Genomic DNA, 115,343 nt, shown 5'->3' with positions numbered 1-115,343 from the left:
AACCCCGCTCTTCGAATACACCGATGCGCTCGGCAAGTTCCTGCCCGATGCCGACCGGCCGAACGAAGGCGTCTTCTCGCTGCAGGATGACGACGAGCAGTGGATGTCGCTCCGCTACGACCTGACGGCGCCGCTCGCCCGTCATGTCGCCGAGAATTTCAACGAGATCCAGCTGCCGTACCGCACCTATCGCGCCGGCTACGTTTTCCGCAACGAGAAGCCAGGCCCAGGTCGCTTCCGCCAGTTCATGCAGTTCGACGCCGATACCGTCGGTGCTCCCGGCGTGCAGGCCGATGCCGAAATGTGCATGATGATGGCCGATACGCTGGAAGCCCTCGGCATCAAGCGCGGCGATTACGTCATCCGCGTCAACAACCGCAAGGTTCTCGACGGCGTTCTCGAAGCGATCGGTCTCGGAGGTGATGACAAGGTCGGCCAGCGCCTCAACGTGCTGCGCGCCATCGACAAGCTCGACAAGTTCGGTCCTGAGGGCGTGGCACTCCTGCTCGGCCCCGGCCGCAAGGATGAGTCCGGCGATTTCACCAAGGGCGCAGGCCTCGACCAGAGCCAGATCGACAAGGTCCTCTTCTTTGTCGGCATCAAGGATTATGCCGAAAGCGCAGCCCAGTTGGCGGAACTCGTTGCCGGCACATCCAAGGGTGCTGAAGGCGTTGAAGAGCTGAATTTCATTGGCGCATTGGTCAGAAGCGCGGGCTACCAGTCCGACCGCGTCAAGATCGATCCGTCGGTCGTGCGCGGCCTCGAATATTACACCGGCCCCGTCTACGAAGCCGAGCTTCTGTTCGATGTCACCAACGAGAAGGGCGAGAAGGTCGTCTTCGGTTCCGTTGGCGGTGGTGGTCGCTACGACGGCCTCGTCTCCCGCTTCATGGGCCAGCCGGTGCCGGCTACCGGCTTCTCCATCGGTGTTTCCCGCCTGATGACGGCGTTGAAGAACCTTGGCAAGCTCGGCCAGGCCGAGGCCATCGAGCCGGTTCTGGTCACGGTCATGGACGGCGATGTCGACGCGATGGGCCGCTACCAGCGCATGACGCAGGACTTGCGCTCCGCCGGCATCCGCGCCGAAATGTTCCAGGGCAACTGGAAGAAGTTCGGCAACCAGTTGAAATATGCCGACCGCCGCGGCTGCCCTGTCGCCATCATCCAGGGAGGTGACGAGCGGGCGCAGGGCGTCGTGCAGATCAAGGACCTGATCGAGGGCAAGCGCCTGTCGGGCGAGATCGAGGACAATGCCAGCTGGCGTGAGGCCCGTGTTGCCCAGGAAACGGTTGCGGAAGGCGACCTCGTCGCCAAGGTGAAGGCAATTCTGGCGGCGCAGGCCGAAGACCGGAATAGGGCGGGCTGAGATGGCCCTGATCAATCTGCCGGACTTTTCCGGCGAGCTTCTCTCAGAGTTTGCGGCGCGAAAGACGGAGCGGGTGGATACGCCCGTCATCCAGCCGGCCGAACCGTTTCTTGATATTGCCGGTGAGGATCTTCGCCGGCGTATCTTCATGACCGAAAACGAGACGGGCGCCAGTCTTTGCCTGCGGCCGGAGTTCACGATCCCTGTCTGTCTGCGCCATATCGAGAGCGCCACCGGCACGCCGAAGCGCTATTCCTATCTCGGTGAAGTTTTCCGCCAACGGCGCGAAGGCGGGAGCGAATTCTATCAGGCCGGGATCGAGGATCTTGGCGACATCAACATAGCCGCTGCTGATGCACGGGCGATCGGTGACGCGATCGGCGTCTTGGAGCGCGTCGTTCCCGGCAAGTATCTTTCGGTTACGCTGGGCGACCAGGCCGTCTTTGAGGCAGTCGTACAGGCGCTTGGTCTGCCGCTCGGGTGGCAGAAACGGCTGATCCATGCCTTCGGCAACATGAGTCAGCTCGAAGCTCTGCTGGCGAGCCTCGTCAGCCCTCAGTTCGTGACCGGGCTCAGTGACGAGATCGCGCGTCTGATTGCCGCCGACAATGAAGCAGCGCTTGTTGCACACATCGATGCGACGATGCAGGCGACCGGCTATTCGACGAATGCGAGCCGCTCGCCGCTGGAGATCGCGCGCCGCTTGAAGGAGAAGCTGATCCTCTCCGAAACGCGCCTTGATGATGCGGCCTTCCGCGTGCTGGAGGAGTTCCTGTCGCTGAACGTGCCGCTGATCAATGCCTCGGCCGCGCTGGCCGGTTTTGCCGATGCCGCGGGCCTCAAGCTTGGCAACGCCCTTGCGCGCTTCGACGGCCGTGTGGCCGCTCTGGCCAATGCCGGCGTCGATCTGGCGCTGATCGACTACCGCGCAGCCTTTGGGCGTCCACTGGATTACTACACCGGTCTGGTTTTCGAGATCGGCGTGCAGGGCACTTCGGCCGTTCTCGCCGGTGGCGGTCGTTTTGACCGGTTGATGACCTTCTTGGGCGCCAAGGAACGCATTCCCGCCGTTGGCTTCTCGCTCTGGCTGGATCGCATCGAAGCGGAGAGGGCTGCCTGATGACGATTACCATCGCATTGCCTTCCAAAGGCCGGATGAAGGACGATGCCTCGGCGATCTTCGAACGCGCCGGCATCAGGATCACCGCTGTCGGCAACGATCGCTCCTATCGCGGACGCGTCGAAGGCTGGGACGACGTCGAAGTCGCCTTCCTCTCGGCTTCGGAGATTTCTCGCGAGCTTGGCAACGGCACCGTCGATTTCGGCGTCACCGGCGAAGACCTCGTTCGCGAAGGTTTGGCGGAGGCTGACAAGCGCGTCGAGGTCTGCGCGCGGCTCGGCTTCGGCCATGCCGATGTCGTGGTTGCCGTTCCCGAAATCTGGCTCGATGTCGACACCATGGCCGATCTCGGCGACGTTGCATCCGATTTTCGCGCCCGTCACGGCCGCCGTCTGGCGATCGCCACGAAATATTGGCGGCTGACGCAGCAATTCTTCTCCAGCCAGCACGGCATCCAGCTGTACCGGATTGTCGAGAGCCTGGGGGCAACCGAAGGGGCGCCTGCCTCGGGATCAGCCGATATCATCGTCGACATCACCTCGACCGGCTCTACCCTTCGCGCGAATAATCTGAAGGTCCTGTCCGACGGCGTCATCCTTCGCTCGGAGGCCTGCTTCGTCCGGGCGCGCAAGGAAACCCACGCTGGCGATGCGACTGTTCAGCGGCTGATCGACGCCGTTCGTTCGGCACTCTGAGCGATCGTCAGACCGAAACGTAAAAAAACCCGCCGTCAGCTGACGGCGGGTTTTTTATGCTTGGGAGGAGCCTGATGGCTTAGGCGACTGCGTAGACGCCGCGGCGTGCGTCGAGCGAATAGAGGCCGGGGCCGACGATCGCGAGGAAGATGTAAGCGCCGGCCAGCGTGAAGTTCTTCATGACCATGATCTGGTTCAGGGCATTGATCCAGCCGAGGGCAGCAGCCGGGAAGTCCGGAACGTTGACCGTAGGCAGGTGGAAGACAATGGCGGTGAATGCACAGAACGCGGCCAGCAGCCAGCCGATGATCTTGGTCTGGTAGCCGACGAGGACGGCAAGACCGGTCACGAATTCAAAGGCACCTGCGAGATAGGCAAGCGCGCTGGAGGCCGGAAGACCAGCACCGGCGATCATGCCGGCCGTGCCAGCCGGATCGGTCAGCTTGCCGAAGCCGGCATAGATGAACATGAAGGAGAGGAGAATACGAGCAACAAGAATGATGGCGTTATTGGTATTCGACATGGGACAAAGTCTCCGTTTGTGAATGACGTTTGAGGTCTCTGTGCCCCCGGCACGGTTTCAACCTCGGATGCCGTTTTGTCGCCTTTTTTTGCCGTCGTGAAAAGATAGACGGAAGCGGACGCTTTGTTCTCTATTATTGAACGACGCATCGGTCGCGATGGCGGCTTGCCATTGGCAATAACCCTCTTCTATGGTCGGCCACCCAAGATGGAGACCCCAATGGCAGATCTTTCCGCTTTTCCGATCACGACGCGCTGGCCGGCAGCGAACCCCGACGTTATCCAGCTCTATTCGTTGCCGACGCCGAACGGCGTGAAGATATCGATCGCGCTTGAAGAACTCGGCTTGTCCTACGAGCCGCACCTGATCTCGTTCAACACCAATGACCAGAAATCGCCTGAGTTCGTGTCGCTCAATCCGAACGGCCGCATTCCGGCGATCATCGATCCCAATGGTCCGGACGGAAAGCCGATCGGCATTTTCGAGTCCGGCGCGATCCTGCTCTATCTCGCCGAGAAGACCGGCAAGCTCATTCCATCAGACGCAGCAGGGCGCTACGAGACGATCCAGTGGGTCTTCTTCCAGATGGCTGGTATCGGACCGATGTTCGGGCAATTCGGGCACTTCTACAAGTTTGCGGCCGACAAGGTCGCCAACAACTCCTACCCGATGGAGCGCTATCGCGACGAATCCAAGCGCTTGCTGAGCGTGCTGGAAGCGCGCCTCCAGGGCCGCCAGTGGATCATGGGCGATCTCTATACCATCGCCGATATCGCGACCTTCCCATGGCTGCGCGGCGCCGACATTTTCTATGGCGGACGCGAAGTGCTTGACTACAAGAGCTTTCCGGCGGTCGTGGACTGGCTCGACCGCTGCATCGCCAGGCCGGCATCGGAGAAGGGATTCAACATCCCGGCGCGCCCGGCATAAGCCGAAACATGGCAACGACAAAAGCCGGCCTTTCAGGGGCCGGCTTTTTTGTGCGCGGAAGGTATTACTGGCGCCGCGCGAACTCGCTGCCGGTGTTGGTTTTGAATCGCGGAAAGACAAAAACGCCGAGCAAGCTGCCATGGGAGGCGTCATCATGACCGTTCGACTCGCCCATACAGAACAAGGGCTGGCGGAAGCCATTCGGCATCATGATCGTGGTCGAGAAGCAGAACGATGAAGAGAGAGTCGCGGCCTGCTCGAAGAGGTCCAGGATGTGATCGTGATCCTTCGGGTCGTAGCAGCGCATAAGGCTGACAAGGCCGCATTCACGCGCCGGCAGCCCGTGCAGCATCGCGCTCCATTCCTTCAGGTGGATGATGCCCGTGGAAAAATCTCCGACCCAGGTCTCGGAAATGGAAAACTGCGCCAGCAGGTCAGGGTCGTGATTGCTGACGTCGAGTGAACCCGGCATGAGCGGTGCCGCGGTGGTGGTTTTAGCAATTTTGAACAAATTTTTCCCCAGCTTAGGTACAGCTTCCCCCGCTGCACGTCCGGCAAGAATGGGCAGGTTCATGCTGCGCCGCGCATCATGCTCGGCCACCTGCGAAATGGGGTCTGGATGTCGGCACTGCTAACGGAGCCGCTTCCAATTCCGCGGGAAAAACGCACAACTTATGGTATATTTTCGGGAGGGGTTTTTCCCGAGCTCGCCCTCGCGTTCCCGTGGTCGGCAGCGAATTGGATCGCGACCGTCGGCGGATGAACGCGCGCCGAATGCAGCGCGGATTTATAGGCGCTTTTATGCAAACGGCAATCTGCTTTTTGCATAGTGCCGGTCTCCACTGTGAGTGGAAAAACGGCAGGAAAACTGCTCGAGGGGCGCAGAAAGCACCAAAGGTGGACAATTTTCTGAGGTGTAAGCGGTTTCACCTGCCATTTGTGTGAAAAAACATGCACGAAATTGCGTCAGCGAGGAAAGCAGTCCGCGGTAGAAAAAATGCAAGCGCGCAAGCCTTGCGAAAGCCTCGAATAACGCGAGGCATGCTCACATCGCTGCTTAAACGTTTTTTCTGAGGATTGAAAAACGAACACAGTTGCTGTTCCGCGAATCGCACGCCCAAACCAAAAAGGGCGGTCCGAAGACCGCCCTTCCTGTTCCGGGGAAACCGGAGATAGATCGGTGAAGCTTTATGGACGCTTCAGCGATAGGCTTGCGCCTATCACATCATGTCCATGCCGCCCATGCCGCCCATGCCGCCCGGCATGCCGCCAGGAGCATCCTTCTTCGGCAGCTCGGCGATCATGGCTTCGGTGGTGATCAGCAGCGAAGCAACCGAAGCTGCGTTCTGCAGAGCCGTACGAACAACCTTGACCGGGTCGACGATACCCATGGCGATCATGTCGCCATATTCGGACGTCTGGGCGTTGTAGCCGTAGTTGTCTTCGTTCTTGTCGAGGACCTTGCCGACAACGATCGAAGCTTCGTCGCCTGCGTTTTCAGCGATCTGGCGAACCAGAGCCTGCAGGGCGCGGCGAACGATGTTGATGCCAGCTTCCTGGTCGTCGTTTGCACCCTTTGCAGCGATCTTCGTGGAAGAACGGAGCAGGGCGATACCGCCGCCGGGGACGATGCCTTCCTGAACAGCAGCGCGCGTCGCGTTGAGCGCGTCGTCGATGCGGTCCTTCTTTTCCTTGACTTCGACTTCCGTGGAGCCGCCAACGCGGATGACGGCAACGCCGCCAGCGAGCTTGGCAAGGCGTTCCTGCAGCTTTTCGCGGTCATAGTCCGAAGTGGTTTCTTCGATCTGAGCCTTGATCTGTGCAACGCGGCCTTCGATGTCGGACTTGGCGCCAGCGCCGTCGACGATCGTGGTGTTTTCCTTGGAGATCGAAACCTTCTTCGAACGGCCGAGCATGTCGAGCGTTACGGATTCGAGCTTGATGCCGAGGTCTTCGGAAATGACGGTGCCGCCAGTGAGGATAGCGATGTCTTCGAGCATGGCCTTGCGGCGATCGCCGAAGCCAGGAGCCTTGACAGCAGCGATCTTCAGGCCGCCGCGCAGCTTGTTGACGACGAGCGTAGCAAGCGCTTCGCCTTCGACGTCTTCAGCGATGATGAGGAGCGGCTTGCCGGTCTGAACGACAGCTTCGAGAACCGGCAGCATGGCCTGGAGGTTCGAGAGCTTCTTCTCGTGCAGGAGGATGAAGGCGTCTTCGAGGTCCGCAATCATCTTTTCCGGGTTGGTCACGAAGTACGGGCTGAGGTAGCCGCGGTCGAACTGCATGCCTTCGACGACTTCGAGTTCGGTTTCAGCGGTCTTGGCTTCTTCGACGGTGATGACACCTTCGTTGCCGACCTTCTGCATGGCCTCGGCAATATCGAGACCGACCTGCTTTTCGCCGTTTGCGGAGATCGTGCCGACCTGTGCGACTTCTTCCGACGTGTTGATCTTCTTGGCCTTGGCCTGGAGATCCTTGACGACTTCAGCGACAGCGAGGTCGATGCCGCGCTTCAGGTCCATCGGGTTCATGCCGGCAGCAACTGCCTTGGCGCCTTCGCGAACGATCGCCTGGGCCAGAACCGTTGCGGTCGTCGTGCCGTCGCCGGCGATGTCGTTGGTCTTCGAAGCAACTTCGCGGACCATCTGGGCGCCCATGTTTTCGAACTTGTCTTCGAGTTCGATTTCCTTGGCGACCGAAACGCCGTCCTTGGTGATGCGCGGAGCGCCGAAGGACTTGTCGATGATGACGTTACGACCCTTCGGGCCGAGCGTTACCTTCACTGCGTCAGCGAGAATGTCGACGCCCTTGAGCATCTTTTCGCGCGCTGTGCGGCCAAACTTGATTTCTTTAGCTGCCATGATTGAAACTCCTGAATTCGAGTTGTCCGGGCTTTGGGCCCGTGGCTAAAATCGGAAAGGGAAAACGGCTGATTAGCCGATGATGCCCATGATGTCGGCTTCCTTCATGATCAGAAGGTCTTCGCCGTTGATCTTGACTTCGGTGCCGGACCACTTGCCGAACAGAACGCGATCGCCAGCCTTGACGTCGAGAGCGACGACCTTGCCGGACTCGTCACGAGCGCCGGAACCGACGGCGACGATTTCGCCTTCCTGCGGCTTCTCCTTGGCGGTGTCCGGAATGATGATGCCGCCCTTGGTCTTTTCTTCGGACTCAACGCGGCGAACGACGACGCGATCGTGAAGGGGGCGGAAGTTGGTGCTTGCCATTGTCTAATCCCTCGATCAAATGACACTCGCAGGCCGAGAGCGGCCCGCACGGATGGGTGTTAGCACTCGCCATTGGGGAGTGCTAGCGAGGCAGCATTTAGGAGTGGCCCATCGGGGAGTCAAGGACGGCCTGAATTTTTCTTCGCCGTCTTCTCAAGCAGGCTTAACAGCATATCCTTGTCGGAAGTGCGACAGGCAGTGCGGTGACCACCGTTCCCTAAGCTTCTTTCCTCGAAAGAGATCACTGCCGCCCACCTGTCGCTAGGATTGTCGTAAGGACGTGCCAATGATATCGAGCGCCTTGGGGCAAGAGGGGCGGCAACCGTGAATAAGGCGATCGCGGCAGAAGACATCGTGGCGGCACCAGCGCTGCGAGAGGCGGTTCGCGTCTGGGCGTGGATCGGCTGCCTGAGCTTCGGCGGGCCGGCCGGTCAGATCGCCCTCATGCACAAGACCATTGTCGACGAGAAGCGCTGGATCTCTGAGGAACGCTTCCTGCACGCGCTTAATTTCTGCATGCTGCTGCCCGGCCCCGAAGCCCAGCAACTGGCCACATATATCGGCTGGCTGATGCACGGTGTCCGTGGCGGGCTGATTGCCGGCCTGCTGTTCATACTACCGGGCTTTCTGCTCATCCTGATCCTGTCGAGCCTTTACGCCGTCTTTCAGGAAGCGGCCTGGCTTCCCGCGCTTTTCTTCGGAGTGAAAGCTGCGGTCCTGGCCATCGTCATCGAGGCCTTGCTCCGGGTGAGCCGCCGGGCTCTGAAGGAGCGCTTTCACTACTATGTGGCCGGCGCCTCGTTCCTGGCGCTTTTCATGCTGAACCTGCCGTTTCCTCTCATCATTGTCCTCGCCGGCGCAGCAGGACTGCTGTGGATGAAGTATCGCCAGCGTGGGTTGGCAACGCCGATGCCGCAAACCGCCCGCCGCGGACGACTTCCTGCAGTCACGCCGCATGCGATCGCAAGGCCGCTCGTGGTATTGGTGTTCTGGATCCTCGTCTGGCAGTCACCGCTCTTCTTCATTCGTGGCCTCGACGCGCCGATGGACCTGATCGCCGAAACGTTGAGCGGCGAAACCAATGTATTCGGCGCCGTCTTCATCTTCTTCTCCAAGATGGCCGTCATCACTTTCGGAGGCGCATACGCCGTGCTTTCCTATGTCGCGCAGGTTGCCGTCGGCCACTACGCGTGGCTTCAGCCCGGCGAGATGCTCGATGGACTGGCGCTTGCCGAGACGACGCCTGGGCCGCTTGTCCTCGTCCTCTGTTTCGTCGGTTTCCTCGCTGGCTATCGCAATCCCATTGCGATGGCGCCCCTTGCCGGTGGCGTTCTCGGCGCCTTCCTCGCTGCCTGGGCGACGTTCGTGCCGAGCTTCATCTGGATTTTCGCCGGGGCTCCCTACATCGAGAAGCTGCGCAACAACGAGAAGCTCTCTGCCGCCCTTTCGGCGATTACGGCTGCGGTCGTCGGCGTCATTCTCAATCTTGCGCTCTGGTTCGGCCTGCATGTGCTCTTTGCCGAAGTTGGCCGCGTCGCACTCTTTTCCGGCAAGACCGGCCTGCCGATCATCAGCGTTGCCTGGCCGCAGTGGGGGACGCTCGATGCCGCCGCGCTCGTGATCTTCTTGCTGGCGTCCGTTCTGCTGTTTCGCTTCAAGAAGGGCATCCTGACGGTGATTGGCATATCCACCGCCGCAGGCCTGTTGGCCAAGGCTGCCGCCGCCGTCCTCTAGTCGGCTCGTTTCGGTTTTTTACAGCCGCAGCGCAAAATGCCTTGCCATCCCGGCAGGCCTTTGCGATGTCACCCGTGACTTAACGACATCGGGACATCGGAATGGCCAAGCGGATCGAAAACTTTGCGGAAATCACCAGCCAGTATGACGCGGTGTTCTGCGATGTCTGGGGTGTCTTGCACAATGGCGTCGATCCGTTCCCGAAGGCGGCTGCCGCGCTGGAAGCGGCCCGCGGCGAGGGGTTGACCGTTGTTCTCATCACCAATTCGCCGCGTATTGCTCCGCAGGTGGTGGCACAGCTCCGGCAGATCGGCATCCAGGATGGCGCCTACGATCGGATTGTCACGTCGGGCGATGTCACGCGGGGCCTCATTGCCGAGGGGCCGAAGAAGGTATTTCTTCTCGGGCCGGAACGTGATCTGGCGATCATCGAGGGGCTTGGCGTGGAGCGCGTCGATGCGGGGGATGCCGACTCCGTTGTATGCACCGGCTTCTTCGACGACGAAACCGAGACGCCCGAAGACTATACCGAGATGCTGAAGGCGTTTCAGGTGCGCGGCGTGCCGATGATCTGCGCCAACCCCGATCTGGTTGTCGAGCGCGGCCACAAGATCATCCCCTGCGCCGGCGCGATGGCGGCATACTACAATCAGCTCGGTGGGCAAACCCGCATTGCCGGGAAGCCGCACAAGCCGATCTACGACGCCGTATTGTCCGTTGCCCGCGACGCCCATGGGGAATTTCCGAAGGGCCGTGTCCTTGCAATCGGGGACGGAATGCCGACCGATGTTCGCGGTGCTCTCGATTACGGCCTCGACCTCCTCTATATCAGCGGCGGCATCCACGCGAAGGAATACACGCTGAACGGAGAGACGGACGAAGCCATCCTGACGGCCTTTCTGGAGCGCGAAAAAGTATCACCGAAGTGGTGGATGCCTCGTCTCGCATAAAGACCTCAGCACAAGAAAAGCCAGCCGATGACCGTTTTTCACCGCAACGAAACCCGTGAACCACTGCCGGCCCAGCTGCGTGGCGGCGTGGTCGCCATTGGCAACTTCGACGGCGTGCATCGTGGGCATCAGTCCGTGCTGAACCGGGCTTTGGAGATTTCGCGGCATCGCGGCATTCCGGCGCTTGTCCTCACCTTCGAGCCGCATCCGCGTACGGTCTTCCGGCCCGATCAGCCGGTCTTTCGCCTGACGCCTGCGCCGCTCAAGGCTCGGCTTCTCGAAGCGATCGGCTTCAACGCCGTCATTGAATACCCCTTCGACAGGGAGTTTTCGCAGCGTTCGGCCGACGATTTCATCCATTCGATCCTCAAGGACTGGCTTGACGCCTCAGAGGTCGTGACCGGCTTCAACTTTCATTTCGGCCGAGGCCGGGAAGGCGGTCCGGCCTTCCTGATGGAAGCCGGCCAGAGATACGGCTTCGGCGTTACGCTGATCGACGCGTTTCGTGACGAGAATACTGACGTCGTCTCCTCGAGCCATGTGCGCGAATTGCTGAAAGACGGCAATGTCAGCGAGGCAGCGGCGATGCTCGGCTATCACTATACCGTCGAAGCGGAAGTGATCGGCGGCGAGAAGCTAGGGCGCCAGCTCGGCTTCCCGACTGCGAACATGCGGTTGCCGGCCGAAGCCGATCTCAAGGCGGGCATTTACGCCGTTCGCTTCCGTCTTGATGACGGTACGCTGCACGACGGCGTCGCCAGCTACGGTCGGCGGCCGACGGTCACCGACAATGGTGCGCCGCTGCTCGAAACCTACCTCTTCGATTTCAGCGGCGACCTGTACGGGCAGATCTGTTCCGTATCCTTCTTCGGCTACCTGCGCCCTGAACTGAAGTTCGACGGCCTCGATCCCCTTGTCGAGCAGATGAATCGAGACAAGGAAGAGGCAAGGGCGCTGCTAACAGGTGTGCAGTCGCTCGGAGAGCTTGATCGCAAGATCTGCTTCGTCTGAGGCTCTAGCGACCTTCGAAAATTGTGGCTCTTACGGGGCGGCGATGCTTGTCGTGTGCGCTCGCAGGGATATGTCATCTATTTGATAAGACGCGGATTCGCTGCGCCCCCCAGCATCGAAAGGCATTCTTCAAATGGATAAGAGGTTTGGAACGGCGGTCTGCTGGCTGCTCATCATTCCCTATATCGGGCTCCTATGGGTTCCCTTCTACAACTTTCACGACCCTGTCCTCTTCGGCTTCCCCTTCTTCTATTGGTATCAGCTGGCCTGGGTGCCGGTTACCGCCTTTCTAACCTGGATCGCCTACCGGAGCATGCGCGATGACGACTGATCTCAACGCCACCGCGCTTGCCGTTTTCATCTTCTTCTTCGTGCTAGTCACGGTCATGGGCTTCGTCGCCTCCCGCTGGCGCAAGCCGAAAACACTTGACCATCTCGACGAGTGGGGTCTTGGCGGCCGCAGCTTCGGTACCTGGGTCACCTGGTTCCTGGTTGGCGGTGACTTCTATACCGCCTACACCGTCATCGCCGTTCCGGCTTTGGTTTATACTGTCGGCGCCTACGGCTTCTTCGCGCTGCCCTACACGATCGTCGTCTATCCGTTCGTCTTCATGGTCATGCCCGTGCTTTGGAAGCGGGCGAGTGATTTTGGCTACATGACGGCCGCCGACGTGGTTCACGGCCAGTACGGATCGCGGGGGCTGGAGCTTGCGGTCGCCGCCACCGGCGTGATCGCCACGATGCCCTACATTGCCCTACAGCTCGTCGGTATGACGGCAGCCCTGAAGGCGCTCGGTCTCCACGGAGAGGTGCCGCTTGCGATCGCCTTCATCGTACTCGCGCTCTACACCTATTCGGCGGGCCTTCGGGCACCGGCGCTGATTGCCTTCGTCAAGGACATCATGATCTACATCGTGGTCATCGCCGCCGTGGCGCTGATCCCATCGAAGCTTGGCGGCTATGCCAACGTCTTTGCCGCCGCCGATGCGGCGTTCCAGGCCAAGGGTTCCGGCAGCCTACTTCTTCTGCCAAACCAGTATGTCGCCTACGCGACGCTGGCGCTCGGATCGGCGCTTGCAGCCTTCATGTATCCGCACACGCTGACTGGCATCTTTGCCTCGAAGAGCGGCAACACGATCCGCAAGAATGCGGTGCTGCTGCCGGCCTATACGCTGCTGCTCGGCCTTCTGGCGCTGCTCGGCTACATGGGACATGCGGCTGGCTTGAAGCTCGAAAGTGCCAACGATGTCGTGCCGGCGCTTTTCCAGACGTTGTTCCCGAGCTGGTTTGCGGGCTTCGCCTTCGCGGCGATTGCCATTGGCGCGCTGGTGCCGGCGGCAGTGATGAGCATCGGCGCTTCCAACCTCTTTACCCGCAATTTCTGGAAGGCCTATGTCAATCCTCAGGTGACACATGCCGGCGAGGCCAAGGTGGCGAAGGTGACCTCACTCGTGGTCAAGGTCGGTGCGCTGCTGGTGATCCTCTTCCTGCCAACCCAGTTCGCGCTTGACCTCCAGCTTCTCGGCGGCATCTGGATCCTTCAGACGCTTCCGGCGCTGATCTTCGGCCTTTATACCAATTGGTTCCGGGCACCGGGGCTGCTCGCCGGCTGGTTCGTCGGCTTCTTCGGCGGCACCTATCTGGTTTGGAATGCCGGCTGGAAACCGCTACAGCCGATCGCCATGGGAGAGACCGCTTTCACGGTCTACATCGGTCTGTTGGCATTGGCGTTGAACATCATCGTCGCGGTCGTGGTGAATGTGCTGACCCCGGCAAAGGTGACGGCACGCGCCTGACCATTGCTTCAAAACGGAAGCCGCGGACCGAGGTGTCCGCGGCTTTTCTGTGCCGCGCGGCCATGAAATCCCTCTTCCTTTTCCCTGTAAAAGCGCCTATGAACCGGCGCGATGAACAAGTTCCGGCTGGCGATCACGATACGAATTATCGGCCCGGCCTTCCGCGCGCGCTGAGCGGCCGGAAGGTCCGGGTTTTTGGCGCTTGGACGACGAGCGCCTCCGTCACCATTTTTCAAGCCCGTTGCGCCCGCTTCCGTGGCGCCTAGAGACGATTGCTAGACATGACCGATACAGCCGAAAAGATCGACTACTCGAAGACCCTCTACCTGCCGGAAACCGACTTCCCGATGCGCGCCGGTCTGCCGCAGAAGGAGCCGGAAACCGTTGCCCGCTGGCAGCAGATGGGTCTCTACAAGCAGCTGCGCGCTTCCGCCGCCGGCCGCGAAAAATTCGTGCTTCACGACGGCCCTCCCTATGCCAACGGCAACATCCATATCGGCCACGCGTTGAACAAGATCCTCAAGGATGTCATCACCCGCTCGTTCCAGATGCGCGGCTTCGACTCCAACTACGTTCCCGGCTGGGATTGCCACGGCCTTCCGATCGAGTGGAAGATCGAGGAGGAGAACTATCGTTCCAAGGGCAAGAGCAAGCCCGACCTTTCCGAGCCGGCGGCAATGATCGAGTTCCGCCGCGAGTGCCGCGCCTATGCCGAAAAGTGGATCGGCATCCAGGGCAGCGAGTTCCAGCGCCTCGGCATCATCGGCGATTTCGAAAACCCCTACCTGACGATGAACTTCCATGCGGAGAGCCGTATCGCCGGCGAACTCTTGAAGATCGCCAAGTCGGGCCAGCTCTATCGTGGCTCCAAGCCGGTCATGTGGTCGGTCGTCGAGCGCACGGCGCTTGCCGAAGCCGAAGTCGAGTATGCCGACGTCGACAGCGACATGATCTGGGTGAAGTTCCCGGTCGCCAAGGGTGCGGACGAGCTTTCCGGCGCCGCAGTCGTTATCTGGACGACGACACCCTGGACGATCCCCGGTAACCGCGCGATCGCGTATTCCTCGCGCGTCTCCTACGGCCTCTATGAAGTCACGGCTGCCGAGAACGATTTCGGTCCCCGGCCCGGCGAGAAGCTGATCTTCGCCGACAAACTGGCGGAAGAATCTTTCGCCAGGGCCAAGCTTCAGTACAAGCGCCTGCGCGACATTTCCGCGGCCGATCTTGCGGGCATCAACTGTGTGCATCCGCTGCACGGCCTCGGTGGCGGCTACCATTTCGAGGTGCCGCTCTTGGATGGCGATCATGTGACCGACGATGCCGGCACCGGTTTTGTCCATACCGCGCCGAGCCACGGTCGCGAAGACTTTGACGCCTGGATGGATAACGCCCGGGCGCTCGAAGCCCGCGGCATCTCGTCCGCGATCCCGTTCCCGGTCGATGATGCGGGCTTCTTCACTGCAGATGCGCCCGGCTTTGGTCCGGATGCCGAAGGTGGTGCGGCTCGCGTCATCGACGACAGTGGCAAGAAAGGCGATGCCAACGAGCGTGTCATCAAGGCGCTGATCGGCCGGCATACGCTCTTCGCGCGTGGTCGCCTCAAGCATTCCTACCCGCACTCCTGGCGCTCGAAGAAGCCGGTGATCTTCCGCAATACGCCGCAATGGTTCGTCTACATGGACAAGGACCTTGCCGACGGCACGACGCTGCGCTCCCGCGCCCTGAAGGCGATCGACGATACTCGTTTCGTACCGGGTGCTGGCCAGAACCGCCTGCGCGCCATGATCGAGCAGCGCCCGGATTGGGTGCTGTCGCGCCAACGCGCCTGGGGCGTGCCGATCTGCGTCTTCGTCGACGAGCACGGTGAAGTGCTGAAGGACGATGCCGTCAACCAGCGCATCCTCGATGCCTTCGATGCCGAGGGCGCTGACGCCTGGTTCGCGGAAGGCGCCAAGGAGCGTTTCCTCGGCAACGAGCATGATCCGGCCAAGTGGGCGCAGGTCATGGATATCCTCGACGTCTGGTTCGACTCTGGCTCGACCCACACCTTCACGCTGGAAGATCGTCCCGACCTGAAGTGGCCGGCCGATGTCTATCTGGAAGGGTCGGACCAGCATCGCGGCTGGTTCCATTCCTCACTGCTGGAATCGGCTGCGACCCGCGGCCGCGCGCCTTATAACGCTGTCATCACCCATGGCTTCACCATGGATGAGAAGGGCGAGAAGATGTCGAAGTCGAAGGGCAACGTGGTCTCCCCGCAGGACGTCATGAAGGACGCCGGCGCGGACATTCTGCGCCTGTGGGTCATGACGACGGACTACTGGGAAGACCAGCGCCTGGGCAAGACTATCATCCAGACGAACGTCGATGCCTATCGCAAGCTGCGCAACACCGTGCGTTGGATGCTAGGTACGCTGGCTCACGACAAGGGCGAGGTCATCGCGCTTGGCGATCTGCCGGAGCTGGAAAGGCTGATGCTGCACCGCCTGGCGGAACTCGATCAGCTCGTCCGCGAAGGTTATGACGCGTTCGAGTTCAAGAAGATCGCCCGCGCGCTCATCGACTTCGCCAACGTCGAGCTCTCGGCCTTCTACTTCGACGTCCGCAAGGATGCGCTCTACTGCGATGCGCCGTCGAGCCTGCGCCGTCGCTCGGCTTTGCATGTCATCCGCAACATCTTCGAATGCATGGTGACGTGGCTGGCGCCGATGCTGCCGTTCACGACGGAAGAGGCCTGGCTGTCACGCAATCCTTCGGCCGTTTCGGTTCACCTCGAGCAGTTCCCGACCCTTCCGGCGGAATGGAAGAACGACGCTCTGGCCGAGAAGTGGAAGAAGATCCGCACGGTCCGTACGGTTGTCACGGGCGCTCTCGAAATCGAGCGCAAGGACAAGCGCATCGGCTCCTCGCTGGAAGCGGCTCCCGTCGTCCACGTCGCCGACGCGGAGCTTTTGAAGGCGCTGGAAGGTCAGGACTTCGAGGAGATCTGCATCACCTCCGGCATCGTCATCGACCGCACGGAAGGGCCTGCCGATGCCTTCCGCCTGCCCGAAGTGCCGGGTGTCAGTGTTGAGCCGAAACTGGCCGAGGGCACGAAATGCGCTCGCTCCTGGCGCATCACCACGGATGTCGGCTCTGACCCCGAGTATCCCGATGTCTCGGCCCGCGATGCGGCTGCATTGCGCGAACTAGCGGTGCAAAACTGAAGAATATTGCCGGGTGAATTGCCTAAACGCGGTTCATCCGGTAAAAGCTGCCTGAAAATGGCCGGATTTTTGCGTCAGGGGGACGAGTGTCCGGTAGGGCGATGATTGCACCGGCACGGCTGGAAGGGTTTTCATGTTATCAACACGTTGGTTCCGTGTGGGCGTTTGCCTGACTGTTGCTATGGCAGGCGGCGCGATGATCACCGGCTGCATGGGGAGCCCGCGCTACGGTACGGACAAGACCGCGATGGCACAGTTGACCGATGACATTGGTCAGTCCGTTTCATTGACCGGCGACGGACCGAAGAACAAGGGCGTCAAGTACAGCGCCCGCCCAGGCCTCGTCCTGCCGTCCGTGGCCGCCAAGGAAACCCTCGTCGAGCCGCAGCAAAGCATTGCCAGCGCTTCAAATCCACAGTGGATTGAATCCCCGGAAGAGACCCGCGCACGCCTCGTCAAGGAAGCTGACGAAAACAGCGACAACCCGAACTACCGCTCACCGCTCGCAAGCGACAAGGTGGAAGGTGGCCGGCAGACGACCGAAGCCCAGAGCAAGGCCTATCGCGAAGCTCGCGCCCTCCAGAAGGGCACCTATTCCGATCGCCGCTTCATCTCGGATCCGCCGACCGAATATCGACAGGTCGACGATCCGACAAAGCTGGACGATCTCGGCGAGCCGGAACTGAAGAAGGCGAAGAAGAAGAAGAAGGAAGCTGCGATTGCCGGTACCGGCAAGCAGTGGTGGAACCTCCTCCAGTAAGATTTCAAGCGGGGCTGTCAGCCCCGCTTTGCTTTTGACCGGTTGTCAACCAGCACGCCATGCAGGCCGCCCGGCGCCCACCAGTTCGCATGCCCGGAAAGTGACGTTGCATCGGGATCGATGCGCTATGCGGGGCGATCCTCGTATAGGCATAGACGGCGACCATCACAACGAGTTCGCCGGCGAGCAATGTCATGGCACATCCCGTTTCTGCTGGAAGAATGTCCGCAGGATGTCGGCGGATGTGGTTTCCTGCAAACCGGAATAGACCTCCGGAGCGTGATGACAGGTCGGTTGCGCATAGAAGCGCACGCCATTGTCGACGGCGCCGCCCTTGGGGTCTTCCGCGCCGTAGTAGAGCCTGCGAATGCGCGCGAAGGAAATCGCGGCTGCGCACATCGTGCATGGTTCCAGGGTCACATAGAGGTCGGCGCCCGTCAGCCGTTCCTGACCAAGCGCCTCGCAAGCCATGCGAATGACGGCGATCTCGGCATGCGCCGTCACGTCGTTGACCTCGCGCGTGCGGTTGCCGGATGCCGCGATCACGGTTCCGTCAATCACCAGAACCGCTCCGATCGGCACCTCGCCGCGTTCGCCGGCAGCGCGGGCTTGGTCGAGCGCCAGCTCCATAAATTGATTTGTCTTCACGATCCGACAATTTCCACTTAACCGCAGGGGCGCGACCTGATAGGAAGGCCCGAAAGGCAGGCAAACAACAAATGACATTCAAAGACAAGCCAAAACGGCCAGGCGGCAAGCCATCTCCGCGCGATGCCGGGCCAAAATCGGCAAAGACGGCCGTCAAGGCCGAGGCGAGCGACGTTGCCGAAGGCGACACCAAGGCTGAGCGCATCTCGAAGGTGATGGCGCGCGCCGGCGTTGCATCGCGCCGCGATATCGAGCGCATGATCATGGACGGGCGCGTCAAGCTGAACGGCAAGCTCCTCGACACCCCTGTTGTCAACGTGACGCTAGCCGACAAGATCGAAGTGGACGGCGTTCCGATCCGCGGCATCGAGCGCACCAGGCTCTGGCTGTACCACAAGCCGGCCGGCCTCGTGACGACCAACGTGGATCCGGAAGGACGCCCCACGGTATTCGACAATCTGCCGGACGACCTGCCGCGCGTCATGTCGATCGGCCGCCTCGATATCAACACCGAAGGCTTGCTGCTTTTGACCAACGATGGCGGCCTGGCTCGCGCGTTGGAACTGCCGACGACCGGCTGGCTGCGCCGTTACCGCGTGCGCGCCCACGGCGAGATCGATCAGGACGCGCTCGACAAGCTCAAGGACGGCATTGCCGTCGACGGCGTCCTCTACGGCTCGATCGAAGCCACGCTGGACCGCACGCAGGGCTCGAACGTCTGGCTCACGATGGGCCTGCGTGAAGGCAAGAACCGCGAAATCAAGAACGTGCTGGGTGCGCTCGGTCTCGACGTCAATCGTCTGATCCGCATCTCGTATGGTCCCTTCCAGCTCGGCGATCTGCCGGAGCGGGATGTGGTCGAAGTGCGCGGTCGCACCTTGCGCGACCAGCTCGGTCCGCGTCTGATCGAGGACGCGAAGGCCAACTTCGACGCGCCGATCTACAATTCGCCCGCCGTTGCCGCCGAAGAAGAGGTGGAAGCAAAGCCGGAGCGCCGTGAGCGCCCCCGCAAGCCGGAAGACAAGCGCGAGCGTGCGCTGAGCCGCCTCGACACCAAGCGCGACGATCGTCGTGATGACCGTCGCGAGGGTGGCCGCAATGACGATGATCGTCCGAAGCGCCCCGCGCTCGGCAGTCGCCGCAATGCCAATGTCTGGATGGCCCCCGGCGCCCGCCCGCTCGGCGAGAAGGCAGCTGCCAGGGCCGAGAAGAACGCGAAGACGGCGCAGCGCCGTGGCGAAAAGCCCGACCGCGACAGGCCGCAGGCCGCAGGCTTCGGTGATGACCGCCACCGCGTGCAGATCAACCGAGCCACCGATGAAGAGGGCGAATGGATCCGCTCCAGCGAGGTGAGCCGCGACGACGGTGACCGCAGGCGTTCCGGTGATCGCGGTGATCGCGGCCCGCGCGGCGACCGTGGTTTCGGTGATCGCCCGTCCCGTGGCGACAGGTCCTTCGGCGATCGTGGCGACCGCTCGGGCGGCGACCGCCCGGCGCGCGGCGACAGACCCTATGGTGACCGCCCACCGCGCGGCGATCGGCCGTTCGGCGACAAGCCTCGTGGCGAGCGCAAGCCGCGCGAGGACGACGACCGTCCACGTTCCTTCGGCGACCGCCCGGCGCGCGGTGACCGGCCAGCCGGTGACCGTCCATTCGGCGGCAAGCCGCGTGGCGACCGCAGGCCGCGCGAGGACGGTGATGAGCGTCCCCGTTCCTTCGGTGATCGGCCGCCGCGTGGCGACAAGCCGCGCCGTCCGCGCGAAGAGGGCGACGAGCGTCCCCGCGCCAAGCGTTTCTCCGGCGAGGCTCGTTCCGAGCGTCCGGCCGGCGACCGCTCCTTCGGTGACAAGCCCAGTGGGGCGCGTCCCTTCGGCGACAAGCCGCGCGGTAAGAGCTTCGGTGGCAAGCCCGGCGGGGCGAAACCCGGTGGCAAGTCTTTTTCCGGCAAGTCTTCGGGCGATCGAACGGGTGGCGGTGGCAAGCCTGCGGGCGGGCCGTCGCGTGGTGGACCTAAGGGCAAGGGAATAGGACGCGGTGCGGATCGTCGGCGGTGAGTTTCGCGGACGGTCGCTCGCCGTACCTAAATCCAACGACATCCGGCCGACTGCCGACCGGACGCGTGAGAGCCTGTTCAATATTCTGAGCCATGCCTATCCGGAATGCGTCGATGGCACCCGGATCCTCGATCTTTTCGCCGGCACCGGCGCCGTTGGCCTCGAAGCCGTTTCCCGCGGCTGTCGGCATGCGCTGTTCGTCGAAAACAGCGTCGAGGGCAGGGGCCTGCTCTGGGAAAACATCGATGCACTCGGCCTGCATGGCAGGACGCGCATCCTGCGGCGCGATGCGACCGATCTCGGCAGCGTCGGCAACCTCGAGCCGTTCCAGGTGCTGTTCGCCGATCCGCCCTACGGCAAGGGGCTAGGCGAAAGGGCGATGGCCGCCGCTGCCAAGGGCGGCTGGCTGCAACCGGGCGCAATTGCGGTTCTCGAGGAGCGCGCGGACGTTGCCGTTTCGGTCGACCCTTCCTATCTTTTCCTCGAAAGCCGGATATTCGGCGATACCAAGGTTCATTTCTTCCGCTATCAGCCCGAATAGGGCTGCGGAAATCGGGGGCAGCGGTGCAGCAGGTAGAGAAGATCGAAACCGAGTTGCCTGCCCCGACCGACGCCTCCAGCCGTTCGACACCCACAGTTGCGGTTGCCTTCGGCGGTGGTGGCGCGCGCGGCCTGTCTCACATCCACGTCATCGAAACCCTGGATGAGCTCGGCATTCGCCCCGTGGCGATTGCCGGCTCCTCGATCGGCTCGATCATGGGCGCTGGCATGGCGGCTGGCATGACCGGCGAAGCCATCCGCGAACATGTCATGATGACGGTCGGCAACAAGGCCGCTGTCGTCAGTCGCCTATGGGGCCTGCGCCCGCAGACGGTGCGCGATGCGGTCGCCAATGGCGTGCGCATCGGCCAGTTCAATCTCGAGCGTATCCTGAAAGCCTTCCTCCCCGCCGACCTGCCGGAACGTTTCGAGGATCTGCCGGTGCCGATGACGGTGACGGCAACCGATTATTACGGTCAGTGCGAGGTATTGACGAGCCACGGCGCGCTGTTTCCGGCGCTGGCGGCTTCCTCGGCAATCCCCGCGGTCTTCATGCCGGTGAGGCTGCACGGACGGGTGATGATCGACGGGGGGATCAGCAACCCCGTCCCCTATGAATGCCTGATGGATCGCGCCGACATCGTCATCGGCATCGACGTCGTCGGTGCCCCGGAAGGCGATGGCACCCACATTCCGAACCGCATGGAGAGCATCTTCGGCTCCGGCCAGCTGATGATGCAGACTGCCATTTCCCTGAAGCTGCGCCTGCAGGCGCCGCACATCTTCCTGCGCCCCGCCGTCGGGCGCATCGGCGTGATGGACTTCCTCAAGGCGCGCGAAGTCCTGTCGATGTCGGTCGGCATCAAGGACGAACTGAAATATGCGCTCGATCGGGAGATCGAAGCGCGGATCGTCCCTTAGAGGCTTTGCCTAGGACTAATAGCCGTTGATGCCGGCGCCACGAACCGGGCCGATCCCGGCAGGGGTTGCGTAGGTGGTGTTCCCTGCGCCCGAACCGGTGGTTGCGCATCCGGAAAGGGTAAAGAGCGTGATGGCCACAGCGGCCAAAAGATAGCGTAGAGGCATGGCATTGTCCTCTCATCGGAGACTGCGCGGGCCTCAGGGGCCGAGACCGGATACTCCCTCAAATCTACGGCAATCGCAACGGGTAGCTAAGTGCGTAGGTTCGAGGCTCTGCCCGGGTTGATCGCCGGATGCATCCTCGCGTGCCCGGGCTACGGCTCACAGGAGCGACGAGCTCAAGGCAACAGGCAAGTCCACATTCGCTCAGGCAGTTCGTCGTACATATGCAAAAACACGGATCCTCGCCTATCCTCTTTCCAACAGGCGAGTACAGGTTCACCATGTCATGGCGGTCCGAGCCCGGAACTAGCACCGATTTATTTGGGATCGAAGGTTTCGGCGGTCAGGCTTTGTAGGATCCCCAATTTTGGAGAGTTCTCATGATCCACTTGTACAAGCCAATAGCAGCTTTCGCTTTTCTCTTGCTCGCCGTAATCAGTTCATCATGCACTACCGGTGGCCCGGGGGCCCGCTCGCTGAACGAACCATTGAACCCCGCCTGCGCAGAGGGCTTCCAGCCCAGAGGCGGCGGCTCATGCGACTTTTAAGATCCGAGGTCGATGAAATATCGCCCGCCGCCAGGCGAACTGACGGAATCCCGTAGGGGATATGCCGCCTGATCGGCGGCATCAATGAGGAGCCTTCGGGCGGTCAAGTTCTCAACCTCGCGAAACAAACGAGAGTGGCGTTTCAGTAGGACCTACTGAGTAGGCGACGGAGGCCGAAGATAGCGGTAGCCGGTCAAGGGTGGGCAAAGCCCTTGTCAGCTTGACGGCGACCAGGCTTCGGGAATTCGTTCCGCTGGCATCGATGAGGGGCCGCCTCCGGCGATTTAGCCTCGGGAAATAAATGGGAGTGGCATTGGTGAGGCATGCTGTAACTATGGGCCGCTGCACTCTCTGCCGATGATCCTTATTTGCCTATCGGCTTCTTTCATCGTTGGAGCCATAAGAGAGTTTCAATTCAACCCTGAAAGGCCTAAGCGTCGGCCGTCACCTCTGCCGTTCCTGCCAGCGGATCCTCGTCGAAGCTTGCGGCGCGTTTTGGCTTCATGAGCGGCTCCGGTTTGACCGGCTGCGAGAACAGCATGTCGCGGCCGGCCTGCAGGCCTTCCGTGACCTGGAGCACCAGGCGGGCTTCGTCGCGCTTGCGGATATCCTCGCCGATTTCATAGGCCTCCGCCTCGCCGATACCCAATGCCTCGAGCGTGCGCCTGCCGAACAGCAGACCGGATTCCAGCGTTTCGCGCAGTTCATAATCGACGTTGAGATTACGCAGCGCGATCGAGTGAATGCGGTCGTAGGAGCGCACGAAGAGCTTGGCATGCGGATAGTCCGCCTGTACCAGCTCGACGATCTTGTCGGTAACTTCGCGCTTCTGCGTACAGACGACGACGATCTTGGCACGGTCGATGCCGGACGCGCGAAGCACATCCTTGCGGGTCCCGTCGCCGAAGTAGATTCGGAAGCCAAAGGATGAGGCCTGCCGGATGCGATCGGCCGAGAAATCGATGACAGTCACGTCGCGTCCGCCCGCAAGCAGGATCTGGGCGGCGATCTGCCCGAAACGCGAAAAGCCGACCATCAGCACATCGGCACCGGCGCCTTCGAAATCTTCGTCCAGCTGTTCCTCCACTTTGCCGGAGAGGAGACGCTTGGCCAGCATCGTGCCGATCGGGGTGAGCGCCATCGAAAGGGTGACGATCGCGATCAGCAGCGAGGCGGTGCTTGTCGGCATCAGGCCGGCAACGCCCGCGGCGGTAAACAGCACGAAGCCGAATTCGCCGCCCTGCGGCAGCAGGAAGGCGATCCTGATGGCGTCGTCATGCGGCGAGCCAGTCGCGCGGCAGAGGACATAGATGACGAGCGCCTTCGCGGCCATGATGACGGGCACGGCGACGATGATGAAAAGAGCGTTGTCTTTGAGCACCTCGAGCTCGATCGAAAGACCAACGGCGATGAAGAAGATAGCGAGCAAGACGCCGCGGAAGGGCTCGATATCGGCTTCCAGTTCGTGCCGATAGGAGGATTCCGCCAGCATCACGCCGGAAAGGAAGGCGCCCATCGCCATCGACAGTCCGGCAAGCTGCATCAGGCTCGCCGACCCCATCACCACGAAGAGGGCGGCGGCGATCATCGCCTCGCGGGCCCCGGTGCGGGCGATGATCTGGAAGAGCGGCGTGAGCAGGTAGCGTCCCATGACGATCATCGCGGCGACCGCCCCAATGGCGACTGCGAAGTCGAGCAGCGGCGTGCCGCTGCCCTTGCCGCCATCGAGAATGCTGATCAGGGCAAGCAGCGGCACGATCGCGAGATCCTGGAACAGCAGCATCGAGAAGGAACGCTGCCCGTAACGAGTATTCACGTCGCCTTCGTCCTCGAGGATCTGCATCGCAAATGCAGTGGAGGAGAGGGCAAGCCCGAAACCCGCAACGATGCTGCCGCGCCAATCCAGCACTCCGGAAAGATAGGTGAGGAGCGTCAGCGCCAGACCGGTCGCTACAACCTGCGCGGTTCCGAGCCCGAAAATATCGCGCCGCATCTGCCAGAGGCGCGAGGGCTTCAGCTCAAGCCCGATGATGAACAGGAGGAAGACGACGCCGAGTTCGGCCACGTTCAGGATCTCTTCGCCGTCCCTCAACCCATGAAAGGTCGGGCCGATCACCACGCCGGCGGCCAGGTAGCCGAGCACCGTTCCCAATCCGAGCCACTTGAAGATCGGCGCTGAAACAACGGCGCCACCTAGCAGCAGGATCGTCTCGGTGAAAAGAGTATTGGGCTCTGACATCAGGCGGGTCTCTTTCAAATGCGGGGAGGCATGCAGGCGACGGGCAAAAGAATCGATGCGCGCGGCCTTGATGCTTTTGGTAGTGCACAATAAATGGAACGCGAAGGAAAGGCCAAATCATGTCCTCAGAAATCGACTCCTCGACGCTTCTTTCCCGCGCAAGCCAATTGATCGACCTAGCAAAAAAAGCTGGGGCCGACGCTGCTGATGCGGTGGTCGTGCGCTCTCGTTCGCAATCGGTCAGCGTGCGCCTCGGCAAGGTCGAGGGCACAGAGTCGTCGGAAAGCGACGACTTCGCGCTGCGCGTCTTCATCGGCAAGCGCGTTGCCAGCGTCTCCGCAAATCCGGGCTTCGATCTGACTGCTCTCGCCGAACGTGCCGTGGCGATGGCCAAGGTGTCACCGGAAGATCCCTTCGCCTGCCTGGCTGATGAAGACAAGCTGGCGAAATCCTATCCGGACCTCGAGCTTCTCGACACAACCGAGGTGTCTTCCGACCAACTTCGCGAGGCTGCGCTCGAGGCGGAGGCCGCGGCGCTTGCCGTCAAGGGGGTCACCAATTCGTCGGGTGCCGGTGCTTCGGCCGGGATGGGCGGTCTCGTGCTCGTCACCTCCCACGGTTTCGAGGGCAGCTACATGGGCTCGCGCTTCGGCCGCTCCGTCAGCGTCATTGCTGGCGAAGGCACGGGCATGGAGCGTGACTACGATTTCGACAGCCGAATCTATTTCGGCGAGCTGGACGATGCCTCCGAAATCGGCCGCAGGGCAGGCGAGCGAACCGTCAAGCGCGTCAACCCGCGGCAGGTTGATACGGGCAAGGACATCACCGTCGTTTTTGATCCCCGCGTCGCCCGCGGCTTCGTCGGGCACATCGCCGGGGCGATCAATGGCGCTTCCGTTGCGCGCAAGACCAGCTTTCTGCGCGACAAGATGGGCCAGCAGGTCTTGAAGTCGGGGCTCACGATTTCCGATGATCCGCTGATCGTCCGCGGCCCGTCGTCCCGACCCTTCGATGGCGAGGGCATCTCCGGCGAGCGGCTCTTGATGATCGAGGACGGCATCCTCAAGCACTGGTTTCTCTCGACCTCGACCGGCCGCGAGATCGGCATGGAGACCAACGGGCGCGGCGTGCGTGGCGGAAATTCGGTGACGCCATCGGCGACGAATCTTGCGCTCGAGCCGGGCGACATCTCGCCGGAAGATCTGATCCGCAGCGTTGGCAATGGCTTCTATGTGACCGAGCTGATCGGTCAGGGCGTCAACATGATCACCGGCGAATATAGCCGCGGGGCGACCGGCTTCTGGATCGAGAATGGCGAGCTGACCTTTGCCGTCTCCGAAGTGACGATCGCTTCGAACCTCAAGGACATGTTCATGCGGGTGACACCAGCAAACGACATCGACCGCAAGTACGGTGTCGCCGCTCCGACGCTTGCGATCGAAGGAATGACGCTCGCCGGGCGCTGATGGATTGGATTGCTGACATGACTGACGTGGACACAGCCCTCTGGCGGAGCGATCTGGAATTGATCGCCGATGCCGCCAGGCAAGCCGGTCGTGTCGCACTCGGCTATTTCAATCAATCGCCTGAAGTCTGGTGGAAGAACGAGGGGCGATCACCCGTCAGTGCTGCCGACTTCGCCGCCAACCAAAAGCTTGAATCGCTTCTCCGCGTCGCTAGGCCGGACTATGGTTGGCTGTCCGAAGAGACCGACGACGACGCCGAGCGCCTGTCGAGGGAGACACTGTTCATTATTGATCCGATCGACGGCACGCGCGCGTTCTTGGCCGGCCTGGATCTATGGTGCGTCAGTGTCGCGGTGGTGCGCCACGGGCGGCCCGTTGCCGGCGTTCTCTACGCTCCCGCCTTGGACGAGCTTTACGAGGCTATCGCAGGCGGCGTGGCTTTGAAGAACGGCAGGCCGATCACGGTATCGACAGCAAGCGTCGATACGCCCGGGCGCTTTGCCATCGCCGAAGATGTCCTGGCGACGTTCCCCGAGCGCCTCAAGCATCGCATTGAGCGCGTCAAGTACGTACCGTCGCTGGCTTATCGCATTGCCATGGTTGCAGACGGTCGGATTGAAGGCACCTTCATCAAACACAATTCGCACGATTGGGATCTCGCAGCGGCCGACTTGATACTCGAGCGCGCCGGCGGCCAGCTGGTCGATCTCCACGGCGGCGCACCGCTCTATAACCGGACCAGAGTCAGCCACGACGAACTTTGTGCCGCAGCCGCGCCGCGGCTCGCCGACCTCCTGACCGGGATTGGTGAACGACGAGGCAGTTGACGTTTCCGTCAAAATCCCTCAGATGATGCGGCGGAGGAGATTAGAGCAGAAAGAGAAGAAAATGACGGAATCCGGTGGCAAAAAGCAGCTCTTGCATCTCGTATTCGGCGGCGAACTGGAAAGCTTGGACGATGTTCAGTTCAGGGACCTGAAGGACCTCGATATCGTCGGCATTTTTCCGGACTATGCCACGGCCCTGACGGCCTGGAAGGCAAAGGCGCAGTCGACTGTGGATAACGCGCACATGCGCTATTTCATCGTCCACATGCACCGCTTGCTCGACCCGGAAAGCAAGTCCGCGCAGTAACCCTCCCGCGGTCGCGGTCTAAAGGCCGCGAACCGACCGACTGCTGCCTGACGCATTCTGGACAAACTGATTGGCCATTGCGGCCGCAACAATAATTGGGAATGGGTTTATGTCGATCATTTGTGATCGGAGAATTGGCAGATGAGCGGTCGCATGGCGCGATTTGCGCTGGGCGCCTATCAGGCAACGGGAACGTTACTGACACCGTTCGTCGGCGGATACCTTGCCTATCGGGCGGCGAAGGGCAAGGAAGATCGTGCGCGCCGTTTGGAACGCACTGGCTATGCCAGTGCCGACCGTCCGGCTGGACCGCTGGTCTGGTTCCATGCTGCGAGCGTCGGCGAAACCAATGCCGTCATCCCGCTGATCCGCGAAATTCGCCGTCGCGACATTCACGTCATTCTGACGACGGGGACGATGACCTCCGCCAAGCTTGCCGCGGAGCGTCTTGGTGAAGAGGCGATCCACCAATATGTGCCGCTCGACCTGAAGCCGGCCGTCAGCCGCTTCCTCGAATACTGGCAGCCTGACTGCGCGCTGATTGCCGAATCCGAAATCTGGCCGGCGACGATGATGGAACTCGGACGCCGCCGCATTCCGCAGATCCTCGTCAACGCCCGCATGTCCGACCGCTCCTTCGCACGATGGAGCCGGCGTCCGGCGCTTGCCGAGGCTCTGTTTGAGAACCTGGCGCTGGTCATTGCCCAGTCGGATGTCGATGCCGAGCGCTTCCGGGATCTGGGTGCGCGCCACGTCATGATGTCGGGGAACCTCAAGGTGGATACCGACGCTCCGCCTTATGATGCTGCCGTGTTCGCCGGTTACAAGAAGCAGCTCGGCGAACGCAAGACCTGGGCGGCAATCTCCACCTTTGACGGGGAGGAAAAGGCGGCGGGCGTCGTTCATCGTGTTCTCAGAGAACGAAACGGGCAATTGACGATCATCGTCCCGCGCCATCCGGAACGGGCTGACGAGGTCGAAGCCGAGCTCGTCAACCTGGGCCTCAAGGTGGCCCGCCGGACGCGCGGCGATGCGCTTTCTCCTGACGTTGATGTGTTCCTCGGAGATACCATCGGCGAAATGGGTCTGTACCTGCGCCTGACCGAGGTTGCCTTCGTCGGTCGCTCGTTGTTTGCCGAGGGTGGCCAAAATCCGTTGGAGCCGGCGATGCTGGGCTGCGCGGTCCTGTCCGGCAGCAACGTGCAGAATTTCCGTGAAGCCTATCAGAAGCTGGCGCGCCGTGGCAGCGCACGCATGGTGCGCGATACCGAGATGCTCGCCAAGGGCGTCCACTATTTGCTCACCAACGACGAGGCGCGTCGCAAGATGATCGAGGCCGGGGTCGGCGCCGTGCAAGAAATGCGCGGTGCACTGACGGCAACGGTCAAAGGCCTGGAGCCCTACATCAATCCGCTGACGGTGAAGGCGAGGCTGCTGCCGAAGGCAGCTGTACAACGCTGAGTGCGGGAGCGGACATGAAGGCGATCAAGGGAATCCTCTTCGACAAGGATGGTACGCTGCTCGATTACGACGAGAGCTGGCTGCCGGTGAATCGCGAGCTGGCACGGATCGCCGCAGAAGGCGATGTCGAACTGGCCGACCGGCTGCTTCTGGCCTGTGGTATGGATCCAGTTACAGGCCACATTATTCCCGATAGCCTGCTCGCGGCCGGCAACACGCGCCAGATCTCGGAAGGACTGATCGCGGCCGGATCGAAGCTCGACGTGATCGAGCTGACGATCAAGTTGGATGAGCTCTTTTCTCATGCCGCCGAGTTTTCCGTTGCGGTCACCGATCTCGCAGCGTTCTTCAGTCGCCTGCATTCCCGTGGCTTTCGGCTCGGCGTTGCCTCGAGCGACAACGAGCGCTCGATCAGACAGACCGCCCTGCGCTTTGGCTTTGCGCCCTTCATTGACTATGTGGCCGGATACGACAGCGGCTTCGGCACCAAGCCGGAGCCGGGAATGGTGCTTGGTTTCTGCGCGGCGACCGGCCTCGACGCCTCCGAAGTTGCCGTTGTCGGCGACAACAACCACGACCTGCACATGGGCCGCAACGCCAAGGCCGGCATCACCGTGGCCGTGCTGACCGGTACCGGATCGCGAGAATCGCTAGCCGCCGCATCCGACTACTGCCTGAACGACATCACCGAGCTGGAGCGGCTGCTGCCCGACCTTCAGCTTGCCTGATTGACCAAGGGCTTGCTTTTTCTTGAAAATTGCCCTCTCTTTTCGCCCGGTTAAGGACAAGATCCGCCAGCATGATGCTCGGCGTCCAAAGGGCAGGACGGGAAGAATGGTATCCGAAGCGCCGCCGTTTTGGTGGTCGAAAGCCGATTGGCGTGCCTGGACGCTCTATCCGATTTCCTTTCTGTATGGGCGTATCGCTGGCTATCGCATGGCCAATGCGAAGCGCGCCTCGGTCCCGGTGCCGGTTATCTGCGTCGGTAATTTCACCGTCGGGGGTGCCGGCAAGACGCCGACGGCACTGACGATCGCCCGTGCGGCAAAGGCAAAGGGCCTGAAGCCCGGCTTCCTCAGCCGTGGCTATGGCGGCTCGCTTGATGTCACGACGGTGGTCGATCCGGCCCATCACCGTGCGCTTGCCGTCGGTGACGAACCTCTGCTTCTCGCTCGGGAAGCGTTGACGGTGATTTCCCGGCGCCGCGTCGAAGGTGCCCAGCGCCTCGTCAAGGAAGGTGTCGACCTGATCATCATGGATGATGGCTTCCAGAGCGCACGGCTAGCGATCGACTACGCGCTGTTGGTCATCGATGCCACGCGCGGCCTAGGCAACGGTCATACCGTTCCGGGCGGTCCCGTGCGCGCTCCCATCCGTCAGCAACTGCGCTATGCCACCGCGCTTTTGAAGGTCGGCGCCGGCGAGGCAGCCGACAACATTGTCCGGATCGCTGCACGCGCTGCCAAGCCCTATTTCACCGCTTCGCTGAAAGTGTGCGATAGCACCGAACTGTCCGGCCGGAACGTACTGGCCTTTGCGGGGATTGCTGACCCGTCGAAATTCTTCCGCACGGTCGAATCTGTCGGCGCGCATGTCGCGGCTCGCCGCTCGTTTGGTGATCATGAGCATCTGACTGATGACGAGGTCGACGACATCCTCTCGACAGCAGAGCGCGAAGGTCTTCAGATCGTCACGACGTCCAAGGATTTCGTCCGTCTCGCCGGACATCATGGCAAAGCCGAGGAGCTTGCCGCCAAATGCCGGGTGATCGAGGTGGAAATGGCCTTTGCGGATGCGCTGGCACCGGGGCTCATAATCGACCGCGCGATCAACACCTGTAGAGACCGGCGCCTAAAGGAAGGCCGCAAGGCCTAAGAGGCGCGGCAGGCGCGACCGCGGTCGTGTGTTGCGCCTGTGTTTAACGCTTCTGGTTGGGCAAAACGCCAGCACGCTTGTCTGCCTCCAGCGAAGCCACGGCATCGGCGTATGGCTCCTGGCGCGCAACACTCCAGTAGCGCAACTCATCGAGCGGGATTTGTTTGCCGGTAATCGCACAGACAACATAGGATCCCGGCGACAGGATCTGAAAATCCGCATCGAGATAGCGTATCTGCGCTTCGCGGTTTCCATTTCCTTCGAACAAGTTCATGCGCTCCGTTTCCTTACAGGCTGTAACAGGCCCTGCCATAACGCGCCGCCGCGGCCATTTCCAGCTTTTTCAACTGCGGCCGAACAATCGCTCGATATCCGATAGCTTGAGCTCGATATAGGTCGGGCGTCCGTGATTGCACTGCCCGGAGCCGGGAGTGACTTCCATTTGGCGCAGCAGTGCGTTCATTTCCTCCGGCCGTAGTCGCCGTCCCGAACGCACGGATCCATGGCAGGCCATCGTCGCGGCCACATATTCGAGCTTCGCCGACAGACCGGACGCGGTATCCCATTCGGCTATCTCGTCAGCCAACTGCCGCACAAGTCCCACGGCGTCCACCTCGCCGAGCATGGCGGGCGTTTCACGCACCGCGATGGCACCGGGGCCGAAGCGTTCGATCGCCAATCCGAGTTCGCCGAACTCGGTCGCGAACTGCATCAGCCGGTCGCAATCCTCTTCGGGCAGATCGACGATTTCGGGGATGAGGAGAACCTGCGAGGCAAGCCGCTTTGAGTGCAGCGCCTTGCGCATCGTCTCGAACACCAACCGTTCATGCGCGGCGTGCTGATCGACGATGACGAGGCCGTCATCCGTCTGCGCCACGATGTAGTTTTCGTGGATCTGCGCCCGGGCGGCACCCAGCGGATAGCGCAGCGGTGGTTCCTCCGGCGCGACCGGCGTTCTCGCGGTCGGCGCGGTGTCGCCGCGTGCCGTTGGCGTCACGAGGCCGTCGAAGGAAGCCTGCGGACGTTCGCCGAAGGCGCTGGTCGCGGGCTGATAGAAGGGGCGCGAGGGCGATGTCGCCGCCGACCATGGCTGTTGCGGCCGCTGCGCGCCCGGCTGGAAGCCGGGCCGGAAAGAGCGCAGCATCCCGTCCGCACCGGTCGTCGCTGCACGGCTACCGTCGCGCGCCAGCGCTTCGCGCACGGCGCCGACGATCAGGCCGCGCACCAGTTGCGGGTCGCGAAAGCGCACGTCTGATTTTGCCGGATGCACGTTGACATCGACAAGTGCTGGATCAAGCCGGATCGACAACACCGCAACAGGATACCGGCCCGTGGGGATCGTTTCGGCATAGGCGCCGCGGATCGCGGACAGGATGAGCTTGTCCTGCACCGGACGCCCGTTGACGAACGCGTATTGATGGGCCGAGTTGCCGCGGTTGAAGGTCGGCACACCGGTGAAGCCGGTGAGCGATATGCCTTCGCGCTCGGCGTCGATTTCTATGGCGTTGTCGCGGAAGTCCTTGCCGAGGATCTGTGCCATGCGCGCCAGATGGTCATCACCTGTCGCCGGTAACTCCAGCGTCGTGCGGTCCGTTCCGGAAAGCACGAAGCGCACGCCCGGAAAGGCGATTGCCATACGCTTGACGACCTCAGTGATCGCCGCAGCCTCGGCCTTTTCGGTCTTCAGGAATTTCAGGCGGGCCGGCGTCGCAAAGAAGAGATCGCGAACCTCGACGATCGTGCCCGGATTGCCGGGCGATGGACGCAGATGGGTAATTCTGCCGCCCTCGATGGCAATCTCGTTGCCGCCGGCGCTGTCCCGGCGGCGGCTGGAAATGCTGAGCCGCGCGACCGACCCGATCGATGGCAGCGCCTCGCCGCGAAAACCGAGCGTTCGGATGTCGTCCAGCGTATCGGAGATCTTGGAGGTGCAATGCCGACGCACGGCAAGCTCAAGGTCGGCAACATCCATGCCGGAGCCATTGTCCGAAACCCGCAACAGGCCCTTGCCGCCGCCCGACGTTGCCACCTCGATGCGCGTGGCGCCTGCGTCGAGGGCGTTCTCGATCAACTCCTTGGCAGCGCTCGCCGGCCGCTCGATGACCTCGCCGGCGGCGATTTGGTTGATGAGTGTTTCTGAAAGCTGTCTGATGGCCATGCGCCTATTCTCTTGGATTCGCGGCACAGAGGGAAGGGTGAAAGCGCTGGCCGGATGCTGTTCTGCACGCTCCAATTCGGGCTGCTTAACGTTAAGCGCGCCTTAAGACAAAGCTGCCATTTTGCAACTTGCTTCCGAGGAGTGGGTTTCAATCGGACAGATGTGGGACGCGTAAGAATGAGTGCCGGCTCCGAAAAGGCGGACGCATCATCCGTGAGTAATGAAATGCCGGCTGATATCAGCCTGCAGACGGCTCTGTTTGACGCGGTTTGCGAGAGCCTCGGCGCGGCTTTCATCGTCTACGACAAGACCGACCAAATGATCTTCGCGAGCCGTCAGGTGCTCGATTTCTTTCCGGTATCGGCGACCGTGCTGAAGCCGGGAACGCGGTTGCGAGACTTCCTGGGTGCGATCTACGACACCGGCATCCGTACGCAGTCGAGCGGCAAGCAGGGATCGCTGAGCCGTGAGGACTGGCTGTCCCAGAAGATCGCCTCGCATTGGCGCGAGCGGTTCGAGGCGGTCGAGCGCCACGGCACCGATCGCTGGATTCGGTTTGGCAAGCGGCGCCTTGCGAGCGGCTACGGTGTCTGCGTCATCCAGGACATCTCCGAAGACAAGAAACGGGAGGAACAGTGGCGCTCCGATCTCGAGCGTGTGCAGCTTACCGAGGACATCCTCGATAACCTGCCATTTCCGCTCTTCGTCAAGGATCGCAACCTGAATTACGTCGCCGTCAACATCGCCTTCTGCGAAAAGTACCAGACGACGGTCGATGAGGTACTCGGTCGCAAGAGCAGCGACCTGTTCTCCGAGGAGGTCGCCCAGCGTTTCGAAGAAAGCGACCGCCATGTTCTGGACACCGGTGAAATGTCGATTTCCCGCCAGCGGCAGGTCGCGCGCGACGGCGTGGAACGCGACATCGTTACGCGCAAGCACCGCATCGGCAAGCCGGGGCGCTATTTCCTCGTCTCGACCATGCAGGACCTGCCGCGAGACGGCGCCGATCTCGATGAGTTCAGGTTCGCATCGAGCGTCATGACCTCGAGCAAGAATTCCTATCGACGCGCCTATGTTCCGATGAATGGCAGCGGCGAGCGGCGCGAACCGGCGGCCATGGAAGCGATCGTTCCGGAGAACTTCTCCGGCCGCAAGATCCTGGTGGTGACGTCGGATGTCGTGGCTGAAGCCGCAGCCTTGCGCACGCTTGCGAAATACGGCTTCGAGGCGTGCTCGGTGCGTGGCGAGGACGAACAGGAGCACTTCCTGGAAATCGCGAGCTCGTCCGGCATCTCGCTCGACCTGCTGGTGATCGACAACCAGCTGGGGATGCGTTGCCTGGAGCTCGCCGAACAGTATGGCATTCCGGTGCTCGTCATGGACGGCTTCCAGCTCGCCAACGAGCTCACCTTCCAGATCGCTCGGCATTTCAATCGCAGCAATCGTGGTCAGCTCGCTGAAAGCATCGACACCGATTGGGAGTTCACCACCGTCGAGGAAGCAAATGCGCTTGACGTGCTCGTTGCGGAAGACAACGACATCAACCAGATCGTCTTTTCGCAGATCCTCGAGGGTCTCGGCTACCGCTACCTGATTGCCCCAAGCGGCGACGAGGCGGTTCGCCTGTGGACCGAGCACCGGCCGAAAATCATCCTGATGGACATCTCGCTGCCGGGCTTCAACGGTTTCGAGGCGGCGCGGCTGATCCGCCAGACAGAAGAAGGCGGCAGTTCGAGAACGCCGATCGTCGGTGTTCTTACCCAGGCTTTCGAGCGCGACCGCGCCGAATGTGCAAAGGCCGGGATGGACGACGTGATCATGAAGCCGGTAAGCCCCGATATTCTTCAGGGGATCTTTCAGAAGTATCTTGCCGAGGATGTGCGGCAGGTCGCCATGTGACGACAAAGCTCGTCAACTCCCTAAATGTGGGGACGGTACACGGTTTCAATGCGGCCGTTCCACTATCGAATTCTTAAGACTTGCCCGCCATCCTTCCAGCGTGTGCAGTCTGGGTCTGAGTGATGATGTCGGCTGAAATGCCTCTGGTGCCCGTAAGTCAGAATGAGCTTCAGACCATGGCCTATACCGACCCGCTGACCGGGCTCGGTAACCGCTACCGTATGCGTGATCGGGTTGCCCAGATTTCTGCGGAACGCGCCAGCGATCCCGCGCCCTTCACGATCGGCATCGCCAATCTCGATTCCTTCAAACCGATCAACGATCTCTTCGGCGCATCGGCGGGCGACGAAATTCTCTGCCAGGTCGCCCATCGGCTGAAAGCCTGCATTCCCGATGGCGCGCTGGTCACGCGTCACGACGGCGACGAATTTGCCTTTGTGCTGCCTCTGGTGTTCGAGCGGGCCAGCGCCGAGAAATTCGGCCAGATGATCCGCGAGGTGCTTTCGGCACCCTATGATCTCGGCGACCGCAACGTCCGGCTTTCGGCATCCTTCGGCTTTGCGATTTACCCCTTTGCCGGCGAGGAGTTCGAGGAGCTGCTGAAGAGCGCAGAGACGGCGCTTTATCGCTCCAAGCGCCGCGGCCGTGGCCAGATCACCGTCTATTCCCGCGAGATCGTCCAGGAAATGAAGCGCGCGACGCAGTTGGAGCAGGCGCTGCGCAATGCCATCATCTCCGACGCGATCGATGTGCATTTTCAGCCGATCGTTGCGCTCTCCAACAGCCAGGTCGTCGGCTTTGAAGCCTTGGCGCGCTGGAACGATCCTGATCTGGGCTTCGTATCGCCAGGCGTCTTCGTTCCGCTCGCGGAAGAACGCGGTTTCATCGACGCACTATCAGAGGCATTGCTGCGCAAGGCCGCGGAAGCGGCCCTTTCCTGGCCACGCGAACTCTTCCTCTCCTTCAACCTTTCCTCGGCGCAGCTGATGGATCCGGGTACGAGTAGCAGCGTCCTGTCGATCCTCGGCCGGGTTGGTTTCGACCCGCACCGGCTGGAACTGGAGATCACCGAGACCGCCGTGATGGGCTCGGCCGATACGGCAAACCGCATCATCGCCGACCTGCGCCAGGCAGGCGTCCGTATCTCGTTGGATGATTTCGGAACTGGCCAGTCGAGCCTTGGTCGCCTGCGCGACTTCATGTTCGACAAGATCAAGATCGATCGCGCCTTCGTGTCGCGCATCAATTCCGACCGTGCCTCCGAGCACATCATCAAGGCGATCCTTGCCATGTGCGAAGGCCTCGACCTTGAAGTGGTCGCCGAAGGGATCGAGGACTATTCGGAAGCCGTCAAGTTGCGTTCGCTTGGTTGCGGCATGGGGCAGGGCTATCACTTCGGCAAGCCTGCCGACAGTATCGCGACGCTTCGCTTCCTGCACGAAAACTATTACGATACGGCTGACCGCGTCAGCGCCTGAAACGCCGATGGCGCCCCGTCGGACGCCATCGGTTACGCTGTACTCACTGCGCAGTATTCTTACTTGTTCGTTGTCGAACCCGTCGCCGTGGTGTCTGTTGAGCCCGGTGCCGGAGCCTTCTCGGCGGCGAGCATCTGCAGCGTTTTGAATTCCGGAGCCGCCTTCAGCGTTTCCGCGGTTTCGGAGGTTGTCAGCTTGACGCTGCCGTCCTGCGTGTTTTGAGCAACGGTGATCTTATCCATCGGAACGGCGACATTCTTCTCGCCGATGCCGAGGAAGCCGCCGACGCCAACAATTGCGGCAACTAGACCGCCGTCTTTCTTCATGATGAGGTCGTTGACGTTACCGATGCTTTCGTTTTGGCCGTTATAGACCGACTGGCCGATATAGGTGTTGGCGCTAATCTGGTCTGCAGCCTGCTCGGTCAGGTACCCGCCGCCCGCTTGCGCAGTGTCGGTCGTGGCGGCCGGTGCTGGCGCCTGAGCCGCGTCACCTGCCGGGGCCGGAGCTGTGACATCCGGGACCTTCGGCGGAGCAGTCGGATCGCTCGGCGCTGCCTGCGTTGTCGGGGCGCTCGGATCAGCCGGCTGGGTCGAGCTCTGCGAGAATGCCGCCGGTGCGAAAGCCGTGGCAAACAAGGCACCAGCGGCAACGGTTGTGAGGAGTTTGCGTGTCATTTCGAACCTACCTTTTCAGTTCAAATAGTGATCTCTAGCCCGTGTCCCGCCAGCTTGCGCAGGCGGTAGCCACCGGCCGGCTCCCTTTTGAAATGAATGGCATTTCTATTGGTTCCCGAAAAAAATCGCGCAAAAATTGCTAATTTTGCGGAACTTTTAGCGAAAATGCTACAGGCATCTCAGCTATCAAATGAATCGAAAACAAAAAGGGCGCCCGCGGAGGACGCCCTGGTGACTTCGACGTGTGTCGCGTCAGATCGCGTAAACGGGATCAAAAATCCCCTTCACCGTGACCTCTAGCTCGAGCAGCGAACCGGCCTGCGGTTGCATGGACCGCGCGTCGTCATCCAGTCCCTCCCATGCCGTGGTGACGGCAAGCCGATCGCCATTCTTCCCGATGAAAGCGGGACAGGAGGGCTGGGCGGCGGGTACCTTGTAGCGGGAGATGCGCAGTCCATCCGGGCTGTATCGATCAACGGCGCCCGCACCCCACCGCGCATTCCAGATGTATCCGTCGGCGTCGACGACCGAACCGTCGAGTCCACCCGGCTCATCCATAGTATCCACCAGCACAATCGGCTCCCCGGTCGGCAGACCCGTCTGCGGATCAACCATCACCCTCATCAGGCGGCTGAGGCGTGTGTCGGTGAAGTAGCCAATCGTGCCGTCCGGCGAAAAGCAGATTGAATTCGGAATGCTGATGCCGTCGAAGATCCTGGTCACGCGACCACCGGCCACGTGATAGATGGCGCCCGCGCGATTTTCCGCGCGCTTGCTCATCGTGCCGATCCACAATGCACCGGAAGAATGTGTACGGCCGTCGTTCGAGCGGTTATCCAGATTGTCGTTTTCGAGGGCCGCATAAAAGGTGAGATTGCCGCTCTTGGTATCACGAATGAAAAGACCCTGTTCGGTGGCAAGCAACTGCCGCCCAGCATCTATGCGAGCGAGCACGCTCGCCATCATCGGCAGTGCGTGCACTTTCTTCTCCTCGGTGGAGAGGTTCAGTTCGTGCAACTCCTTGCCGATGATATTGAACCACCAGACCGTGTTCGTGTCCGGATCGTAGGTGGGGCCTTCTCCAAGCACGGAGTTGGTGCTGCAAAGGGTCTTGCCTGCGAACTCGTGAATTTCCGTCATACGCCTTAAGCTCCTACCGCTGCGTCATAGGCGTAAATGGTCGCCTTCGCACGCTCGGCAACCTCCGCTGCGGTCATTCCCGGCTTGTAGAGGCTGGTGCCGAGGCCGAACGCATGAATGCCAGCCTTGGTGTACTCGGAGAAATTCTTGTCTGAAACGCCGCCAACGGCAGCGATCACCAGCTCCGGCGGCAGAATTGCGCGGATCGCGGTGATGCCGGCAGGGCCGAGCACGCTGGCGGGGAAGAATTTCAAGCCAGTCGCGCCTGCACGGGCTGCCGCCAGCGCTTCCGTCGGCGTGAAGACACCCGGCATGGTGACCATCCCATAGTTGCGCGCAAGAATGATCACTTCGGGCTCGACGTTTGGGGTGACAAGCAGCTTGCCACCGGCGGAATGGAGGCTGTCGACCGCCTCCGTGGTCAGCACGGTGCCGGCGCCGATCAGGCAATCGGCCGGCGCCATCTTCGCTGCGATTTCGATCGACTTGAAGGGTTCCGGCGAGTTCAGCGGGATCTCGATGGCGGTCAACCCGTTTTCGATCAGCGCGCCGACCACGCTTTCGGTTTCTTCGGGTTTGATGCCGCGCAGAATGGCGATCAGTGGACGCTTCATCGTGGGGAAGGGGATGCGGTTCATTGCTTCGGTGCTTTCTTAATTCGGCCAAATGGCTTTGGCGGCGGCAGCAAGGCCGCCACGGACTGCCGTATCAGCGTCAATGGTCTTATAGGACAGAGATAGTGCCTTGAAGGCCGCTTCATAAAGGCCTTGCAGCCGGCCCGCGGCAACGAGCGTGATGCTGACGCCGGCTCCCGCATTTGTCATGGCGCCGGCGATTTCCAGCCCGATGAGCGTTCCGGAGATCTTGGCCTGTGCTGCGGCAGCGCTCAAACTATGCAGCAGCTGGCCGGAGCGCGCCGTAAAGAAGAGGTTGGTCGCCATTGCCGGCTGCTCATAGGCAGCCTTGATCGCACTTTCGAAGGCGACCTCGTCTGCCGGCGACTGATCGGCCCCGGCGACGGCGTGCGACAGGATCGTGTGCTTGGAGATCGCGTCGAAAAGCTCACCGGTCATGAAGCTGGAGAAGCCGGTAACCCGCCCATCCCTTACGTGGACCCACTTTGAATGCGTGCCCGGCATGCACACTGCCTGTGATCCGGTGCTTGCCGGACCAAGCGTGCCGAGAAGCTGCGTTTCCTCTCCGCGCATGACGTCGGGCCTTGCCTGATCTCTCTGGGCAAGGCCTGGAAGGATACGGACATCGCGGCGTTGGCCGGGCACAACGACTGCGCCCGTCAGAATTGAGGACAATGATGCCGGAACGTCGATATAGCCCGCCTCGACCCATCCCTGCTTTGCACCTGCCATGCCGCAGATGATGACCGGAAGATTTTCCGGCGCACTCACCTTGGCCAGATGCGAGGCGAGAACCTCGGCGAAGCCGGTTTTTGCAGCCGTCGTCATACCCTCATTGCTGCGGCTTTCGCCCAGGATGCTGCCATCCTTGGCGATCAGCCAGAGCCGAAAACTGCTTGTTCCCCAATCTACCGCGACATAAGCGGGATCCGTCATCAGAAAATGCCTCCATCGACAATAAGAGATTGTGCGCTGATTGCTGCCGCGCAGCTTGACGCCAGAAACAGGCACGGTCCGATGATCGCGTCGGCGTGCAGAACTTTCTTGATGCACTGGCGATGCACCGTCCGCGCAATGCCTTCCTCGGTGAGCCAGAGTTTCATCTGACGATCCGTCACGATCATGCCCGGCAGGATGCAATTGACGCGGATGTTGTCAGGCCCAAGCTTGCCGGCCAGGCTCTTTGTCAGCCCGATCACGCCGGCTTTCGCCGTCGAATAGGCGGGAAATTCCGGCATGTTGAGCAGAAAAGCAATCGACGACATGTTGATGACCGCACCGCCGCCTGCTTCGCGCATCGAGGGCGCAACAGCCTGGGTCGTGAAGAAGACATGGCGCAGGTTGGTCGCCTGGTTGTCGTCCCAGTATTCCTCGGTCACGGCCTCGAAATCGTGCCGGTCGTCGCGCGCGGCATTGTTGACGAGAACGCTGATTGGGCCGGAGTGAGCGACGACCTCATCGACCGTCCTGCGGATCTCTGCAACGTCACGCAAATCCGCCTTGTGGAAGCGAACCGGGTGAAGGGTGTCGCGCGACAGCCGTTCGACGAGGTCATGGCTTTCCGCCTCGGCGACGTCAATGAACGAAACCTTGGCCCCTTGCCGGGCGAACCCCTCGACAATCGCTGCCCCGATGCCGGACCCGCCTCCGGTAATCAGCACGCTTCGATCCCTGAATTCAGGAAACTGCGCAAGCATAGCCGTCACTACGTCCTCCCGACGCTATTCTGTTCTATTATTTGGAACTCTATTTGACTATGTGGAATTATCCGACTAGCGTGGCCTCTCTGTCAAGGTATTTGGGGCGACGATGAGTGCGGCAAAAGAGAATGAGCTCGGGCGGCGCGACACCGGCACCCTCGGCAAGCTGATGGTCCTTCTCGACGTGGTGACCCATGCCGACGGTCCCATGCGGTTCACGGACATATTGGCGCTTTCAGATCAGCCGCGCGGCACGCTTCATCGTCAGCTAAGCCATCTCGTCGAAGAAGGTCTTCTTGAGATCGATGCCGACGGCCGCTACTCATCTGGCTTGCGGCTTTTGGATCTCGCCTCTCGCAGCTGGGCGCGCAACGAGTTTCGCCTCATAGCCGAGCCTCACCTCAGGGCCCTCCAGGATCTGACGGGCGAAACGGTTCATCTTGGTGTGCTTCGCGGCAGCTCGATCATCTACCTCGACAAGTTCGAAGGCCAGCAGCCTGTCAGAATGTACTCGCAGATTGGCAACACCTCGCCGGTTTACTGTACAGGTGTCGGCAAGGCAGCCCTGTCGATATTGCCGAGAGAGCGGGTTGCGGCACTGGTGGCCGACCTTGCCTTCCACCAGTTCACCGCAAATACGCATACGGCGGACACTCTCCTTGCCGAGATCGAGGAAATACGCAAGCAAGGTCATGCCTTCGACCGTGAGGAGCACGAAGTCGGCATTCGCTGTGTCGCCGCCCCTATCTGGTCCGAAAACCTTTCGCTTGTCGGTGGTGTATCGGTAACCGGGCCGGCTTATCGGCTTACGATGGAAAGGCTTTCGGAATGGGCGGCCCCGATCCGGAAGACGGCAGAACAGATCAGAGAAGCCATGCGCATTGGACTTGGTCCACGCCGCTAAACCTTACTCAATGTCGCCCAATACAAGGTTGAAGCTTAAAATATTGTGATTTTCTGACGAATCATCACAATTTACGCTCGTCAATCCCCCGTCTTGGGGTGTATGTGCTGGGTTAATCGTTAACCGGCGATGCAAACTTAGCTGCGACGACGAGACGACATCCATCAGACATTCCATCTATTCGAGTTGAATAAATAAATGAATCCATCGCAGCCAGGATCTTCCGTGGACGTCCACGTTAGCGAGATCGCCGGACTGAAAACGCAGTTCGATATTTTCCGCTTCATGAAGAAAGTGACGGAAGCCTATCGAGCGCGGGCCTTCATGGTCTTCAACATTCCCTCGGTGACAGCCGTCAATCTGCAGAACAGTACAGTCATCTCGAGTTGGCCAGTGGAATTGCTGGCGGCTTACGACCATGAGGGGCTGGTGGCCAATAGTCCGGTCATGAAGCGGCTGCGGACCTCGACCACGCCGTTCTTCAACGACGTGTCGCAGGTAAAGCTGGAAAGGCCCGATGGCAAGGCAGGGATCGTCAAGGCCCTCTTTGAACGTTTCCGCATGATGCGTTGTGCCTATTTCCCGGCGCATGAGCCCTCTGGCAGCCGGGGTGCTGTATCGTTTTCGGGTGACCGTGAGGCATTCAGCGCGGAGGAAATGCGCGAACTCCACTATATTTCCATCCACGTCTTCGACCGATTGGCGGAAATTCGCAGCCACGACAACAGGGTCACGGAAACCCTGACTGACAGAGAGATTGACTGCCTGAACTGGACTGCCGCCGGCAAGACCAGTGTCGAGATTGCGGAAATCCTCACGCTGTCCGAGCACACGGTGAACCACTATCTCAACCGTGCGACCAAGAAGCTCGATACTGTGAACCGTACGCAGGCCGTCGCCAAGGCATTGCGGATCGGACTCATAAAGTAGGGTGGGCAAATTCTGGGCTCGCGCGCCTAAAACTTCACCAATGCGCACGACTTTGTAACCGGTGCACATCGGCTTTCGCGGATGTTTGCCATCTGGCACGTTTTCTGCTTCTTTGTTTGCAGCGGTCCAGAGGGGACCTGGTCACGACGCCGGATAAACGGCGCGACCCGCACACCGTCGGCCGACGCTACTATGTCTGATCTCGGGCTAAGGCGTCGGCGGCGGTTGTTGCTTTTGGGACACGCCGCCGCCCGCAAACCCTAAACCTTCAGCGCCCGATGCACGTTTTATACTGGCCTTTTGCCGTGCTTGCTCTAGGTGGCAAGGCTTGCCTCGGTATCCCGGAAGGCTGTTGTAACCATCAGGGCGAAAGCCCGGCGGACTTGATGGACGCATCGGCCTTCCGGTTGAACTCGCTCCTCATTTGCTGCGTCGACCGCCGATTTTGTTTGGCGAAGACGCGGCGCTCCTCTATCTAGAATGCCAACATAGGCAGTGAGGATGGAATGACCGGCGTCACCAAGGAACAAGTTCTCGAAACGCTGAAGACGGTCCGCGGACCCGATCTCGAACACGATATCGTCGAGCTCGGCATGGTCTCTGATGTCTTCATTTCCGACGGCAAGGTCTATTTCTCCATTACGGTCCCTGCGGAGAACGCCAAGGAGCTGGAGCCTCTTCGTCTCGCCGCCGAACGGGTCATCAAGGAGATGCCGGGTGTCAAGGGAGCCTTGGTTGCGCTGACGGCGGACAAGAAGGCTGGTGCGGGTTCGGCGCCGGTCTCGCGCCCGCAGCCGCAGGCTGGACATGAGCATCACGGCCATGCCCACGCGCCGCAACAGCAGCCCCGCGCCGGCAAGCTCGGCGTTCCCGGTATTGGCTCGATCATCGCCGTTGCCTCCGGCAAGGGCGGTGTGGGAAAATCCACGACCGCCGTCAACCTTGCGCTCGGCCTCCAGGCCAATGGCTTGCGGGTCGGCATTCTCGACGCCGATATTTACGGCCCGTCGATGCCGCGCCTGCTCAAGATCTCCGGCCGCCCCACCCAGATCGATGGCCGCATCATCAACCCCATGGAAAATTACGGGCTGAAGGTGATGTCAATGGGCTTCCTCGTCGACGAGGAGACGGCAATGATCTGGCGTGGCCCCATGGTGCAATCGGCGCTGATGCAGATGCTGCGTGAGGTTGCCTGGGGCGAACTAGATGTCCTTGTCGTCGATATGCCGCCGGGCACAGGCGATGCGCAGCTGACGATGGCGCAGCAGGTACCGCTCGCGGGCGCCGTCATCGTTTCGACACCTCAGGATCTCGCGCTCGTCGATGCCCGCAAGGGATTGAACATGTTCAAGAAGGTCGAGGTTCCCGTGCTCGGCATCGTCGAGAACATGAGCTATTTCATCGCCCCCGACACGGGCACGCGTTACGATATCTTTGGTCATGGCGGCGCTCGCAAGGAAGCTGAACGCATCGGCGTGCCTTTCCTCGGCGAAGTGCCGTTGACGATGAACATTCGCGAGACCTCCGACGCCGGAACGCCGCTGGTTGCAACGGAGCCCAACGGCATCGTCGCCGGCATCTATCGCGAGATCGCCGCCAAGGTCTGGCAGCAGCTCGACGTGCAGCCGCAGAAGGCCGCGCCGGCCATCGTTTTCGAGTGAATGCTTCGCCGCCGCTAGACTCCCAATTGCGGAGGAAATGTGGTCAAACGGCGCGGTGAACGTAAGATGTCTTGATTCTTTCGCAGCTTTCCGTCATATGGCGCGCCGTCGCCATGAGGGCGGCGTGTTGCGAATGCTCGATGATGGCCGGTGGGACTGGCCGCCTGCATACTCGGAGTTATCTTGGTCGAAGGATTGGTGACTGCGATGCGGTTGAGCACGTTGCATATCTCGGCGGTCGCCGGATGTGCCGGGAGTCATATGAACTTTCTTCAATCGCTTTCGTTACAATCTGGAACTTGCATCCCACGCGCTCTCGCGGGCAGCGCGCCGTGGAAGGGCGTTCGATGAAGACAGCGATGTGCGCAACACGCCCGGATTACCGGAGGTCCAACCGGTGATCGCGGCCTACTGTTCCGATTGCAAGCCGGTTGAAATTCGCGATTTGTCGCAAGGTTCCTTGCGCGACGACGTCATGTGGATCGACCTGGTCGAGCCATCGCGTGACGAGGAGATGTTCGTCGAAAGGGTGCTGGGCATCGAAGTCCCGACACGCGATGATCTCAAGGATATCGAACCGTCGGCCCGCCTCTACGTCGAAAACGATGCCGTGTTCATGACGGCGTCTCTCGTCTGGAAGGTAGAAACGGACGCGCCGACCCTGACCGACGTTGCCTTCATCCTGGTTGGCAAACGGATGGTCACGATCCGCTACGCACAGCCGAAGTCCTTTTCACTATTCATCGCCGCGCTTCATCGCGTACCGCAACAGTGGCGGAGCGGTGCGGCACTGCTGGCTAAGCTCTTTGAAACCGTCATCGATCGCACCGCGGAAATCCTGGAGCTTTCGGTTGCCCGTATCGACATTCTGTCGACGCATGTGTTTGGCGACCGTGCGAGGAAGGTTCGCAAGCCGTCGAACTATCTCGAAGAGAAGCTTAGGGACATTGCCGGCCATCATCGCCTCGTCAGCAAGATCCGCGATAGTCTCGCGTCGCTGTCGCGGCTGATGACGTTTTTCTATAATGTCCCCGCGGTCCAGCAGGATCGTGACACCAAGGAACTCTGCCGGACGGTCTCTCGCGATATTCAGTCGCTCAACGAGCATGCGTCCTTCATCGCTGGCAATATTACCTTCCTGCTCGACGCCTCGCTTGGCCTGATCAACATCGAGCAGAACTCGATCATCAAGATTTTTTCGATCGCGTCCGTGGTGTTCTTGCCGCCGACCCTGGTCGCCTCCATCTACGGTATGAATTTCGAATTCATGCCGGAACTGCACTTCGCCCACGGATATCCGTATTCGATTGGGCTGATGGTGTTATCCGCCATCATTCCCTTCTTCTTTTTTCGATGGAAAGGCTGGCTCTGAAGAGCCTGTTTTCATTTCATGCACGAAGGCAGCCATTCACACGAACGTAAAATGAAGCCGCGCAAGCTGTTCTACCTTGCGCTCGGCTCCGTTGGCGTCGTCTATGGCGATATCGGTACCAGCCCGCTCTACGCATTCCGCGAAGCGTTGAAGCCCGTCGCGATCGACGGCCTCACTCGCTTCGAGGTCATCAGCCTCATCTCGCTGATGATCTGGGCCCTGACCATTATCGTCACCATCAAGTACGTGCTCTTCCTGTTGCGCGCCGACAACGAAGGCGAGGGCGGTACGCTTTCCCTGCTTGCGTTGTTGATGAAGACCGCAAACGGGCATACCGCGATGCTGATGCTGCTCGGCCTTGTTGGGGCGGCGCTGTTCCTTGGCGATGCGATGATCACGCCGGCGCTCTCGGTATTGTCGGCCGTCGAAGGTCTGAAGCTCGTGGCGCCAAGTCTGACCAGTTACATCGTGCCGATTTCCGTTTTCATCCTGGCGTTGCTGTTTGCAGTCCAGTCGCGGGGGACCGGTGCCATGGCCCGTTTCTTCGGACCTATCACCGCGCTCTGGTTCATCGTGATGGCCGCCGCGGGCATTTCGCATATCTCCGATGACTTCGGCATCCTCGCCGCCTTCAATCCTTACTATGCAGTCAGCTTTCTGCTGCACGAAGGATTCTATGGTGTCGTCGTGCTCGGCGCGGTGTTCCTGACCGTGACGGGTGCGGAAGCGCTTTATGCTGACCTTGGCCACTTTGGCCGTCGGCCGATCCAGTGGGCCTGGTTTGCGTTGGTCTTCCCTGCGTTGACGCTGAACTATCTGGGGCAGGGCGCTCTCGTTCTCGGCAATCCCGCAGCGATGTCGGATCCCTTCTACTTGATGTACCCGCAGTGGGCGTTGCTGCCGGTCGTCATCCTGGCGACTGCCGCCACAATCATCGCCAGCCAGGCCGTCATCACGGGTGCTTTCTCGCTCGTCCGCCAGGGCATCAACCTCGGCTTCCTGCCGCGGATGGAGGTTCTCTTTACCTCCGAGACGAATACGGGGCAGATTTTTGTCCCGTCTGTAAATGCGGTGCTTTTCTTTGGCGTCATCTTCCTCGTCATCAGCTTCAAGACATCGGATGCGCTGGCAATCGCCTACGGCATCTCGGTGACAGGCGCGATGGTCGTCACCTCGATCATGGCCTTCGAGTTTGTCCGCGTCCGCTGGAATTGGTCGATCCTGGTTGCAACTGCGGCGCTTGCGCCGCTGCTTTGTCTGGAAATGATCTTCCTGGGCGCCAACCTGCTGAAGATTCACGATGGTGGCTATATTCCGGTGCTGATTGCGGCCGTGTTTACGATCATCATGTGGACGTGGCGCCGCGGCTCGGCGCTTCTCCTCGAGAAGACTCGCCATACCGACATCCCGCTCGCGTCTTTCGTCAGTTCAATCGAGCGCAAGAGCGACCATTCCCCGGCGCAGGTGCCCGGCACCGCGATCTTCTTGACCAGCGATCCGGAATCGGCACCCGCGGCGCTGCTGCACAATCTGAAGCACAATCACGTTCTGCACGACAAGAACGTCATCCTGACCATTCGCACGATCAACAAGCCGCGCGTGTCGAGCGCCGATCGCTACAAGGTCGAGCAGATCTCAGAGCGCTTCTCGCGCGTCGAGTTGCTGTTCGGCTTCATGGAATCGCAGAATGTCTCTCAGGCGCTTGCGACGCTGCGGAAGACCGGGCTGAAGTTCGACATCATGTCGACGTCTTTCTATCTCGGTCGCCGCAAGCTGGTTCCCGATGCCAAGTCCGGTATGCCCTACTGGCAGGACCGCCTCTACATCGCGCTTGCCAATGCCGCGGCAAATCCGTCGGACTACTTCCGGCTGCCCGCAAACCGCGTCGTGGAGCTCGGCTCGCACGTCATTATTTAAGCGAGCAAAATCATTTCAATAGGAGCCCGGCATCGACCGGGCTTTTATTTTGCCTGTTGCTAATGCTTTCGCCGTCGCGCGGCATCCGCATTAACCAAGCATCAAGGTTAATGAGACATTTTCAACGGCATGTTCATGCGTCTCATGCCGGAGTCTTCGCGTTGCGTCGAAATAGCCGTTCCCGTGGCAAGCTGCGCCTCTTGCTTCAAAATTGGAGTTCCCCCGCGCTCTTCGGCGTCTGCGGATGGCTGATGTCGCCGACTGTGGCGTCTCATGCGGACCTCGCTGCCTTGCTTGCCGGCCTCGATCAGGGTCGGGAGAACTGGCGGATGGTGCTCACCAATTCGCCGGCCGGCTCGATCCATCAGGCGGAGCTGACCTTTGCCGATCCTGTTGTGACCGGCACGATCGCGGCCGGGGCAGGCATGGTTCTGCCCGACGGCCGCAAGGTCGCCTTCATGGCGAAGGAGAAGGGGCATGGGGCCTCGCCGGACGAAGACCGCGTCAATCGCCCACTCAAGAAGGGCCGCGTCGTCGCTGTTGAAAAGGTGCAGCCGCCCAAGGATTTTTCCGCCGGCTCTATTCTCCAGAGAACACGCCTGCTCTTTCAGCCGAGCTTGGACCTGAAGGATCGGTCGGCTTTCGTGAAGCCTAAGATCAAGGGTAAGGAAATCCAGATCGCCACGAATTTCTACAAGAAGGAGCCGCCGAGACCGGATCGCGGCGTCTCACCGATGCTGGCCGGTCTCGTGACCAACTCCAAGGCCGATGTCCTGGCGACGGCATATGCGCCGGCCGCTCCGGACTACGCTCGCCAGTCGCCGTTCGATTCGATTTTGACCGACAAGGCCGACGATGGCCGCTTCGTGCCGCAGATCGGTCCGCGCGATCACGCTTGGGCGGCAAGCATTCTGCCGCCTTCAGTATTCTCGGCAGCCGAGCAGCAGTGCTTGGCGTCCGGTATTTACTTCGAAGCGCGTGGCGAAACGGTGAAGGGACAAGCGGCTGTCGCCCAGGTCATTCTCAATCGCGTTCGCAATCCCGCCTACCCGAAGACCATCTGCGGCGTCGTCTACCAGAACGAGGATTGGCGCAATCGCTGCCAATTCTCCTTTGCCTGCGACAATATCAAGGATCGTGTGAACTCGCAGTATCATTGGAGAATCGCCCGCGAAGTCGCCATGGCTGTTACCGCCGGCAAGATCTGGTTCCCGCAGGTAGGCTCGGCAACGCATTATCATGCTGTCTACGTCCGCCCGAAATGGGCAAAGACGATGGAAAAGGTCGGCCGCATCGGCCTGCACGTCTTCTACCGCACCTACGGCGGCGGCTGGAGCTGAGGAAAAGCCGATCTCAGCGCGATTTCGCGTCTCATCGCTGCACGCGAAAGCGGATTCTTTCGGTCGATTTTGGCTAACCTCGCCAGGATCGGCCTAAGCGTATGTTTTCTCTTGTCTATTTTATGGCTGGACATCGACTGCCTACGCCTTGACTATGCTTTTTGCTAAAACTATGTTGCGCGCGACTTCAGAACGGGCCGAAAGGTTCTCAAACCTTGGGGTCGTTGTCCGGAAAACCGGGGTAGCGGGATCGCGGACAGCGGCTGGCGGAGGAGAGCACCATGACGGACGACCGCGAGGAAGGTCTAGAAAAGCGCCGGGCGCAATTGGGGGCGGAGCTCGCAACCAAGCGTGTTGAAGCGGGGAAGGAAGAGGCTATCGAAGCCAGCGCCGAGGCGAGCCGCAAAGGCTATGCCCAGGCGATGAAGCTTTCGAGCGAATTCATCTCCGCTATCGTTGTCGGTGCCGTTCTTGGCTATGTCCTCGACCGTTTTGTCGGCACGGCGCCTTGGGGATTGATTGTTCTTCTTCTTCTCGGATTTTGTGCCGGTGTATTGAACGTTCTGCGGGCTGCGGGGAAGGTTGCAAAGCCAGATCCGACCGGCCGCGAGAATGGTGGAAAATAGGGCAGGGCGCTCCGGCGTTCGATCCAGTGCAATAATCCCGTCTTGCGCGGGCTAAAGATAGAGAGAACAAGCGGTGTCTAACGATCCGACCCATCAGTTCCTGATCCAGAAGATTGTGCCGATCGAAGTCGGTGGAATTGATTTCTCGTTTACGAATGCATCGCTCTTCATGGTGGCCTCTGCTGCCGTCGCTGCTGGCTTTCTGTACTTCTCGACGTCGAATCGGGCGATCGTGCCGGGCCGTTCCCAGTCGGTGGCCGAGATGTCCTACGAGTTCATCGCCAACATGCTGAAGGAAGGCGCCGGGTCCAAGGGGATGAAGTTCTTCCCATTGGTTTTCTCGCTCTTCATGTTCGTGCTGACTGCAAACCTGCTCGGCATGTTCCCGTACTTCTTCACGATCACCAGCCAGATCATCGTGACCTTCGCGCTGGCGCTGCTCGTCATCGGTACGGTTCTGGTCTACGGTTTCTATAAGCACGGCTTCCACTTCCTGAATATCTTCGTGCCGCAGGGCGTTCCGGGCATTCTTCTGCCGCTGGTCGTGTCGATCGAAATCATCTCCTTCCTCTCCCGCCCGATTTCGCTCTCCGTTCGTCTTTTCGCCAACATGCTGGCTGGCCACATCACCCTGAAGGTGTTCGCAGGCTTCGTCGCCTCGCTTGGAGCGCTGGGTGCGCTCGGCGTTGGCGGTGCCATCCTTCCCCTCATCATGACGGTCGCCCTGACCGGTCTCGAGTTCCTCGTTGCCTTCCTCCAGGCTTACGTCTTTGCGGTGCTGACTTGCATGTACCTCAATGACGCGATCCATCCGGGCGGCCACTAAGGATACCGATGTTGACGTCCATGGGCGTCAGTCAATTCGCCGTAACAACCATTTCAAAGGAGTGAAAATATGGATCCCATCGCAGCAAAGTACATCGGCGCAGGTCTGGCTTGCCTCGGTATGGCCGGTACGGCTCTCGGCCTCGGCAACATCTTCGGCAGCTACCTGTCCGGCGCGCTGCGCAACCCGTCTGCCGCTGACAGCCAGTTCGGCCGTCTGGTTTTCGGCTTCGCCGTTACGGAAGCTCTGGGCATCTTCTCGCTGCTCGTCGCTCTCCTCCTGCTCTTCGCCGTTTAATACAGGCGCATTGAAGGATCACGGCCTGCAGCCCGCATGCCGTGATCCTTTGCATTTGCAGTACACCTGGAGGTGAGCATGTTTTTTGTGACCCCGGCTTACGCCGAAGAGGCCCCGGCGGGAACCGCAGAAACTGGTGCAGACGCGCATGCCGCCCCGGCTGCAGGCGATGTCCACACCGAGACCGGCGTACCAGCCGAGCATCATGGTGGCGGCGTATTCCCGCCTTTCGATGCGAAGACCTACCCCTCGCAGCTGCTGTGGCTGGCGATTACGTTTGTCGCCTTCTTCGTGCTCATGCAAAAGGTCATCGCACCGCGCATCGGCAATATTCTCGAGCAGCGCCACAGCCGCATCTCGCAGGATCTCGGTGAGGCAAGCCGCCTGAAGGCGGAGGCCGACGCCGACGTTGCCGCTTACGAAGCCGAGCTGGCCGCAGCCCGCGCCAAGTCAAATTCGATCGGTACCGCAGCCCGCGACGCTGCCAAGCTGAAGGCCGAAGCCGACCGCAAGGCCGTTGAAGCAAGCCTGGCTGAAAAGCTGAAGGCTGCCGAAGGCCGCATCGCCGACATCAAGGCGAAGGCGTTCGCGGACGTCGGTGCGATCGCTGAAGAAACCGCAACCGCCGTCGTAGAACAGCTGATCGGCACCTCCGCGAAGGCAGATGTTGCCGCTGCGGTTGCAGACATCAAGAAGGGGGCTTGATCGATGGAATTTGCACTCGACGCAACATTCTTCGCATTTGTCGGCCTCGTCCTGTTCCTGGCGCTGGTTGTCTACCTGAAGGTTCCGGGTATGATGGCAAAGTCGCTGGACGACCGTGCTGATCAGATCCGCAACGAACTGTCGGAAGCCAAGCGTCTGCGTGAAGAGGCCCAGCATCTGCTGGCCGAGTATCAGCGCAAGCGCAAGGAAGCTGAAGCCGAAGCCGCACACATCGTTGCTGCGGCCGAGCGCGAAGCCGAAATGCTGACGGCTGAAGCCAAGAAGAAAACGGAAGAATTCGTTGCCAACCGCACGGCCGTTTCCGAACAGAAGATCAAGCAGGCTGAAGCCGACGCGATGAAGGCTGTTCGTTCCGCTGCCGTCGATCTGGCTATTGCCGCTGCCGAGAACGTTCTGGCGAAGAAGGCAGACACGAAGGTTCAGTCCGAGCTCTTCAGCGACGCCATCGGTAACGTCAAGAGCCGCCTCAACTAAGGTGAGCATTACGCTTTCGAAAAGCCCCGCTTTGCGGGGCTTTTTTAGTTTGGGACCTTAGTTGTCGTCGGTAAGCGAGATCAGTCGATTCCGATATCGACATCGATATCGACGCCCTGCACCTTCTTCAGCGGGCTGAAGGTCATGCGATGCAGCGAGCACGGACCGTGCTTCTCGATGCCGGCGCGGTGTTGCGCGGTGCCATAGCCGACATGCGCAGCAAAGCCATAAGCGGGAAACGTACTGTCGGCACGCGCCATCATGCGGTCGCGCGTCACCTTGGCGACGATGGAGGCTGCGGCGATCGAGACGGAGCGCGCGTCTCCCTTGACGACAGCCTGGCCGGGGCAGAGAAGGCCAGGCGGCACATCGAGGCCGTCTGTCAGCACATAGCTAGCAGGGATCGACAAGCCACAGATGGCACGCCGCATGGCATCCAGGCTCGCCTTGCGGATATCCGTTTCATCGATGCGTGTAGAACTTGACGAGGCGATCGACACCGTTGCGGTCGCGAGGATCTGCGCAAAGAGCTCCTCGCGCTTCTGTGCCGAAAGCTGCTTCGAATCGTTCAAGCCATCGGGAATACGCTTGGGGTCGAGGATGACGGCGGCTGCGACCACTGGGCCAGCGAGAGGACCGCGTCCAGCTTCATCCGCGCCGGCGACCGGCCAGTGGCCAGCCTTGCGCGCCTTCAGCTCGAGCCGAAAATCCGGCACGAGGGGGACGTCTTCGAAAAGCATAGGAGAATCGGGTGGCGTGCGACGTTTCATGCGGCTGACCCTCGCACGCCAACCCGATTTCCTGCAAGTCCCCGGATCAGGGCGGCGGGCCGGGGACTTGAGCGCGGAAGGGCAGGGCGACCATCCGCGAAGCTGGAAAAATCAAAGCAGCGAAAGCTGCACGCCGCTGCCATCGGGCGGAACGAAGAGATCATCCCGCAACGGCATGCTGCGGCGGGTCATGCCGAGCCGTTTCGTCGCCATTTCGAAACGGCGCGCAATCTGCCAAGCGTAAGGCCCAGCGCCCTTCATTCGCTTGCCGAACTCCGCGTCGTAATCCTTGCCGCCGCGCATCGAGCGGACGAGCGACATGACATGCCGGTAGCGGTCGGGATAATTCTGCAGCAGCCAGTCCCGAAATAGCGGCGAGACTTCGAGCGGCAGACGCAGGATGACATAGCCCGCCTCTGTAGCACCCGCCGCATGGGCTGACTCCAAGATACGCTCGAGTTCATGGTCGTTGAGCGCCGGAATCATCGGGGCAGCCATCACCGATGTCTGGATGCCTGCCTCTGAGAGGGCGCGGATGGCTTCCAGCCGACGCGTGGGGGTCGAGGCGCGGGGCTCCATCGTCCGCGCGAGCTTTCGGTCGAGCGTGGTGACCGACAGTGACACGCGGACGAGATTCCTCTCCGCCATCGCCGAGAGAATATCGAGGTCGCGCATGATCATCGCCGATTTGGTGACGATCGAAACCGGATGGTTCGCCTTCTCAAGCACCTCGAGAATCTGCCGCATGATGCGCCATTCCTTCTCGATCGGCTGGTAGGGATCGGTGTTGGTGCCGATCGCGATCACGCGCGGCTTATAGCCGGGCTTTGCCAGTTCACGTTCCAGCAGCTTGGCTGCATCCGGCTTCGCAAAGAGCTTGGCTTCAAAGTCGAGACCGGCGGAAAGCCCCATATAGGCGTGCGTTGGCCGCGCGAAGCAGTAGATGCAGCCGTGCTCGCAGCCGCGATAGGGATTGATCGAGCGGTCGAAGGGAATGTCCGGTGACTCGTTGCGGGTGATTGCCGTCCGAGGCTTCTCGATCTGAACCTCGGTCTTGAACGGCGGCAGGTCTTCAAGATTCTGCCAGCCATCATCGATGGCCTCCCGGCGCATAGGTTCGAAACGTCCGCTTGGATTCAATCCCGCCGCACGTCCGCGGCGACGGTCGACATCGATCCGCAAGCCGGCAGATACGATCATCGCATCGGCAATATCTGCCGTATTGGCAGGCGCGAATGCGGCCTGCCCTGCAAGGGACTGCTCGTTCATCGGATTCTCCGCTGGCGAAAGCTTTGCTTTCGTCCGTTTTGATGATTAAATTCCTATCGATAAAATGAGAACAATGCAAGAACAAAATGAGGAAAGTGCCGCTGGCAAAATTTTGTGCGGCGCTCTATGAATAGGCAATGTTGACAGTAGTACTGGAATGCCAGGATCAGGAACCTGAGCTGGCGCAGACGTTATCGGTGTTGGTTGCAGGCGCGGTGGAGGGGCTCGTCAGCGACGTGGTGGTGCTGGACCATGACTCGCGGGACGGGACGTCGCGGGTGGCCGACGCCGCCGGCTGCCGCTTTCATTCGCAATGGGATATCAAGGATATAGTGCACTCTGCGCGAGGCGAATGGTTGCTTTTCGTGGAGCCGGGGGCACGACCGCAGACCGGCTGGATCGATGAGATTGCTGAGTATATGGCCCTCAACAAGCTGCCGGCGCGGTTCACCGCGTCGCGTGGATACCGGCGGCCTTTCCTGCAGCGTATTAGCCGGGCCTCTTCGCCACTGGAACTTGGACTTCTCCTTCCCAAGAAGCAGGCGGTGGCAACCGCAAGAAGCGGCATGCGCCTTTCCGAATTCGCAAAGGGGCAGAAGCTGCGGAAGCTTTCCAGCGAGCTGATTCCATCCTGGGTCGCGCGCGCCGCCCGATAGCGGTTATCTCCATCTCCGCAATAATGGCGCCCGATACGATTTCGCGCTATAATTCGGTCATGGCGCCGCCCGAGCGCCGCGCTTCGTGACGGTCGACCATGGAATGCCGGCAGACGGCAGAACAGGTCAGCGGAAGTCTCCTCTTCTGCCGGTTATCCGGCAAAGGGAGGTGCGTCATGAAACGCAATATGATCCACGGCCTTGTATCGGCGGTCATATTGGCGACATTGATGATCGCGCATCCGCATTCGGCAGCATCGCAGATGATGCGCAGTTGCGCAGCCCGATCCGAGGTCGTCAATTTTCTCGACAAGAACTTTGCCGAAAGGCTGACGGCAGTCGGACTGGTCAATCAGAACGCCATGCTTGAGGTCTACGCTGCGCAGAGCGGCACGTGGACGCTGCTCATTACCGATACCAGAGGCATAAGCTGCCTTCTGCTGTCGGGCGATAGTTGGGAAACGATGCCCAACCTGCCGGGCATTGGGACATAGCACGACGGACTGTGTGGCCGGAGAAGATCCTTACTTGCCGGCGCCGCGCTTCAGATGCTCGTCGAGGCGCGGCATGATCTCCACGAAGTTGCAGGGCATGTGGCGATAGTCGAGCTGGGATTTCAGGATGCCGTCCCAGGCATCCTTGCAGGCGCCGGGGGAGCCCGGCAGGACGAAGATGAAGGTTGCGTTGGCAACGCCTGCCGTGGCTCTGGACTGAATGGTCGAGGTGCCGATCTTGTCGTAGGAGATGCGGTGGAAGACCGCCGAAAAGCCGTCCATCTTCTTCTCGAAAAGCGGCTCCAGAGCCTCCGGCGTAACGTCGCGGCCGGTAAAACCCGTTCCTCCCGTCGTGATCACGACGTCGATATCGTCTCGTTCCGTCCAGGCCTTGACGCGCGAGGCGATTGCCAGCCGATCATCGGGAACGATCGCACGATCGATCAGCCGGTGGCCCGCCTCCTTGATTCTGGCAGCCAGCGTATCGCCGGAGCGATCATCGGAAAGCGTCCGCGTATCCGAGACCGTCAGCACGGCAATGCCAACCGGAATGAAGGTTCGCGTCTCATCCAGCCCTGGCATCACGACCTCCAGCAATCGTTTCCGTTGCTTCGAAATACCAGTCCGGCCGGTCGTTGTGAAGCATCGCAGCCGCGCCTTGAGCCGCTGCAAGCGACGCAAAAATGCCGTAGCACGTGGCGCCGGAGCCTGACATACGAACGAGCGAGGCTCCCTGCGTCCTGAGCATCGCCGAGATTTCGGCGATCTCAGGCAGTATCTCACGCGCGACCGGCTCAAGGTCGTTGCGCATCGCGCCTATCGTCTCTACCCAGCTAGGGCGAGGTGCCATGTCGAGCGGCGGATTGGTCTTTGTTGTCAGCTTACGGAAGACTTCCGGCGTCGATACACCCTTCAGAGGGTTTGCCAGTACGATGGCAAAGATCGGCATGTCGTTGAGGAGGGTGATTTTCTCGCCGATGCCCCGGGCGACAAGCGGCTGACTGGCCAGGCACATCGGCACGTCGGCGCCAAGGCGAACGGCGATTGCCGCAACTGTCTCAGGCGGAAGCGACGCGTCCCACAGCTTCATCAGACCGCGAAGCGTCGCCGCGGCATCCGCCGAGCCGCCGCCGATCCCCGACGCGATCGGAAGGTTCTTCTGGAGCTGGATCCGGACGGAGGGAGTGCTGCCACCCTCGCGAGCGATCGCGTCGCGCAAAAAATCTCGGGCCTTAAGGACAAGATTGTCGTCACGGCTGTCGCCAAGCGCTTCGGCGAAGCGCCCGGAGATCTCGAATTCGTCCTGCTGGGCCGGCGTAAACTGCAACCGATCTCCATGCCGGGTGAAGGTCACCAACATATCGAGGAGATGGTATCCATCAGATCTCTGGCCCGTCACATGCAGGGCCAGATTGATCTTTGCCGGAGCGTCCTCGATGACGGTCACGTCATCGCGCAAACTCGCCGTTGGCATCGCCTATCAGGACTTCTTATCCGTGGGCTTCGGCTCGACGGGCGCCGGGTCCGGCTGCTTTTTGTCGGCGGCCCTTGAGCTGTCGGTATCCTGCGGCAAGCCGTTGGCGATCTTTTCCTTGATCTTCGGGATCTCGGCGGCCTCAGGCTCCGAGCTCAGCGCACGGTTCCATTGGTAGACGGCTTCGAGTTTGCGCCCGACACGCCAGTAGGCATCGCCCAGATGGTCGTTGATCGTGGCGTCGCCAGCCTTGATCTGAGCGGCCTTCTCCAACTCGTTAACCGCGTCATCGAAGCGGTTCAGTCGGAAGTAGGCCCAACCGAGCGAGTCGATGATGTAACCGTCGTCGGGCCTCAGATCGACGGCCTTCTTGATCATCGCCAGTCCCTCATCGAGGTTCCGGTTCATGTCGATCCAGGAGTAGCCGAGGTAGTTCAGCACTTGCGGCTGGTCCGGATTGAGCGCCAGCGCCTTGCGGAAATTCGGCTCGGCCTGGTCCCACTTCTTGAGGCGTTCATAGGCGATGCCGCGCTGGAAGAAGACTGTCCATGCGCTCCTGCCGGGTAGTGGACCAAGGACTTCGACCGCCTTGTCGTAATTGTCGGCCATCGCGGCATAATCCTTCGCATCCGACAGTACGCTGCCATAAGCGAGGTAGCTGCGAACGTCCTTCGGATCCGAGGCGATCAGGCTCTGCAGGTGCTTGCGTGCTTCTTCCACCTTGCCGCCTTGAGCCAGGGCAAGGCCGAGCTGAAGTTCGGAGATGCGGCGCATCGGCGAGGTCTCTGGCACCTGCTTGTAGAGAGCAATCGCGCGGTCCATCTGCTCCTGCTTCTCGGCAATGCCGCCAAGCATGACAAGCGTATCAGCACTGTCCGGATCAAGCGTCTTCGCGGTCTGCAGATAAAGCGAAACGATGTCTTCAGCCCCGTCGCGGTTCAGCGCGCCGCCGATGGAGAATAGGACGCCGGCCGCTCCCTGCTTGGCAGTCTGAACCTGCTGTTCCTGCTTTTCGCCCTTTTCGATGCTTTGGCGCAACGCGTTCAGCGGAGCGTAGTTGGGCAGCAGGTTGTCTCCGACGGAAATCGCGTCCAGCGCCTTCTGCTTGTTGCCCTGCGAGGCTTCCAGGCGGGCAAGCGCCATGACAGCGCGCATGAAGGTATCAGGCGCCGTCGCGCCGCCGTCCTTGTCGAGCACGGCATCGTTGAGGTTCTGACGGGCGGCCTTGACGTCGCCGTTCACGATCGCGATTGCCCCGGCATTATAAGACTTGAAGATACCGACCCAATCCGGTCCCTTCATCCTCTGCACCATCGACAGGGCATCCTTGCCACGGCCGGAGCCGACGCGAGCCCAGGCGGCAAGCAGATCGTTCATCATGCGGTCGAGATCGTTCGGCCCGGTATATTTCAGGAGCGATTCAGCCGTCTTGTATTCGCCGCGACGAATGGCATCCATGCTGCGCACGATCGTCGTGATGCGCTCGACCGTCGGGTCGCCCTTGAGATCGTTGGCGTATTTCACGCCGTCCTTGATGTCGCCGTTCAGAAGCAGCGAGATCATCAGGCGCTGGCGAATTTCCGGATTGCCAGGCTCGATCTGCAGCGCCTTCTTGTACAACTCGATCGCCGTCTCGTAATCGTGATCGACGTCGGCAGTCCGGGCAGCCAAAAATGCGCCGGAGAAGCTCGTGACGCTATCCGGATCGAAGATTACTGTGGCGGCATCGTCCTTCTTGGCCGTCTCTTCGGCATTCACGCCGCCGAGCGCTGCCAGCGAGATGACCGCTGCCATGGCTGCGCTCGAAAGAAGACGGATGGCAAGTTTTTGCCGCATTAGAAAACCTCTCTTGTCGGGCAGCCGGCCTCGTCCGGCTGCAAATCAGTTGAATTGACTGACTCACAACAGGATGGCTTTTTTGAAGCGGTCCTGCAATAAAATCAGTCCGCGATCAGTGACCGTCGATTAGTTGACGCGCTCGATGCAGAAGTCGATGACTTCCATCAGAGCCGATTTCCATGCCGTGTCCGGAAGCGGCGCGAGCGCATCGCGTGCGATCGTCCCGTAATGAACCGCGCGGGCAATGGTATCGTTCAGCGTGCCATACTTGGTAATCAGGCCAAGCGCCTTTTCGAGATGCTGATCGCTGCTCTCGCCGCCTTCAATGGCTTGTCGCCAGAAGGCCCGTTCTTCCTCGGTCCCGCGGCGATAGGCCAAGATAACCGGTAGCGTGATCTTGCCTTCGCGGAAGTCGTCGCCGACATTCTTGCCGAGATCGGCTGCCTTGCCGCCGTAGTCAAGCGCGTCGTCGACGAGCTGGAAGGCAAGGCCGAGGTTCATGCCGTAGGATTTCAGCGCGTTGCGCCCGGATTTGCCGGCATCGGCGACGATTGGGCCGACTTCGGCAGCCGCGGCGAACAATGCCGCCGTCTTGGCCCGGATAACGGCAAGGTAATCGTCTTCAGTCGTTTCCATGTTCTTGGCGACGGAGAGCTGCAGCACTTCGCCTTCGGCGATCACGCAAGCGGCCGCGGAGAGGACGTCCAGCGCATCGAGCGAGCCGACATCCACCATCATACGGAACGCCTGGCCGAGCAGGAAGTCGCCGACGAGCACGCTTGCCTGGTTGCCCCAGATCATGCGGGCCGTGGACTTGCCCCGACGAAGGTCGCTTTCATCGACGACATCATCATGCAGCAACGTCGCCGTGTGCATGAACTCGACGGATGTCGCGAGCTTGATGTGGTTCTCGCCCTTGTAGCCGAACAATGCGGCCGACGCCAAAGTCAGCATCGGACGCAGACGCTTGCCGCCGGACGAGATGAGATGGTTGGCCACCTCGGGAATCATCTGGACGTCGGAGCCGGCCTTGGAAAGGATAAGCTGGTTCACCCGCTCCATGTCCGCCTTGGTCAAATCGACCAGCGGCTTGACGGATGCCAGTTTGTTTTTGCTTTCTTCAAGCGGTATGACCACGCCCAACGACCCGGACTCCTGTTAAATTATTGAGTTCGACAATAGAAAGGGGCGATTGGCGCGGCAAGGGGTGAATTGTCGCGTCGCGCAAATTTGAAAGGGATTTTCCCGCAAATGCATGAACTTATTCGCGCCAACGATCCCGTGCTGCTCTCCTTCGCGGAAAGTCTGCTGAAGGATGCCGGTATTCACTGCTTCATCGCCGATCAGGGCATGAGCATTCTGGAAGGGTCGCTCGGCATGCTGCCGCGCCGACTCCTTGTCGATGACGAACAAGCCGATCGAGCGCGACGCATTCTGGTGGATGCCGGACTAGGCGGCGAACTGCGCGCTCCGAAGTGAGTCTATGATGACGGGGAATATTGCCGAAACCATAGACGCCTTCCATCGGGGGCTCTTCCATGTGCTGCAGCCGAAGGGCAGGGGGCACCGTTCCGGCATGGACGCGATGTTGCTTGCTGCGCTCGTCGCCGATGACCGTCCGGTCAAGGTTGCCGATCTTGGCGCCGGCGCCGGTGCTGCCGGCTTGGCCGTGGCGTCGCGTCTGCCGAGGGCCGAAGTCGTGCTTTTCGAACGCTCCGGCGAGATGGCTGACTATGCGCGCCGCAGCATCCTGCTGCCGGAAAATGCACATGTCGCGGACCGTGTCGCCGTAGTTGAAGCGGATGTGACCCTGAAGGCGAAGGCGCGCAATGAGGCCGGCCTTGTCGACGAGAGCTTCCATCACGTCATCATGAACCCGCCGTTCAACGATGCAGGTGATCGCCGCACCCCCGATGCCTTGAAGGCGGAGGCACACGCGATGACGGACGGACTGTTCGAAAGCTGGGTGCGGACGGCCGGGGCGATCATGATCCCCGGCGGGCAGCTATCACTCATCGCGCGACCGGAATCGATTGCCGAGATCATTGACGCCTGCGGGCGCCGCTTCGGCGGCATCGAAGTCACCGCGATCCATCCGCGCGAGGGCGAGAACGCCGTGCGCATCCTGGTCACGGCGATAAAAGGGTCGCGCGCGCGGCTTTCGCTGCGCGCGCCACTCATCATGCACGAGGAGGGGACGCATAAATTCTCCCCCTTCGTCGACGATCTCAACAATGGCCGGGCGGCCTATGCCAGGCGCTAACCGACGACGAAGTCGAATAGCAGCTTGACGTTCAGGCCGGCAATCAGGACCGCAATCACATAAGCGATTCCGCTCAGCCAGCGTGGAGCGACCAGCGCGCCCATCTTCGCCTTGCTGGCCGTAAACATTACCAGCGGGAAGACAGCGAAGGAAAGCTGCAGGCTGAGCACCACCTGTGTCAGGATCAGCAGTTCCGCCGTGCCCTTGTCTCCGTACCAAATGGTGACGAAGGCGGCCGGAATGATGGCGATCGCACGCGTGATCAGGCGGCGGACCCATGGCTGGAGTCTGATCTTCAGGAAGCCTTCCATGACGATCTGGCCCGCAAGCGTTGCGGTTACGGTCGAATTCAGGCCGCAGCAGAGCAGCGCGATGCCGAACAGTGTCGGCGCGATTGCAAGGCCGAGCAACGGCGCAAGCAGCGACGAGGCTTCGCCCAATTCCACGACATCCGTCTTGCCATTGGTATGGAAGGCAGCCGCCGCGAGGATCAGGATCGAAGCGTTGATCAGCAGCGCAAAGCACAACGCGATGGTCGAGTCGATCGTCGCATAGGTCAGCGCCTCGCGCTTCTCCGGTATCGTATGGCCGTATGCGCGCGTCTGGACGATACCGGAATGCAGATAAAGATTGTGCGGCATCACGGTGGCGCCGAGAATGCCGAGCGCGAGATAAAGCATCTCGGGATTGGAAACGATCTCGGTCGTTGGGAAGAAGCCCCGGATTACAGCGCCCCATTCCGGATCCGCCAGGAAGATCTGCACGCCGAAGCATACAGCGATGATGCCGAGCAGGGCAATCACGAAGGCTTCCACCCAGCGGAAGCCGATCTTCTGCAGATAGAGAATAAGGAAGACGTCGAGCGAGGTGATAAGCACGCCGAGTTCTAGTGGGATGCCGAAGAGCAGGTTGAGGCCGATGGCTGTGCCGATCACTTCGGCAATATCGGTTGCGATAATGGCGATTTCCGCAAAAGCCCACAGTGGCACCGAGACGTATTTCGGATAGGCGTCACGGCAGGCCTGGGCAAGGTCCCGGCCGGAGGCGATAGCAAGCCGAGCACAGAGCGATTGCAGAACGATCGCCATCAGGTTGGACAGCAACGCGACGGTCAACAGCGCATAGCCGAACTTCGAACCACCGGCGAGCGAAGTCGCCCAGTTGCCGGGATCCATATAGCCGACGGCGACCATGTAGCCGGGACCGAGGAACGCAGCGACGCGGCGCCAGCGCGAGCCCTGTTTGTGCGTCTGGACCGAACGGTAAACATCGGAAAGCGATGCCTCTTCGCGCTCGTGTCGCCAGCCGGTCTTCGCGTTCGGATTTACGATGTCCATGAGTGTCCGCCTATTTTCGATGCAACCAGTATGTCTGATTGGAATGATAATGCAAGTCATTCGCAACAAGAATTGTGGTTCGCAGATGTTTTCTGCGGCAGCCATTGCGTTTGTCGCTCCGTTGCATACATGGAAGACGTTCGCTGATCTTGTCGCAAAGGATGGAAAATGGCCGGATTTTTGAAGAGGTTGCTGCCGAAGCGTTTCCGTAGGGACGGCGTGGTAATCCCCGTCGTCCGGCTTCACGGCCCGATCATGAGCGGTGGAAGCCAATTCCGGCCGACGCTCAATCTGGCCTCCGCCGCGCAGGTCCTCGAAAAGGCCTTCAGCTTCAAGGATGCGCCGGCGGTTGCCATCTCGCTCAATTCTCCAGGCGGCTCTCCGGTTCAGTCGCGCCTCGTCTTCAGCCGCATCCGCGACCTTGCGCGTGAAAAGCAGAAGAAGGTTCTTGTCTTCGTCGAGGATGTTGCCGCATCCGGCGGCTACATGATCGCTCTTGCCGGCGACGAGATCATTGCGGACCCCACCTCCATCGTCGGCTCGATCGGCGTCGTCTCCGGCGGCTTCGGCTTTCCGGAGCTGCTAAAGAAGATCGGAGTAGAGCGCCGCGTCTATACGGCGGGTGAGAACAAGGTGATCCTCGATCCGTTCCAACCGGAGAAGGAAAAGGACATTGAATACCTGAAGACCCTTCAGCTGGAGATTCATCAGGTCTTCATCTCCATGGTTCGCGAACGGCGCGCTGGTAAGTTGAAGAACGACGATGTGGTCTTTTCTGGCCTTTTCTGGACCGGCACTCGCGGCCTCGAACTCGGCCTTATCGACGGACTGGGCGACATGCGTCAGGAATTGAAGCGTCGCTATGGGGCGAAAACCAAGCTCGAACTGGTGATGCCAGCGCGCGGTCTTTTCGGAAGGCGCATTCCGGGTATATCGTCAGCCAACCTGGAAGGCGCAGGCGCCGGTCTCGCAACCGGGCTCGTCGACGCCGCCGAGGAGAAAGCATTGTGGAGCCGCTACGGGCTCTGAGGGATTAAAGGCTGGCATCATGCCGCAACTGATAATCATCGTCGTTCTGCTGGTCGGCGCCTGGCTTCTCTATCGCCGCTTCGTCGCCGACGCGCAACGACTGGCCGCACGATCCCGTCGGGAAGAGAAGGAGCGCCAGACCGGCGCCATCGGCACGCTGGTCAAGGATCCGGTTACCGGCGAATACCACCTGAAAAAGGACGAGGACGAGTAGGGCCGTAAAAGCCTTGACCCGTCTGGCCGGGCGTGGCACCTGTCCGCGCACTTTTGTACGAATTCGGAAGCCGTTCCATGTCTGCAGCAATCCCCGACCATATGAACCCGAAGCGCTCGTTCCAGGCGCTGATCCTTACGCTCCATAACTATTGGGCGGACAAGGGTTGTGCGGTGCTGCAGCCTTACGACATGGAGGTTGGCGCCGGCACGTTCCATCCGGCAACGACGCTTCGTGCGCTCGGCCCGAAGCCATGGAAGGCTGCTTATGTGCAGCCGTCGCGCCGTCCCTCGGACGGCCGTTATGGCGAGAACCCGAACCGCCTGCAGCACTATTACCAGTATCAGGTCCTGCTGAAGCCAAACCCGCCGAACCTGCAGGAACTCTATCTCGGCTCGCTCGCCGCCATCGGCCTCGATCCGCTGCTGCATGACATCCGTTTCGTCGAAGACGACTGGGAAAGCCCGACGCTCGGCGCCTGGGGTCTTGGCTGGGAGTGCTGGTGCGACGGCATGGAAGTGTCGCAGTTTACTTATTTCCAGCAGGTCTGCGGTATCGAATGCTCGCCCGTCGCGGGCGAGTTGACCTATGGTCTCGAGCGTCTGGCGATGTATGTGCAGGGCGTCGACAACGTCTACGACCTGAACTTCAACGGCCGCGAAGGCGACGAGAAGATCAGCTACGGCGATGTCTTCCTACAGGCCGAACAGGAATATTCACGGCACAATTTCGAATACGCCAATACGGAAATGCTGCATCGCCACTTCATCGATGCCGAAAAGGAATGCCAGGCGCTTCTCGCCGCCGGCGCTCCTGGCGACAGCGATAATCAGAAGCTGCACAAGTGCGTCTTCCCGGCTTACGATCAGTGCATCAAGGCGTCACACGTTTTCAATCTGCTGGATGCGCGCGGCGTCATCTCGGTTACCGAACGTCAGAGCTATATCCTGCGTGTGCGGACGCTGGCGAAGGCCTGCGGTGAGGCCTTCCTGCAGACGGATGCGGGTGGGGTGAACTTGGCGAAAACCGCCGCTTGAAGAGCGGCAGTCAGCGGCGCTCGTCGCTTCTGATCTCGACGCGGCGTTCCACCGGACGAGCCTTGCTCTGGACGAAAAAGTACGTTGCGATGGCCAGTATGTTGAGCAGGAAAATAAACGCGCTCATGGTCTGAATGATCCTTGTCGCAGTTTGCGTATGCACGCCAGTTCAACGTGCAGAGTGAAAATAGGGCTTCGGCCGGTGCGACGGTATCGTGATTTTTCACTACCCCCGTCCGGTGATTGCCCCGAAAGAGGGCCGGAATGCGGGATGACAATCTGCGGTAACCCGCATAGTCTCCGGGCATACTTTCGGTCGTTGCGGGGGATTCGCGAATGTATGTAATTCTTGGCCTTATTGTTCTGGTCGCGCTCTATGCCGTCTTTGTCTACAACGGCCTTGTTCGCGCGCGGCAGATGGCCGAGGAAGCCTGGTCCGGCATCGATGTGCAGCTGAAGCGCCGCGCCGACCTGATCCCGAACCTGATCGAGACGGTCAAGGGCTATGCCGCCCACGAGAAGACGACACTCGAAGAGGTCGTTGCCCTGCGCAATAAGGCGCAATCGGTTCCGACGGGCGACGTCGCCGGCCGCGCCCAGGCGGAAGGTCTACTCGGCCAGGCGCTCGGCCGTGTGCTGGCCCTGGCCGAAGCCTATCCCGACCTGAAGGCGAACGAAAATTTCCGCGAGTTGCAGACCTCGCTGGAGACGATGGAAAGCGAAATCCAGATGGCCCGCCGTTACTACAATGGCGCCGCCCGTGATCTGAACGTCAAGGTCGAAAGCTTCCCCTCCAACCTTGTCGCTGGCCAGTTCGGCTTCCAGAAGCGGGACTATTTCGAGATCACCAACGAAGCGGATCGCGCCGTTCCGACGGTAAAGTTCTGATATCCGCCATTTGCCTTTGCGTAAAAACTGCTATGAGCAGGGCATGATCGTGGCCTGATATGGCCCTCGCGCAAAGACGGAAAAGACAGGCAATGAGTAAAGACAAGCTCACCATCATCCCGCCGGACAAGCCGCTGACAGGTCGCGCCGTCCCGCCCGGCTCGAAATCGATCACCAACCGCGCGCTGCTCCTGGCAGGTCTCGCCAAGGGCAGGAGCCGCCTGACCGGCGCTTTGAAGAGCGACGACACGCGCTATATGGCCGACGCTCTCCGCGCCATGGGTGTCATCATCGAAGAGCCGGATGACACGAGCTTTGTCGTCACGGGCAGCGGCAAGCTGCTGCCGCCGCAGGTGCCGCTTTTCCTCGGCAACGCCGGAACGGCGACGCGCTTCCTCACGGCCGCTGCCGCCCTGGTGGATGGCACCGTCGTCGTCGACGGCGACCAGCACATGCGCAAGCGCCCGATCGGTCCGCTGGTCGATGCACTGCGTTCGCTCGGCATCGACGCGTCGACCGAAACCGGCTGCCCGCCGGTCACCGTCAAGGGCACTGGCCGTTTTGAGGCGAGCCGCATCCAGATCGATGGCGGCCTGTCGAGCCAATATGTCTCGGCGCTGCTGATGATGGCTGCTGGCGGCGACAAGGCGGTGACGATCGAACTGCTAGGCGAGGACATCGGCGCGCTCGGCTACATCGATCTGACCACAGCGGCGATGCGCGCCTTCGGCGCCAAGGTCGAGAAGACGAGCGCGGTGACCTGGCGCGTCGAGCCGACCGGCTACACGGCAGCAGATTTCGTGATCGAGCCCGACGCCTCTGCCGCGACCTATCTCTGGGCGGCCGAAGTGCTGACATCGGGCAAGATCGACCTCGGTGTCGCGAATGGCGCGTTCACGCAGCCGGACGCGAAGGCCTATGATCTGATCGCCCAATTCCCGCATCTTCCAGCCGTTATCGACGGTTCGCAGATGCAGGATGCTGTTCCGACCTTGGCCGTTCTTGCGGCTTTCAACGAGACGCCGGTCCGCTTCGTCGGCATCGCCAATCTGCGCGTCAAGGAATGCGATCGTATCCGCGCCGTCTCGACCGGGCTCAACAACATCCGCCAGGGGCTCGCGGCCGAGGAAGGCGACGATCTGGTTGTCCAGTCCGATCCATCGCTGGTTGGACAACGCCTGCCTGCCAACATCGACACCTTCGCCGACCATCGCATTGCCATGAGCTTTGCGCTCGCCGGCCTGAAGATCGCGGGCATCACGATCCTCGATCCGGACTGCGTCGGCAAAACCTTCCCGGCCTATTGGCGCATGCTCGCAGGGCTTGGCGTGACCTATACCGACGAGGGCTGAGATTATCTGAAGCGGCCGCGCGCCGCAGGCGAGGGGTATGATGATCCGACGGCTTTCCGGCCTTTGCTTCGTTCTGTTTCTGATGCTTGCGGGGCGTGGCGCCATCGCTGCGGAGGTGATCGACGCCTTCACCTCTGACATCGCGCTTGAGAAGAGCGGTGCGATGACGGTGACGGAGACGATCTCCGTCAATGCCGAAGGCAATCGTATCCGGCGCGGTATCTTCCGCGATTTTCCGTTGACCTATCAGGATGCGGAAGGCCGTCTCCGCCGCGTCGATTTCGACGTCATATCGGTGAAGCGCGATGGCCGCGACGAGCCATGGCATACCGAGTCCATCAGCGGCGGTATCCGCATCTATGCCGGCTCGGAAGACGTCACCGTGAGCTACGGCCGCCACGACTACGTCTTCACCTACCGCACCAACCGCCAGATCCGCTACTTCGACGATCATGATGAACTCTATTGGAATGTCACCGGCAACGGCTGGATCTTCCCAATCCTGACGGCGACGGCCGCGGTAAATCTGCCTGGCGGTGTCAATGCGACCGACACGGCTTTCTTCACAGGGCCCCAAGGCGCGACCGACAGGAACGCGAAGGTGTCCGGCGGCGGGGCGCGACTGCTGTTTTCGACGACCCAGCCGCTCAATGCCGGGGAAGGACTGACGATCGCCGTCAAGATGCCGAAGGGCTCGATCAATCCGCCGAGTGCCGACGATGAACGTCGCTGGTGGCTGAGCGACAACCGCGACTACTTCCTCGGATTCGGCGGGCTCATTCTTGTCTTCCTCTACTACACGCGCTCCTGGCTGAAGGTCGGCCGTGACCCGGCGCGCGGCGTGCTGGTGCCGCGCTGGGATCCGCCCGACGGCATATCGCCGGCACTGGTGAACTATATCGACAATCGTGGCTTCTCCGGCCAGGGCTGGACGGCGCTGTCGGCCACTGCCCTCAATCTGGCGGTGCGCGGCTATGTCGTGCTGGACGACCTCAAGAATTCGATCATCATTCGTCGCACCGACAAGCCGGTTGGCAAAGAAAGGCTGGAAGCCGGAGAAGCCAGCCTGCTCAACGCAGTGGGAACCAAGGGCTCGCTGGCGATCGACGAGGCTAACGGAACGAAGGTGAAATCGGTGGGCGACAGCTTCCGCGCCGCCATCGAGCGCGAGCACCGCGGCAAGTACTACAACGCGAATACCGGCTACACGACGGGCGGCATCGCGCTCAGCGCCGCGTCACTGGTGGCCCTTTTCGTCTTCGGAACGCTGGAGCCCGATACCATCGCCTTGATGATCATTCCGATCGTCGTTGTCGTCTTCCTCTCGGTTTTCGTTGCCGGTTTCGCCAAGTCACTCCGTCCGGGCAGATCGCTTGGCGCCAAGATCATGTCCGTGATCGCGATCGCCTTTGCCGTCTTCATCGGCTTCAGCATCGTGTCGTCACTGGCACTGGCGCTGTTCTCCTCGCTGGTCGAACTCCACGAAACGCCGATGCTCTTTGCCATCGGCGGCATCATTCTCCTGAACCTGCTCTACGTCTTCATCATGGGAGCGCCGACCCCGCTCGGTGCCAAGCTGATGGACGGCATCGACGGTCTGCGCCAGTACATGACGCTGGCCGAGAAGGACCGCATGAACATGGCGGGCGCGCCTCAGATGTCGCCTCAGCATTTCGAGAAACTGCTGCCCTATGCCGTGGCGCTCGGCGTTGAAAAGCCCTGGTCGCGCGCCTTCGAGACATGGCTTGCCGCAGCAGCGGCAGGCGCCGCGGCCGCTTACGCCCCATCGTGGTATTCCGGCAATTTCGGCAGCGGCAACTTTTCCGATCGTATCGGCGGCTTCTCCTCGTCGATGGCCTCAACCATCGCGTCCACCATTCCGGCGCCGCCGTCCAGTTCATCCTCCGGCTTTTCCGGTGGCGGTTCCTCGGGCGGCTTCTCTGGTGGCGGCGGTGGCGGTGGCGGCGGTGGCGGCTGGTAGGACCCCGCGAAGCAATCCGGCTTGCCCAGCGGTAAGCATTCCTGCTTGACCCGGGCAAGCATTCTCGCTTGACCTTTCGGCGCTCTCCCCTTAACCGCCAGACGGAAACGTGAAAGGGACGGGCATGAAGGTTCTGTTGATCGGATCGGGCGGACGCGAACACGCATTGGCCTGGAAGCTGGCGCAATCGCCTCTCATGACGGAATTCTACGCCGCGCCCGGCAATCCCGGCATCGCCGAGCATGCGACCCTGATTGCCCTAAATGTCGACGACCATGATGCCGTCATCGCCTTCTGCAAGGACAAGGCGATCGACTTCGTCGTCGTCGGCCCGGAAGCGCCGCTCGTCGCCGGCATTGCCGACAAGCTGCGCGCCGAAGGCTACGCCGTCTTCGGCCCGTCGGCGGCGGCGGCCCAGCTCGAGGGCTCGAAGGGCTTCACCAAGGATATCTGCGCCCGCTACGACATTCCGACCGGCGCCTACCAGCGCTTCAACAACGCTCCGAAGGCCAAGGCCTATATCCGTGAGCAGGGCGCCCCGATCGTCGTCAAGGCCGATGGTCTTGCTGCCGGAAAGGGCGTGACCGTCGCCATGACCGTCGATGAGGCGCTCGCCGCCGTCGACGACTGCTTCGAGGGTGCCTTCGGTGCGGCTGGTGCCGAGGTTGTCATCGAAGCCTATCTCGACGGCGAGGAGGCGAGCTTCTTCTGCCTCTGCGACGGCAAGCATGTCCTGCCGCTCGCAACGGCCCAGGATCACAAGCGGGTGGGCGAGGGCGACACCGGCCCGAACACGGGCGGCATGGGCGCCTACTCCCCTGCGCCTGTGATGACATCAGAGATGGTCGAGCGCACGATGAAGGAAATCATCGAGCCGACCATGCGCGGCATGGCCGAGAGCGGCTATCCCTTTTCCGGCGTCTTCTTCGCCGGCCTGATGATAACAGCCAAGGGCCCCGAGCTTATCGAATACAATGTCCGCTTTGGCGATCCCGAGTGCCAGGTGCTGATGATGCGCCTGAAGAGCGATCTTCTACCGCTCCTCCATGCTACCGCCACCGGCACGCTCGATCAGGTGTCCGCCGAATGGACGGATGATCCGGCCCTCACGGTCGTCATGGCATCGAAGGGCTATCCGGGCCCCTACGACAAAAACACCTCCATCCGCCATATCCCGGAAGCAGGCGAGGGCGCCAAGGTGTTTCACGCCGGCACAGCCCTGAAGGATGGAGCACTGGTCGCAACCGGCGGCCGTGTCCTGAACGTTACCGCGACAGGCAAGACCGTTGGCGAGGCGCAGGTTCGTGCCTACACGCTGCTCGACAAGGTCGATTGGGACAACGGTTTCTGCCGCCGTGACATCGGCTGGCGCGCGATCGAACGCGAAAAGGCGTGAGCAAACCCGAAATCGGGTCAGTTCTCTAAATTTTTACCCTTTCCCCTGACGGGATGGAAACAAAGCCGCGCTAATCTCCTCTCAACGTGAGACGGAGTGTTCCATGCGTCAGGTTCTCTTGGGTGCGATAGCTGTGTTTGCGGCAGGTTCTGCCTGTGCCTCCTCGATCGAGGTGGTCGGCAAGGACGCGCATACCGATGGCGGGAGCATCAGCCAGGAAAGCTGCCAAACCTGCCCACCGCTTGAAACCGTCGAACGCAAGAAGGACTACACGGTCCCGACGCTCGCGCCCGGCTCGCTGCAATCCTCGGAAATTCGCGATGTCGATGGCCAGAAGAAGCTTTATCGCACCGAAGGCTGGATGGGTGGCTCGCCGGTCGTTTTCGTAACCAAGGCCCCAACCGAGTCCATGACAGCCGCCAAGCAGCCGGCCGACAACATTGACCGTGCCTCGACGACGGCGGCGGTTATCGGTGGCGACGTCAAGCCGATCGCGGCGGGCCTGGGAGCTGCGCCGAAGGAACAAATGACGCCGCTCGACGTTTCTAAGTTCGAGCTTCGGCCCTGATTTCCAGTTCCCTGCCCCAGCCTGACCAAGGTTTCGGTCGACCGGGGTCCACCCCCGCGGTGGATAAAATGCGTCCCTGAGAGAAGCAGGGGCGCATTTTTCGTTTCTAGTGCGCCTTGCCGAACGGGGGTGCTTCCGAAGGTCGGGACAAGCAGACGTGTAAGTGCCTGCCATCCGGTCGAAGCATTCAACCAGCGCAGATGCTGTTTGGTACCGTGCCTGACGGCCGCCACTCCTGCTTCGCTTTCGTCAGGGGCCAAGTCGGCACTGGGTTCCGGCTGAGGGGAATAAATGCGTCCCTGATCGAGGGAAAGGATGGTCAGTGTCGTAATCATTGCCGTCTCCCACTTGCGGTTTTGCAGTGGAAGCAGTCTCTGCTGGTTGCGGTGTTCCGGTCCTGAACCGCACGCGGAAAAGTTCCGAAACAATCCGAATCTATCGCTCCGAAACGCCCGCCAATCGCAACCCGTCGAGGACGCCGGCGATGCGATCCGGATATTTGCTGGCCTGGCCGGCGCGGATGCGCTCGATCGTGATGTCGGGCGTCAGTCGTCTCAACGCTGCAAGATGACGATGGGCTTCCTCCATGCGCCCGAGATGCGCGCTCGCAGCAATGAGGACCCATAAAGTAGCTTCGAAATTCGGATTGCTGGCAAGCGCCCTCGACGCCCACGCGACGGCCTGATCGTACTCTCCAAGGACGACATAGGCATGCGCGATACCGCAAAGCGAGAAATGTGCGCCCCGATCGCCGGGCGTTAGCCGATTGGCCCTGTGGAAGTGGCTGAGCGCATCGCTGATGTCGCCGCAATGAAGATGCCCGACGCCCGCCCTGACAACCGCCATCGGATTGTTGGGATTGGATTCGGCGGCCGCCTGCAAAACCGCGAGCCCCCAATCATAGTCCTTCACCGTCTGCATCAAGGCGACGCCGCAATGGGCCATGACCATGGCGTCACCCGCGCCATGCTCCAGCGCCTTCCGGGCCAGCGCGGCACATGCACGCACATCGTCGTCGGTGAGCGCCGGCCAGCCCATCGTGTAGCGATGCTCGAGTGCCCATGCAGCATGGGAAAGCAGCTGCGCGTTGTCCGGCTCGACCGCGAGCCCCTGCATGAGAAGGGCATAGGCGGCCGCGTTGTCGCTTTCAATTTCCGTCGAGATCTTCGCCAGTGCCTGCAGGTAGATGTCGTAGGTGGCGACGCTTCCCGGCCGCTCGCGCCGTGATCGCTCGATCTCGGCTGTCTGTATCAGCGGTTCGATCAGCGTCGCGACGCGTTCGGTGATGCGATCCTGAAAATCGAATATCTCGTCCAGGGTGCCATCGAAGGTCTGCGCCCACATATGTGTTCTGCCTTGACCTTCGACGAGTTCTGCCACGATACGGAGCCGATTGCTCGACTGGCGGATGCTCCCTTCAAGCACGTAGCGGACGCCGAGTTCGGCGGCAATCTTTCGCACATCCATTCCCCTATAGGCAAAGGAACAGTCCCGGGCGATCACGGCAAAGCTTCGGAACCGGCTCAAGGCCGCTATGATTTCGTCGACGATCCCGTCGGCAAAATAATCCTGCCTCGGATCGCCACTGAGATTGCTGAAGGGCAGGACTGCGAGTGCCGGCCGCAGCTCCTGGGTCGCAGCCGCTTTCGCCTCCACGGTTGTCGGCATGAAGCGGTAGCCGGTGCGCGGCACCGTCGCGATCCATTCCTGCCCATCGGGCGCCGGCCCAAGCGCCTTGCGCAGCGCGGCGACCTGGACGGTCAGGTTGCTCTCCTCGACGGCAATTCCGGGCCAGACGCGCTCCATCAACGCATCCTTGGAAACAACGCCGCCGCGGCCTTTAAGTAACGCTTCAAGAAGGGCAATGCCGCGTTGGCCAAGCGGGACCACCCGCCCGTTCCGCAGCAGGCCGCGGCCGGGATCGAGAACGAATTCACCGAAGGCATACGAAGGCTCAGCCATGTCAGAAATATAGCTCAACCATCGGCCTCGGAAAACCGTGCGGCGAGCCTTGCGAAAGCACTTCAACTTTCGGGCGCACGGATGAATCAAGCTCTCCGCGGACTGCAAGAATGCACTGATTACATTTGATAATCCTGCAGGCGTTCATCACTTGGCAATTGTTAATTCCTTCACTCTAATTCTAACGACCAGGCCGGAAGACGCATGTTGTCGTCGCCAAGCGCGGGTCAGCGCAGAGGTCGGGAGTTCACCGATCCGGAATTGCCGAACCCACCGTTTTCGCGAGACATTCATGAAAAAGCTTAAGATTGCTCATCAACTGTTCGCCCTTGTGGGCGTGCTCATGGCAGCCTTCGCCATCGCCACTTATTTCCAGATCAAAACGACCTCGCAGGCGATCTACGACGACCGCTTCGACCTTCTGCGTGCGCAGGTTCAGTCCGGGATCTCCATTCTCGACTCCTACTACCAGCGTGAAAAGTCAGGCGAGATGACGCATGAGGCCGCGCAGGCCGAAGCATTCAAGGTTCTCTCCAAGGTCAAGTTCGAACCGGCTGGCTACTTGTTCGGCTACGATTACGACGTCGTCCAACGCTTCCACCCGAAGCCGGACAATATCGGCAAGAACATGGGCGGGCAGGTGGACCAGAACGGCACTTATTTCAGCAAGGACATGGTCGCCAAGGGTCGGGCCGGCGGCGGTCGCACCATCTACTACTGGAGCAAACCCGGCCAGCCTGACGACAAGCTGTTCGAGAAGGGTTCCTACTCGGCCGCCTTCGAGCCTTGGCAGCTGGTCGTGTCCAGCGGCGTCTACCTCGACGACCTGCAGGCGCAGATCAATGAGGCGATCTGGAAGGCGCTCATTGCCTGCGCGATCATCGCGGTCGCCGGTATCGCTGCCGCCTTCTATTTCATCCGCGGCATCTCCAAGCCGCTGCAGGATGTGCATCAGGCGCTGGAAGCGGTTGCCGACGAGAACGTCGCGCTTGCAATCCCGCATGCCGACATGAACAACGAAGTCGGCATGATGGCAAAGGCGACGCAGTCGCTGCAGCAGAAGGTCAAGGAACGTCACGCTATGTCCGAGCGCGAGGCTGCCCAGCAGATGGCCCTCGACGGCGAACGCGAAAACAGTCAGCGCCTGCAGCGCGAGGAAACGGTCGCCCAGAACCACGTCGTCTCGACCATCGGCCAGGCATTGGAGCAGATCGCACGCGGCGACCTCACGGTGCGTTGCGCCGATCTCGGTCAGAAGTACGCAGCCCTCCGCGACAACTTCAACGACGCGCTATCGCACCTCGAAGCGGCGATGGCCAAGGTCAGCGCCAAGGGCGGCGACATCGCCGTCAGCAAGGAAGAGATCCGTCGCGCCTCCAACGATCTGTCGCAGCGCACCGAGCGTCAGGCCGCGAGCCTCGAGGAAACCTCGGCAGCGCTCGACGAGCTGACCGTTGCCGTTCGTCAGACCGCCGAAGGCGCCCATGAAGCGAGCAAGCGCGTCGAGGCCGTCAGCGGCGAGGCGAGCCGCAGCGATGCGGTTGTCTCCGAAGCGATCGAAGCAATGAGCGGTATCGAGAAGTCGTCGGCCGAGATCGGCAAGATTATCGGCGTCATCGACGACATCGCCTTCCAGACCAACCTGCTGGCGCTGAACGCCGGCGTCGAAGCCGCCCGCGCTGGCGAATCCGGCAAGGGCTTCGCGGTCGTTGCTCAGGAAGTCCGCGAACTGGCGCAGCGTTCGGCCGCCGCCGCCAAGGAGATCAAGGATCAGATCGCCCGCTCGTCAGGTCAGGTCGATCAGGGCGTTCGCCTGGTCGGCGAAGCCGGTGAGGCGCTCAAGCGCATCTCCGACCAGATCAAGGCCGCCAACGAGATCGTTGCCAAGATCGCCCACAGCGCCTCCGAGCAGGATACGACGCTGCGCTCTATCTCCTCGTCGATGAACCAGCTCGACGCCGCGACCCAGCAGAACGCCGCAATGGCGGAGGAAACCACTGCGTCGGCCGAGTCGCTGGCAACCGACACCGACGAGCTTCTCAACCTCATCCGCGGTTTCCGCGTCGGCAACAGCCAAGACTACAGCACGCAGGTTCGCCGCGCCGCCTGAGCGTAGGCAGCAATACAAATGAACGGCCGTCGGAGCGATCCGGCGGCCGTTTTTTACATGGAGGTCGCTAGGTAGTTTCAGGTGGCGCTGTTGGCCTCGTCGGCATCGAGCCGTGTGACCAGGGCCTCGATATCGCGGTCGGAGTAGACGGCAATGCCGGCCCTCCTCAGAAAAGCCGCTGTCACGCCGTTCCCCGTGTGCTTGTTTCCGGAGAACGTGCCGTCATAGACAAAACCCGAGCCGCATGAGGGGCTCCCATCGATCAGCAACGCATAGCGGCAGCCGGCCTCGGTGGCGAGGTCAAGCGCATTTTCGGCTGCCTGCTTGAACTCGTCGGTCACGTCGCCGCCGGTGATCTCGACGACGCGGGCGGTGCCATCAAGCACATCCTCGCCGGTGGCGCCGCCCTCGATTTCGGCCGGCGGACGCGGCACCGGCATTCCGGCGGACATCTCGGGACAGATGGTCACCAGCCGCCCTTCCTCGATCCAGCGCGCGATCGCCGGATGGGCGAGCGGCTTCGACTGGCCGTCATAGCGGACGGCATGTCCCATGAGGCAGGCGCTGACGAGAATCTTGTTCATGGCTTTGGCATAGCCCCAAGGACGTGATAGTTCCAGCCCGCTATCTGGCGCGATGAAGGGGAATTGGGTGCGGCGATGCATTGGCGCCAATAATTCATGACCGATCTTGCGGTCTATACCGGCCTTTTCCTGATGGCCTTTGCAGCAGCGACGATTTTCCCGATGCAATCGGAAGCCGGCCTTATCGCGCTTATCCTGGCAAACCAGCATCCGGTCTTCGCGCTGATTTTGGTGGCAACGATAGGCAACGTCCTTGGGTCGACCATCAACTGGCTGCTCGGGCTCGGAATCGAGCGGTTCCGCGACAAACGCTGGTTTCCCATCCGCCAGCCTGCGCTCGACAAGGCGCAGCGCTGGTATCGCCGCTATGGCAAATGGTCGCTGTTGCTGAGCTGGGTGCCCGTTATCGGCGATCCCATCACCATTGTAGCCGGCGTCCTGCGCGAACCGTTCCCGATGTTCCTGTTACTTGTGACCATCGCGAAGACCACCCGCTACGCGGTTCTCGCTGCCGTCACGCTCGGTATCGCGAACTGATGCCAGCGGAATTCCGTCCTTGAATCAAAATCTGAATAGGCGAAATTCTGCAGATGACGCCGGAGGTTAGGGCGCCATCCGCATGTCAAACCTGACGCGCGGATGCCTGGGGCTTAGCCGGAGATCTTCGAGAAGTCGGCGACAGTCCCGGTTGCTTCACGGATCAGGCGCAGCAGGGCAAGACGATTGGCGCGAATGGCGGCGTCTTCGTCGTTGACAAGCACGTCGTTGAAGAAGCTGTCGACCGGCGCGCGAAGCTTCGAGAGCGCCTCCATGGCCGAGCGGAAGTCTTCCTTCTCTACGGCAGCGGATGCCTCGGCGGAAGCCTTGGTGATTGCCGCGAACAGTTGCTTCTCGGCGTCGAGTCGGAACAGATTTTCCGAAACACCGTCAGCGACGACCGTGCCTTTCTTTTCTTCAGCAGCCAGGATCTGTGTGGCGCGCTTGGTGCCCACCAACAGGTTCTTGCCGTCCTCCGAGGTGATGAAAGCCGTCAGCGCTTCGACGCGGCGAGCCACCATCAGCAGGTCGTCCGTTTCAGGGGTCAGGACGGAATCGATAAGATCGTAGCGTGCGCCCTGATCGCGGAGGTAGACCTTCAGGCGATCGTGGAAGAAGGAGAGAAGGTCGAATTGGCGCGACAGGTCGTTGTCGTCAACGGCCTTGCCGATATCCGTATCGATGCGGCCCATGTGGCTCGTGATGCGCGGCAACAGCGTCAGGCGCACGCGGCGCTCCAGCAGGATGCGGATGACGCCAAGGGCTGCGCGGCGCAGTGCAAATGGATCCTTCGAGCCGGTCGGCTTCTCGTCTACAGCCCAGAAGCCGATCAGCGTGTCGAGCTTGTCGGCAAGCGCCACGGTGATCGCAACTTTGTCCTGCGGCAACTGGTCGGATGGTCCCTGCGGCTTGTAATGCTCCTCGATCGCAGTCGCGACAACTGCGTCCTCGCCCTGAAGAGCGGCATATTTGCGCCCCATGACACCCTGCAGTTCCGGAAACTCGCCGACAGCCTCGGTGCGCAGGTCGGCCTTGGCAAGCACGACGGCCCTGTCGACCAGCTTGTAATCGGCGCCGAGAGGGAATGCGACCTTTGCGGCCATGGCGCGGATGCGCTCCACCCGCTCGCCCTGCGTGCCGAGCTTGGCATGGAACGTCACACCGAGCGCATCGAGCTTCGCCATGCGCTGGTCGAGCGGCTTCTTGAGGTCGAGACCGAATTTCTTTGCTGAAGCCTCGAGCGTTTCGAGATCTGGAAGATCGCCCTGGTCGCGCTTCCAGAAGTGCAACGCGTCAGAGAGGCGCGCGCGCACGACCTTGCCGTTGCCGTGGATGATTTCCTTGCCGCCGTCGCTGGCCTCGATGTTCGAGACGAGGATGAACTTGTTCGACAGTGCGTCGCCGCCAACCGGCCGGGTCACGAAACACTTCTGGTTCGTCTTGATCGTCAGGCGGATGATCTCCGCCGGAATCGAGAGGTAGTCTTCCTCGAAGCTGCCCATCAGCACCTGGGGCCATTCGACGAGGCCTGACACCTCTTCGAGCAGCCCTTCGTCCTCGACCAGCTCCAGGCCGTTCGCAAAAGCGACGTCACGGGCATCGTGGAGGATGATGTCCTTGCGGCGTTCGCCATCGAGGATCACCTTGGCCTTTTCGAGGCTCGCGATGTAATCGCCGAAACGCTTGACGGTGATGGCGCCGGGCGCATGGAAACGATGGCCGTAAGTCACGTTGGAGGCGACGATGCCGTCGATCGAGAACGGAATGACGACAGTCTCTTCGTGTTCAGTGCCGAACGTGCAGACGATCGATTGCAACGGCCGGACCCAGCGCAGCGAGCCCGGCTGAGCGGAAGCCGCGCCCCAGCGCATCGGCTTCGGCCAGGGGAAATCGCGGATGATGCCCGGCATGACATCGCTGATGATCTCTTCGGCGGCGCGACCCGGCTTGGAGATGATAGCGATGTAGAAATCGCCCTTCTTCGGGTCGCTCTGGATCTGCGCCTCGGAAACGGAAGACAGGCCGGCGCCGCGCAGGAAGCCTTCGATCGCCTTTTCGTTGGCGTCGGTGCGGGGGCCCTTCTTCTCTTCGCGCACGTCGGCGGAGCGCGCCGTCAGACCGCGGATGTCGAGCGTCAGCCGGCGCGGCGTCCAGTATTCGCGCGCACCCTCGTAGGAAAGTCCTGCCTCGACCAGCGCATCGGTGACGAGCTTCTTCAAGTCGCCGGCAGCCTTGCGCTGCAGGCGGGCCGGGATCTCTTCGGAGCGGAGTTCTAGGAGCAGATCTGGCATGTCACTTTCCTTGCCTTCCCCAGGGAAGGCGCCACAAAGGCGGGGCTAAAAACGGTCGCCTCTGCTAGCAAAGAATGGCGCATCTGCACAACCGCAAAAACGGCCGCCATCCGTGCTATGTTGCTGTGGATAGCAACGTCGGGCATTGCCTTGCCGTTTTCCGTCGCTATTGTCCCGCGACTTTTGTGAAACGCAGGAACTCCCATGGCCGCTGATCTTCGTTCGCTCGCCGCTGTCATCTCTTCCGAAATCAACGCCCGGCCGGATCAGGCCAAGGCTGCGATCGAGCTGCTGGACGAGGGGGCGACCGTGCCCTTCATCGCCCGCTACCGCAAGGAAGTGACGGGTGGGCTGGACGATACCCAGCTGCGCAATCTGGCCGAGCGGCTGGTCTATCTGCGCGAACTGGAAGCCCGCCGCGACACGATTGTCGAGTCCATCAACGGCCAAGGCAAGATGACCGACGAGCTGATGGCGAAGATCGCCAAGGCGGGCACCAAGGCCGAGCTTGAGGATCTCTATCTCCCCTACAAGCCAAAGCGCCGCACCCGCGCCGAGATCGCCCGCGAACGTGGCCTTGGACCGTTGGCCGAAGCCATCCTCGCGGATCGCTCAAAGGAGCCCGCGACGCTGGCGGAAGGCTTTATCAGCGCCGATGTGCTTGATGTGAAGACGGCGCTTGAAGGCGCACGCGACATCGTCGCCGAAGGTATTTCGGAAAACGCCGACCTGCTTGGAAAGCTGCGCGCCCACATGCGCAGTGCTTCCTTGCTGAAGGCGAAGGTCGTCGACGGCAAGCAGGCTGCGGGCGAAAAATTCTCCGACTATTTCGATCATTCCGAGCGCTGGGCGACGGCGCCCGGCCATCGCGCGCTTGCCATGCTGCGCGGCTGGAACGAGGAAGTGCTGACGCTGACAATCGAGGCCGATGCCGAGACCGTATCGCCGAACAAGCCGGTCGAGCGCATGATCGCCGCCGCCTACGAGATCCGCAGCAGCCGTCCCGGCGATCGCTGGCTGATGGAGGTGGCGAGCTGGACCTGGCGCGTCAAACTCTCCATGTCGCTGTCGCTCGACCTGATGCGCGAGCTGCGTGAACGCGCCGAGGAAGAGGCGATTCATGTCTTCGCCCGCAACCTCAAAGACCTGTTGCTGGCCGCCCCTGCCGGTTCGCGCGCCACGATGGGCCTCGATCCGGGCATCCGCACAGGCGTCAAGGTTGCCGTCACCGACGCAACAGGCAAAGTCGTCGCAACTTCGACCGTCTATCCGTTCCAACCGAGAAACGACGTGCGCGGCGCCCAATTGGAGCTCGCCTCGCTGATCCGCAAGCACAATGTCGAACTGATCTCGATCGGCAACGGTACCGGCAGCCGCGAGACGGAAAAGCTCGTCGCCGACATGCTCTCCGATCTGCCCGCACCGAAGCCGACCAAGGTGATCGTCTCGGAAGCCGGCGCTTCGGTTTATTCCGCATCCGAAACAGCGGCGCTTGAGTTCCCGAACCTCGACGTGTCGTTGCGCGGTGCCGTCTCCATCGCCCGTCGTTTGCAGGATCCGCTGGCCGAGCTCGTCAAGATCGAACCGAAGTCGATCGGTGTCGGTCAGTATCAGCACGACGTCGATCAGCAGAAACTGTCGCGCTCGCTCGACGCCGTTGTCGAAGACGCGGTGAATGCCGTTGGTGTGGATCTCAACACCGCGTCCGCGCCGCTGCTGTCGCGCGTCTCCGGCCTGGGCGCCTCGATCGCCGAGGCGATCGTCAAACACCGTGACAGCGAAGGCCGCTTCGAGAGCCGCCGTGACCTGCTGAAGGTCGCCCGTCTTGGCCAGCGCACCTTCGAACAATGCGCTGGCTTCCTGCGCATTCGCGATGGCAAGGAGCCGCTTGACGCCTCCTCGGTTCACCCGGAAGCCTACGGTGTCGCCAAGAAGATCGTCGCTGCCTGTGGCCGCGACCTACGTTCGCTGATGGGCGACAGCGCTGCCCTTAAGGCCGTCGATCCGCGCCAGTTCATCGACGAGAAATTCGGCCTGCCGACGGTGAAGGACATTCTCGCCGAACTGGAAAAGCCTGGCCGCGACCCACGCCCGAGCTTCAAAACCGCGACCTTCGCAGAAGGCGTCCATGAGATTTCCGACCTGGTGCCTGGGATGATGCTGGAAGGTACGGTCACCAACGTCGCGGCCTTTGGCGCCTTCGTCGATATCGGCGTCCATCAGGATGGCTTGGTGCATGTCTCGCAGCTTGCCGATCGCTTCGTCAAAGATCCTCATGAAGTCGTGAAGGCGGGCGACGTGGTGAAGGTTCGCGTCGTCGAGGTCGATGCCAAGCGCAAGCGCATTGGCCTGTCGATGCGAAAGGATGACGGTTCGCAGGCTCCGGCGCCGCGTGGCGAGTCGCGCGGAAATCAGCCGTCCCGTGGTCAGAACGACCGCCGCTCGGCTCCGGCAAAGCCAGAGAGCCAGGGAGCTTTCGGCGCCGCGCTGGCCGAGGCGATGAAGCGAAAATAAGCGCTTAGCCATCGAATTTGCAAAAATGTCACACTTTGGCGACCATGTTGCCGAGGTGTGAAATACGGCGCTTGTAAGGCGGCAGAGAGGTACTAAGTTGATTGGACCATCCTGTCACAATGCGAGGCCTTGCTTATGGCGTCGGCTTTCTTATCGATCGTCCAAAAACTCATCCGTAAGGGTAATCTGAGACTGACTCTCGCCAGCGGCGAGACGCATATGGTTGGCGACGGCACCGGTGAACTGGTTGTCGTTCGCATGGCCGATGAAGAGGCGGAACAGCTGATCCGCCGCGACCCCACCCTGAAACTTGGGGAAATGTTCATGGAGGGCCGGTTCATCCTCGAACAGGGCAACATCTACGATTTCCTGGCGATGGTGAAACAGAATACCACCAACGAGATCTTCGATATCCCGATGGCGGCCCTACTGATCGGACGCATTGCCCTGCAGCAGCTGAAAAGCCGCATTCCGATCAACCGCAACAGACGTAACGTTGCCCACCATTACGATCTGTCCGAAAAGCTCTTCGAACTCTTTCTCGACGAGGATTGGCAATACTCCTGTGCCTACTACAACCCGCCCGGCATCAGCCTGGAGGAGGCGCAGGTCGCCAAGAAGCGGCACATCGCCGCGAAGCTTCTGCTCGAACCGAACCAGCGCGTTCTGGAGATCGGCTCCGGCTGGGGTGGCATGGGCATGTACCTGGTGGAATCCACGCCAGGGCTGGAGCTCACCGGCATCACGCTCAGCAAGGAGCAGCTGAAGATCTCGCGGGAGCGTGCGCAGAAGCGCGGCCTTGCCGATCGCGCGCGCTTCGAGCTGCAGGATTACCGCACGATGACCGGCAGGAAGTTCGACCGGATCGTATCGGTCGGCATGTTCGAGCATGTCGGCATCGGCAATTTCGGCAAGTTCTTCAAGAAGGTGCATGAATTTCTTGCCGATGACGGCGTCATGGTGCTGCACTCGATTGCGCGTCCGAAGCCGAGTTTCGCGACCAATGCCTTCATCGAGAAGTATATCTTCCCGCAGGGCTATATCCCGTCGATCGGCGAGACGCTGCCGTTCATCGAAAGTGCGGGGCTGCTGGTTCGCGATGTCGAAGTGCTACCGCTGCATTACGCCTACACATTGCGCCACTGGCGCGACCGCTTCGTCGCGCGAAAGGCCGACGCGGTCGCGCTCTACGACGAGCAATTCTTCCGTATGTGGGAGTTCTATCTCGCCGGATCCGAGATCGGCTTCCGCTGGGACGAACTATTCGTCATGCAGATCCAGATTTCCAAGAACCAGTATTCGACCCCCGACAATCGCGACTACATCGCGGCGAACGAGGCAAAGCTGAAGGAATTCGAGGCGACGCGTCCGCCGCTCGAAAAGGTCATTCTCTGACCCAGATCAAAGGGCGCGGCAAGGACCGCGCCCTTTCAATTTCGGAGCCTGATGGCAATGGCAAACACCCTTCCGGAAATCTATCTTGTCCGTCACGGCGAAACCGAATGGAGCCTGTCCGGACGACACACTGGCCGCAGTGATATCCCGCTCACCGAAAACGGCGAGGTGGCCGCGCGTCAGGTCGGTCCACGTCTTGCGGGCAAGAGCTTCGCGGCCGTCTGGTCGAGCCCGTCGCAACGCGCCCGCAACACCTGCGAACTTGCCGGTTTCGGAGTTGGCGCGATTGTCAAGGACGATCTGGCTGAATGGGACTATGGCGACTACGAGGGCGTCACCAGCAAGGAAATTCATGCGACCCGACCAGGCTGGCAGCTGTTTCGCGACGGCTGCCCGAACGGCGAGGCGGCGAACGACGTTGGTGCGCGGGCTGACCGGATCATCGTGGAACTGCGGCAGGCCAATGCCGCCATCCTGATCTTCTCCAGTTCGCACTTCCTGCGCGTCCTCGGGGCCCGCTGGCTCGGGTTGCCGCCGGCGGACGGGGCGCGGTTCATTCTGGACACGACGAGCATCAGCGTTCTCGGCTACGAGCACGACCTGACGGAGCCGGTCATCCGGCGCTGGAACGGCATCTAGGAATACGACTTTGACGAGCAGTCTCGACTCAGATTGAGTGCGTACCCAGAAGCACAAGGGGGAAGGCGGGATGCTACGCGAGACGTTCGGCATTATCGGCAGAAACTGGTCCATGTATCTGGTCGTCGTCATTGCTGTCGTGGCGATTGCGGTATTCGACGAAGTTTCGGGCAAGACGACGTCGAGTGGCGCGACGACGTTCATGTGGAGCTATCTCGCTATGTGCGTCCAGGGCGCGGTGATCTACTCCTGGTCATTCGCCGAGATCGGAAAGCGTGCAGGCTTCGGAAGGACGTTTCCCTATTTCCTCAAGACGCTGGCGCTGTTGATTGCTGCGCTCGGGATCTCCCTGCCGATCTTCATGTTCTTGCCGTCGGGATTGGACATATCGGCAAGCGTGCTGATTTACACCTTCGCTGCGCTGATCGCCTATGCACTGGTGCTGTCGTTGTTTGGAACCTGGCCGGTCTCAAGCATTACCGGTGTCGGCACATCGCTTTTGGATGCGCTCCGACGCGGCGTCTCGCGACTGGTGTCGACGTTAGGTCGTCTGATCGCCGCGATCGTTCTGCCAGCGGTTTTGTCGATCCTGCTTGTTGTGCTGGCGTCTCACCTTTCGATCTCGCCATTGCTGCTGATCGATGGAAAGCCGAACGTCGTTATGCTTGCAATCTCGGCGATTGCGGCATTCCTTCAGGCGCTCAGCGTCAGCTACGCTGCGGTTGCGCTTGCCCGCATCTACCTTTCCGGCGAGCAGGGGTCTGTAGAGTTTGGCGCTGCGGCCGCATGACGGCTTGACCCGCGCCTTGACCGATCGCTAGATGGCGTCATGCAACAGATCGGCGGAATAAACGGGCGCGTTGCGGATGCGCCTTCGAACAACTGGGTATACCGGATCTTGCCTCCGTGGCTCTGGCCTTATGCGCAGCTTGCGCGCTGGGATCGGCCGATCGGTTGGCAGCTCTTGATGTGGCCTTGCTTCTGGTCGGCGACAATGGCTGCCAATGCCGCAGCCACTCTCGGCCAGTTTTCTGGCGGCCAGCTGGTTTTCCATCTCCTTCTCTATTTCATCGGTTCAGTCGCGATGCGCGGGGCAGGGTGCACATACAACGATCTCGTCGACCACAAGATCGACATGGAAGTGGCGCGAACTCGTTCGCGGCCGCTGCCGTCGGGTCGGGTGACGCGCACCCAGGCCAAGGCGTTCATCGTCCTGCAGGCGCTGGTTGGGCTGCTGGTCGTGCTGCAGTTGAACTGGTTTGCCGTCATCCTCGGCGTCCTCTCGCTCGCCATTGTGGCACTTTATCCCTTTGCCAAGCGCTTTACGGATTGGCCGCAGTTCTTCCTTGGCCTTGCCTTCTCCTGGGGTGCCTTGATGGGCTGGGCCGCGATTTTCGGGAGCCTCTCGCTGGCGCCTATTTTCCTCTACGTCGCCTCGGTGGTCTGGACGATCGGTTACGACACCATCTACGCCCATCAGGACAAGGAGGACGACGAACTGATCGGCGTTCGTTCCACCGCGCGGCTGTTCGGCGACAAGACGAAACAGTGGCTCGTCGGCCTCTATGGTCTGACCCTCGTGCTCGCCTTCTGCGCCTTCCTGGCGGCAGGTGTCGGACTGTTCGCCTATCTCGGCCTGCTCATTGCCGCCGGTATGTTTGCGTGGCAAATCGTAACGCTGGATATCAACGACGGCGAGCAATGCCTGGCCCTGTTCAAATCCAACAATCGCGTCGGACTGATCATCTTTGCCGGCCTTTTCTTGTCGCTGCTCTTTGTCTTGCCTTAGGCCAAGATACGGAAGACCAAGACGAAAAACCCGGCACAATGGCCGGGTTTTCGGTTTTGGCAGATCGCCCCGCTCAGCTGCGGGCGATGATTTCCTTGCCTTCGATCTTCATGGCGACGCCGAGCTTGCCTGTCGTGCGACGCACGAGGAAGCGCGGGCGGCGGTTGGCGAAGTAGGAGTGGCGGCGGCGCGGCTTCAATGCGCTGGTCCGCAGGTCGCCGAGATGTTCTTCCAGTGGACGGGCAATGCCATCTGCCTCGACCATCAGCATCGGAATGCGGAAGGCTTCCGACCAGCTGCGCCAGTCGGCGGCAATATCCGCCAGGTCGTGAGCGACCAGAAGGGGTACGCAGAGCTCCGGATCTTCGTGGTGAAGCTCCAGGGTTACGGTGACCTCGCCGTTGCCATGGTCGATGGCGCGGGCGGCAACGCCCTTGAAGGCGCGCTTGGGAAGTGCGATCGAAAGCGGCAGGCCGCTCGAGGGGAGAACCTTGCGCAGGATAGCGCCACGTTCGTCGATCGTTATGCTGACGTCACTTGTGGAGTCGTGGATGGCGTAGCTGACCTGTTGGGGAAAGCGAGACGGATCGAGACGCAGTGTCGTTCCAGCCCATACGGGCTTCATAACGGTGTTGTTCATGTTCATTCTACCCTTGTCTTACCTGAGAGCCGGTTTCCGGTCTTCTCCTCGGGGCTTTTCGCCCTCTATGGCTCGACAATAGGCGCCGCCTGTTCGAGACAGCTTAAAAATCGCGGTTAAGAAAACTTTGCCTCCCTGGATGGTTATCAAAACCGAAGCCGGCAAGGTTTCCGGAGGGTGAACGCCGGCTGTCTCATATTGCAACGCAAGATGGGTAAGTCTCGGGTAAGCTTTTTATCGCAAAATGGCGCAGAACCACTCTGTCATACTTTGAAGACTTTGCCGGAAAAGGGCGTGTTATGATCTCTGCTTCGATGGCCTACAACATAGTGTCGGGGAACATGAAGCAGAGCCTCGATCGCGTTGCCTCCCAGGCCACGGTCAAGCGCGACGCCGACTACTACAAGGACAACATCAACAAGGTCAAAGACGTCGACGATTTCCTCGGCAACTACAGGCTCTACAGCTATGCGATGAAGGCCTATGGCCTCGACGACATGACCTACGCCAAGGCCTTCATGAAGAAAGTCCTGGAGAGTGATCTGACCGATGCCGGCAGCTTCGCCAACAAGCTGACCGATACGCGCTACAAGGAATTTGCCGCCGCGTTCAACTTCAATTCGCCGGCAGCGGATGCGCAAAGCGACGCGCAGGAAGACGATCTGATCGGCCTCTACACGCAGTCCTTTGCCGACGAGAGCAAGAATGCGGCGACGGAGACCGACTACTACGGCAATGCGATCGATGCAGCGCAGGATGTCTCGGATATCGTCGGTGACAGCCGTGTCCGTACCTATGTCCTCAAGGCCTACGGCATTGATCCTACATACGTCTCCAATGACTTCTTGACGCAGGTTCTAACCAGCGACGTCAACGATCCGAACAGCTTCGTGAACGTCAACGGCAACGAAAAATATCAGGCGCTTGCTGCGCAATTCAGTTTTAATGCCGATGGCACTGTCAATGGCGCGGCGCAGACCGCTGCCCAAAAGGACGCCGTCATGGAACAGTACAACTTGACTGTTCCGTCGATCGTCACCCCTGCCGCAGCGGACTACAACAAAGCCTACTACCTGTCCAAGATCGGAGCGATCACCAGCGTCGACGATCTTCTCGCTGACAGCCGCCTAACGTCCTACATCAAGACGGCCTTCGGCATGTCTCAGGATTTCAGCACCGCAGCGCTGAGACTCGTGCTGACCGATGCCAGCTACGCGACGTCTCTGGATCTCAGCGAAGCCAATCAGGCGTTCAACTTCAATTCCGACGGGACGATCAACGGCGCGGCGGCGTCCTACACGGCGCAGACGCCCGATCAGATAAAGACCATGGGCGACCTGGCCGCCTCGGCGACCAGCTACTACCAGTCCACGATCGTTAACATCACCAACGTCGACGATCTCGTCGCCGACGCAGGGCTGACGCGCTATATCAAGGATGCCTATGGCATACCGCAGACCTTCAGCGATGCCGATCTCAAGAGCGTTCTCACCGACGCAACCTATGCCGCCAGCCTTGGCTATGATGCGGTCCATTCGGCTTTCAACTTCCAGGCAGATGGCAGCGTACCGGATGACGTCAATGCGCAGACCTCCGCTCAGGCGCGCGTGACCAGTTCAGGCGCGCGCTCCAACCTCGATTACTTCCAGAGCACGATCGGCACGATTTCCAATGTCGACCAGTTGATCGCGGATACGAAGCTGACCAGCTTTATCAAGTCGGTCTACCAGATGCCGGCCAATATCAGTGATGCTGATCTCAAGAACATCTTGATTGATCCCAGCTTCGCTGCCGCTCAGGGCTTCAGCAATGTCAACGCAGGCTTCAGTTTTGCTGCCGATGGCTCGGCCGCGGCCGCCTCCGGTCCGCAAAGCGCCGAACAACTGATGAACACCACCGACAGCTATTCGGTCCGCTATGACGACGCACAACAAGAGGCCATGGACGCGGCCGTCGCCAATTACAAGGAGCGGATGAGCGACGACAACATCAAGAAAGTGGACGATTTCCTCCGCTCCAACGCGACGGCGGATCTCGACAACAGCAACGATGGCTTGCCGGATCCCTATCAGATGGCGCTGCGCGCCTACGGGCTGACGGAGCAGGACGTGCCGCGTTCGACACTGCGCAAGTTGCTGAAGAGCGACCCCTATGATCCGAACGGCTATGTCGCCTCGTTCAAGGACGAGCGCATCACCAATCTCGTCCGCGCCTTCAACTTCGGCAGCGACGGCAAGATCACGTCGGAAGTACAGGCACTGTCACCCGCCGTCATGGCCAAGTATGCGACGAACTACAAGTCGCGTGCCACCTTGGGAATGGACGACGGCTCGATCAAGGACAAGGCTTCGAAAGACGCGACGAAGGCCGTCGATGATTTCGCCAAAGGCATGGCCGAGGTAAAGTCGCTCGATGATTTCCTGAAGAATGACAAGCTGACCAGCTTCGTGCTGAAGGCGAACGGTCTCGATCCGAAAAAGTACGACGACGAAACCTTGCGGAAGATCTTCACGTCGGATCCGTCCGATTCCAAGAGCTATCTGAATACAAAGGCAGACTCCAAGTTCAAGGAAATCGTTGCCGACTTCAACTTCGATACCGCCGGAGACCTGACACGCGCCAAGATCGGCGCCGTTCAGAATGTCGGCGCCGAGGATCGGACCCAGACGAACTATCTTCAGCAGACTCTCGAAACGCAGCAGGGTGAAAGCAACGACGGCGTGCGTCTTGCTCTCTATTTCGCCCGCAAGGCTCCCGACATAACCTCGCTCTACAGCATCCTCGGGGACAAGGCGTTGTTCCAGGTCATCACAACCACCTTCAGCCTGCCGAGCGGTATTTCCAGCATGGATGTCGAGAAGCAGGTCGATCTTCTGAAGAAGTTCGTCAATCTCGACGACCTTCAGGATTCGAAGAAGGTCGACAAGCTGTTGAAGCGGTTCACCGCAATGTATGACCTGCAGAACAATTCCAACAACTCACCGGCGCTCAGCATTCTGACCGGCGGCACATCGGGCTGACCGCCTTAGCAGCGACCTCCTCTAGTCGACGTTGACGACCTTTCCGGGATTCATGATGCCGGCCGGGTCGAAGGAGCGCTTGATCCTGCGCATCAGTTCCATTTCGATCGCCGGACGGATCGATGCCAGCTCATCACGTTTCAGCTGGCCGATCCCATGCTCGGCGGAAATCGATCCGCCATGTGCCAGGACGAAACCATGGACAATATGGTTCATCTCGTGCCAGCGCTCAAGAAAAGCCTGCTTGTCCGCGCCGACGGGCTGGGAAATGTTGTAATGAATATTGCCGTCGCCCATGTGGCCGAACGCGCAGATGCGGGCGCCCGGCATCGCAGCCATGACGGCTTCGCCGGCCTCGTGCATGAAGGCCGGGATCGCCGAAACCGGCACGGAAACGTCATGCTTGATCGATCCGCCCTCCGGCTTCTGCGCCTCCGACATGCTTTCGCGCATATGCCAGAGCGCCTTCTGCTGAGCGACGGAAGAGGAGATCGCCGCGTCTTGAACCAACCCGGTCTCGAAGCCTTGCTCGAGCAGCGCCGTCATCATCCGCTCGGCCGTCTCGGCGGAGTCGGACGTGGAAATATCGACGAGCACGTACCAGGGATGCGCCGACTCCAACGGATCGCGTACTCCCTCGATATTGCGCGCGGTGATTTCGACGCCGAAACGCGGCATGAGCTCAAAACCGGTGAGCGAGGTGCCGCAGAGGCTGGACGCAAGGTTGAAGAACGCAAGCGCATCCTCGACCGAATTGAGCCCGGCGAATGCAACCTGCTTGCCGAGCGGTTGCGGAAAGAGCCTCAGCACCGCGCCGGTGATGATGCCGAGCGTGCCTTCGGCGCCGATGAAGAGGTCGCGCAAGTCGTAGCCGGTGTTGTCCTTCTTCAGGCGGCGCAGCCCATCCCAGATCTCGCCGGTCGGCAGCACCACCTCGAGGCCGAGGCAGAGGTGGCGCATGTTGCCGTAGGCAAGCACGGCCGTGCCGCCGGCGTTGGTCGAGAGATTGCCGCCGATCCGGCACGACCCCTCGGACCCAAGCGATAGCGGAAACAACCTGCCATGCGCTTCTGCCGCCTTCTGCACCTCGGCAAGGATCGCACCGCCATCGGCGACGAGAACGTTGGCCACCGGATCGACATCGCGAACCTTGTTCATGCGTTCGAGCGAGATGATGATATCGGACTTGCCTTCACGCGGGGTCTGGCCGCCGACGAGGCCGGTGTTGCCCGTCTGAGGCACCACCGCGGTGCCGGTTTCGCTCGCAAGCTTCAGGATTGCCGACACCTCTTCGACGGAGCCCGGCTTCAGCAGGAGAGGCGAGGAGCCATGGTAGAGGCCGCGGTTTTCGATCAGATGCGGCGCGAGATCCGCTTCGCTGCGGAGGGCATGTTTCTCGCCGACGATGGCGGTGAAACGGTCGAGAAGTTCGGGGGAAACGCTGCTCATCGAAACTCGGTCCTTCTTGTTATTCTCGTGGGGCGGCGGCCCGGCGCAGCCGGTCGTTGATGGCCTCGCCAAGTCCTTCGTCGGGAATTGCCGAGAAGGCGATTGTCACAGCGCCGCTGGCATCGGCTCTTTTCATATAGTCGAACAGGTTCGCCGCCGCTTCGGCAAGATTGCCGTCGTGGCTGAGATTGAGAACGATCCTGGCATCATCGGCGCCGGCAACTGCGGTCTTGCCAAACGCAATCAACGCCTCGCCAGCATCGACGTGGGTTGCGTCCAGTCGGACAGTTGCACCCGGAGCGTAGTGGGACGCCAACATTCCTGGTGCCTCGATGGCTGCGGACGCTTTCCGGGATCGCAGAAGCTTTTGACCGGCCACGCGTTCGATCTCCGAGGCTGGCAAACCGCCTGGCCTGAGCAGCCGGACCTTGCCATCCTCGACCTTGACGATCGTCGACTCGACACCGACGGCGCTCGCACCGGCATCGAGGATCAGTCTGATGCGCTCGCCGAGATCGGCATCGACATGGTCGGCGCTGGTCGCGCTGATCTTGCCGGAAGTGTTGGCGCTGGGCGCTGCGAGCGGTCGCCCGAAGGCGCGGATCAGCTCGCCGGCAAAGCCCTTCGGAACGCGGATACCAACCGTGTCGAGACCTGCGGTCGCCAGGGAATGAATGGCGCTTCGGGGCTTCAGCGGCAGCACGAGCGTCAGCGGGCCGGGCCAGAAGGCTTCGGCCAGCGCGCGTGAAACCGGGTCGAACTCCGCATAGTCTTCGGCCATGGCAAGATCGGCCATATGGCAGATCAGTGGGTTGAAGCGCGGGCGGCCCTTGGTCTCGTAGATGTGGGCGATCGCCACCGGGTTTGTGGCATCGGCGGCGAGGCCGTACACCGTCTCCGTCGGGATCGCGATCGGAAACCCTTCGCTAAGCACCGCGCAACCGACCTTGATGGCCTCTTGCCTGTCCTTCGTGATGTCGATCGATCGTGCCATGCGCTGCCCGGATTGCTGTCCGGCAGTCCTTATGCTTTCCCAGCGGCAGGATCAATATCAGAGCTATGCTCCGATCAGAGTTGGCGAATGATCTCGCGCAATTGTTCGTTGCGCGCGCCAAGTAGAAGTACGTTCTTGATGGCGACCTGCGGATCGTCGGTGCGGAAAAGTATGCCGTTGCCCCGCACCGAGCGGTCGATCGTCATCTTTTCCGGTGTGTGTTCGCCAGGCTTGATGGCGACCGCGAAGTACATGCGCGAATATTTGACATCGATCCTGTCAAAGAAATTGTCGTTGTCGCCGATGTCGGCGTAGAAATTCGCAATGTAGAAGGCCCAGCTGACCTCCTCGTAGCGGGCGAATTTCGTCCGCGACGCCGTTACATGGCAGTAGCCGAGATGCGGGCTGTCCCGCAGCGTCCGATGGAACAGCATCTTCGGAAACTGGATCGAGCGGTGGAAGCCGTTGATATTCTGATGCGTCTTTTCGCCGGCATTCTCCAGCGTGCGGCCGGTCCTCTCGGCGACTTCGTCATGCGTGAGATACCGCCGTTCTTCGGCGAGCCAGTGCGCCCGCGTCCGTGTGATTTTTCCGGTACGCAGGAATTCCGAATGCGAAGCGGCCGGCGTCGCGTTGCGGGCATTGAGGCTATTACTGGCGTCGAAATAGCGAAGCTTCGCCATGGTACGTATCCGCATGCGTGTCTGATGTGGCGAGGATAGGCAATCATGCTTAATGGTGTGTTAAACGCTGCCTCCATCGCGGATCGACAAGATCAGGGCCAGGTAGCTAGGTCGCAATTGCGACAGCGGTGGTAACACTACGTCGAAATCCCAAGTGTGAATTGGCTTGCGCTGATGTCGTAATTGACCTTTGTTGCCGGGAACGAGGCAAGCGGAAGCGGAATGATGCAGCCGATTCCTGGCTCCTTTGCTGCCTGTCGTCATTTTCGAAGCCGATGTCGCTTTACAACCAAGCGCCGCGGGCCGGCGGTGGTTAAATGCCCTTCAAGAAAATCTCCTGGAGAGGGAGCGAAGCTTCCGGCGGCTCTCGCCTTCGACCTAAGCGGCGGCCCAACTATACGAGGATGTGCAGATGGATATTCGCAACAACGTATTGCGGCAACTCAAGGCCCGCCGGGAAGGCTTCAGTCTCGAGCAGCCATTCTATATCGACGAGGATTATTTCAAGCTCGATATGGAAATGATCTACTACCGCGATTGGCTCTTCATGGGCCACGATTGCGAGCTGCCGAAAGCCGGTGCTTATTTCACGGTCCAGATCGGCCAGTATCCAGTCGTTATCGTGCGCGGACGAGACAACGTCATCCGTGCCTTCCACAACAGCTGTCGCCACCGTGGCTCGCGTGTCTGCACCAAGGAGCACGGCTCGTCCGTTCGTCTAGTGTGCCCGTATCACCAGTGGACCTACGATCTCGATGGCAAGCTCGCGTTTGCTCGCCACATGGGCGATGATTTCGACAAGACCGGCTATGGCCTGAAGCCCGTCCATTGCGAGAGCTTCGGTGGCTATATCTTCATCTGTCTCGCCGAGAACGCGCCGGACTTCCAGCCGATCCGCGACATGGTTGCGCCCTATATGCTGCCGCATCGCCTGAGCGAGGCGAAGGTCGCTTTCCAGAGCACGATTATCGAAAAGGGCAACTGGAAGCTCGTCTGGGAAAACAACCGCGAATGCTATCACTGCGCGGCCAACCACCCCGAACTCTGCCGCACCTACCCGGAAGCGCCGAGCGTCACCGGCACGGATGGCGGCGCCGACGATCCGGAAATCGCTGGACATTGGGCACGCTGCGAGGCCGGAGGCCTGCCGAGCAAGTTCCAGATTTCTCCGGATGGCCAGTTCCGCACGGCTCGCATGCCGTTGATCGAGGATGCCGAGAGCTACACCATGTCCGGCAAACGCGCCGTCAAGCTGCCCCTTTCGGAGGACGTGACGCTTGATCGCATCGGCACGATGCTGCTGTTTCATTACCCGACGACCTGGAACCACATTCTCGGCGACCACGCGATTTCCTTCCGGGTGCTGCCGCTCAGCGCCAACGAGACCGCGGTCACGACGAAGTGGCTTGTGCACAAGGATGCCGTCGAGGGTGTGGATTACGATCTGGCCGAACTTACCCACGTCTGGACCGAAACCAACGATCAGGATCGCCGTATCGTCGAGGAGAATGCGTTCGGCATCCACTCGCCGGCCTACGAGCCCGGCCCCTATTCTATGCTGCATGAGGGCGGCGTGATGCAGTTCCTCGAATGGTATTCGAACTTCATGGTCAATCGCCTGCAGGGCGATCAGGCGAAGCTCTCCGTCGTCGCCTGATCTGCTGAGAAAGCTACCTCCCGAGTGGCCTCGTCTCCCTGTGAGACGGGGTCTTTTTTTTGAGAGCGCGCCTCAGAAGTCGCGACGAGCTCGGACCACTTGGCTCTGTGGTATCGAAGAGCTGACGATGGGATCCGGGGCAAGAGCTGCGATGTCCATCGCCGGCCTTGCGCGCGGTTCCATCTCGATCTTGGCGAGAATGAGCGGCGGGTCGGGTTCGCGCGCCGGCAGAAGGTTGCCGCGCGCCCATATTTTTGCGAGTTCCGCCCGGCTCATCGGCGCGACGTTGACATCGATGTCGGTCAGCGTGCCCGGTACGCGATACGGACAGCGGCGCTTGCTGCAGTTCGTACCGGATGAGAACTGCCACATCAGATAGTTGTCCCAGTTGCCCATCGGGAACACACCCTTCACATCGGGCTTGTATCGCGCATACCAGATCGGCAGCCGCGCCAGCACGGGATAGTCGTTGCGGTAGGCTGCGATGTAACGGGCAGTGTTGTGGTTGGTATAGAGAACCGGGTAGCGTCCGGTTCGCGCCCTGATATGACCGGCGAATATCTGCGCGTCCTCCAACGACATGAATTTCTGAGGATCGATCCCCTCGAGGTCGAGAATCATCATCTCGTCGTCCTTGGGATCGGCGTATTCAAGGAAATGGTTGGCTTGGTCGACGGGATTTCCCGGTCGTGCAAGGTGATAGGAGCCCCAGAGAAGGCCCGCCGCCCGTGCCACAAGCCGCCGCGTCTGGAACAGTTCGCGGCTCACCGCATATTTGCGCCACATGGTCTTGCAGTGGGCGACCGTGTCCCCGGCATGGTCGCCGGTGCAGGAGAAGCTCTCCGGAAGTCCGTCGGAGGCCTTCGAGATGAAGGCGGCGATACGCTTGTCGGAAAGCAGAGAATTCCAGTCGATCGTGTTTAATTCATACGCGTCGACAACGAGCGCGTTGTTGGTGTTCTTCCAGGGAAGCGTGTCGGCAGAGGCGGCCTGCGTCGGTGCCCCCGCGGTAAGCGCTGGAACCACCAAGCGAAGCAGAAGATTTCTCCAGGATTGCCTCATGGAGTGAGCGTGATGAAAGGCGGTTAATGCCCGGTTAATCCGGGATCGCTTAAGAACGGAAAGTCGCGCCAACGTCATGAAAACCGGTCATTGGAACGTTTTCATAGCCTTCGCGTTATCGTGCGCGCGTATTCCAACCTGGAAATGGAGATTCCATGACTGGATTTTTTAAGAAGATAGCGATTGCCGTTATTTCCCTTGTCACGCTGGTAAGTGGCTATGCACCCTTGCAGGCGATGCAGATGCCAGCCTTGCCGCAGGTTGAAAAGTCCGGTGACATTCAGGACGTCCAGTATTGCCGAGGCCCGTACTGCCGCCCCGGCTATCGCCCCGGATACCGTCCGGGCTACTATCCCGGCTACCGCCCTGGCTACTATCCGGGTTACCGCCCAGCTTATCGCCCAGCCTATCGGCCTGGCTGGTACGGTGGCTACCGTGGGTATCCCTACTACCGAAACGGCTACCGTTACTACAACGGCTATTGGTTCCCGCTTGCGGCCTTCGGCGCCGGTGCTGTAATCGGTGGCGCTATCGCCTCGCAGCCGACCTATGTGGCGCCTCCGCCCGCCGCTCCACTCGCTTCGAGCCATGTCGCCTGGTGCGAAGCGCGCTATCGCTCTTATCGTGTCTACGACAATACCTTCCAGCCATACAACGGCCCGCGCCAGCAGTGCGTTTCTCCGTATTGAGTGAAGCTGGATACAACTCAAAAGCCCGGCAGCGATGCCGGGCTTTTTGCGTTCAGAGAATGCGGACGCGCTTCAGCAGCCACCATGCCAGCACGATCGAGGCGATGATCAGCGCCACTGCATATTCGGTGCCGCCGCTCCCTTCGGCAAAAGGCAGGTTGGTGGTGTTCATGCCAAAGAAACCCGTCACCAACGTCGGCGGCAGCAGGAAGGCTGTCATGATCGATAGAATGTAGAGGTGACGGTTCGTCTCGGACGACAGTTTCGAGTCGATTTCTTCATGCAGCAGGCGGGCGCGGTCTTGCAGGGCATAGATGTCGTGGTCGACCGTTTCGAGGCGGCTCGTCAACCGTCCGGCAACATCATCGAAGCCAAACGGCATTTCGTCGTCATGCGAAGCGGCGGCGCGGCGCATCAGGGCGAGCACCGTTCTCAGGTGCCGGTGTAACCGAACGACCGTGCGACGGACGGGCGCGAGCCGCAAGCGTTCGTCGCGCGGCGCTGCGTCATAGACGAAATCCTCGATGGCATTGAGCTCCTCGGTCATCTCCATCACGATCGAGATCAACGTACGCTGGAACTCGATCACCAGGGTTTCAAACAGATCGACAGGCCGTTCGAACTTCTTGGGGTTCTTCTCGACCATGACGCGAACGCGCTCGATGCTGCGCAGCGGCTGCAGCCGGGTCGTGATGATGAAGCAGTCGGAGATCGCAAAATGCAGCCAACCGAGATCGGCTGTTTCGCGATCGAACTCACGTTGGCAGTCGACGAGGGTGCCGTAGAGCATTTGTTCGTCCACGGTAATGGCCGCATGCGTATCGCGCGTGACCAACGCTGCCTTGGCATCGTCGCTTAAGCTCTCGATCGTATCGAGCAGACCGGGAACCCTGGCGTCGGCCAGGTTGAGATGCAGCCAGTAGAAGCCGCCGCCGTTCGTCAGTTCGGTCTGCGGCGCGCTGTTTGCGAGCCGCATTGCCTTGCCGCCGTCCGTCGGAAAGCGGTAGGCCCACACGAGTCCCGGGATGGTGACGGGCAAAGTATCCATTGGTGCGCCGGTCCTCTTGCGATGGCGGTATGTGTCCTTAGAGATTCTCTATGACGGCTGTTTGTGCAAGTGCGCAATACTGCCGATACCATACTCCCCGCCGGATTGTTGCCGGAAGTTTAAAATTGACGTTTACGTAAAAATCAATTAGCTCTGCCGATGGAGGTGCCGGAGGGCTTTGCGGCTCGAGGGCCTGCAATGCGAGGAGGTCAAGAATGTACAAAGCGCCTGTCGATGAGATTGCGTTCACGCTGAAGCACGTTGCCGGATTGGGGAACGCGCTCGACGCGGGTTTGCTCGGCGATCTTGGAGAGGATCTCGTCGATGCGATCCTTCATGAAGCGGGACGATTTGCCACAGATGAAGTGGCCCCGCTCGCGGAGATAGGCGACCGCCAGGGGTCGCGGCTGGTGGATGGAAAGGTCGTGACGCCGGATGGCTGGCGCGATCTCTATCGGAACTGGAGCGCCGGCGGCTGGAACGGACTGACGGCACCTGAAGAGTTTGGCGGGCAGGCGCTGCCGCACATGCTGAACGTCGCGGCGCTGGAGATGTGGAACTCCGGCTCCATGGCCTTCGCGCTCTGCCCGACGCTGACCATGGGGGCAATCGAGGCTATCAACAGCCATGGTTCCGACGAACTCAAGAATACCTATCTCGCAAAGCTTGTCTCCGGTGAATGGACCGGCACGATGAACCTGACGGAGCCGCACGCCGGCTCCGATCTCGGCGTGCTCAAGACCCGTGCCGAGCGCCGGGACGATGGTACCTACCGCATCTTCGGCCAGAAGATCTTCATCACCTGGGGCGAGCACGATGCGGCCGACAACATCGTTCATCTGGTCCTAGCCCGCCTGCCGGATGCACCAGCAGGGACGCGCGGTATCTCACTGTTCCTGGTGCCGAAGTTCCTTGTCAAACCGGACGGATCGCTTGGCGCCCGCAACGATCTCTTCGCGCACTCTTTGGAACACAAGCTCGGCATCCACGGCTCGCCGACCTGCACGATGATCTATGGCGATGGCAAGTTCGGCTCCGAGAAGGGCGCGATCGGCTGGCTGGTCGGCGAGGAGAATAAGGGCCTCGCCTGCATGTTCACGATGATGAACAACGCCCGCCTTGCCGTCGGCATGCAGGGCGTTGCCGTTGCCGAGGCAGCGACGCAGAAGGCGATCGGCTACGCCAAGGAGCGTACCCAGGGCAAGGCACCCGGGTGGACCGGTGGTGGCATGAGCCCGATCATCGAGCATCCCGATGTCGTCCGCATGCTGCTGACGATGAAGGCGCTGACCCAGGGCGCCCGGGCGATTTCCTACGCCTGTGCCCACGCCATCGACATGTCGCATCGCGCCTCCGACGGAAGGCCGCACTGGCAGGAGCGCGCTGCGCTGCTGACCCCGATCGCCAAGTCCTTCTCGACCGATGTCGGCGTCGACGTTGCCTCGCTCGGCATTCAGGTGCACGGCGGCATGGGCTTCATCGAGGAAACGGGCGCTGCGCGTTACCTGCGCGATGCCCGCATCGCGCCGATCTATGAGGGCACCAACGGCATTCAGGCAATCGATCTGGTCACCCGGAAACTGACACTCTCCAACGGCGATCAGGTCCGCGGTTTCATCGCCGAACTGAACGAGATTGCCGATCAGGTCCGCCATTCCAATCTCGAGGGCTTCGGCGCGACGGCAAACCAGCTCGATGCAGCGATAACCGACCTCGGCGAAGCGACGGACTGGCTGTTGGCGAAGGTTGGCGATGGCAAGACGACTGAGGCGTTAGCCGGCGCGACACCCTATCAGCGTCTCTTCGGCCTCGTCCTGACCGGCTGCTACCTTGCCAAGGGCGGGCTCGCACCGGCGCAGGATGGTGGCGCCGAGCGGCGGATCGCGCTCTGCCGCTTTGCTGCGGAAAATCTTCTTTCGGAAGTTACGGCGCTGAAGGACTGCGTCACCAACGGCGCCGCAAGTCTCGCAGCCGCCAAAATCATTCTTGCCTGAGGAACCATCATGACAGAGCACGTCATCGTCGAGCAGGATGCGGGGCATCCCGGCATCCAGATCATCCGTTTCAACCGGCCGGAAAAGAAGAATGCCATCACCCGGGCGATGTATCGAAAGATGGCGGATGCGCTGAGCGCAGCCAATGGCGACACAGGAATTCGCGCGACGGTCTTCCTTGGCACCGAAGGCTGCTTCTCCGCCGGCAACGATCTCGGTGATTTCCTGGCTGCTGCAATGGGTGGGGCCATGCCGCGGGAGATCGTCGAGTTTCTCTATGCCATGGTCCGCTCGGAAAAGCCGATCGTCTCCGGCGTGGACGGCCTGGCGATCGGGATCGGCACGACGATGCACATGCATTGCGACCTGACCGTCGCCTCTGCGCGCAGCCAATTTCGCACGCCGTTCGTCGATCTCGCTCTTGTCCCGGAAGCAGCGTCCAGCCTGCTTGCGCCGCGCATCATGGGACAGCAGCGTGCCTTTGCGCTTCTGGCTCTCGGCGAAGGCTTCTCCGGCGAGGAAGCGCGGGAAGCCGGACTCGTCTGGAGGCTCTGCGCGACCGATGAAGTCGAAACCACGACGCTGGCGACCGCTGCAAAGCTTGCAGCCAAGCCGCCCGAGGCACTGAAGATCGCCCGCGACCTGATCCGCGGCGACCTGGAGGAAATCATCGCCCGCATCGACGATGAGGCACGCCACTTCTTCGAACGCCTGCACAGCGCCGAAGCGAGGGCGGCCTTCGAAGCCTTCATGCGGCGTTGACGGGGAAAAATTCGAATTCCGTAGAATTTTAAGTCAGTTTTAAATGCCCCTCTAATATTAGGGGCTTGACGGCGCGCCGATGTCGCGGTCGTCCGGGCGCATGAGGCGCTTTGTTCAGCTTTGCCCATAGCCTGCGCATCGAGCAGCCCGCGTTCGTCAAACACGGCGCGGACCGCTCACGAAAGGAAAATCCTTGAAAAAGAAGACGAATCTGATGACGCGCATCCTCGTTGCCGCGTCTGCCGTTGTCCTCGTGGCGTTTGCCGCCTTTTCCTATTACATCAATTCCGTCGAGCAAAGCACCGCGACGGCGGCAATCGAAGCCAATATCAACTCTTCGGGCGAGCAGGCTGCGCACAGCCTGGCCAACTGGATGAACGGCCGCGTGACGCTGACCGCCATGGTGGCCAACGCCATCGGTCGCGCCGCCGATCAGGAGGGCGTCGAAACCGTGCTCCAGAACGATGTTCTGACCAGCCAGTTCGTCAGTACCTATTTCGGTGACGAGCAGGGCGTCTTCACCATGTGGCCGAAGCTGCCGATGCCGGACGGCTATGATCCGCGCAAGCGCCCCTGGTATCAGGATGCAGTCAAAGCCAACGCCAGCGTCATGACCGAACCCTACGTGGATGCCTCGAGCGGCGATCTCATCATCAGCTCGGCAGTTCCCGTCAGCCGCGGTGGCAAGCTGGCCGGCGTCGTCGGCAGCGACTTCTCGCTGAAGACCATGGTCGACATGATCAAGGAGATCGACCTTGGCGGCAAAGGCACCGCCTTCCTTGTCAACAAGAGCGGGCAGATCCTGATTCATCCGGATGCGAAGCTGGTGACGAAAACGCTCGCCGACGCGTTCCCGGCCGAGACCCCGGCGATCAAGTCGGGTCTTGTCCCGACCCAGTTCGCCGGCAAGGACGTGCTCGTCAGCTTCATGCCCGTTGCCGGTCTTCCGTCGGTCGAATGGTATCTCGGCTTCGTTGTCGACAGCGACGCTGCCTTCGCCTCGCTGAACGAGTTCCGCATTGCCGCAACCGTTGCCACTATCCTTGCCGTCGGTCTGATGATCGCAGCGATGGCCTGGTTGCTGCACGGCCTGGTGATCCGGCCAGTCACCGACATGACCGCCGCGATGCAGAAGCTTGCCGCAGGCGACCTGTCGGTTACGATTCCGGGCGAGCAGCGCCGCGACCAGATCGGCTCGATGGCCGAAGCTGTTGCGGTCTTCAAGAACAACGCGACCGACCGCGAACGTCTCGAAGGGGAGGCGGAAACCGGCCGCGCCCTCACCGAGCGTGAGCGTCTGGACCGCGAGCAGCAGAAGAACCGCGAGGCCACCGAAATCCGTCACGCCGTCGATGCGCTTGCAAGCGCTCTGGGGGCATTGTCGGAAGGCAATCTCGGCCATCGCATCGACACGCCGTTCGCGTCGCATCTCGACCGTCTTCGCACTGACTTCAACAGCGCCGTCACCAAGCTCCACGGTGCCCTGCATGCGGTCGGCAACAACGCTCATGCCATCGACGCCGGCGCAAGCGAGATCCGCATCGCAGCGGATGGTCTTGCCCGCCGTACCGAGCAGCAGGCAGCCTCGGTCGAGGAAACGGCCGCGGCGCTCGAGGAGATCACCACGACCGTCAAGGACACGGCGCGTCGCGCCGAGGAAGCCGGCAATCTCGTCTCGCGCACCCGCAACGGCGCCGAAGAGTCCGGCAACATCGTCCGCAAGGCCGTGTCGGCAATGACCGAAATCGAACAGTCGTCGCAGAAGATCGCCAACATCATCGGCGTCATCGACGATATCGCTTTCCAGACCAACCTGCTGGCGCTCAACGCCGGCGTCGAGGCGGCACGCGCCGGCGAAGCTGGCAAGGGCTTTGCCGTTGTTGCTCAGGAAGTGCGCGAGCTGGCACAGCGCTCGGCGCAGGCTGCGAAGGAAATCGAGAGCCTGATCACCGCCTCGAACTCGCAGGTTCGCTCGGGCGTCACCCTCGTCGGCGACACCGGCAAGGCGTTGGAAGCGATCGTCGGTCAGGTTCAGGAGATCAGTCGCCACGTCGATGCGATCGTGACTGCAACCCGCGAGCAGTCGACCGGGCTGGCCGAGATCAACACGGCCGTCAATACCATGGACCAGGGCACGCAGCAGAACGCCGCCATGGTCGAGGAGCAGACGGCGGCAAGTCACGGACTGGCGCAGGAGGCGGCAAAGCTGATGCAGCTTCTCAGCCAGTTCAATCTGCAGACTGCGTCTCAAGGCATGGCGTACAGCCGTCACGCCGCCTGATCGGCATCGAACAGCATCACGGAAACGCCCGCGCTCGTCGCGGGCGTTTTCGTTTGTGACGCACCGATCTCCAGTTGCTTAAAAAATAATACTTTTAATCAAATTTTACGGATGTTCGTCTTTAGTGACATGCAATGCATGACGCAGGCCGGACATCGTCCGGATACCCTCCGCAACAACCATCGGGACGAAAGCGCACCGGCGATCCATGCGATCGGCCGTGCCATGTCCTCCGTCGCATGAGATAGCCGCATGTCCAAACTGAAGATCAAAACGCTCCTTCCGCTTCTCTTTCTGTCTCTCGTTGTCATTGCGCTGGTGCAAGGTGCGATCGCGGCCTTCTCGCTGACCAATCTCGAAGCCAACACTCGGCAGATCGGCGCGCAGAACATTCCGAACACCGAGCGGCTCTATGCGATCGTCACGACGCTGAACGACGTTCGCCGCAGCTATGCCGACTATCTGCTCGCGACAGGCAAGACGGACTTCCGCAACGCTGAGACGACACTCAAGACCCGTCGCCAGCGTCTCAACACCGCAATCGAAGCCTTCGACAAGCAGCCGAAGAGCGACTACATGAGCCAGAACTTTGGCCGTCTGCAGAAGGCGCTCGCCAACGACGCAGCACTTGCCGACAAGATCATTGCGCTCGCGCTCGACAACAAGCGCAGCCTGGCAAACAGCATCTATCGCGGCGAACTTTCGATGTCTGCCAACAACATCCAGACCCTCGTCGATGGAATGCTGGCCAAGGACCGGCAGTCGACCGATGCGGCGCTCTTAGCCGCATCAGGCAACTACAGTGCAGGCATCCTGTCGATCGTCGGCGGCCTGGCCGTCGCCCTGGCCGTCGCCGTCGCCGCCGCCTTCCTTGCATGGAAGCGTATCTCGCAGCCGATCTCGACGATCGCCGTTCGCATGGCCCGTCTCGCCGATGGCGAGCTCGACGCTGCCGTCCCCTACGCGGGTCGCAAGGATGAGATCGGCGACATGGCCGCGGCCGTCGCCGTCTTCCGCGACAACTCCTTCGCGCGTCTCGATCTCGAGCGCAATGCCGAGCACAACCGCGAACAGGCGCAGCAGGAGCGCTCGCGCAACGAAGCCTCGAAGGCCCGCGAAGCCGCCGAGATCCAGCAGGCCGTCGCAGCTCTTGCGGATGCATTGGGCGCTCTCTCGGAAGGTGATCTGACGCGAACGATCGAGACGCCGTTTGCGGATCACCTCGATCGACTGCGGAGCGACTTCAACGCCTCCGTCGCCAAACTGCGCGCCGTCCTGCAGGAAGTCGGCGATAACGCGCACGCGATCGACGCGGGCGCCGGAGAAATCCGCACCGCGGCCGATGGGCTCGCCCGCCGCACCGAGCAGCAGGCCGCCTCTATCGAGGAGACGGCAGCAGCGCTGGAAGAGATCACCACCACGGTCAAGGACACCGCGCGTCGCGCCGAGGAAGCCGGTACGCTGGTCAGCCGCACCCGCAACGGCGCCGAGGAATCCGGCAACATCGTTCGCAAGGCCGTTTCGGCAATGACGGAGATCGAGCAGTCTTCGCAGAAGATCGCAAACATCATCGGCGTGATCGATGACATCGCCTTCCAGACCAACCTGCTGGCGCTGAACGCCGGCGTCGAGGCCGCCCGCGCTGGCGAGGCCGGCAAGGGCTTTGCCGTCGTCGCTCAGGAAGTCCGTGAATTGGCGCAACGCTCGGCCCAGGCCGCAAAGGAGATCGAAAGCCTGATCACCGCCTCGAACAGCCAGGTCCGCTCCGGCGTCACCCTGGTCGGCGACACCGGCAAGGCGTTGGAGGCGATCGTCGGTCAGGTGCAGGAGATCAGCCGCCACGTCGATGCGATCGTGACAGCAACCCGCGAGCAGTCGACCGGGCTCGCCGAGATCAACACCGCCGTCAACACGATGGATCAGGGCACGCAGCAGAATGCTGCGATGGTCGAGGAGCAGACGGCAGCAAGTCACGGACTGGCGCAGGAAGCCGCCAAGCTGATGCAGCTTCTCAGCCAGTTCAATCTGCAGGCTGCATCCTACGGTACGGGATCATCAGGCCGTTACGCCGCCTGATCGAGGCGGATACGGTACAGTCGAGAACGCCCGCTGGTCGCGGGCGTTTTTTGTTGCGCTTACTTCTCCAGCGTCGCCACGACCTCGACATGCGGCGTCCACAGGAACTGGTCGATCGGCGTCACGCTGGTAATGCGATAGCCACCTTCGACGAGCAAGGCGAGGTCGCGGGCAAGCGTCAGCGGATTGCAGCTGACGGCGACCACTTTCTTGACCGTCGAGCGCGCCAATTCCTTGCACTGGAACTCGGCGCCGGCGCGCGGCGGGTCGAACACCACCGCGTCGTAAGCCTTCAGTTCGGATGTCATCAGCGGTCGACGGAAAAGGTCTCGCCTTTCGACACTGACGGGCTTCAGGCCCTGCGTGTTGCGGGCAGCATGATCGAGTGCCGCCAGTGGCTTGTCCTCGCTCTCGACTGCATGCACACGACCGACACGGGCAAGGCGGAGCGAGAACGTGCCGGCGCCTGCAAAGAGATCGGCGATCCGTTTCGCCTTGCCGACATGCGCGACAACCAGTTCGGCCATCGCATCTTCCGCCGGCTTGGTCGCCTGCGTGAAGCTGCCGGGCGGCGGCACGACGTTGACGCCGCCGAAATCGACAACCGGCTTCGTTGGCTCGACGAGGATTTCGCCATTCAGCGAAACGCGGGCGATGCCGCGCATTGAAAGTACGGTCTCGATCGCCTTGCGACGCTGCTGGTCGGAGAGTTTCTTGATGCCGTCGGCGGCAAGATCGAGGCCTGACAGGGTCTCCAATACGGTGATGCGGAATGCCTCGGCATTATTGGCAAGTGCCGCCCCAATCGCCTTGATCGCCGGCAGCCTGGCCATGATGCCCGCCGACGAGATGGGACATTCCTCGATGGCGACGATATGGTGGCTCTCGGCCTGATTGAAGCCGATGAGCATGTCCTTCTCTGTCCGCCGTGCGGCAAACACAACGCGCCGCCGTTCGCCTGGATGAGCGGCAATGAGGTCACCGACCTCAGGCGTCAGCCCCTTCGATTTCAGCGCATCGACGACCAGCTGGCGCTTGAAGCTGCGGTAGGCCGCATCGTTCATGTGCTGCAGGCTGCAGCCGCCGCAGGTGCCGTTGACGCCATCGGGCCCGAAATGCCGGCAGAGAGGAACCTGGCGCTCCGGGGATGGCGTGGTGATCGAGATCAGCGTGCCCTGGCTCTTGACCCGCGCGATGGCGACGGTCTCGCCCGGCAGGGTGAACGGCACATAGACCGGGCCGCCATCCGCGTGCACGATGCCGTCGCCTTGGGCGCCGAGCTTTTCAATCGTAACTGTTTGCGTGCTCAAGGTTTCGTTCCTGCGAGTAGATATTCCTGGTTTCCGTCGCCGCCGGCGATCGGGGAGGGGATAAGGCCAAGGCTCGTCCAGCCCATGTCCTCGACGAACCAGCGCTCCAGTTCAGCCGCGACATCGGGCGCTGACGACGGATCCTTGAGCAGTCCGCCCTTGCCGATCGCGTCGCGGCCGGCTTCGAACTGCGGCTTGACGAGCAGAACGGCAACCGCTCCCGTCTCGGTAAGATCGAGCGCCGGCGCGAGCGCCAGCTTCAGCGAGATAAAGGAAACGTCTGACACAATGAAGGTGATCGGGTGTCCGATATCCTCTTCCGTCAGATTGCGTGCATTCAGGCCCTCGATGTTGGTCACGCGAGGATCGCCGGAGATACGCGGATGCATCTGCCCGTGACCGACATCGATGGCGGTGACATCGGTTGCGCCGTTCTGCAGCAGGACCTCGGTAAAACCACCCGTCGACGCGCCGATGTCGAGGCAACGGTGCCCCGAAGGATCGAGCTTGAAGTGGTCGAGTGCAGCGGCAAGCTTCAGGGCCGCGCGCGAGACATAGTCCTGCGCCGGGTCATCGATCTCGATCACGGCATCATCGGCGAATAGCGCACCGGCCTTCGTCACCACCTTGCCGTCGATTTTCACGGTACCGCGTTGCACCGCATCCCGTGCACGGGAGCGGCTGGCGAAAAGGCCGAGACTGACCAGCAACTGGTCCAGGCGTTGTGTATCTTGATCGGGCATGGGCAGTCCATGACCGGCAAAGCCATCCGTTGCAAGCCTTTTGTTGAGATCGCCGAAACCACAGGACGAACCGGCGTCGCTCCGTGACGTGCTGCGCCGCACAAATTTTTAAATAAATCGAAAGCCTTGCCGCCTATGGTTTGGCTGATTGCAGCGGCTCCTAGCCGCTTTTGCCATGATGGCCCTCAATCCGATCTGCCGATCATGTTCGCCGAATTTCCCAAAGGCATGCCTTCGCATGCTCTGGCTTTGCCATGCCTGTGCGCTTCAAGAGAGATTGATTGATGTTGGCCAAGAACATGTCCCTGAACGGTAAGCTCGCCGCGACTTTCGCCGCGCTGATCCTTATCTTTCTGTCCGTTTCCAGCTTTGTTTACTTCAAGGCGGATGTCGTTGCCGAAGCTGCCGTACAGCAGAAGAAGTCGGAGCTGCTCGTAAACCAGATCGACGATGCGCTTCAGGCCATGCTTGAGCAGGCCGTCAATCTGCGCGGCTTCCTGCTGTTTCGCAGCGACAGCACCTATGGCGATATTTTCGCGAACCGCGAGCGCATGCTGAAGGCGATCGATGCCGCAAGAACGACGGCTGCCGGTAACAGCGATTTCGTCGCGCAGATCGACGCCATGCAGAAGGCCGCCGATCTCTATTTCCATCAGCTTGCCGAGCCGCAGTCGAAGGCTCGCAAGGAAACCGACATGCCCATCGACCAGATCGTCAAGATCGGCGTCAACGAGACGAAGGGGCAGCTCGACGGCTTCCGTCAGGCCTCCGCCAAGATCAAGGCCGCAGCCCGCAACGAATCGAATGCGCTTGCCGAAAGCAAGGCGCAGGCCAGCCGTGCGCTGAACATCAGCCTGTTCACCGGCGGCATTGCCGCTGCCGCCGCTGCCGTCCTGCTTGCCTGGATGCTGTCGCGCAGCATCGTTCGCCCGATCGTCGGCATGACCTCCGCCATGGGCCGTCTGGCCGGTGGCCAGCACGACATCGACGTCCCGGCGCTTGATCGTCAGGACGAAGTCGGCCGTATGGCCCAGTCGGTTCTCGTCTTCAAGGATGCCGCGATCGAGAAGCTGCGCCTTTCCGGCGAAACCGATCGCATGCGCAGCGATGCCGAGCGCCAGCGCCAGATGGGCGACGAGCAGAAGGCACGCGAGGAAGCTGAACTCCGCTTCGCCATCGAAGGCCTCGCCGGCGGTCTGTCAGACCTCGCCAATGGCAATGTCGCCGTTCGCATCACGACGCCCTTCGCGTCGCAGTTCGATCGTCTCCGCAACGACTTCAACAACGCCGTCGAGAAGCTGCAGGCTGCCCTCCAGTCGGTCGGACGCAATGCGTCCGCCATCAATGCCGGCGCCGGTGAAATCCGCTCTGCTGCCGATGATCTCGCCCGCCGCACCGAGCAGCAGGCAGCAGCCGTCGAGGAGACGGCAGCCGCGCTCGAGGAGGTCACCACCACCGTTCGCGACTCCGCCAAGCGCGCCGAGGATGTCGGTCAACTGGTCGAGCGCACGCGCCTCGGTGCCGAAAAGTCCGGCGATGTCGTCCGCAAGGCGGTTGCCGCCATGCAGGAAATCGAGAAGTCGTCTGACGCGATCAGCAACATCATCGGCGTGATCGATGATATCGCTTTCCAGACCAACCTTCTTGCCTTGAACGCCGGCGTCGAAGCCGCTCGTGCGGGCGAAGCAGGCAAGGGCTTTGCCGTCGTCGCGCAGGAAGTGCGCGAGCTCGCGCAGCGCTCGGCAAATGCCGCCAAGGAGATCAAGTCGCTGATCAATACCTCCGGCACGCAGGTCAATTCAGGCGTCTCGCTCGTCGATGAAACCGGCAAGGCGCTCGCCGAAATCGTCGGTGCCGTGCAGGAGATCAACAAGCACGTCAGCGCGATTGTCACCGCAACGCGCGAGCAGTCGGTCGGCCTGCAGGAGATCAACACCGCCGTCAACAACATGGACCAGGGCACGCAGCAGAATGCCGCCATGGTCGAGGAGCAGACCGCAGCCAGCCATTCGCTGGCGCAGGAAGCTGCCGCTCTCGACGATCTGCTCGGCCAGTTCAATCTTGGCCATGGCCGTGCTGAAGCGCCAAGGGCCGCCGTCGCCAGCCCCGCGTCCCGCCCGGTCGCATCGCCCGCCCGCGCGCTGACCCGCACGGTGGCCAAGGCCTTCGGTGGCGGCAGGGCTGCAACGGCTGCTGCTGTTCAGGAAGACTGGACGGAGTTCTGACCTGAAAGGCACGTGACCGAGAAAGAGAAACCACGTTCTCCGATTGGTCATTTACCTGAATGTCAAAATCCGTATCTATGAGAAACGCTCGCAGCAAGCCTCTGCGAGCGTTTCTCGTTTTCCGAAGACATTTCCTATGTTTAAGCAGAAGCTTGTTCTACGGTGCGACCGAGAATCTTAGGAAATAGGAGGTCGTGGACACATGCTTCATCACATCTCTTTCGGCGTCTCAAACATCGAACGTTCAGCCGCCTTCTATGACGCTGCTCTTGCGCCCCTCGGCTACATTCGCGTTTGGGAGGATCTGAGACCCGGAGAGGCTGATCAGGCCGTGGGCTACGGAATTGCTGGCGGCGGCGATAAGTTTGCGATCAAATTGTGCCCGGAGGGACAGAACTCCCCTGGCCGCGGCTTTCATCTGGCCTTCGCTTCCACGAGCAGACGAGCAGTCGCCGACTTTCATGAGGCGGCCATCGCACATGGTGGCATTGATAACGGGCCGCCTGGTCTTCGTGCCCACTATGGACCGCATTACTTCGCGGCCTTCGTGGTGGACCCGGATGGCCACCATATCGAAGCTGTCTTCAATTCTCCCGACTAGTCGCAAGAAAAGTCAAAGGGCAGTGGGAGCTTTCGCGCTTCTCCGGTTGACGCCGGACTAGCCGGCGGCGCCGACGCCGAAGGCTGCGGGGCGTCCGAGCACCCGGAAGACGGTTGAGACGATCCCGGCGCGGTCGAGACCGGCATGGGCGTTCATCACCTCGGGCTTTGCCTGCTCCATCCAGAGATCGGGCATCACAAGCGAGCGAATCTTCAAGCCGTTGTCCAGCAGGCCGTCTGTCGACAGGAACTGCATGACCTGGCTGCCGAAGCCGCCGACGGAGCCTTCCTCGACCGTGATCAGGATTTCGTGGTGGCGGGCAAGCTGGCGGATCAGATCATGATCGAGCGGCTTGGCGAAGCGTGCATCGGCAACCGTGGTCGAAAGACCGGCTGCATCCAGATCCTCGGCCGCAAGCAAACAGTCGGCGAGCCGGGTGCCGAAGGAGAGCAGCGCCACCTTGGCACCTTCCTTGACGACGCGGCCCCGGCCGATCTGCAGGATCTCGCCGCGAACGGGCATCTCGATGCCGACGCCTTCGCCGCGCGGATAACGGAACGAGATCGGGCCGGCATCATAGGCCGCTGCCGTTCGTACCATGTGCTTCAGTTCGGCCTCATCGGATGCTGCCATGACGACGAAGCCGGGCAGGGTGGCGAGGAACGCCGTATCGAACGAGCCTGCATGCGTCGGACCATCGGCGCCGACGAAACCAGCGCGATCGATCGGGAAGCGGACCGGCAGGCCCTGGATCGCGACATCGTGGACAACCTGGTCATAGGCGCGCTGCAGGAAGGTCGAGTAAAGCGCGGCAAACGGCTTGAAGCCTTCGGCGGCAAGGCCGGCCGCGAATGTCACCGCATGCTGTTCGGCAATGCCGACATCGAAGCAACGCGACGGGAAGATGCTGGCGAGCTTGTCGAGGCCGGTACCATTCGGCATGGCGGCGGTGATGCCGACGATCTTGTCGTCGAGTTCCGCTTCCTGCACCAGCGCTTCGGCGAAGACGCTCGTGTAGCTTGGAGCATTCGGCTTCACCTTCGCCTGCGCGCCGGTGATGACGTCGAACTTGTTGACGCCGTGATACTTGTCAGCCGCGGCTTCGGCGGGCGCGTAGCCCTTGCCCTTCTGCGTCACGACATGGATCAGCACCGGGCCGTTGGCGTGGTCGCGCACATTGCGCAGCACTGGCAGCAGATGCTCGAAGGAGTGACCGTCGATCGGGCCGATGTGGTAGAAACCCATTTCCTCGAACATGGTCCCGCCGGTCACATAGCCCCGTGCATGCTCGACGGCGCGGGTGATGGCGCGGTCGACGTTCTTGCCAAGATAGGCTGTCAGCTTCTTGCCGAAATCGCGGAAGCCCATGTAGGTGCGCCCGGATGCAAGTCGCGCGAGATAGGCGCTCATCGCACCCGTTGGAGGCGCGATCGACATGTCGTTGTCGTTGAGGATGACGATCAGCCGGGCGTCGAGCGCGCCGGCATTGTTCAGGGCTTCATAGGCCATGCCTGCCGACATCGCGCCGTCGCCGATGACGGCGATGACACGGCGGTCGGTCTTGTCGAGGTCGGAGGCAACCGCCATGCCGAGACCGGCGGAGATCGACGTCGAGGAGTGGGCGGCGCCAAAGGGGTCGTATTCGCTTTCGGCGCGACGCGTGAAGCCGGAAAGGCCGTTCTCCTGGCGCAGCGTGCGGATCCGGTCACGACGACCGGTAAGGATCTTGTGCGGATAGCACTGATGCCCGACGTCGAAGATCAGCCGATCGTCGGGCGTGTTGAAGACGTTGTGGATGGCGATCGTCAGTTCGACAACGCCGAGGCCGGCGCCCAGATGCCCACCGGTCTTCGATACCGCATCGATCATCTCGTCGCGAACCTCGCGCGCAAGCTGCGGCAGGTCGCGATCCTCCAGCTTTCGGAGGTCGGCCGGATAGGTAACCTTGTCCAGCAGCGGCGTCTTCGGCGGTTGTGTCACGGGTGGGCGCTCTTTCTTGTCTTTCTTGGGCGGGATGCCTTTAAGCCATAAATTGCGGTGAAAAAAGTCGATTTCAAGAACGGCTGTCCCTCCTTTCTAGAGGAGATCAGCCTTCGGGCAAAGGTATGAATTCTTCTTCGTCCCCCGGAACGATGTCGAACTTGCCGGTCCGCCACTCTTCCTTCGCCTTTTCGATGCGCTCTTTCGAGGAGGAAACGAAGTTCCACCAGATGTAGCGTTTCGAGTTCAGTGCCGCTCCGCCGAACAGCATGAGATGACAGCCCTGGCTTCCCGCTTCGAGCGTGATCTGGTCGCCGGGACGGAAGACGAGCAGTTGGTCGGCGGCAAACGTATCGCCCGATATCACCACTTCGCCTGAGAGCACGTAAGCTGCGCGCTCCTCGTGATCAGCGGCAAAAGGGAATTTCACGCCAGGTTCGAGACTGATGTCGACATAAAGCGTGTCCGAGAAGACCTTCACCGGCGAGGACATGCCCTCGAACGACCCGATTACGACGCGTCCGCGCATGCCACGCTCGTCGATGATAGGCATGTCGGTCTTTTCGGTGTGCGTAAAGGAAGGATCGATTTCCTCCTTGTCATCGGGCAGCGCCAGCCAGGTCTGCAGGCCCGACATCAGCAGCGGGTGTCCGCGCAGATTATCCGGCGTGCGCTCGGAATGGACGATGCCGCGTCCAGCGGTCATCAGGTTGATGTCGCCGGGCCGGATGACCTTCTCGGTGCCGAGGCTATCCAGGTGCCGGATCTCGCCGTCGAACAGGTAGGTGACCGTCGAAAGCCCGATGTGCGGATGCGGCCGCACATCCAGCGCCTCGTTCGGCTTCAGGATCGCCGGTCCCATGCGGTCGAAGAAGATGAATGGTCCGACCAGACGGCGCTCGCGCGTGGGCAGCGCCCGCCGCACCTGAAACCCACCAAGGTCGCTGGTGCGGGGAATGATAAGGTTTTCGATCGCGTCGCAGGCGAAGGCATCGCCGGGCAGGGGGTCTTTACCGGGGAAGAAGGACATCGCAGGTCTCCGATGAGCGTTCGTTCTACGCTAGCCCCATTGACGATCGCGGACTAGGAAAACTTGTCGCCCGAAAGGCGACGCTCCGTTCAGAATGATGACGATTTCAGTTGCGTCTGCTTACGCTCCGTCCAGCGGCTCTACGCCCTGCGGTTTGCCAGCGCGATCGAGGCGGATCTTCTCGATACGGTTTTCAGCGGCCGACAGCAGCGTTTCGCAATGCTTCTTCAGCGCTTCGCCACGCTCGTAGATCTCGATGGATTCGTCCAGCGCCACGTCGCCGCGTTCCAGCCGGGCAACGATGCTTTCGAGTTCGGCAACGGCCTTCTCGAAGGAAAGACCGGAAACTTCCGGCTTGGCGCTGTCAGTCATACTCAACCCTTCATCATTCTGAGAATATGCAGGCCGGCCGATTCGGCGAGGCCTTCGAGATCATAGCCACCTTCGAGCAGACTGACGACCCGGTTGCCGGCACTTTTGTCCGCGACCTCGAGCAAGCGCCCGGTTGCCCAGTCGAAATCCTCGCCAACGAGGTTGATCTGCGCCAAGGGATCGCGGTGATGCGCATCGAAGCCGGCGGAGATGATGATCAGATCCGGCCGGAAATCGAACAGCGCCGGCAGCACCCGCGACTTGAACGCTTCGCGAAAATGGTCGCTGCCGACATTGGGCGACAACGGCGCGTTGACGATCGTCCCGTGCTTGCCGCTTTCGTCCTTCGCTCCGGTGCCGGGGTAGAGCGGCATCTGATGCGTCGAGCAGAAGAGCACGGAAGGGTCGTCCCAAAAGATGTCCTGCGTACCGTTGCCGTGATGAACGTCCCAGTCGACGATCGCCACACGCTCGGCGCCATGTGTTTTTTGCGCATGGCGGGCAGCGATCGCGGCATTGTTGAAGAAACAAAAGCCCATCGCCGTTGACTTTTCGGCATGGTGGCCGGGCGGGCGCGCTGCAACGAAGACGTTGTCGGCCTTGCCAGTGAAGACGTCATCGACCGCAGCCATGGCGCCGCCGATCCCCGTAAGCGCCGCCTCAAAGCTCTTTCTGCTGGCGTAGGTATCGGCTTCAAGCTGATTGATCTCGCCATCCTCCTCCGGCACCTGGCGCAGCACCGATAGCAGGTGTTCTTCGGGATGAGCGAGCAGCACGGCTTCTTCTGCCGCCTGTGGTGCGCGCTTGCGGTCAAGCCCCGCGAAGTTCGGATGTTCAAGAGCCACGTTGATCGCCCGCAAACGGTCGGACCGCTCGGGGTGGCCGGCGGGCGTCACGTGTTCCAGGAAGATCGGGTGCTCGTAAAGGCGGGTGGTCATGGGATCACTCTATCTATCCGTCCCGTCATGATCCACAGCAGATGGGGCTCGAGCCGGCGATTTCAACAAGCGCATAAGAGGATCGTTACGCGCACCTCCGTTTACTTCAACCGGTCCCGGGGCTAGTGTTCGATGAGGGGAAATTTGGCAGAAAGATCAATGAACGACGTTGTGCGCTCTGTGCAAATGAATGTGCCGTTTCGTGATGTGGACATGAACGGCCAGATGTTTCTGGGTTCCTATATTTCTCACGCGGAATCGGTGCTGGCGACCTTCTGGTTGCTGCGGCCGTCGCTGCAGGACGAACCACTCTACATTGCCAGCAAGGTGACCTGCATCCTGCACCGGCCGCTGCACTATGACGAGAGGGTCGTGTTCACCGCCTCGGTCGACAAGATCGGTGTTCGTTCGGTCGGCTTCATTATCGCAGCCGACGCGCTCGGCGAGCGCGCCGCCGAGGTCGAAATCATCTGGCAGGCGCGCTCACGCGAAGATCGTTCGCCAGTCCCGCTTCCCGAAGTGACGCGCGACTGGCTTTATGGCTTCGTCGATTAGCTGCGTACTGGTAGCAAGGGATAGCCGACCATGACGGCACGGCCGACAAGCGCCGCAACAAACGCCTTGACCACGTCACCGGGGATGAACGCCATCGAGCCGAGGAAGGCCTTGGAGAGACCAAGCTGGGCGGCGAACGCCAGGTAGACGATGCCGCAGGCGTAGAGAACGACTATGCCGCCGATCATGGCGGCGAGGAAGAAACCGACCGTCTGCACGAGCGCCGATTGCTCCGACTTTACCAGTCGCTCGCTGAGATAACCGGTAACGAAAGCTGCCAGCACCCAGCCGATCAGGAAGCCGGTGGTTGGGGCTGCAAAGGCCGCAAGCCCGCCACGACCGCCGGAAAGCACCGGCAGACCGATGGCGACAAGCACGAGAACGATGAGAACGGCGATCGTGCCACGGCGCGCGCCGAGCACGACACCGGCCATCATGACGCCGAGCGACTGCGCCGTAATCGGCACTGGAATGAAGCCGAGCGTGATCGGCGGCAGAATGCCGAGCGCGACGATGATAGCCGCGAAGAGGGCGGAGAGAACGAGGTCGCGAGTGCTCATGCAGGGCTCCTGTTAGCGAGTTCTCAATTGACATGCCGCCGAACGCCGCGCGCGTCAATTGCCGCAGCAATGTTATCCGCATCCCTCAGCGTCAGAATGACCAGTGGCACGAGCACGGTTGTTGGCCGCACCTTGATGCCACGCGCCGCGTGCGCCTCGCGGATGGCACGATAACGATCGATAATCTCGGGAACAAAGCGCACAACGAGCCCGACAGCAAGGCCGACATCGCCGGCCCGGAGAAGTCCGAGGCGCTCGAGCGGCCGGGCAAGCAGGGTAATTTCGTCGATGAATTGTGCAATCGTCGTCGTTGCCGTCACGGCAGCGGCAAACAGCATCAACGCCGTCAGGCGCAGCAGGGCAACAATCGCGACATGCCAAGGATTGAAGGCAAGGCTGAACAAGGCAACGATGAGGATCGTCAGGAAAATGGGCTTCAGCCGCGCAAGCGCGGATCGGGCCGGCAGGCCGATGCTGAAGGCGACCACCGCCGTCGCAAGCACGCCCAAGCCAAGCAACATCAAGTTCGTCGTAAGGAAGAGCACGACGCCGAGGGCCGCAAGCACCAGCAGCTTGGCGCGGGCCGAAACCCGATGCATCACGCTGTTGCCTTCGACGAAAAGCGACTTCATCGGCTAGCGATCTCCCTGTAACGGCGGATCGCCTCTCCGGCAGGTGCGTCGGCAATAAGGTTGCCTTCATGGAAAACCAAAACGCGCTCGTAGTCGGCGACCAATTCCAGGTCGTGGCTGATGACGATTGCGCTCTCGGGAAGGCCATCCACCAACCCCTGTACGAGACCGCGATTCTTTAGGTCCAACTGGTTGGTCGGCTCGTCCAGAATGAGAATGTCTGGACCTGTCGCGAGCACAGAGCACAGAGCTGCGAGTTGGAGCTCCCCGCCCGAAAGCTCGTGCGCCCGGCGCTCGGCGAGATGGCCCGCGCTGAAGCGCTGCAGGACCGCCTCCACCTTCGCCGCGATCTCCGCCGGCTTGTAGCCGCGGCTCTTCAGACCGAAGGCGATATCGTCGCGTACGACGGGCAGGATGATCTGGTTTTGCGGGGACTGGAAGATGAAGCCGACATCGGTCAGGACGGCATTGGCGTCGGTTGTATCGCGGCCGTTGACGATCACCCGCCCGACGCTCGGCTTTGTCAGCCCGTTGATGAGGCGCGCAAAGGTCGTCTTGCCCGAGCCGTTGAGGCCGATAATGCCAATGCGCTTTTCTGTGAGCTGCAGCGTCACGGGCGCCAGCGCGACGCGCGCACCATAGCTGACCCCTGCGCCTTCGAAACGGATATCCACCTGGTCCCTCGTGAATTGAGAGGCCGTTCTATAACGAATTTCACGCTTTGAAAGCTCAAAATCTCGCAATGAATGCCGGCCGCTCCTACCTGATGATCGTGCCGACTTACCGGTAGCTAGGAACATTTTCCGTTCTATGATGTCCGCATGATGAATCTCATTTCGAATTCCGATGCCCGCCGCATATTCCTCGCCAAGCAGGGCCTGAGCGCGCCGCCGAACAAGGCGCTGACGAAGGCTGGCCTGCTGGAGCTCATCAACGAACTCGGCTTCGTGCAGGTGGACAGCATCCAGACGGTGGAGCGGGCTCATCACCAGATCCTGTTTTCCCGCAACCAGACCTACAAGCGCGAGCACTTGAAGGCGCTTCTGGAGAAGGAAGGCTCGCTCTTCGAGCATTGGACGCATGACGCCTCGATCCTGCCCAGTGCCTTCTTCCGATATTGGAAGCACAAGTTTCGCCATGAGGAAGAAGTGATCGGCGAGCGCTGGCGCAAATGGCAAGGGGAGGGGTTTGAACATGCCTTCGACGAGACATTTGAACGCGTCACGCGCGATGGCGCCATCATGGCACGCGAGATCAAGGCGGACGGGCACGTTTCCGGCGGCTGGTGGAACTGGCACCCCAACAAGACGGCGCTGGAATATTTCTGGCGCACCGGCAAGTTCGCCATCGCCGGACGATCCAACTTCCAGAAGATCTACGATCTCGTCGAACGCGTCATTCCCGCCGAGTTTCACGAGCCGGAGGTAAGCTATGAGGAGTTCGTCGACTGGGCCTGCCGCAGCGCGCTGACGCGATTAGGCTTTGCCACGCATGGCGAGATCGCCGCCTTCTGGGATCTGTTGTCGCCGGACGAAGCCAAGGCCTGGGTCAACGAGCATCGCGACGAGTTGACCGAGGCCCTGATCGAGCCGGCGCTTGGAGGCAAGCCGCGGCCTTCCTGGGCCTTCCCGGATCTGCTCACCAGCCTTCAGGACTATCCCGACGCGCCGCCGCGTGTGCGCGTGCTCAGTCCCTTCGATCCGATGATCCGCGACCGCAACCGCACCGAACGGCTGTTTGGCTTCTTCTACCGTATCGAGGTCTTCGTGCCCGAGCCGAAGCGAGAATACGGCTATTATGTCTTCCCGCTGCTCGAAGGCGACAAGTTGATCGGCCGCATTGACATGAAGGCGGACCGCAAGAACGGCCGTCTCGACGTCAAGCGTCTGTGGCTGGAGCCGGGGGTACGCGCGTCCGCCGGGCGTATCGAAAAGCTGCTCGCCGAACTTGACCGACTGGCCAAATTCACCGGCGTTGGACAGGTCGTTCTAATGGATGGTTGGCAAGGCTGAACGGCGCTCGTCGATACCAGGTATTTTATGAAATTTCGTCGCAATTACAAAGAATTAATGTTGATGCGCGCTTTACCATGCTTGTCTTGAACTCCTTAAGAGCCGCCTGCGTAGGTTGGCTGCATGAAAACACGAGCCATCAAATTCGCCGCATTGGCGGCACTGAACAGCCTTCGCCGTGAAGTGAGGGCCCTGCTGCGCAAACGGCGCGATGCGCGCGCCGCCACCATCGTCACACGGGCCGGACGACTGGCGAAGATGGAGCCGTTGGCGGTGAATTCGACGCTGATCGATGCGGTCTACTTCAGCCAGGAGGATGGCCGGCTTCGCGTCTGCCTGAGCAATGGCGAAGAGCGGCAGTTCGAGGGTGTGGCGGAATCAGAGGTGATCGCCATGGTCACCTCCCAATCGCCGGGAAAATATTATATCGAAAACGTCAGGGGCCGCTTCAAGCGCATCGCTGCTTGAGCGTGAAGCAGGCGGCGGCGACCGGCTCGACGCCGAGCTGTAACG

The 115,343-nt window shown here is 61.1% G+C and carries 104 protein-coding genes (1 of these 104 cut by a window edge); 64 read left to right on the top strand and 40 right to left on the bottom strand.

Annotated elements, in window-relative coordinates; translation table 11 throughout:
• The 3 genes in view from hisS to hisG are tightly spaced (at most 1 nt apart) and all read left to right on the top strand, a layout consistent with a single transcriptional unit that may run on beyond the window.
• Positions 1-1,366, top strand: the 3' portion of a protein-coding gene (gene hisS, locus FHT97_RS03920) for a histidine--tRNA ligase (RefSeq protein WP_183860051.1). The gene continues 149 nt to the left of window position 1, outside the view; 1,366 of the gene's 1,515 nt are visible here — the last part of the coding sequence; its start codon lies beyond the left edge, outside the window; its stop codon occupies positions 1,364-1,366.
• 1 nt (position 1,367) lies between these two features.
• Positions 1,368-2,486: an ATP phosphoribosyltransferase regulatory subunit gene (locus FHT97_RS03915; RefSeq protein WP_183860049.1), complete on the top strand. Its 1,119-nt coding sequence runs from the start codon at positions 1,368-1,370 to the stop codon at positions 2,484-2,486.
• Positions 2,486-3,181: an ATP phosphoribosyltransferase gene (gene hisG, locus FHT97_RS03910; protein ID WP_183860047.1), complete on the top strand. Its 696-nt coding sequence runs from the start codon at positions 2,486-2,488 to the stop codon at positions 3,179-3,181. The genes FHT97_RS03915 and hisG overlap by 1 nt, the downstream gene beginning before the upstream one ends.
• 79 nt (positions 3,182-3,260) lie before the next feature.
• On the opposite strand, the gene FHT97_RS03905 is transcribed toward hisG, so the two are convergent.
• Positions 3,261-3,704 carry a DoxX family protein gene (locus FHT97_RS03905; protein WP_183752443.1) on the bottom strand — a complete coding sequence of 148 codons (444 nt, stop codon included), beginning with the start codon at positions 3,702-3,704 and terminating at the stop codon, positions 3,261-3,263.
• A 219-nt stretch (positions 3,705-3,923) separates the two neighbouring features.
• Here FHT97_RS03905 and FHT97_RS03900 point away from each other — a divergent pair, with 219 nt between their 5' ends.
• Positions 3,924-4,634 carry a glutathione binding-like protein gene (locus FHT97_RS03900; protein WP_183860045.1) on the top strand — a complete coding sequence of 237 codons (711 nt, stop codon included), beginning with the start codon at positions 3,924-3,926 and terminating at the stop codon, positions 4,632-4,634.
• Positions 4,635-4,698: 64 nt separating this feature from the next.
• Here FHT97_RS03900 and FHT97_RS03895 read toward each other — a convergent pair whose 3' ends face one another.
• The 3 genes from FHT97_RS03895 to groES all read right to left on the bottom strand — a co-directional run bounded on the left by FHT97_RS03895 (position 4,699) and on the right by groES (position 7,864).
• Positions 4,699-5,145 carry a hypothetical protein gene (locus tag FHT97_RS03895; RefSeq protein WP_183860748.1) on the bottom strand — a complete coding sequence of 149 codons (447 nt, stop codon included), beginning with the start codon at positions 5,143-5,145 and terminating at the stop codon, positions 4,699-4,701.
• A gap of 709 nt (positions 5,146-5,854) precedes the next feature.
• Complete coding sequence (gene groL / locus FHT97_RS03890) at positions 5,855-7,495, bottom strand: chaperonin GroEL (RefSeq protein ID WP_183752439.1); 1,641 nt, start codon at positions 7,493-7,495, stop codon at positions 5,855-5,857.
• 72 nt (positions 7,496-7,567) lie between these two features.
• Positions 7,568-7,864, bottom strand: a complete 297-nt coding sequence (groES, locus tag FHT97_RS03885) for a co-chaperone GroES (protein ID WP_004675403.1) — start codon at positions 7,862-7,864, stop codon at positions 7,568-7,570.
• 324 nt (positions 7,865-8,188) lie between these two features.
• Between groES and chrA the strand changes: the two genes are divergently transcribed.
• From chrA to FHT97_RS03850, 7 genes are all read left to right on the top strand, one after another.
• Positions 8,189-9,598: a chromate efflux transporter gene (gene chrA, locus FHT97_RS03880; RefSeq protein ID WP_183860043.1), complete on the top strand. Its 1,410-nt coding sequence runs from the start codon at positions 8,189-8,191 to the stop codon at positions 9,596-9,598.
• A gap of 101 nt (positions 9,599-9,699) precedes the next feature.
• Complete coding sequence (locus FHT97_RS03875) at positions 9,700-10,548, top strand: TIGR01459 family HAD-type hydrolase (protein ID WP_183860041.1); 849 nt, start codon at positions 9,700-9,702, stop codon at positions 10,546-10,548.
• Positions 10,549-10,575: 27 nt separating this feature from the next.
• A complete protein-coding gene (locus FHT97_RS03870; RefSeq protein ID WP_183860039.1) occupies positions 10,576-11,559 on the top strand; it encodes a bifunctional riboflavin kinase/FAD synthetase in 984 nt (327 codons plus the stop codon).
• A 133-nt stretch (positions 11,560-11,692) separates the two neighbouring features.
• Positions 11,693-11,890 (top strand): DUF3311 domain-containing protein, encoded by a 198-nt coding sequence (locus tag FHT97_RS03865; RefSeq protein WP_114711644.1) that lies wholly within the window; start codon positions 11,693-11,695, stop codon positions 11,888-11,890.
• The gene (locus tag FHT97_RS03860; RefSeq protein WP_183860037.1) at positions 11,880-13,355 is read left to right on the top strand and encodes a sodium:solute symporter family protein; all 1,476 of its coding nucleotides are present in this window, start codon (positions 11,880-11,882) and stop codon (positions 13,353-13,355) included. The genes FHT97_RS03865 and FHT97_RS03860 overlap by 11 nt, the downstream gene beginning before the upstream one ends.
• Before the next feature lie 281 nt (positions 13,356-13,636).
• Positions 13,637-16,561, top strand: a complete 2,925-nt coding sequence (gene ileS, locus FHT97_RS03855; RefSeq protein ID WP_183860035.1) for an isoleucine--tRNA ligase — start codon at positions 13,637-13,639, stop codon at positions 16,559-16,561.
• A 133-nt stretch (positions 16,562-16,694) separates the two neighbouring features.
• Positions 16,695-17,321 carry a hypothetical protein gene (locus FHT97_RS03850; RefSeq protein ID WP_183860033.1) on the top strand — a complete coding sequence of 209 codons (627 nt, stop codon included), beginning with the start codon at positions 16,695-16,697 and terminating at the stop codon, positions 17,319-17,321.
• 4 nt (positions 17,322-17,325) lie between these two features.
• Here FHT97_RS03850 and FHT97_RS03845 read toward each other — a convergent pair whose 3' ends face one another.
• Positions 17,326-17,517, bottom strand: a complete 192-nt coding sequence (locus FHT97_RS03845) for a hypothetical protein (protein ID WP_183860031.1) — start codon at positions 17,515-17,517, stop codon at positions 17,326-17,328.
• Complete coding sequence (locus tag FHT97_RS03840; protein WP_183860746.1) at positions 17,514-17,951, bottom strand: nucleoside deaminase; 438 nt, start codon at positions 17,949-17,951, stop codon at positions 17,514-17,516. The genes FHT97_RS03845 and FHT97_RS03840 overlap by 4 nt, the downstream gene beginning before the upstream one ends.
• An 89-nt stretch (positions 17,952-18,040) precedes the next feature.
• On the opposite strand from FHT97_RS03840, the gene FHT97_RS03835 reads away from it, so the two are divergent.
• Genes FHT97_RS03835 through FHT97_RS03825 form a run of 3 tightly spaced genes read left to right on the top strand, consistent with a single transcriptional unit; the run spans position 18,041 to position 21,484 of the window.
• Positions 18,041-20,023, top strand: coding sequence for a pseudouridine synthase (locus tag FHT97_RS03835; RefSeq protein WP_183860029.1), 1,983 nt, complete (start codon positions 18,041-18,043; stop codon positions 20,021-20,023).
• A complete protein-coding gene (rsmD, locus tag FHT97_RS03830) occupies positions 20,004-20,564 on the top strand; it encodes a 16S rRNA (guanine(966)-N(2))-methyltransferase RsmD (protein ID WP_183860027.1) in 561 nt (186 codons plus the stop codon). The genes FHT97_RS03835 and rsmD overlap by 20 nt, the downstream gene beginning before the upstream one ends.
• Positions 20,565-20,587: 23 nt before the next feature.
• Positions 20,588-21,484 carry a patatin-like phospholipase family protein gene (locus FHT97_RS03825; RefSeq protein ID WP_183860025.1) on the top strand — a complete coding sequence of 299 codons (897 nt, stop codon included), beginning with the start codon at positions 20,588-20,590 and terminating at the stop codon, positions 21,482-21,484.
• A 15-nt stretch (positions 21,485-21,499) separates the two neighbouring features.
• On the opposite strand, the gene FHT97_RS03820 is transcribed toward FHT97_RS03825, so the two are convergent.
• Together FHT97_RS03820 and FHT97_RS03815 are read right to left on the bottom strand one after the other, a co-directional pair.
• Positions 21,500-21,649, bottom strand: coding sequence for a hypothetical protein (locus FHT97_RS03820; RefSeq protein WP_183752417.1), 150 nt, complete (start codon positions 21,647-21,649; stop codon positions 21,500-21,502).
• Positions 21,650-22,624: 975 nt separating this feature from the next.
• Entirely contained in the window at positions 22,625-24,433 is a 1,809-nt protein-coding gene (locus FHT97_RS03815; protein ID WP_183860023.1) for a monovalent cation:proton antiporter-2 (CPA2) family protein, read from the bottom strand.
• Positions 24,434-24,552: 119 nt separating this feature from the next.
• Between FHT97_RS03815 and FHT97_RS03810 the strand changes: the two genes are divergently transcribed.
• The 6 genes from FHT97_RS03810 to lpxK all read left to right on the top strand — a co-directional run bounded on the left by FHT97_RS03810 (position 24,553) and on the right by lpxK (position 30,369).
• Entirely contained in the window at positions 24,553-25,899 is a 1,347-nt protein-coding gene (locus tag FHT97_RS03810; RefSeq protein ID WP_183860021.1) for a TldD/PmbA family protein, read from the top strand.
• 17 nt (positions 25,900-25,916) lie between these two features.
• The gene (locus FHT97_RS03805; protein ID WP_183860019.1) at positions 25,917-26,726 is read left to right on the top strand and encodes a 3'(2'),5'-bisphosphate nucleotidase CysQ; all 810 of its coding nucleotides are present in this window, start codon (positions 25,917-25,919) and stop codon (positions 26,724-26,726) included.
• A 61-nt stretch (positions 26,727-26,787) separates the two neighbouring features.
• Positions 26,788-27,033 (top strand): DUF4170 domain-containing protein, encoded by a 246-nt coding sequence (locus tag FHT97_RS03800; protein ID WP_113571286.1) that lies wholly within the window; start codon positions 26,788-26,790, stop codon positions 27,031-27,033.
• Between the two features lie 141 nt (positions 27,034-27,174).
• Entirely contained in the window at positions 27,175-28,494 is a 1,320-nt protein-coding gene (waaA, locus tag FHT97_RS03795) for a lipid IV(A) 3-deoxy-D-manno-octulosonic acid transferase (RefSeq protein WP_183860017.1), read from the top strand.
• A gap of 14 nt (positions 28,495-28,508) precedes the next feature.
• Positions 28,509-29,222, top strand: coding sequence for an HAD family hydrolase (locus tag FHT97_RS03790; RefSeq protein WP_183860015.1), 714 nt, complete (start codon positions 28,509-28,511; stop codon positions 29,220-29,222).
• 106 nt (positions 29,223-29,328) lie between these two features.
• On the top strand, positions 29,329-30,369 hold the full coding sequence (gene lpxK / locus FHT97_RS03785; protein WP_183860013.1) for a tetraacyldisaccharide 4'-kinase: 1,041 nt from the start codon (positions 29,329-29,331) through the stop codon (positions 30,367-30,369).
• 43 nt (positions 30,370-30,412) lie between these two features.
• Here lpxK and FHT97_RS03780 read toward each other — a convergent pair whose 3' ends face one another.
• Complete coding sequence (locus FHT97_RS03780; protein WP_007530431.1) at positions 30,413-30,643, bottom strand: DUF2093 domain-containing protein; 231 nt, start codon at positions 30,641-30,643, stop codon at positions 30,413-30,415.
• A gap of 69 nt (positions 30,644-30,712) precedes the next feature.
• A complete protein-coding gene (gene mutL / locus FHT97_RS03775; protein WP_183860011.1) occupies positions 30,713-32,527 on the bottom strand; it encodes a DNA mismatch repair endonuclease MutL in 1,815 nt (604 codons plus the stop codon).
• 177 nt (positions 32,528-32,704) lie between these two features.
• On the opposite strand from mutL, the gene FHT97_RS03770 reads away from it, so the two are divergent.
• Both FHT97_RS03770 and FHT97_RS03765 read left to right on the top strand, forming a co-directional pair.
• Positions 32,705-34,426, top strand: a complete 1,722-nt coding sequence (locus tag FHT97_RS03770) for a response regulator (RefSeq protein ID WP_183860009.1) — start codon at positions 32,705-32,707, stop codon at positions 34,424-34,426.
• 119 nt (positions 34,427-34,545) lie between these two features.
• A complete protein-coding gene (locus FHT97_RS03765; protein ID WP_183752398.1) occupies positions 34,546-35,904 on the top strand; it encodes an EAL domain-containing protein in 1,359 nt (452 codons plus the stop codon).
• Between the two features lie 59 nt (positions 35,905-35,963).
• On the opposite strand, the gene FHT97_RS03760 is transcribed toward FHT97_RS03765, so the two are convergent.
• The 5 genes from FHT97_RS03760 to FHT97_RS03740 all read right to left on the bottom strand — a co-directional run bounded on the left by FHT97_RS03760 (position 35,964) and on the right by FHT97_RS03740 (position 40,062).
• Positions 35,964-36,581 (bottom strand): PRC-barrel domain-containing protein, encoded by a 618-nt coding sequence (locus FHT97_RS03760; RefSeq protein ID WP_183860007.1) that lies wholly within the window; start codon positions 36,579-36,581, stop codon positions 35,964-35,966.
• 252 nt (positions 36,582-36,833) lie between these two features.
• A complete protein-coding gene (locus FHT97_RS03755) occupies positions 36,834-37,721 on the bottom strand; it encodes an SMP-30/gluconolactonase/LRE family protein (RefSeq protein WP_183860005.1) in 888 nt (295 codons plus the stop codon).
• Positions 37,722-37,726: 5 nt separating this feature from the next.
• On the bottom strand, positions 37,727-38,359 hold the full coding sequence (locus tag FHT97_RS03750) for a 2-dehydro-3-deoxy-6-phosphogalactonate aldolase (RefSeq protein ID WP_183752391.1): 633 nt from the start codon (positions 38,357-38,359) through the stop codon (positions 37,727-37,729).
• A gap of 15 nt (positions 38,360-38,374) precedes the next feature.
• Positions 38,375-39,292: a 2-dehydro-3-deoxygalactonokinase gene (locus FHT97_RS03745; protein ID WP_183860003.1), complete on the bottom strand. Its 918-nt coding sequence runs from the start codon at positions 39,290-39,292 to the stop codon at positions 38,375-38,377.
• Positions 39,292-40,062 (bottom strand): SDR family oxidoreductase, encoded by a 771-nt coding sequence (locus FHT97_RS03740; RefSeq protein ID WP_183860001.1) that lies wholly within the window; start codon positions 40,060-40,062, stop codon positions 39,292-39,294. Before FHT97_RS03740 ends, FHT97_RS03745 begins: the two co-directional genes overlap by 1 nt.
• A gap of 103 nt (positions 40,063-40,165) precedes the next feature.
• On the opposite strand from FHT97_RS03740, the gene FHT97_RS03735 reads away from it, so the two are divergent.
• The 11 genes from FHT97_RS03735 to FHT97_RS03685 all read left to right on the top strand — a co-directional run bounded on the left by FHT97_RS03735 (position 40,166) and on the right by FHT97_RS03685 (position 51,129).
• A complete protein-coding gene (locus tag FHT97_RS03735) occupies positions 40,166-40,960 on the top strand; it encodes an IclR family transcriptional regulator (RefSeq protein ID WP_183859999.1) in 795 nt (264 codons plus the stop codon).
• A gap of 198 nt (positions 40,961-41,158) precedes the next feature.
• Entirely contained in the window at positions 41,159-41,890 is a 732-nt protein-coding gene (locus FHT97_RS03730) for an autoinducer binding domain-containing protein (protein ID WP_183859997.1), read from the top strand.
• A gap of 506 nt (positions 41,891-42,396) precedes the next feature.
• A complete protein-coding gene (gene apbC, locus FHT97_RS03725; RefSeq protein ID WP_183859995.1) occupies positions 42,397-43,551 on the top strand; it encodes an iron-sulfur cluster carrier protein ApbC in 1,155 nt (384 codons plus the stop codon).
• A gap of 397 nt (positions 43,552-43,948) precedes the next feature.
• Positions 43,949-44,923: a magnesium transporter CorA family protein gene (locus tag FHT97_RS03720; protein WP_183860744.1), complete on the top strand. Its 975-nt coding sequence runs from the start codon at positions 43,949-43,951 to the stop codon at positions 44,921-44,923.
• Positions 44,924-44,941: 18 nt separating this feature from the next.
• Positions 44,942-46,840: a potassium transporter Kup gene (locus FHT97_RS03715; protein ID WP_016552930.1), complete on the top strand. Its 1,899-nt coding sequence runs from the start codon at positions 44,942-44,944 to the stop codon at positions 46,838-46,840.
• Between the two features lie 161 nt (positions 46,841-47,001).
• Positions 47,002-48,180: a cell wall hydrolase gene (locus FHT97_RS03710; protein WP_183859993.1), complete on the top strand. Its 1,179-nt coding sequence runs from the start codon at positions 47,002-47,004 to the stop codon at positions 48,178-48,180.
• 281 nt (positions 48,181-48,461) lie between these two features.
• Entirely contained in the window at positions 48,462-48,806 is a 345-nt protein-coding gene (locus FHT97_RS03705; RefSeq protein WP_183752378.1) for an AtpZ/AtpI family protein, read from the top strand.
• A 73-nt stretch (positions 48,807-48,879) separates the two neighbouring features.
• A complete protein-coding gene (locus FHT97_RS03700) occupies positions 48,880-49,632 on the top strand; it encodes a F0F1 ATP synthase subunit A (protein WP_016552933.1) in 753 nt (250 codons plus the stop codon).
• A 69-nt stretch (positions 49,633-49,701) separates the two neighbouring features.
• A complete protein-coding gene (locus tag FHT97_RS03695; protein ID WP_016552934.1) occupies positions 49,702-49,929 on the top strand; it encodes a F0F1 ATP synthase subunit C in 228 nt (75 codons plus the stop codon).
• Positions 49,930-50,007: 78 nt separating this feature from the next.
• Positions 50,008-50,634: a F0F1 ATP synthase subunit B gene (locus FHT97_RS03690; protein ID WP_183752376.1), complete on the top strand. Its 627-nt coding sequence runs from the start codon at positions 50,008-50,010 to the stop codon at positions 50,632-50,634.
• 3 nt (positions 50,635-50,637) lie between these two features.
• Positions 50,638-51,129: a F0F1 ATP synthase subunit B gene (locus tag FHT97_RS03685; RefSeq protein ID WP_114711695.1), complete on the top strand. Its 492-nt coding sequence runs from the start codon at positions 50,638-50,640 to the stop codon at positions 51,127-51,129.
• 80 nt (positions 51,130-51,209) lie between these two features.
• On the opposite strand, the gene FHT97_RS03680 is transcribed toward FHT97_RS03685, so the two are convergent.
• Both FHT97_RS03680 and FHT97_RS03675 read right to left on the bottom strand, forming a co-directional pair.
• Entirely contained in the window at positions 51,210-51,899 is a 690-nt protein-coding gene (locus FHT97_RS03680) for a ribonuclease HII (protein WP_183752367.1), read from the bottom strand.
• 111 nt (positions 51,900-52,010) lie between these two features.
• Complete coding sequence (locus FHT97_RS03675) at positions 52,011-53,168, bottom strand: PA0069 family radical SAM protein (protein WP_183859991.1); 1,158 nt, start codon at positions 53,166-53,168, stop codon at positions 52,011-52,013.
• A gap of 137 nt (positions 53,169-53,305) precedes the next feature.
• Here FHT97_RS03675 and FHT97_RS03670 point away from each other — a divergent pair, with 137 nt between their 5' ends.
• Both FHT97_RS03670 and FHT97_RS03665 read left to right on the top strand, forming a co-directional pair.
• Complete coding sequence (locus FHT97_RS03670; RefSeq protein ID WP_183859989.1) at positions 53,306-53,824, top strand: glycosyl transferase; 519 nt, start codon at positions 53,306-53,308, stop codon at positions 53,822-53,824.
• Between the two features lie 176 nt (positions 53,825-54,000).
• Positions 54,001-54,318, top strand: coding sequence for a hypothetical protein (locus FHT97_RS03665; RefSeq protein WP_183752362.1), 318 nt, complete (start codon positions 54,001-54,003; stop codon positions 54,316-54,318).
• 30 nt (positions 54,319-54,348) lie between these two features.
• Here FHT97_RS03665 and moaB read toward each other — a convergent pair whose 3' ends face one another.
• The 4 genes from moaB to FHT97_RS03645 all read right to left on the bottom strand — a co-directional run bounded on the left by moaB (position 54,349) and on the right by FHT97_RS03645 (position 58,774).
• Complete coding sequence (gene moaB / locus FHT97_RS03660) at positions 54,349-54,900, bottom strand: molybdenum cofactor biosynthesis protein B (RefSeq protein ID WP_183859987.1); 552 nt, start codon at positions 54,898-54,900, stop codon at positions 54,349-54,351.
• The gene (locus FHT97_RS03655) at positions 54,884-55,792 is read right to left on the bottom strand and encodes a 4-(cytidine 5'-diphospho)-2-C-methyl-D-erythritol kinase (RefSeq protein ID WP_183859985.1); all 909 of its coding nucleotides are present in this window, start codon (positions 55,790-55,792) and stop codon (positions 54,884-54,886) included. The genes moaB and FHT97_RS03655 overlap by 17 nt, the downstream gene beginning before the upstream one ends.
• 6 nt (positions 55,793-55,798) lie before the next feature.
• Positions 55,799-57,628 carry a tetratricopeptide repeat protein gene (locus FHT97_RS03650; protein ID WP_183752357.1) on the bottom strand — a complete coding sequence of 610 codons (1,830 nt, stop codon included), beginning with the start codon at positions 57,626-57,628 and terminating at the stop codon, positions 55,799-55,801.
• A 129-nt stretch (positions 57,629-57,757) separates the two neighbouring features.
• Positions 57,758-58,774, bottom strand: a complete 1,017-nt coding sequence (locus tag FHT97_RS03645) for a polyprenyl synthetase family protein (protein ID WP_016552944.1) — start codon at positions 58,772-58,774, stop codon at positions 57,758-57,760.
• Positions 58,775-58,882: 108 nt separating this feature from the next.
• On the opposite strand from FHT97_RS03645, the gene FHT97_RS03640 reads away from it, so the two are divergent.
• Positions 58,883-59,110: a DUF2007 domain-containing protein gene (locus tag FHT97_RS03640; protein WP_016552945.1), complete on the top strand. Its 228-nt coding sequence runs from the start codon at positions 58,883-58,885 to the stop codon at positions 59,108-59,110.
• Positions 59,111-59,117: 7 nt separating this feature from the next.
• Positions 59,118-59,894, top strand: coding sequence for a methyltransferase (locus FHT97_RS03635; protein ID WP_183860742.1), 777 nt, complete (start codon positions 59,118-59,120; stop codon positions 59,892-59,894).
• Here FHT97_RS03635 and FHT97_RS03630 read toward each other — a convergent pair.
• Positions 59,891-61,231 (bottom strand): Nramp family divalent metal transporter, encoded by a 1,341-nt coding sequence (locus FHT97_RS03630; RefSeq protein ID WP_183859983.1) that lies wholly within the window; start codon positions 61,229-61,231, stop codon positions 59,891-59,893. The genes FHT97_RS03635 and FHT97_RS03630 overlap by 4 nt on opposite strands.
• Before the next feature lie 168 nt (positions 61,232-61,399).
• Between FHT97_RS03630 and FHT97_RS03625 the strand changes: the two genes are divergently transcribed.
• The 8 genes from FHT97_RS03625 (at position 61,400) to FHT97_RS03590 (ending at position 69,696) form a co-directional block, all read left to right on the top strand.
• The gene (locus FHT97_RS03625) at positions 61,400-62,260 is read left to right on the top strand and encodes a S49 family peptidase (RefSeq protein WP_183752353.1); all 861 of its coding nucleotides are present in this window, start codon (positions 61,400-61,402) and stop codon (positions 62,258-62,260) included.
• Between the two features lie 19 nt (positions 62,261-62,279).
• Positions 62,280-62,474, top strand: a complete 195-nt coding sequence (locus tag FHT97_RS03620; RefSeq protein WP_016552949.1) for a hypothetical protein — start codon at positions 62,280-62,282, stop codon at positions 62,472-62,474.
• 77 nt (positions 62,475-62,551) lie between these two features.
• The gene (locus FHT97_RS03615) at positions 62,552-63,511 is read left to right on the top strand and encodes a glycine--tRNA ligase subunit alpha (protein WP_183752351.1); all 960 of its coding nucleotides are present in this window, start codon (positions 62,552-62,554) and stop codon (positions 63,509-63,511) included.
• Positions 63,512-63,847: 336 nt separating this feature from the next.
• Positions 63,848-64,399 carry a LemA family protein gene (locus tag FHT97_RS03610; RefSeq protein ID WP_114711716.1) on the top strand — a complete coding sequence of 184 codons (552 nt, stop codon included), beginning with the start codon at positions 63,848-63,850 and terminating at the stop codon, positions 64,397-64,399.
• Between the two features lie 92 nt (positions 64,400-64,491).
• On the top strand, positions 64,492-65,751 hold the full coding sequence (gene aroA / locus FHT97_RS03605) for a 3-phosphoshikimate 1-carboxyvinyltransferase (protein ID WP_183859981.1): 1,260 nt from the start codon (positions 64,492-64,494) through the stop codon (positions 65,749-65,751).
• Between the two features lie 40 nt (positions 65,752-65,791).
• The gene (locus FHT97_RS03600; protein ID WP_183860740.1) at positions 65,792-67,732 is read left to right on the top strand and encodes a DUF2207 domain-containing protein; all 1,941 of its coding nucleotides are present in this window, start codon (positions 65,792-65,794) and stop codon (positions 67,730-67,732) included.
• Between the two features lie 124 nt (positions 67,733-67,856).
• Positions 67,857-69,128 (top strand): phosphoribosylamine--glycine ligase, encoded by a 1,272-nt coding sequence (purD, locus tag FHT97_RS03595; protein WP_183859979.1) that lies wholly within the window; start codon positions 67,857-67,859, stop codon positions 69,126-69,128.
• Positions 69,129-69,231: 103 nt separating this feature from the next.
• Positions 69,232-69,696, top strand: coding sequence for a plant virulence effector HPE1-like domain-containing protein (locus tag FHT97_RS03590; protein ID WP_183859977.1), 465 nt, complete (start codon positions 69,232-69,234; stop codon positions 69,694-69,696).
• A gap of 435 nt (positions 69,697-70,131) precedes the next feature.
• On the opposite strand, the gene FHT97_RS03585 is transcribed toward FHT97_RS03590, so the two are convergent.
• Entirely contained in the window at positions 70,132-71,658 is a 1,527-nt protein-coding gene (locus FHT97_RS03585; protein WP_183859975.1) for a winged helix-turn-helix domain-containing protein, read from the bottom strand.
• Between the two features lie 292 nt (positions 71,659-71,950).
• Here FHT97_RS03585 and FHT97_RS03580 point away from each other — a divergent pair, with 292 nt between their 5' ends.
• Positions 71,951-73,768 (top strand): methyl-accepting chemotaxis protein, encoded by a 1,818-nt coding sequence (locus tag FHT97_RS03580; RefSeq protein ID WP_183859973.1) that lies wholly within the window; start codon positions 71,951-71,953, stop codon positions 73,766-73,768.
• Between the two features lie 77 nt (positions 73,769-73,845).
• Here the strand turns inward: FHT97_RS03580 and FHT97_RS03575 are convergent, their stop codons facing one another.
• Positions 73,846-74,352, bottom strand: coding sequence for a DUF523 domain-containing protein (locus FHT97_RS03575; protein ID WP_183859971.1), 507 nt, complete (start codon positions 74,350-74,352; stop codon positions 73,846-73,848).
• Between the two features lie 96 nt (positions 74,353-74,448).
• Between FHT97_RS03575 and FHT97_RS03570 the strand changes: the two genes are divergently transcribed.
• Positions 74,449-74,889: a YqaA family protein gene (locus FHT97_RS03570; RefSeq protein WP_183859969.1), complete on the top strand. Its 441-nt coding sequence runs from the start codon at positions 74,449-74,451 to the stop codon at positions 74,887-74,889.
• A 113-nt stretch (positions 74,890-75,002) separates the two neighbouring features.
• On the opposite strand, the gene glyS is transcribed toward FHT97_RS03570, so the two are convergent.
• On the bottom strand, positions 75,003-77,180 hold the full coding sequence (gene glyS / locus FHT97_RS03565; RefSeq protein WP_183859967.1) for a glycine--tRNA ligase subunit beta: 2,178 nt from the start codon (positions 77,178-77,180) through the stop codon (positions 75,003-75,005).
• A gap of 204 nt (positions 77,181-77,384) precedes the next feature.
• Between glyS and FHT97_RS03560 the strand changes: the two genes are divergently transcribed.
• The 5 genes from FHT97_RS03560 (at position 77,385) to ubiA (ending at position 83,517) form a co-directional block, all read left to right on the top strand.
• Positions 77,385-79,694: a Tex family protein gene (locus tag FHT97_RS03560; protein WP_183859965.1), complete on the top strand. Its 2,310-nt coding sequence runs from the start codon at positions 77,385-77,387 to the stop codon at positions 79,692-79,694.
• Between the two features lie 135 nt (positions 79,695-79,829).
• Complete coding sequence (locus tag FHT97_RS03555) at positions 79,830-81,089, top strand: cyclopropane-fatty-acyl-phospholipid synthase family protein (RefSeq protein ID WP_183859963.1); 1,260 nt, start codon at positions 79,830-79,832, stop codon at positions 81,087-81,089.
• A 57-nt stretch (positions 81,090-81,146) separates the two neighbouring features.
• The gene (locus FHT97_RS03550) at positions 81,147-81,728 is read left to right on the top strand and encodes a histidine phosphatase family protein (protein ID WP_183859961.1); all 582 of its coding nucleotides are present in this window, start codon (positions 81,147-81,149) and stop codon (positions 81,726-81,728) included.
• Positions 81,729-81,798: 70 nt separating this feature from the next.
• Complete coding sequence (locus FHT97_RS03545) at positions 81,799-82,518, top strand: hypothetical protein (protein WP_183859959.1); 720 nt, start codon at positions 81,799-81,801, stop codon at positions 82,516-82,518.
• Between the two features lie 39 nt (positions 82,519-82,557).
• Entirely contained in the window at positions 82,558-83,517 is a 960-nt protein-coding gene (gene ubiA / locus FHT97_RS03540; RefSeq protein ID WP_183859957.1) for a 4-hydroxybenzoate octaprenyltransferase, read from the top strand.
• Positions 83,518-83,590: 73 nt separating this feature from the next.
• Here ubiA and FHT97_RS03535 read toward each other — a convergent pair whose 3' ends face one another.
• Entirely contained in the window at positions 83,591-84,157 is a 567-nt protein-coding gene (locus FHT97_RS03535) for a DUF6101 family protein (RefSeq protein WP_016552966.1), read from the bottom strand.
• 299 nt (positions 84,158-84,456) lie between these two features.
• Between FHT97_RS03535 and FHT97_RS03530 the strand changes: the two genes are divergently transcribed.
• Complete coding sequence (locus tag FHT97_RS03530; RefSeq protein WP_183859955.1) at positions 84,457-87,177, top strand: DUF1217 domain-containing protein; 2,721 nt, start codon at positions 84,457-84,459, stop codon at positions 87,175-87,177.
• Between the two features lie 21 nt (positions 87,178-87,198).
• On the opposite strand, the gene FHT97_RS03525 is transcribed toward FHT97_RS03530, so the two are convergent.
• The 3 genes from FHT97_RS03525 to FHT97_RS03515 all read right to left on the bottom strand — a co-directional run bounded on the left by FHT97_RS03525 (position 87,199) and on the right by FHT97_RS03515 (position 90,303).
• On the bottom strand, positions 87,199-88,626 hold the full coding sequence (locus tag FHT97_RS03525; protein ID WP_183859954.1) for an FAD-binding oxidoreductase: 1,428 nt from the start codon (positions 88,624-88,626) through the stop codon (positions 87,199-87,201).
• 19 nt (positions 88,627-88,645) lie between these two features.
• A complete protein-coding gene (locus FHT97_RS03520; RefSeq protein WP_183859952.1) occupies positions 88,646-89,620 on the bottom strand; it encodes an L-threonylcarbamoyladenylate synthase in 975 nt (324 codons plus the stop codon).
• 74 nt (positions 89,621-89,694) lie between these two features.
• On the bottom strand, positions 89,695-90,303 hold the full coding sequence (locus tag FHT97_RS03515) for a DUF6656 family protein (protein ID WP_183859950.1): 609 nt from the start codon (positions 90,301-90,303) through the stop codon (positions 89,695-89,697).
• Between the two features lie 412 nt (positions 90,304-90,715).
• Between FHT97_RS03515 and FHT97_RS03510 the strand changes: the two genes are divergently transcribed.
• Positions 90,716-91,960 carry an aromatic ring-hydroxylating dioxygenase subunit alpha gene (locus FHT97_RS03510; RefSeq protein ID WP_183859948.1) on the top strand — a complete coding sequence of 415 codons (1,245 nt, stop codon included), beginning with the start codon at positions 90,716-90,718 and terminating at the stop codon, positions 91,958-91,960.
• Between the two features lie 72 nt (positions 91,961-92,032).
• Here the strand turns inward: FHT97_RS03510 and FHT97_RS03505 are convergent, their stop codons facing one another.
• On the bottom strand, positions 92,033-93,022 hold the full coding sequence (locus tag FHT97_RS03505; protein WP_183859946.1) for a GH25 family lysozyme: 990 nt from the start codon (positions 93,020-93,022) through the stop codon (positions 92,033-92,035).
• Positions 93,023-93,177: 155 nt separating this feature from the next.
• Between FHT97_RS03505 and FHT97_RS03500 the strand changes: the two genes are divergently transcribed.
• A complete protein-coding gene (locus FHT97_RS03500; RefSeq protein WP_183859944.1) occupies positions 93,178-93,711 on the top strand; it encodes a BA14K family protein in 534 nt (177 codons plus the stop codon).
• 52 nt (positions 93,712-93,763) lie between these two features.
• On the opposite strand, the gene FHT97_RS03495 is transcribed toward FHT97_RS03500, so the two are convergent.
• Positions 93,764-94,759 (bottom strand): transporter, encoded by a 996-nt coding sequence (locus tag FHT97_RS03495; protein ID WP_183752309.1) that lies wholly within the window; start codon positions 94,757-94,759, stop codon positions 93,764-93,766.
• 215 nt (positions 94,760-94,974) lie between these two features.
• On the opposite strand from FHT97_RS03495, the gene FHT97_RS03490 reads away from it, so the two are divergent.
• From FHT97_RS03490 to FHT97_RS03475, 4 genes are all read left to right on the top strand, one after another.
• Positions 94,975-96,753: an acyl-CoA dehydrogenase gene (locus FHT97_RS03490; protein ID WP_183859942.1), complete on the top strand. Its 1,779-nt coding sequence runs from the start codon at positions 94,975-94,977 to the stop codon at positions 96,751-96,753.
• Between the two features lie 9 nt (positions 96,754-96,762).
• Positions 96,763-97,515 (top strand): crotonase/enoyl-CoA hydratase family protein, encoded by a 753-nt coding sequence (locus FHT97_RS03485; protein ID WP_183859940.1) that lies wholly within the window; start codon positions 96,763-96,765, stop codon positions 97,513-97,515.
• A 193-nt stretch (positions 97,516-97,708) separates the two neighbouring features.
• Complete coding sequence (locus FHT97_RS03480) at positions 97,709-99,796, top strand: methyl-accepting chemotaxis protein (RefSeq protein WP_183859938.1); 2,088 nt, start codon at positions 97,709-97,711, stop codon at positions 99,794-99,796.
• Between the two features lie 252 nt (positions 99,797-100,048).
• Entirely contained in the window at positions 100,049-101,872 is a 1,824-nt protein-coding gene (locus FHT97_RS03475) for a HAMP domain-containing methyl-accepting chemotaxis protein (protein WP_183859936.1), read from the top strand.
• Between the two features lie 59 nt (positions 101,873-101,931).
• Here the strand turns inward: FHT97_RS03475 and FHT97_RS03470 are convergent, their stop codons facing one another.
• Both FHT97_RS03470 and FHT97_RS03465 read right to left on the bottom strand, forming a co-directional pair.
• The gene (locus tag FHT97_RS03470; protein WP_183859934.1) at positions 101,932-103,182 is read right to left on the bottom strand and encodes a class I SAM-dependent RNA methyltransferase; all 1,251 of its coding nucleotides are present in this window, start codon (positions 103,180-103,182) and stop codon (positions 101,932-101,934) included.
• Positions 103,179-103,925: a TlyA family RNA methyltransferase gene (locus FHT97_RS03465; protein ID WP_113363761.1), complete on the bottom strand. Its 747-nt coding sequence runs from the start codon at positions 103,923-103,925 to the stop codon at positions 103,179-103,181. The genes FHT97_RS03470 and FHT97_RS03465 overlap by 4 nt, the downstream gene beginning before the upstream one ends.
• A 284-nt stretch (positions 103,926-104,209) precedes the next feature.
• Between FHT97_RS03465 and FHT97_RS03460 the strand changes: the two genes are divergently transcribed.
• Complete coding sequence (locus FHT97_RS03460) at positions 104,210-106,150, top strand: methyl-accepting chemotaxis protein (protein ID WP_183859932.1); 1,941 nt, start codon at positions 104,210-104,212, stop codon at positions 106,148-106,150.
• A gap of 202 nt (positions 106,151-106,352) precedes the next feature.
• On the top strand, positions 106,353-106,751 hold the full coding sequence (locus tag FHT97_RS03455) for a VOC family protein (RefSeq protein WP_183859930.1): 399 nt from the start codon (positions 106,353-106,355) through the stop codon (positions 106,749-106,751).
• Positions 106,752-106,808: 57 nt separating this feature from the next.
• Here the strand turns inward: FHT97_RS03455 and dxs are convergent, their stop codons facing one another.
• From dxs to FHT97_RS03435, 4 genes are all read right to left on the bottom strand, one after another.
• Positions 106,809-108,731, bottom strand: a complete 1,923-nt coding sequence (gene dxs / locus FHT97_RS03450) for a 1-deoxy-D-xylulose-5-phosphate synthase (RefSeq protein WP_183859928.1) — start codon at positions 108,729-108,731, stop codon at positions 106,809-106,811.
• A gap of 106 nt (positions 108,732-108,837) precedes the next feature.
• Positions 108,838-109,761 (bottom strand): pirin family protein, encoded by a 924-nt coding sequence (locus tag FHT97_RS03445; RefSeq protein WP_183859926.1) that lies wholly within the window; start codon positions 109,759-109,761, stop codon positions 108,838-108,840.
• 120 nt (positions 109,762-109,881) lie between these two features.
• A complete protein-coding gene (locus FHT97_RS03440; protein ID WP_003545921.1) occupies positions 109,882-110,133 on the bottom strand; it encodes an exodeoxyribonuclease VII small subunit in 252 nt (83 codons plus the stop codon).
• Positions 110,134-110,135: 2 nt separating this feature from the next.
• Positions 110,136-111,071: a histone deacetylase family protein gene (locus tag FHT97_RS03435; protein ID WP_183859924.1), complete on the bottom strand. Its 936-nt coding sequence runs from the start codon at positions 111,069-111,071 to the stop codon at positions 110,136-110,138.
• Between the two features lie 159 nt (positions 111,072-111,230).
• Here FHT97_RS03435 and FHT97_RS03430 point away from each other — a divergent pair, with 159 nt between their 5' ends.
• Positions 111,231-111,626, top strand: coding sequence for an acyl-CoA thioesterase (locus tag FHT97_RS03430; RefSeq protein ID WP_183859922.1), 396 nt, complete (start codon positions 111,231-111,233; stop codon positions 111,624-111,626).
• Here FHT97_RS03430 and FHT97_RS03425 read toward each other — a convergent pair.
• Genes FHT97_RS03425 through FHT97_RS03415 form a run of 3 tightly spaced genes read right to left on the bottom strand, consistent with a single transcriptional unit; the run spans position 111,623 to position 113,492 of the window.
• Entirely contained in the window at positions 111,623-112,186 is a 564-nt protein-coding gene (locus tag FHT97_RS03425) for a biotin transporter BioY (protein WP_016552984.1), read from the bottom strand. The two genes, FHT97_RS03430 and FHT97_RS03425, sit on opposite strands and share 4 nt — an antisense overlap.
• Before the next feature lie 23 nt (positions 112,187-112,209).
• Positions 112,210-112,818 carry an energy-coupling factor transporter transmembrane protein EcfT gene (locus tag FHT97_RS03420; protein ID WP_183859920.1) on the bottom strand — a complete coding sequence of 203 codons (609 nt, stop codon included), beginning with the start codon at positions 112,816-112,818 and terminating at the stop codon, positions 112,210-112,212.
• On the bottom strand, positions 112,815-113,492 hold the full coding sequence (locus FHT97_RS03415; RefSeq protein ID WP_183859918.1) for an ABC transporter ATP-binding protein: 678 nt from the start codon (positions 113,490-113,492) through the stop codon (positions 112,815-112,817). The genes FHT97_RS03420 and FHT97_RS03415 overlap by 4 nt, the downstream gene beginning before the upstream one ends.
• A 147-nt stretch (positions 113,493-113,639) precedes the next feature.
• On the opposite strand from FHT97_RS03415, the gene FHT97_RS03410 reads away from it, so the two are divergent.
• Positions 113,640-114,830, top strand: a complete 1,191-nt coding sequence (locus FHT97_RS03410; protein WP_183859916.1) for a winged helix-turn-helix domain-containing protein — start codon at positions 113,640-113,642, stop codon at positions 114,828-114,830.
• Between the two features lie 258 nt (positions 114,831-115,088).
• Entirely contained in the window at positions 115,089-115,298 is a 210-nt protein-coding gene (locus FHT97_RS31505; RefSeq protein ID WP_183753855.1) for a KTSC domain-containing protein, read from the top strand.
• The last annotated feature ends 45 nt before the right edge of the window (positions 115,299-115,343 follow it).

This window comes from Rhizobium sp. BK399, from assembly GCF_014194695.1.
Taxonomy (GTDB): Bacteria; Pseudomonadota; Alphaproteobacteria; order Rhizobiales; family Rhizobiaceae; genus Rhizobium.
The sequence above is the reverse complement of the archived record's forward strand: the minus strand, read 5'-3'. Positions and strand labels throughout refer to the sequence as shown.

Coding starts and splice junctions, on each gene's coding strand:
- FHT97_RS03915 (WP_183860049.1), top strand. CDS start 1,368: ATGGCCCTGATCAATCTGCCGGACTTTTCCGGCGAGCTTCTCTCAGAG.
- hisG (WP_183860047.1), top strand. CDS start 2,486: ATGACGATTACCATCGCATTGCCTTCCAAAGGCCGGATGAAGGACGAT.
- FHT97_RS03905 (WP_183752443.1), bottom strand. CDS start 3,704: ATGTCGAATACCAATAACGCCATCATTCTTGTTGCTCGTATTCTCCTC.
- FHT97_RS03900 (WP_183860045.1), top strand. CDS start 3,924: ATGGCAGATCTTTCCGCTTTTCCGATCACGACGCGCTGGCCGGCAGCG.
- groL (WP_183752439.1), bottom strand. CDS start 7,495: ATGGCAGCTAAAGAAATCAAGTTTGGCCGCACAGCGCGCGAAAAGATG.
- groES (WP_004675403.1), bottom strand. CDS start 7,864: ATGGCAAGCACCAACTTCCGCCCCCTTCACGATCGCGTCGTCGTTCGC.
- FHT97_RS03875 (WP_183860041.1), top strand. CDS start 9,700: ATGGCCAAGCGGATCGAAAACTTTGCGGAAATCACCAGCCAGTATGAC.
- FHT97_RS03870 (WP_183860039.1), top strand. CDS start 10,576: ATGACCGTTTTTCACCGCAACGAAACCCGTGAACCACTGCCGGCCCAG.
- FHT97_RS03865 (WP_114711644.1), top strand. CDS start 11,693: ATGGATAAGAGGTTTGGAACGGCGGTCTGCTGGCTGCTCATCATTCCC.
- FHT97_RS03860 (WP_183860037.1), top strand. CDS start 11,880: ATGACGACTGATCTCAACGCCACCGCGCTTGCCGTTTTCATCTTCTTC.
- ileS (WP_183860035.1), top strand. CDS start 13,637: ATGACCGATACAGCCGAAAAGATCGACTACTCGAAGACCCTCTACCTG.
- FHT97_RS03850 (WP_183860033.1), top strand. CDS start 16,695: ATGTTATCAACACGTTGGTTCCGTGTGGGCGTTTGCCTGACTGTTGCT.
- FHT97_RS03845 (WP_183860031.1), bottom strand. CDS start 17,517: ATGACATTGCTCGCCGGCGAACTCGTTGTGATGGTCGCCGTCTATGCC.
- FHT97_RS03840 (WP_183860746.1), bottom strand. CDS start 17,951: ATGGAGCTGGCGCTCGACCAAGCCCGCGCTGCCGGCGAACGCGGCGAG.
- FHT97_RS03835 (WP_183860029.1), top strand. CDS start 18,041: ATGACATTCAAAGACAAGCCAAAACGGCCAGGCGGCAAGCCATCTCCG.
- FHT97_RS03820 (WP_183752417.1), bottom strand. CDS start 21,649: ATGCCTCTACGCTATCTTTTGGCCGCTGTGGCCATCACGCTCTTTACC.
- FHT97_RS03815 (WP_183860023.1), bottom strand. CDS start 24,433: ATGTCAGAGCCCAATACTCTTTTCACCGAGACGATCCTGCTGCTAGGT.
- FHT97_RS03810 (WP_183860021.1), top strand. CDS start 24,553: ATGTCCTCAGAAATCGACTCCTCGACGCTTCTTTCCCGCGCAAGCCAA.
- FHT97_RS03805 (WP_183860019.1), top strand. CDS start 25,917: ATGACTGACGTGGACACAGCCCTCTGGCGGAGCGATCTGGAATTGATC.
- FHT97_RS03800 (WP_113571286.1), top strand. CDS start 26,788: ATGACGGAATCCGGTGGCAAAAAGCAGCTCTTGCATCTCGTATTCGGC.
- waaA (WP_183860017.1), top strand. CDS start 27,175: ATGAGCGGTCGCATGGCGCGATTTGCGCTGGGCGCCTATCAGGCAACG.
- FHT97_RS03790 (WP_183860015.1), top strand. CDS start 28,509: ATGAAGGCGATCAAGGGAATCCTCTTCGACAAGGATGGTACGCTGCTC.
- lpxK (WP_183860013.1), top strand. CDS start 29,329: ATGGTATCCGAAGCGCCGCCGTTTTGGTGGTCGAAAGCCGATTGGCGT.
- FHT97_RS03780 (WP_007530431.1), bottom strand. CDS start 30,643: ATGAACTTGTTCGAAGGAAATGGAAACCGCGAAGCGCAGATACGCTAT.
- mutL (WP_183860011.1), bottom strand. CDS start 32,527: ATGGCCATCAGACAGCTTTCAGAAACACTCATCAACCAAATCGCCGCC.
- FHT97_RS03770 (WP_183860009.1), top strand. CDS start 32,705: ATGAGTGCCGGCTCCGAAAAGGCGGACGCATCATCCGTGAGTAATGAA.
- FHT97_RS03760 (WP_183860007.1), bottom strand. CDS start 36,581: ATGACACGCAAACTCCTCACAACCGTTGCCGCTGGTGCCTTGTTTGCC.
- FHT97_RS03755 (WP_183860005.1), bottom strand. CDS start 37,721: ATGACGGAAATTCACGAGTTCGCAGGCAAGACCCTTTGCAGCACCAAC.
- FHT97_RS03750 (WP_183752391.1), bottom strand. CDS start 38,359: ATGAACCGCATCCCCTTCCCCACGATGAAGCGTCCACTGATCGCCATT.
- FHT97_RS03745 (WP_183860003.1), bottom strand. CDS start 39,292: ATGACGGATCCCGCTTATGTCGCGGTAGATTGGGGAACAAGCAGTTTT.
- FHT97_RS03735 (WP_183859999.1), top strand. CDS start 40,166: ATGAGTGCGGCAAAAGAGAATGAGCTCGGGCGGCGCGACACCGGCACC.
- FHT97_RS03730 (WP_183859997.1), top strand. CDS start 41,159: ATGAATCCATCGCAGCCAGGATCTTCCGTGGACGTCCACGTTAGCGAG.
- apbC (WP_183859995.1), top strand. CDS start 42,397: ATGACCGGCGTCACCAAGGAACAAGTTCTCGAAACGCTGAAGACGGTC.
- FHT97_RS03715 (WP_016552930.1), top strand. CDS start 44,942: ATGCACGAAGGCAGCCATTCACACGAACGTAAAATGAAGCCGCGCAAG.
- FHT97_RS03705 (WP_183752378.1), top strand. CDS start 48,462: ATGACGGACGACCGCGAGGAAGGTCTAGAAAAGCGCCGGGCGCAATTG.
- FHT97_RS03695 (WP_016552934.1), top strand. CDS start 49,702: ATGGATCCCATCGCAGCAAAGTACATCGGCGCAGGTCTGGCTTGCCTC.
- FHT97_RS03690 (WP_183752376.1), top strand. CDS start 50,008: ATGTTTTTTGTGACCCCGGCTTACGCCGAAGAGGCCCCGGCGGGAACC.
- FHT97_RS03685 (WP_114711695.1), top strand. CDS start 50,638: ATGGAATTTGCACTCGACGCAACATTCTTCGCATTTGTCGGCCTCGTC.
- FHT97_RS03680 (WP_183752367.1), bottom strand. CDS start 51,899: ATGAAACGTCGCACGCCACCCGATTCTCCTATGCTTTTCGAAGACGTC.
- FHT97_RS03675 (WP_183859991.1), bottom strand. CDS start 53,168: ATGAACGAGCAGTCCCTTGCAGGGCAGGCCGCATTCGCGCCTGCCAAT.
- FHT97_RS03670 (WP_183859989.1), top strand. CDS start 53,306: ATGTTGACAGTAGTACTGGAATGCCAGGATCAGGAACCTGAGCTGGCG.
- FHT97_RS03665 (WP_183752362.1), top strand. CDS start 54,001: ATGAAACGCAATATGATCCACGGCCTTGTATCGGCGGTCATATTGGCG.
- moaB (WP_183859987.1), bottom strand. CDS start 54,900: ATGCCAGGGCTGGATGAGACGCGAACCTTCATTCCGGTTGGCATTGCC.
- FHT97_RS03655 (WP_183859985.1), bottom strand. CDS start 55,792: ATGCCAACGGCGAGTTTGCGCGATGACGTGACCGTCATCGAGGACGCT.
- FHT97_RS03650 (WP_183752357.1), bottom strand. CDS start 57,628: ATGCGGCAAAAACTTGCCATCCGTCTTCTTTCGAGCGCAGCCATGGCA.
- FHT97_RS03640 (WP_016552945.1), top strand. CDS start 58,883: ATGCATGAACTTATTCGCGCCAACGATCCCGTGCTGCTCTCCTTCGCG.
- FHT97_RS03635 (WP_183860742.1), top strand. CDS start 59,118: ATGACGGGGAATATTGCCGAAACCATAGACGCCTTCCATCGGGGGCTC.
- FHT97_RS03630 (WP_183859983.1), bottom strand. CDS start 61,231: ATGGACATCGTAAATCCGAACGCGAAGACCGGCTGGCGACACGAGCGC.
- FHT97_RS03625 (WP_183752353.1), top strand. CDS start 61,400: ATGGCCGGATTTTTGAAGAGGTTGCTGCCGAAGCGTTTCCGTAGGGAC.
- FHT97_RS03620 (WP_016552949.1), top strand. CDS start 62,280: ATGCCGCAACTGATAATCATCGTCGTTCTGCTGGTCGGCGCCTGGCTT.
- FHT97_RS03615 (WP_183752351.1), top strand. CDS start 62,552: ATGTCTGCAGCAATCCCCGACCATATGAACCCGAAGCGCTCGTTCCAG.
- FHT97_RS03610 (WP_114711716.1), top strand. CDS start 63,848: ATGTATGTAATTCTTGGCCTTATTGTTCTGGTCGCGCTCTATGCCGTC.
- aroA (WP_183859981.1), top strand. CDS start 64,492: ATGAGTAAAGACAAGCTCACCATCATCCCGCCGGACAAGCCGCTGACA.
- FHT97_RS03600 (WP_183860740.1), top strand. CDS start 65,792: ATGATCCGACGGCTTTCCGGCCTTTGCTTCGTTCTGTTTCTGATGCTT.
- purD (WP_183859979.1), top strand. CDS start 67,857: ATGAAGGTTCTGTTGATCGGATCGGGCGGACGCGAACACGCATTGGCC.
- FHT97_RS03590 (WP_183859977.1), top strand. CDS start 69,232: ATGCGTCAGGTTCTCTTGGGTGCGATAGCTGTGTTTGCGGCAGGTTCT.
- FHT97_RS03585 (WP_183859975.1), bottom strand. CDS start 71,658: ATGGCTGAGCCTTCGTATGCCTTCGGTGAATTCGTTCTCGATCCCGGC.
- FHT97_RS03580 (WP_183859973.1), top strand. CDS start 71,951: ATGAAAAAGCTTAAGATTGCTCATCAACTGTTCGCCCTTGTGGGCGTG.
- FHT97_RS03575 (WP_183859971.1), bottom strand. CDS start 74,352: ATGAACAAGATTCTCGTCAGCGCCTGCCTCATGGGACATGCCGTCCGC.
- FHT97_RS03570 (WP_183859969.1), top strand. CDS start 74,449: ATGACCGATCTTGCGGTCTATACCGGCCTTTTCCTGATGGCCTTTGCA.
- glyS (WP_183859967.1), bottom strand. CDS start 77,180: ATGCCAGATCTGCTCCTAGAACTCCGCTCCGAAGAGATCCCGGCCCGC.
- FHT97_RS03560 (WP_183859965.1), top strand. CDS start 77,385: ATGGCCGCTGATCTTCGTTCGCTCGCCGCTGTCATCTCTTCCGAAATC.
- FHT97_RS03555 (WP_183859963.1), top strand. CDS start 79,830: ATGGCGTCGGCTTTCTTATCGATCGTCCAAAAACTCATCCGTAAGGGT.
- FHT97_RS03550 (WP_183859961.1), top strand. CDS start 81,147: ATGGCAAACACCCTTCCGGAAATCTATCTTGTCCGTCACGGCGAAACC.
- FHT97_RS03545 (WP_183859959.1), top strand. CDS start 81,799: ATGCTACGCGAGACGTTCGGCATTATCGGCAGAAACTGGTCCATGTAT.
- ubiA (WP_183859957.1), top strand. CDS start 82,558: ATGCAACAGATCGGCGGAATAAACGGGCGCGTTGCGGATGCGCCTTCG.
- FHT97_RS03535 (WP_016552966.1), bottom strand. CDS start 84,157: ATGAACAACACCGTTATGAAGCCCGTATGGGCTGGAACGACACTGCGT.
- FHT97_RS03530 (WP_183859955.1), top strand. CDS start 84,457: ATGATCTCTGCTTCGATGGCCTACAACATAGTGTCGGGGAACATGAAG.
- FHT97_RS03525 (WP_183859954.1), bottom strand. CDS start 88,626: ATGAGCAGCGTTTCCCCCGAACTTCTCGACCGTTTCACCGCCATCGTC.
- FHT97_RS03520 (WP_183859952.1), bottom strand. CDS start 89,620: ATGGCACGATCGATCGACATCACGAAGGACAGGCAAGAGGCCATCAAG.
- FHT97_RS03515 (WP_183859950.1), bottom strand. CDS start 90,303: ATGGCGAAGCTTCGCTATTTCGACGCCAGTAATAGCCTCAATGCCCGC.
- FHT97_RS03510 (WP_183859948.1), top strand. CDS start 90,716: ATGGATATTCGCAACAACGTATTGCGGCAACTCAAGGCCCGCCGGGAA.
- FHT97_RS03505 (WP_183859946.1), bottom strand. CDS start 93,022: ATGAGGCAATCCTGGAGAAATCTTCTGCTTCGCTTGGTGGTTCCAGCG.
- FHT97_RS03500 (WP_183859944.1), top strand. CDS start 93,178: ATGACTGGATTTTTTAAGAAGATAGCGATTGCCGTTATTTCCCTTGTC.
- FHT97_RS03495 (WP_183752309.1), bottom strand. CDS start 94,759: ATGGATACTTTGCCCGTCACCATCCCGGGACTCGTGTGGGCCTACCGC.
- FHT97_RS03490 (WP_183859942.1), top strand. CDS start 94,975: ATGTACAAAGCGCCTGTCGATGAGATTGCGTTCACGCTGAAGCACGTT.
- FHT97_RS03485 (WP_183859940.1), top strand. CDS start 96,763: ATGACAGAGCACGTCATCGTCGAGCAGGATGCGGGGCATCCCGGCATC.
- FHT97_RS03475 (WP_183859936.1), top strand. CDS start 100,049: ATGTCCAAACTGAAGATCAAAACGCTCCTTCCGCTTCTCTTTCTGTCT.
- FHT97_RS03465 (WP_113363761.1), bottom strand. CDS start 103,925: ATGCCCGATCAAGATACACAACGCCTGGACCAGTTGCTGGTCAGTCTC.
- FHT97_RS03460 (WP_183859932.1), top strand. CDS start 104,210: ATGTTGGCCAAGAACATGTCCCTGAACGGTAAGCTCGCCGCGACTTTC.
- FHT97_RS03455 (WP_183859930.1), top strand. CDS start 106,353: ATGCTTCATCACATCTCTTTCGGCGTCTCAAACATCGAACGTTCAGCC.
- FHT97_RS03445 (WP_183859926.1), bottom strand. CDS start 109,761: ATGTCCTTCTTCCCCGGTAAAGACCCCCTGCCCGGCGATGCCTTCGCC.
- FHT97_RS03440 (WP_003545921.1), bottom strand. CDS start 110,133: ATGACTGACAGCGCCAAGCCGGAAGTTTCCGGTCTTTCCTTCGAGAAG.
- FHT97_RS03435 (WP_183859924.1), bottom strand. CDS start 111,071: ATGACCACCCGCCTTTACGAGCACCCGATCTTCCTGGAACACGTGACG.
- FHT97_RS03430 (WP_183859922.1), top strand. CDS start 111,231: ATGAACGACGTTGTGCGCTCTGTGCAAATGAATGTGCCGTTTCGTGAT.
- FHT97_RS03425 (WP_016552984.1), bottom strand. CDS start 112,186: ATGAGCACTCGCGACCTCGTTCTCTCCGCCCTCTTCGCGGCTATCATC.
- FHT97_RS03420 (WP_183859920.1), bottom strand. CDS start 112,818: ATGAAGTCGCTTTTCGTCGAAGGCAACAGCGTGATGCATCGGGTTTCG.
- FHT97_RS03410 (WP_183859916.1), top strand. CDS start 113,640: ATGATGAATCTCATTTCGAATTCCGATGCCCGCCGCATATTCCTCGCC.
- FHT97_RS31505 (WP_183753855.1), top strand. CDS start 115,089: ATGGAGCCGTTGGCGGTGAATTCGACGCTGATCGATGCGGTCTACTTC.